The sequence below is a fragment of the Pseudomonas subflava genome (assembly GCF_023823685.1).
GTDB lineage: Bacteria > Pseudomonadota > Gammaproteobacteria > Pseudomonadales > Pseudomonadaceae > Aquipseudomonas > Aquipseudomonas subflava.
Genome location: NZ_JAMXBF010000003.1, coordinates 615,543 through 703,279, shown reverse-complemented (window position 1 = coordinate 703,279; position 87,737 = coordinate 615,543). Strand labels below are relative to the sequence as shown.

Below are 87,737 nucleotides of genomic sequence, written 5' to 3'. Positions count from 1 at the left end.
CTGCCGGCGAACAAGACCAGAACCGTGTTCAAGACCCTCAGCTCACCGGGCGGCGGCGGCTACAACGAGCTACGCATCGAGGACCGCAAGGGCCAGGAGCAGATCTACATTCACGCCCAGAAGGACTGGGACGAGAACGTCGAGCACGACCAGAAGATCCGCATCGGCCACGAGCGCCACGACACCGTCGAGGCCAACAGCTACACCGAGCTCAAGGCCGAGGAGCACCGCACCACCCACGCCGACCGCAAGACCGAGATCCGCGCCAACGACCACCTGACCGTGGGCAGCAACCAGCACGTGAAGCTCGGTACGGGGCAGTTTGTTGAGGCGGGCAACGAGATCCACTACTACGCCGGCAGCAAGGTGGTCATCGACGCCGGCATGGAACTCACCGCCAAGGGCGGCGGCAGCTGGCTCAAACTCGACCCCAGCGGCGTCACCCTCAGCGGCGCGACGATCAAGATGAACTCCGGCGGTGCGCCAGGTGCAGGCAGCGGCATTGCCATCCTGCGGCCCGGTGCGCTTATGCAGGCCGATGCCGACAAGGCCGGCGCCCTGTTGACCCCCGCGCAGATCCAGACACTCAAGCGCAACGCGCCTTTCTGCGAGGAATGCGAGAAGTGCAAGGGAGGCGCCTGTGCCATCTGAAGCGATCTCGGTCCGAGATTGGCTGGAGGCGGAGTGGCGGGAAGGCCAGCGCCTGTACGTGGTGATGGGCAACGCCAGCGAGGCCAACCCGCTGCAGGCCTACTACCAGCAGAGCGACGTCAGCCTGCCTCTGCCGATCTGGAGCGGCACGCCCTACGCCGGCTGGCAGGAAGTCATGCCCTATCTGGGTGAACTGGAGCGCGACAGCAGCTTCCTCGACTGGGTGGACGAGGCCCCGACACACGACTGGGGCTGGCTGGCGCTTTCCTCCCACGAGCCGAGCCTGGTGCTCGAACACCTGCGCAGCCTGACCCAGGTCCTCATGCCCGACGGGGCCGAGGTGTTCTTCCGCCACTGGGACGGCAGCCACCTGCTGCCGATCCTGCGCCATCTGGGCGAAGCAGCCGGTCAGTTGCTGCCGGTGTTCGATCGCCTGCTGATCAACGGCCAGGCACTGGATATTTCCAGCGGCCCCTTGCCGCCTACCCGCGAATACCCCTGGTGGGAAGTACCACGCGCGCTGGCCACGGCGTTGACCGAAGATGATCCCTCCACCCTGGTCGACAACCTGATGCAATGGCTGCTGGAAGAGCACGCCGAACTCTATTTCGCCATTCCGCAGCAGAACCTGCGGCACAAGGTCGAGCGCTTCGTGCGCCGCACCTCCATCACGGAAGACAACTACAGCGGGCGGCTACGAGCCCACCTGGAATACGAGGTCACCCCATGAGCTTTGTGATCGGCTCCCTCATCGGCCAATTGAATGCCAAGCAACCCGATATCCAGGTCATCCTCCAGCAGTTCCGCAGCTGCCTGAGCGACTACCGCGAGAACAGCGAGGCCTGGTATGGCGGCGTCCTGGACGCCGAGCAGCAATTCAAGGTCGGCGATGAGGTGGACACCCAGGACAAGGACGACAAGGACCCGGCCACCCTGTACGCGACCTGCCCGGCCAACGGCAAGCTGACCCTCGTGCACAGCTTCGAGGCCGCCCGCTTCGTGCCCATCGGCAACACCCGGGCGCGCATCGTCCCGGTCGAAGACGGCCGCTTCTTCGGCAAGAACGAGATCGCCAAGGCCATCGACGTCACCATCGGCCCGAGCGGCATCAAGGAGGTCGCCGGCTGCATCCCCCATCAGCAGTATCAGGTCACCTTCTTCCCCAACCCGACCCGCGCGCAGATCGATGCCCTGTTCGGCTCCTATCGCGGCGTGATCGGGCAGCTCGAGGGATGGCTGACAGGCGAATGGAACAGCCAGTTCTTACCCTTATGGCGCGCCCACAGTGCCGCCAGCATGAACGAACGCCTGATGCAGCAGCTGGAGGCGGCCTGGAATGGCCTGCTGAAGGTGATCATGGGCCTGTGGGAGGACATCAAGTCGCTCTACGACCTGGTCGCCCATCCCCGCGAGAACTACGAGAAGCTGAGCAAGTTCTTCACCGAAGAGCAGATCAGGCGCATCTACGACGCCTCCAAGGAGGGCCTGGAAACCGCCCTGCTGATCGCCAGCGACGAGCCGCTGATGTGGATCTACGTCTCCGCCATCGTGGCCTGGGCCAGCATGCTGCCTCCGCAAACCTGCATCGAGGTACTGGCGGAGCTGACCGGCGAAGTGCTGCTGAACGTCCTGCTGGGCGTGGTGCTCACCGGCGGCATCGGTCTGGCCGTACGCGTCGGCACCAAGGCGTTGACGGCCGCGAAGAACGGCGGGCGCGTGCTCAAGCTGATCGAAGATTTCACCGGCATGCTGATGAGGCTCAGCCAGGGCCACGCAAGACCACACGCCAGCACGGCTAAACCGCTGTTGGCACACGGCAGCGGCGGCATGCAGCCGGCACGCAAGGCGACACTGCGGATGGAGCCGTCCACTCCGGCGCAGAGCGCGCAGCCTCCGGCGAGACCCAGCGGGCGGCGCGGCGCGGGAAGCGCCAGCCAACCTCAAAGCCGGCAGGCCGCCAGCGGCGCCTCGGGCGCTCCACAGATCGAGCCCGATGCCACCGTCTATCCGCGCAGCAAGCCGCAAAACGCTACCTCGCTCAAACAGGTCGAGGCGGTAGACGACGCCTCTACGCCTTCCAGGACCCCCAACGACAAACCTGCGGACCAGGCCGACAAGACCTGCACCAACAACTGCCCGGTCTCGATGGTCACGGGTGAAGAATTGCTCACCCTCACCGACGGCATGCTCGAAGGCGTGCTGCCCTTCGCCTGGAGCAGGCTGTACCGCACCAGCGCCGCGGAACTGGATTGCGGCCTGGGCTTCGGTTGGAGCCACGGCCTGGCCCACCGCCTCGATCTCGAGGGGGATGGCCTGGTCTGGACCGACCACGAGAATCGCCGCACCCGGTTCCCCGTGCCCAGCGAGCAACGCCCGGCCATCACCAACCGCCTGTCCCGCGCCGCCATCTACCTCGGCCAGGACCCGGCCGAGCTGATCCTGGCCCAGGCCGGAGAAGCCCCACGCTTCTACCATTTCCGCCGCCATGCCGAGGGCGGCTACCTGATTGCCATCAGCGATGCCTACGGCAACCGCCTCGAGCTCAGCCGCGACCTGGCGGGACGGCTGCAGCGCCTTAGCAGTGCAGGGCGCGCCCTGCTGCTGCGCTACGAGAGCAGCCATATCGTGGCCGTGGACTATCAGTTCCAGCGCCCCGCGGAAAACCAAGAAGCCAGCTGGGAGAGCGTGCAGACCCTGGTTCGCTACCAGTACAACGAGCGCGGCCAGCTGATCGCCGCCAGCAACGCCCTGGGCGAGACCGAGCATTACCGCTACGACGAGGAGCACGTGATCCTCGAGCGTCGGCTCGCCGGCGGCGCGGCCTTCTATTGGGAGTGGCAGGGTCGCGGCAAGCTGGCGCGCTGCGTGCGCCACTGGGCCAACTTCGGGCAGATGGACGCCCGCTATGTCTGGGACGATCAGGGCAGCGTCACCGTGGTCAACGTCGACGGCAGCGAGGAGACCTACGTCCACGACCAGAACGCGCGCCTGATCCGCCAGGTCGACCCGGACGGTGCCGAGACGCTGCGTGCCTACGACGACAAGGGCCAGCTGGTCGCCGAGAAGAATCCGCTCGGCGCGATCACCGAGTATCGCTACGACGAGGCCGGGCGCCTGGAGAAGCGCATCCCGGCCGAGGGCGAGGCGGTTCACTACAGTTACTTCGACGGCCAGGTGCGCAGCGTGCGGCGCGGCAAGGCGACCTGGAAGTACGAGCGCAACGCCCAAGGCGACATCACCGAGCAGATCGATCCGCTCGGCCAGAGCACGCACTATCGCTACGACGCCCGCGGCCGCCTGCTGGAAATCCGTCATCCGGACGGCAGCCAGCACTTGCTGGTGTGGAATGCCCAGGGCGAGCTGATCGAAGAGCAGCTGCCGGGCTCGGGTATCCGCCGCTATCGCTACGACGCCTTCGGTCGCCTGATCACCCGGCAGGACGAACAGGGCGCGCTGACCCAGTATCAATGGGACGCCGTCGGCCGCCTGACCCAGGTCACTCTGCCCGGTGGCGCAAGCCGTGCCTATGGCTACAACGCCTATGGCAAGGTCACCAGCGAGCGCGACGAGCAGGGGCGCGTCACCCGCTACGAATATGCCGACGGGCTGCACCTGGTCAGTCGCCGCATCAACCCCGACGGCAGCCAGCTGCGCTACCGCTACGACAATGCCCGCCTGCTGCTCACCGATATCGAGAACGAGCGTGGCGAGCACTACCGCCTGGACTACCACCCCAACGGGCTGATCAGCCAGGAGACAGGCTTTGACGGACGCAGAACGGCGTACTGCTACGACCTCGCCGGCCACCTGATCGAGAAGAAGGAGTTCGCCGAAGACGGCAGCGAACGGACCACCGCCTACCAGCGCGACGGTGCCGGGCGCTTGCTGGTCAAGACCCTGCCCGATGGCGAGCAGATCCATTACGCCTACGATGCTCTGGGCCGCCTGGTCAGCGTCGACGATGGACAGTGGCCGCTGGCCTACTCCTACGACTTGCGCGACCGGCTGATCGAAGAACACCAGGGCTGGGCGACCCTGCGTTACGAGTACGACGCGCTCGGCCAGCTGGGCCACTGCCGCCTCCCGGACGGCAGCCGCCTGGACTACCGCTACCGGCCGGGCGGCGAGCTGGCGGGCATCGACCTCAACGGTCAGCCACTGACCCGCCACCAGTTCGACAAGGGCCGCGAACGCTACCGGCGCCAGGGTGCGCTGCTCAGCGAATACGACTACGACGACCAGGGCCGTCTGCAGGCCCACCGAGTACGCAGCGATCACCGCCAACTGCTGCAGCGCCAGTACCGGTACGACGCTAGCGGCAACCTCGCCGCCATCGAGGACTCGCGCAAAGGCAATCGCAGCTTCCACTATGACCCGCTGGATCGTCTGGTGGCTGTGCGCGGTGACCTGCCGGAAAGCTTCGCCCACGACCCCGCCGGCACTCTGCTGGCACAGAACACGGCCACTCCGCAGGGGCTGGCCAACGTCAAAGGCAACCGTCTGCTGATGCAGGGCGACTGCCACTACGACTACGACGCCTTCGGCAATCTGGTGCGCGAGCGGCGCGGTGCGGGACAGCGACTGGTCACCGAATACCGCTACGACAGCCAGCACCGGCTGATCGCCGCCAGCCTGCCGGACGGCCGCCAGGTCCAGTACCGCTACGACGCCTTCGGCCGACGCATCGCCAAGACAGTCGATGGTCGTACCACCGAGTTCCTCTGGCAGGGCGAACGCCTGATCGCCGAAAGCGGCCCGGCGCACTACCGTAGCTACGTCTACGAACCCGGCACATTCCGCCCCTTGGCGCTGCTGCAGGGAGAAGGCAAGACCGCCGAGCCCTTCTACTACCAGCTCGACCACCTGGGCACTCCGCAGGAGCTGACCGGCGCAGGCGGTCAGATTCTCTGGTCGGTGAAGTACCGCGCCTACGGCAGCCTGGCCAAGGTGGAGGTCGAGGAAATCGACAACCCGCTGCGCTTTCAGGGCCAGTATTTCGATGCCGAAACGGGGCTGCACTACAACCGCCACCGGTACTACAACCCTGGTACGGGATCGTTCCTGACGCCGGATCCGATAAAGTTGGCTGGAGGGTTGAACAACTACCAATATGTGCCCAATCCGACAGGGTGGGTGGATCCCCTAGGATTAAACCGGATACCCGGGCAGTGCCCGGACGGGGAAAACAAAGCCGTATTTGAGCGCTATCCCGAAAAAACAGTTATTCAAACAAAAGGGGCAGACGAGCAAGCCAAATTTCTCTCGGAAAATGTCCCTGGATTGCCAGAAGCACAAGCAAAAGTCATTCTGGACGAATCTCATTCACGAGACTCATCGGCTGTATTCGGTGGCAGCAGGGTGCGAGGCAATCACACCGGTAGCAGTGATCTTGACGTCGGCTTCGGTGGGCTTAACGCCAACCAGGCCGCAAAGCTGCTAAAAAAACTGGAGAAAAGATTCAGCCTTGAGCTCAACTTCCTAAAACTCGAGCAAACCCGCATTGTTCCCGGCAATGAAACAAACTCCATCGCAAGAATCCAGTCACCAGAAGAATTCTTCCAGCGCTCAGGCACCCGTAGCGCTGCGGATCCCAAGGCCGGAGAAACCTATGTACCTTCGGGATCAATAACTGCGAATCCAGATGGTTCGCTTGTCATAATCCCGCCAGGAGCAGAGCCATGAAATTCTTGGTCAACGAATCTCCATTAGCCCATGGGTTTGTAACCTTCCGCGATCTGGGCTTTGGAGAAAATCTCCAGGGAGATGCTATCCCCTACAGAATTGAATTGGATTTTGATGAACTGTCTAACTCGTTTCAGCAGAAGGCCAACGACTTTATCGAGCAATGTCGGCTGGACGACCTAAGCCTTGCGGAGGCTGACATACCCAAGCTTCGCGACTTGGGTTATCCGCCCTTCCAAGAGCTCTTGAAAGATGAGCCAGAGTTCTCTTTGGAACTAGTTCAGGACTACCTGTATTTCGAGCTTCTCAACTATCTTTTCACAGCAAGGCCCGTTGACGCCAAGTTTGTCATCAACGAAATTGGATCTATTCAAGTTCAGGATGGCGAGATAATTATTAATGGTAGCGGCTTCGCCAAAAAATGACGCGTTATCACCTTATTGCAAGAAGACTCGGCAATAGTGTTCAGGGCACATCTCAAGTAGTTATCGGTTACAGCTTGGCACGCAGGAAATTTCTTTTTCTAGAAGGAGAAGGCCACAGTCTAATGGGTGCAGAAGTGAGCTTTGACGAGGCCATGGTCCATTGGCAGGACATCTTCGTTGAGCTTGAAGCCGAGTGGGTCCTCCACTTCTCCGGTATTCATGACGAGCGCCTCTTTCTGGAAAAGTTGGCTACGCTCGGCCCCACCGAGGTCATCACTTACTAGGAGTATCTGGACTGCTCTGGATCAACTTCGCGCATCCTTATTTCTGCCATCCTCTGCGCACGTTTCTCCAACTGCGCAACCATGATCTTGCTCCCATTCCCCGAACTCCTCTCCCCCGCCGGCACCCTCAAGGCCATGCGCCATGCCTTCGCCTATGGCGCCGATGCCGTCTATGCCGGGCAGCCGCGTTACAGCCTGCGGGTGCGCAATAACGAGTTCGATCACGCCAACCTGAAGATCGGCATCGACGAAGCGCATGCGTTGAGCAAGCGCTTCTACGTGGTGGTGAACATCGCGCCGCATAACGCCAAGCTGAAGACCTTTCTCAAGGACCTGGAGCCGGTGGTGGCGATGGGGCCGGATGCGCTGATCATGTCCGACCCTGGGCTGATCATGCTGGTGCGTGAGCGTTTCCCCGCGATGTCGGTTCACCTGTCGGTGCAGGCCAACGCGGTGAACTGGGCCAGCGTGGAGTTCTGGCGGCGCCAGGGGCTGACGCGGGTGATTCTGTCGCGCGAGCTGGGCCTGGAGGAGATCGAGGAAATCCGCCGGCAGGTGCCGCAGATGGAGCTGGAGGTCTTCGTCCACGGCGCCCTGTGCATGGCCTATTCCGGACGCTGCCTGTTGTCCGGCTACCTCAACAGGCGCGACCCGAACCAGGGCACCTGCACCAATGCCTGTCGCTGGAAGTATCAGGCCCACGAGGGCCGCGAGGACGAGCTGGGCGGCATCGTCCAGGGCTGCCAGCCGACCCTCGGTGCAGGCGCACCGACCGGGCGGGTGTTCCTGCTGGAGGATGAGGCCCGCCCCGGCGAGCCGATGGAGGCCTTCGAGGACGAGCACGGCACCTACATCATGAACTCCAAGGACCTGCGCGCCGTGCAGCACGTGCAGCGCCTGCTGCAGATGGGCGTGCACTCGCTGAAGATCGAGGGCCGCACCAAGAGCCACTTCTACGTGGCGCGCACCGCCCAGGTGTACCGCCGCGCCATCGACGATGCCGTGGCCGGCAGCCCGTTCGATCTGAGCCTGATGGACGATCTCGAGTCACTGGCCAACCGTGGCTACACCGAGGGCTTCCTGCGCCGCCACGTACACGACGAGTACCAGAACTACGACCACGGCAGCTCGCTGGCCGAGCGCCAGCAGTTCGTCGGCGAGTTCACCGGCGAGCGGCGTGGCGAGCTCGCCGAGGTGCGGGTGAAGAACCGCTTCGCCGTCGGCGACCGCCTCGAGCTGATGACCCCGCGCGGCAACCTCGGCTTCCTGCTGGGCAGACTGGAGAGGGCGGACGGCACGACCACCACGGTGGCGCCGGGAGACGGCCACATCGTCTACCTGCCGCTGCCGGCGGATATCGACCTGAGCTACGCCCTGCTGCTGCGCTTCAATACATCTCCGCCTGCGCCCTGAGCAGCTCGGCGAAGCGCTCGGCCGGCACCGGCGGGCTGATCAGGAAGCCCTGGATCTCGTCGCAGCGCTGAGCCTTGAGGAAGTCCATCTGCGCCTGGGTCTCCACGCCCTCGGCCACCACCTTGAGTTCCAGGCCGTGGGCCATGGCGATGATGGCGCGGGTGATCGCCGCGTCCTCGCCGCCGGCGGAGAGGTCGCGGACGAAGGTCTGGTCGATCTTCACGTAGTCCACCGGGAAGCGCTTGAGGTAGCTGAGCGAGGAGTAGCCGGTGCCGAAGTCGTCGATCGCCAGCTTCACGCCCAGGTCACGCAGCTGCTGGAAGGTGGCGATGACGTTTTCCACGTTGTCCAGCAGCTGGCTCTCGGTCAGCTCCAGCTCGAGCAGGCGCGGCGGCAGGCCGGTCTCGTCGAGCACCTGGCGCACCAGGCCGATCAGGTTGCCCTGGCGCAGCTGATGCACCGAGAGGTTGACCGACACGCGCAGGTCGGCCAGGCCCTGGCGCTGCCACTCGCGGGCCTGCAGGCAGGCCTGGCGCAGGACGAACTCGCCGATCGGCGCGATCAACCCGGTCTCCTCGGCCAGCGGGATGAACTCGCCCGGCGGCACCAGGCCCATCACCGGGTGGCGCCAGCGCACCAGCGCCTCGGCGGCGTTGAGGCTGTCGTCGGCCAGGCACAGCTTGGGCTGGTAGAACACCTCCAGCTGGCCGTCCTCGATGCCCTTGCGCAGTTGGGTCTCCAGCTGCAGACGCTCCAGGGTGCAGGCCTGGAGGTTGTCGGTGAAGAACTGGAAGGTGTTGCCGCCCAGGTGTTTGGCATGCTGCATGGCCATGCCGGCCTGGCTGATCAGCGCGGAGATCTCGCGGGCGTTGTCCGGCAGCAGGCTGATGCCGACCGAGGCGCTGACCACCAGCTCGTGGCCGCCCACCGCCATCGGCGTGCGCAGCTTTGTCAGCAGGCGGCTGGCGGTGCGCGCCAGGGTGGAGAGGCTGCCGTAATCGTCGAGCAGGATGGCGAACTCGTCGCCGGCCAGGCGCGCCACGGTGTCGGCCTCGGGCACCGCCTGGATCAGGCGACGCGCCATCTGCCGCAGCAACTGGTCGGCCACCTCGTGGCCGAGGCTGTCGTTGAGCAGCTTGAAGCGATCCAGATCGACGTGCAGCAGCGCCAGGCGCGATTCGTTCTGCCGCGCGCGCTCGCCGGCCTCGTGCAGGCGCTCGCGGAACAGGCTGCGGTTGGCCAGGCCGGTGAGTTCGTCGTAGTGCGACAGGTAGCGCAGGCGCTCCTCGGTCTGCCGGCGCTGCGACAGGTCGGAGAAGAAGCCGACAATGTGGCTGACCCGGCCGCGACCGTCGCGCACCACGTTGAGCTGCAGCCACTGCGGGTACAGCTCGCCGCTCTTGCGCGTCTCGATCAGTTCGCCGCGCCAGCTGCCGTGGTGCTCAAGCTCCTGGCGGATCAGCTGGTACTGGCGGCGAACTTCACGGCTGCTGATCAGGGTCGCCACGCTGCGTCCGAGCACCTCGTCCTTGCGATAGCCGGTGACTTCGCTGAAGGCCTGGTTCACCGAGAGCACGAGATAGTCGGCATCGAGAATGACGATGCCCTCGCTGGCCGCCTCGAACACCGTGGCGGCCAGGCGATGTTCCTCGTCCAGGCGCTTGCGCTCGGTCACGTCGCGACGGGTGCCGAGCATGCGCAGCACCTGGCCGCGCTCGTCGCGGTCGACCGCACGGCCGCGGTCCTCGACCCAGCGCCAGCGCCCGTCGGCATGGCGCACGCGGTACTCCACGCAGTAGCCATCGGTGCGGCCCTTGAGGTGGTCGACCAGGGCCCGGCGCAGCAGCGGCAGATCGTCCGGATGCAGGCGCGGCTTGAGGTGGCTGAGCACGCCCTTCACCTCGTCCTGGCTGATGCCGAAGATGCTCTGCAGGTGGCTGTGGTAGACCTCGTCGGTCTTCAGGTTCCAGTCCCACAGGCCCAGTTCGCTGGCCTCCAGGGCCAGGCCCAGGCGCGCCTCGCTTTTGCCCAAGGCGTGGGTGGCGTCGTCCAGCTCCAGGGTGCGCTGGGTCACGCGGATCTCCAGCTCGCCATGGGCCTTGCGCAGCTCGCGCTCGGCGCGGCGGCGCTGTTCCACCTCGCGGGCCAGTTCCTGATTCAGGCCCTCGGCGCTCTCGCGGGCATGCTCCAGGCGCTCGATCAGCGCCTGGTTCTGGAAGCGCCGCAGCAGGTTGCGCTCGACCAGCCGGTTGACCTGCCAGGCCACCACGCAGAGGCTCAGCAGCATCAACAGGCCGAGCGCGCCCCAACCCTGCTGGCTGGCGCTGTCGCTGAGCAGCAGGTAACCGATGGATGGCAGCAGGCACGGCAGGGCGAAGACGAGAAAGGCCGAGCGGCTGACCGCGTAGGCCACGCTGGCGGAGAGAATCGCCGCGGCGATCAGACCGTAGACCAGCGCCTGCAACAGGAAACGGTCGGCCGGCACCAGGAAGATCGCGGCGAAGGCGAGGGTCAGGCCGGACAATCCGGCGCCGACCAGGAACACGCGACGCCAGTGCGGATTCGCCTGGCGCGAGGGCAGCGCGCTCTTGAATGCGGTCATCTGGATCAACCGCAGCACCGCCAGCAGCACCACCCACACCAGCCAGCCGGCCAGCAGCAGGCTTGGCTGCGGCTGCCAGAGCAGGCCGGCGCAGGCCAGGCCGCCGAGCAGCATGAACAGGGTCGGGACCTGGGAGCCCTGGTACAGCAGACGCGTCCGCTCCACCGCGATCTCGGTGGCGAACTGCTGATGTATGGCGCGGGTTTCCTCCACCGCCACGCCGGCGGAGGGCCCCCTGGAAGACTGGGTCATAGGCGTTTTTCTTGTAATGGGAATGCCTGACTTTCCACGAGCATACCCGAGCTAGAGGGGCTGCCCAAGTCCGATGCTGGCTTTTACCAGCTCGCCTCGTTGAGTGGCGAACATTTGTTCACTGAAAGCGCCGCACCGCGCCTCGCCTGTCCCGCCGAGCCCCCTCGAGAACGCGCGGACGCTGCGATGCACAAGGGCTCCAGCCATGTCGCACTCGCGCCCGTCCGCCCGCGCTTTGCCGCTGCCCTACCCCGCCCGTAGAATGCCGCGATGCAAAACGATCCCGCCCGTCTCGACCCCGAACTTCTCCTCGCTTCCCTCAACGATGCGCAGTGCCAGGCCGTGGCCGCGCCCCTCGGCCGCCAACTGGTGCTGGCCGGCGCCGGCTCGGGCAAGACCCGCGTGCTGGTGCACCGCATCTCTTTCCTGATCCAGTTTCTCAACGCCTCGCCGTATTCGATCCTGTCGGTGACCTTCACCAACAAGGCCGCGGCCGAGATGCGCCAGCGCATCGAACAGATGCTCGGCCTGAGCCCCAGCGGTATGTGGGTCGGCACCTTCCACGGCCTGGCCCACCGCCTGCTCCGCGCCCACTGGCGCGAGGCCGGCCTGGCGGAGAACTTCCAGATCCTCGACTCCGACGACCAGCAGCGCCTGGTCAAACGGGTGATCCGCGACCTCGGACTGGACGAACAGCGCTGGCCGGCCAAGCAGGCCCAGTGGTTCATCAACGGGCAGAAAGACGAGGGCATGCGGCCGAAGAACATCCAGCCCGGCGGCGACCTGTTCCTCGCCACTATGCTGAAGATCTACGAAGCCTACGAGGCCGCCTGCGCCCGCGCCGGGGTTATCGACTTCGCCGAGCTGCTGCTGCGCGCCCTCGACCTGTGGCGCGACAAGCCCGACCTGCTGGCCCACTACCAGAAGCGCTTCCGCCACATCCTGGTGGACGAGTTCCAGGACACCAACGCGGTGCAGTACGCCTGGCTGCGCCTGCTGGCCAAGGGTGGCGAGAGCCTGATGGTGGTCGGCGACGACGATCAGTCGATCTACGGCTGGCGCGGCGCGCGGATCGAGAACATCCAGCAGTTCTCCAGCGACTTCGCCGACACCCAGCTGATCCGCCTGGAGCAGAACTACCGCTCCACCGCCGGCATCCTCAAGGCCGCCAACGCCCTGATCGCCAACAACAACGGGCGCCTCGGCAAGGAGCTGTGGACCGACGGCAGCGACGGCGAGCCGATCAGCCTGTACGCCGGCTTCAACGAGCACGACGAGGCCCGCTACGTGGTCGAGTCGATCGAGGCGGCCCTGCGCAAGGACGGCCTCAAGCGCAGCGAGATCGCCATCCTCTACCGCTCCAACGCCCAGTCGCGGGTGCTGGAAGAGGCCCTGCTGCGCGAACGAATCCCCTATCGCATCTACGGCGGCCAGCGCTTCTTCGAGCGCGCCGAGATCAAGAACGCCGTGGCCTACCTGCGCCTGCTCGACGGCCGCCACAACGACGCCGCGCTGGAGCGGGTGATCAACGTGCCGACCCGCGGCGTGGGCGAGAAGACCGTCGAGGCGATCCGCGAGCACGCCCGCCACGCCGACCTGTCGATGTGGGCGGCCATGCAGCAGCTAATCGCCGCCAAGGCCCTGCCCGGCCGCGCCGCCGGCGCGCTGGCCGGCTTCGTCGAGCTGATCGAGAACCTGAGCGCCAAGATGCTGGACATGCCGCTGCACCTGATGACCCAGACCGTCATCGAGCAGAGCGGGCTGATCGCCTGGCACCAGGCCGAGAAGGGCGAGAAGGGCCAGGCGCGGGTGGAGAACCTGGAGGAACTGGTCAGCGCCGCGCGCAACTTCGAGAACACCGAGGACGACGAACTGTCGCCCCTGGCCGCCTTCCTCACCCACGCCTCGCTGGAGGCCGGCGACACCCAGGCCGAGGAGCATGAGGACTGCGTGCAGCTGATGACCCTGCACAGCGCCAAGGGCCTCGAGTTCCCGCTGGTGTTCCTGGTCGGAATGGAAGAAGGCCTGTTCCCGCACAAGATGAGCCTGGAAGAGCCCGGCCGTCTCGAAGAGGAGCGCCGCCTGGCCTACGTCGGCGTTACCCGCGCCATGCAGCAGCTGGTGCTGACCTACGCCGAGACCCGCCGCCTGTACGGCAGCGAGACCTACAACAAGGTCTCGCGCTTCGTCCGCGAGATCCCGCCACTGCTGATCCAGGAAGTGCGCCTGTCCAACAGCGTCAGCCGGCCCTACTCGGCGCCGAGCACGACCATGAGCGGCGGCTCCATGTTCAGCGGCGCCGCCGTGCCGGAGACGCCTTTCAGTCTCGGCCAGGCCGTGCGCCACAGCCTGTTCGGCGAGGGCGTGATTCTCAACTTCGAAGGCAGCGGCGCCCAGGCGCGGGTGCAGGTCAACTTCGCCGGCGAAGGCAGCAAGTGGCTGATGCTGGCCTACGCCAAGCTGGAAGCGGTGTAGTCGCCGCCGGTCAGGCCGCGCCGAGTCGCCGTCCTGGCTGGCCATACTGTCGAGCGGAGGTACTGCGCATGCCCCGCTCGACGCCATCTGCCGACAAGATCCTCGATACCGCCCTCGACCTGGCCGAAGCCTGCGGCTGGGAGCGACTGCACCTGCACGATGTGGCCGCGGCGCTGAACTGCGATCTGGGCGCCATCGCCCGCCACTACGGACAGAAGGACGATCTGGTCGAGGCCTGGCTGGATCGGGCCGACCGCGCGCTGTTCGAGCGCGCCGGCAGCCCCGACCTGGCCGCGCTGAGCCCGGCCAAGCGCCTGGAGGAGCTGCTGGTCGCCTGGCTCGGCGGGATGGCCGCGCACCGCGCGCTGACCGGGCAGATGCTGCTGTACAAGCTGGAACTCGGGCACCTCCACCTGCAGGCCGGCGCGCTGCTGCGGGTCAGCCGCACCGTGCAGTGGTGGCGCGAGGCGGCGCGGCGGCAGAACCTGCACCTGTCGCGGGTGGCCGAGGAGAGCCTGCTCAGCGCCGTGCTCCTGCGCACCTTCGTGCACTGGCTGCGCAACCCGGACCGGGACGACGCCGATCTGCGTGCCCTGCTACGCCGCCAGCTGCGCCGCGGGCCACTGGGCTGGCTGCTGCGCGCGTAGGGCGCCATGCGCACACGCGATCCGGCGCCGTGCGGCCCACCCTGGGGCGGTACATAAATCCGGAAACATTCTGCGGCTGGCCAGGGTCCCAACACTGCGGCAGCATGACGCGCGAACCACAACCTCAGCGGGATTACCCCACATGCAGCGTTTTCTCAGCATCACCCTGGCCCTGTGCCTGGGTCTGACCCTCAGCCTCGACGCCAGCGCCGCCAAGCGCATGGGCGGCGGCAAGTCCTTCGGCTCCGCGCCGACCCACCAGACCCGCCAGATGGAAGCGCCCAAGGCCAACCAGCCGGCCGCCGCCAACAGCGCAGCCGGTGCGGCTCGCCCGGCAGCCGCCAGCGGTGCCTCGCGCTGGCTCGGCCCGCTGGCCGGCATCGCCGCCGGTGGCCTGCTCGCCTCCATGTTCATGGGTGACGGCTTCGAGGGCTTCCAGCTGTTCGACTTCCTGATCCTGGGCCTGATCGCCTTCGTCATCTTCAAGCTGTTCGCCTCCCGTCGCCAGCAGCAGGGTCGCCCGGCCGTGGCCGGCGGCATGCAGCGCAAGATGCCGCAGCAGCAGGCGCCGATCTTCGGCAGCGCCGCACCGGCCGCCGCAACCGCCATCAACGCTCCGGCGTGGTTCGACGAGCAGCGCTTCATTGAGGCCGGCCGCACCCACTTCCTGGCCCTGCAGCAGCACTGGGACGCTGCGGAGATGGACAAGATCGCCGAGTTCGTCACCCCGCAGATGCTCAGCTTCCTCAAGGAGGAACGCGCCAGCATGGGCGAGGGCTACCAGTCCACCTACATCGACGACCTCAGCGTGCAGCTGGACGGCATCGACGAGCTGGCCGACAAGACCGTGGCCACCCTGACCTTCCGCGGCGTGGCCAAGACCTCGCGCTTCGACCAGGGCGACGCCTTCAGCGAGAGCTGGCGCATGGAGCGCGTCAATGGCGACAACCAGCCGTGGCTGGTCGCCGGTATCCGCCAGAACGGCTGATCCCTTGCGCTGCGAAGAACCCGGGCACGTCCCGGGTTTTTCATGCCCGGTCGGCTGCTAGAGTGGCGATGGACTGGCGAATGGACACGACGATGCAGACCCTCTTCCTCGATACCGAATTCACCCACCTGACCGCCGAGCGCAGGCTGATCAGCCTGGCCCTGGTCGACCCCAGCGGCGCCGAGTTCTACGTCGAGCTGAACGACGGCTGGAGCCCGTTCGACTGCTCCGAATTCGTCCAGCGCATCGTCCTGCCGCAGCTGGACCTGCCGCGCCACGGCCGCAACCGCGCCGATGCCGCCCGGGCCCTGGGCGATTTCCTCGCCGGCTATGCCGCAGTGGAGATCGTCAGCGACGCGCTGGACTGGGACTGGCCACTGTTGCTGGACCTGCTTGAAGAGCTGCCGGCGCACGTGCGTAGCCGCGAGGATGCCGCGCTGCTGCGCGACCTGGACGAGGCCGAGGTGCCCCATCACGCCCTGCTCGATGCCCGCCTGATGAGCGGCTCGGCCGAGCGGCGCCGGCAAAAACGTTAACCCGCTCGCAACTCGTCGTCCCGCCACGCAAGCGTCATCATTTCGTCTCCTTTGCTCGATAGCGTCAATGCTCCGTCGCATCCTCAGCAGAAGGAACCGAACCGTGAGCCTCGATGACCAGAACGCCGTGCTCTTTGGCAGCGGCGATGAACTCCCCAGCAACCATTCCGCCAACCCGCACATGAGCGAGCTGATCGACCAGCGCCGCCGGCAGATTCTCGCCGGCGGCGCGGCGGTGGGCGCGCTCGGCTTCCTCGGCGTGCTGCCGCAGGCCGTCGAGGCCGCCGAACGTGGCGTCGAACGCGGTGCCCGGCACGGCTGGCGTCCGCGCAACCGCCTGCCCTTCGAGGCGGTGCCGGTGAGCCGTGCCGACGCCATCACCGTGCCCGAAGGCTACCGTGCCAGCGTGATCCTGCCGTGGGGCACGCCGATCAGTGGGCGCTTCCCGGCCTTCCTGGAGGACGCCAGCAACAGCGCCCAGGACCAGGCCGAGCAGGTCGGCATGCACCACGACGGCATGCACTTCTTCCCCATCGACGGGCGTCGCGGTGGCGGCCGTTATTCCAACCACGGCCTGCTGGTGTTCAACAACGAGTACATCGACGCGCCGCTGCTGCACCCCAACGGCCCGACCGTGGTGGACGGCAAGCGCACCGTGGCCGAGGAAGTGCGCAAGGAAATCAACGCCCACGGCGTGACCATCGTCGAGATCCGCCGCGACCGTTTCGGCGACTGGCAGGTGGTGCCGGGCCGCTTCAACCGCCGCGTCACCGCCGCCACGCCGATGCAGATGGTCGGCCCGGCCCGCGGCCACGCCCTGCTGCGCACCCGCCACAGCCCCGACGGCACCGCCAGCCGCGGCACCCAGAACAACTGCGCCAACGGCTTCACGCCCTGGGGCACCTACCTGACCTGCGAGGAGAACTGGGCCGGCTACTTCGCCACGCGCGACACCGCGCTGCCGCGCGAACTGCAGCGCTACGGCCTGCGCAGCAGCAGCCGCTTCGGCTGGGATACCCTGCCCGGCGACGAATTCCAGCGCTTCGACGCCACCCGCAAGGCCGGCGACGCCAGCGGCGACTATCGCAACGAGCCCAACCACTTCGGCTGGATCGTCGAGATCGACCCGTTCGACCCGAACTCCACGCCGGTCAAGCACAGCGCCCTCGGCCGCTTCGCCCACGAGGGCCTGGTCTTCGCGCCGACCCGCCCTGGCCGGCCGCTGGTGTGCTACTCCGGCGACGACTCGCAGAACGAGTACATCTACAAGTACGTCAGCCGCGGCAAGTACCTGCCGCTGCTGCGCCACCCCAGCCGCCTGCTCGACGACGGCACGCTCTACGTCGCACGCTTCAACCCGGATGGTCGTGGCGAATGGCTGGCCCTGGACCTGCGCGACCGCGCGTTCCGCGCCGCCTGCCGCAAGGCCGGGGTGAGCTTCGCCGACCAGGGCGAAGTGCTGATCAACACCCGCCTGGCCGCCGACATCGTCGGCGCCACCAAGATGGACCGTCCCGAGTGGGGCGCCGTCAACCCGGACAACGGCGAGGTCTTCTTCACCCTCACCAACAACAGCTCGCGCACCGAGGCGGATGCCGCCAACCCGCGCGCCGCCAACCCGTACGGGCACATCATCCGCTGGCGCGAGAACCGTCGCGACCACGCCGGCCGGCAGTTCCGCTGGGACATCTTCCTGCTCGCCGGCCCGCAGGGCGACAGCCGCAGCCCGAACGGCGCGGCGCTCGACGAGCACAACATCCTGGCCAGCCCGGACGGCCTGTGGTTCGACCCGGACGGCCGCCTTTGGATCCAGACCGACATGAGCGGCAGCCAGCTGGCCAGCGGCCCGTTCGGCCACAACCAGATGCTGGTGGCCGACCCGCGCAGCGGCCAGATCAAGCGCTTTCTGGTCGGCCCCTTCGGCGCCGAGGTCACCGGCATCAGCGCCACGCCGGACTTCCGCACGCTGTTCGTCAACATCCAGCACCCGGGCGAAGGCTCCACCGCCAGCAACCTGCTCAGCACCTGGCCGGACGGCCCCGGCCGGCGCCCGCGCTCGGCCACCGTGGTGGTCACCCGCGAGGACGGCAAGCGCTTGATGTAACGCCGCTCTGCACCAACGAAACCCGGGCTCGCCCGGGTTTTCTGTTTGAAGACGGACATGGTCTCGCTTCTGCAGCCTGGCAGCTCGAGGTCGTAGCCCGGATGCAATCCGGGAAAGCCGGCAACTCCGCCCCCGGATTGCATCCGGGCTACTTCCCCTTGGCCGCCGCACAGGGTAAAACGCGCCTCCGATCGGCTACCCTCTAGCCGAATCCGCTTTGCCAGGAGACGCACCGTGGAAGAAGTCATCGATCAGCTGCGCGAACTCAACGAGCCGGTACCGGTGCCGCTGGAGCTGCCGGAAGAGGAAACCCTGGTGGAGATTCAGGAGCAGATCCTCATCCACCTGCCGTTCGAACTGCGCGAATACCTGCTCAAGGTCAGCGACGTGGTCTACGGCCGCCTGGAGCCGGTCACCGCCAGCGACCCGCACTCGCACACCTACCTGCCGGAAGTCGCCTCGGTGGCCTGGGACCGCGGCCTGCCGCGCGACCTGGTGCCGCTGTGCCAGGATGGCCGCGACTATTACGCGGTGGACGTGGAAGGCACCGTCTGGCTGTGGGACGGCGACGAGGGCGAGCTGACCGACGAGAGCTGGGACTCGGTCTGGCACTGGTGCCGCGACGTCTGGCTGGAGAGCTGAGCCCCGTCCCTTCGCCCGAGGGCGGCGTCCTCGACAACCTGCCACCCCGAGTCCTGCAGCGCCTGGTCCAGGTGGCGATCATGCTCTTCTTCGGCGTCTTCCTTCTGGCCTTCGTGCTTAGCGGGCTGTTGATCGGCGGCATGATCCGCACGGCGGAATAGGCGCGCGAAGTGACCTCGCCCTATGCCGCCATCGACGGCAGGGACTTCAGCCGCTGCCTGCGCGATGCAGACGACCTGCACCAGCCCGCCCTGCAATGGGTGCGCCTGGAGAACAGCCTGGGCATGGCGGCGAGGACGCCTGTCGCACCTGGCTGCGTCTGGCGCGAACGTTCGAGAAACGCTGCGGGGCTGCCAACTGGCCGCACCAGGCGGTACCAGAAATACCTGCGGACTGGCTGCCACACCTGGGCCTGCGCCGCAAGGACTGGCCTGCGCAGGTGCCGGCACATCCGGACTGAGGCGTTTGGTGCCAGGGCTCGCTTGGTCTTAACTGGAGTCACCTGACTTCGGAGACCGGAACATGGCCAGCATGAAGACCCGCCTGCTCGTCGGCGGCCTCGCCATCCTCACCGTCGGTGGCGGCCTGTGGCTCGGTCTGGCCGGCTCCGGGCGCACGCCCGCCGATGCGCCCGCGCCATCGGCTCCGCTGGCAAACACCGGCGCCGCGAACGGCAACCCCGCCCCGCTCGATCCCGCCGCCCGCCAGGCGCTGCTGAACGATCCCGCCGTGCAGGGCTACCGGGCCCGCCTGCAGTTCGGCGCCGACTACCAGAGCTTCATCAACACCTCCGCCGACCTCGACGAGGCGCAGCGCCGCCAGCGCGCGGAGGCCCTGGCCAAGGAGATTGACCGGCGCGAGGCGGCCGGCGAACTGGCGCTGAGCGAGGCGTTGTTACTGCAGATCGGCCTGGCCCAGGCCGAAGGTGGCGACGAGGCGGCGCAGAAGGCCCGGGCCGACGCCCTGGTCGCCCGCTATCAGGCGCTCAGCCAGGCGCGCGAAGCGCGCAACAAGACTCCCGATGCGCGCTTCTCGCAGTACAAGTCTGACGAGAAACGCATCGTCGAGGAGGTTATGGCGCTGGACAGCATTCCCGACGGCCTCAGTCGCGACCAGTACCTGCGCCAGCGCCTGCAGGAGGCGCGGGAGCAGGCGTACCAGTAGCCAGAGAGTCTGCTCACCTCGCGAGCTAGAGACACAGGGTGACCGAGGTGGCCGAGGAAGCGCAGTTCACGCAAGTAAATGAGCATTCCGAGACGCCGCGTCCCGGACCGCCTCCACAGCCCTTTGGCCGGCACGCGGCAGATCGTGGGCGGACTTTCACAGCAGTTGGTCGAGGATGTAGTAGAGCAGGTTGAACGGCTTGGCCTTGTCCGCCGCGTCGCTGCTTTCCGAGGCCGAAAGCACCGCGCCGCTGCCGTTCAGCAGGTTGTCGACGAAGTGCTCCAGCTGCAGGTTCTGCTCCTGGATATCCGAGTTGGCGAACTCGATGATGCTGGTGCAGTGGCTCTCGTTCACCGCCCGGTACTGCGGGAAGTAGCCGCCGAAATTGCTCAGGTTGCTCAGCTGGTCGCGCAGGCGGCCGGTGTCCACCGCCCACTTGGCATGGATCAGCGCCTCCTTGGTCGCCGCGTCGGGGGCGTTGACGATGTCCGGGTGGAAGCGTTCGTAGGAGTAGGACGAGTAGTTGAGGTCCTGCCAGAAGTGCGTGTGGCCCAGGCGGTCGCCCGGCAGGTTGCTCGACAGCGCCGTGTACAGGCTGCCGAGATCGGCCGCGTCCAGCCCCGGCAGACGGCTCTGCAGGTAGGGCACGATGCCGTCGTTGAGCCCCCAGACCGCGCGGATGTGATCCTGCAGCGGCCGCGACGGGTACTGGCCGATATCGCTGCCGGGTGGCGCGCTGAACACCGGGCCGGAATCGTCGAGCAGAAAGCCGCGAGTCGGGGCGATGTCCTGGCGGATGCTCGCGTAGTTGGTCAGGCTGCCGGCACCGCCGGCGCTGCAACCGGTGGTGAGCAGCTGCGCCGGGCGCGGCAGGTTGTTCTTCAGCCAGGCGACCACGGCGCGGGTATTGCGCAGGCCGTTGTGGTGCCACACCAGCGGCGGTTGCTGACCCTGCGGGTCGTCGTACACCGCGACCCGGTCGCCGGTGTAGATGTCGCCGGTGCAATAGGGCACGTAGACCATGTTCCAGTTCTGCGTCTTGGTCCGCGTCCAGGGGTGCAGGCGCACCACCAGCGGGCTGACCAGGCTGGCGCCGGGGTTGAGCAGGCTCATGTAGTCGTCGGGAATGCCGTCCGGGTTGCGCGCGCCGCGGATGCCGGTCTGCCCGGTGCAGCTGGCGTAGTCCCAGCAGGCGCCGCCGCCCTCCAGATAGATGATGGTGTTGCTGGTGTTCGGCACGCGGTTGACGAAGAACTTGTAGGGCGAGCCGTTGCCGCACACCGCGCCGGTCTGCGGCGCCAGCTGGATGGCCTGCCAGCCGTAGTAGTTGCCGGGCTTGAAGCCCGCGTTGAAACCACCCGGATTGTTCAGTAGCGGATACGGGCCGAGGCCCTGTTCGGGCGTGACCGGGTTGTCCGCCAGCGGGGGCGCGCTGAGGTTGAGCAGGGTCTTCCAGAAACCGTAGTCACCGAGCTCGGCGTGGGCAGGGGTGGCGGTGATCAACGCCGCCGCGCTGACGCAGCAGGCCAACCGGGCAGTCTTCATCGGCATGTCCTCGTCTTGTTGTTCTTCTCGGAGCATGGGGCCACGGCCGGAGACGTCCATGCCCGGTGCGGTCCCGCACGGGGCCAGGCACATCAGGGACGCTAGTACAGGCGGCCGACGAGGACCAAGCCAGCCTTATATTGATTCGGGATAGCGCTGCCAAAAGGAGCTAACTGAGCCGATAGCGCCGCGATCGGTCGCCATCGGCTCACCGCTTTTCAGCGGCCGCGCGCCTGCCGACCTTCCAGCTCCAGGAGGTTGAGGAGGAAGCGGGCGAAGTAGATCAGGTCCTGCTCCATGGCGTGGCGCGCGCCCTTGGCGTCCCCGGCCTCGAAGGCGGCGAAGGCTTCTTCGTGGAAGTCGTTGAGCCGCAGCGAGAGGTCGGCGCCGGTGAACAGCCGATTGAAGAACGGGCCGATCTGCAGCCACAGCGACTCGATCGAGCGCAGCAGGATCGGATTGCCGCAGGCGCCGTAGAGGCGCAGGTGGAAGCGGCTGTTGGCCTCCAGGTAGTCCTGCACCTGGCGCTGCTCGATGGCCAGGTCCATGCGCTGCACGCAGTCGCGCAGCTCGGCCATGTCGGCGGGGGTCAGGTTGGGCGTGGCCAGCTCCACGGCCAGGCCCTCGAGGCACAGGCGCACCTGAAAGATGTTCTGGTAGCGCTCGCGGGTCATCGCCGGCACGCGCACCGAGCGCTGCGGCTCGCCCTCCAGAGCGCCCTCGGCGACCAGCCGCTGCAATGCGGCGCGCACCGGCATCGGACTGGTACCCCACTGGGCGGCGAGGTCGCGGATCTTCAGGCGCTCGCCGGGCTGGAAGCGCCCTTCGAGCAGGCTTTCGCGGATACGTTGGTAGAGCGTTTCTTGCAGATTGTCGGCCATGGTTTCAGCGTCCCAATGGTGGCGCGGGGAGCTGGCTGAGGGTCAGGGAGCAGTCACGCATAGAGAAGCACCTTGTCTTTTGTGATCACATGATCGGTTTAAAAGCTCTTTTATGAGGCCATTAAACCACTCATTGCTATTTCTGTGATCACAAAATAGCATGTGCGGAAATTCGAACGAGGTGTGCAACATGACTGCCAGTGGTATCAGCCCGTCCGCCGTGGAGACCTTCGCCGCCCGCGAGCGCGAGCGCTTCATCGAGCGCAATCCGAAGTCGGTGGCCCTGGCCGAGCGGGCGCGCAACTCCCTCTACGGCGGGGTGCCGATGCACTGGATGGCCGACTGGTCGACCCCGGTGCCGCTGTTCGTCGAGCGGGCCAAGGGCGCGCGCTTCTATGACGTCGACGGCCACGAGTACATCGACTTCTGCCTGGGCGACACCGGCACCATGTTCGGCCACTCGCCGGACCCCATCGCCCGCGCCATCGCCGAACAGGGCAACAATGGTCTGACCACCATGCTGCCGGGTGAGGACGCGGTGGTCTGCGGCGAGCTGCTGGCCGCGCGCTTCGGCCTGCCGTTCTGGCAGGTCACCGCCACCGCCACCGACTCCAACCGCTACGTGCTGCGCTGGGCCCGGGCGATCACCCAGCGCAAGACTCTGCTGGTGTTCGACGGCTGCTACCACGGCACCGTCGACGACGTGATGGTGCGCTACCGCGACGGCGAAACCGTGCCGCGCTCCGGCCTGGTCGGCCAGGCCTACGACCTGACCGAGTACAGCCGCTCGATCCCGTTCAACGATGTCGAGGCGCTGGAAGCCGCGCTGGCCCAGGGCGACGTCTGCGCCCTGCTCTGCGAGCCGGCGATGACCAATATCGGCATGGTCCTGCCCGAGCCGGGCTTTATGCAGAAATGCCGGGAGCTGACCCGTAAATACGGCGCGCTGCTGATCATCGACGAGACCCACACCATCTCCACCGATATCGGCGGTTGCACCCAGCTGTGGGACCTCGACCCGGACTTCTTCGTGGTCGGCAAGCCAATCGCCGGCGGCGTGCCCTGCGGCATCTTCGGCTGCAGCGCGCAAATGGCCGAGGCCATGACCGAGTCGCGCAAGCGCGCCAGCGAAGGCAGCCATGGCCACGGTCACAGCGGCATGGGCACCACGCTTTCGGCCAACGCCCTGGCCATGCACTGCATGCGCGCCAACCTGGAGCAGGTGATGACCCCAGCCGCCTACGCGCACATGCTGCCGCTGGCCAAGCGCCTGGCCGACGGCTTCCGCGCCCTGATCGGCAAGCACGACCTGAAGTGGTCGGTGACCGAGCTGGGCGCGCGCAGCGAATTCCAGTTCTGCCCGGTGTCGCCGAAGACCGGCGCCGAGGCCGAGGCGGCCTTCCACGACGAGCTGCAGATGGCCCTGCACCTGTACCTGATCAACCGCGGCATCCTGATCACCCCGTTCCACAACATGACCCTGTGCTGCCCGAGCACCACGGCGGAGGATGTGGACCAGCTGATCGGCATGCTGGATCAGGCCCTCACCGAGCTGCTGGCCATCCCCGGCGCTCGGCTTTAACGCCCTCTCCCCGGACCCTCTCCCACAAGTGGAGCGGGGAGACAACAAAGCCGGTAGCCCGGATGCAATCCGGGGAGGACTATCCCGGATTGCATCCGGGCTACAGATCACGCGTCACGGAACGCCATGAGGTATCCATGCAATTCGCCAATCCCCAGGAAGCCCGCGACTTCCTCGAACAGCACCCGGAAGTGCGCAGCATCGAGCTGATGCTGATCGACGCCAACGGCATCCCGCGCGGCAAGCTGCTGCACCGCGACGAGCTGCTGGCCATCTACGAGAACGGCCGGCCGCTGCCCAGTTCGATCCTGGCACTGACCATCCAGGGCGAGGACGTCGAAGAGAGCGGCCTGGTCTGGGAAGTGGCAGACGCCGACTGCTGGACCTACCCGATCCCTGGCAGCCTGACCCTGCAACCCTGGCGCACGGTGCCCACCGGCCAGCTGCAGGTCAGCATGCACCCGACCCGGGGCCTGCCGGCCAGTCCGGCCGACCCGCGGCATGTGCTGGTGCGCGCCATCGACGCGCTCAAGGCCGACGGCTACCACCCGGTAATGGCGGTGGAGCTGGAATTCTATCTGCTGGACAAGCAGCGCGACGCCAACGGGCGCCCGCAGCCGGCGCTGCAGGCCAACGGCGTGCGCCCGCAGGCACCGCAGGTGTATGGCGTGTACGAACTGGAGCAGCTGCAGCCGTTCCTCGACGACCTCTACGCCGCCTGCCAAGTGCAGGGCCTGCCGGTGCGCACGGCGATCTCCGAATACGCGCCGGGCCAGGTCGAGCTGACCCTGGAGCACCGCTTCGACGCCCTGCAGGCGGTCGACGAAGGCGTGCGCTACAAGCGCCTGGTCAAGGGCGTGGCCAATAAACATGGGTTACAAGCCTGCTTTATGGCCAAGCCATTTGGCGATCTGGCCGGCAGCGGCCTGCACATGCACGTCAGCCTGGCGGACGCCGCAGGCAACAACCTGATGGCTTCGGAAGATCCTCACGGCACGCCGCTGCTGAAACAGGCGATCGGCGGGATGATGGCCACGCTCAACGACGCCCTGGCGATCTTCTGCCCCAACGCCAATTCCTTCCGCCGCTTCCAGGCCAACAGCTACGCGCCGCTGGCCAAGAGCTGGGGGGTGAACAACCGCACCGTGTCGTTCCGCGTGCCGGGCGGCCCGGCCAAGAGCCGGCATGTGGAGCACCGCATCTGCGGCGCCGACGCCAACCCGTACCTGGCGGCGGCGGCGATCCTCGCCGGCATCCACCACGGCATCAAGAACCAGATCGATCCGGGCGAAGCCATCGTCGGCAACGGCTACGAGCAGGCCCGCGAGACCCTGCCCACCGACTGGCTGACCGCGCTGCGCAACCTGGAGCAGTCGAGCTGGGCCAGGGAGGCACTGGGCGCGGACTTCCTGGAGGTGTTCCTGGCGATCAAGTGGGCCGAGTTCCGCCAGTTCATGGGCGAGGTCGGCGAGCAGGACTGGCGCTGGTACCTGACTCACGCCTGATCCGGCCTGCGGTGGGTAAGGCTACGCCGTTACCCACCCCACTCGCTGACCCACGTCTGACGGCTCGTGCAATCCACCCTGGAGCGCTTGTGTAGGGTGGAAAACTGCGCAGCATTTTCCACCGCCGCTCCCTCAAGCCCGTACCCGCACCTGGCGCGCCGGCTCGTCTCACATGCCATTGCCGAACTGCGGCTCGCTCCAGTCGATGCGCTGGGACAGGCCGCGCAGCGCCTCGGCGTACTCCAGCAGCACGTCCATGGCCCAGTCGGCCCGCGCGCGGATGCGCTGGTCGTCGGCATCCGCGGCCGTCTCGCCGTTCAGCACCGCCTCCACCTGGCGCACGATCAGTTGCTCGGGGATGAAACAGATGCGGCAATTCTTGTAGCTGGAGGCGCGCAGCTCGGACAGCGGATAGGCGCCGCCCTGCCCCGATGAAACTCCCACCAGCAGCGCCGCCTTGTGCGCCAACTCAGCGCGCCCGGCGTAGAGGAAGAAGTTCTTCAGCGCCGGGCTGGCCATGCCGTTCCACTCCGGGCTGAGCACCACCAGCGCATCCGCGCTGCGCAGGCGCTCGGCCATGGCCGGCCAGTGATCGTGGCCATCCTCCGCCGGCCACAGCGGCAGGGCGCTGCACCCCAGGTCGACGATCCGCGTCTGCACGTCGCGCTGTTGCAGACGCGCGGCCAGATAACGGGCGACCTTGGCGGTCTGGCTGTCGGCGCGGCTGGAGCCGGCGACCAGGACGATATTCAGGCTCATCGGGCCAGCTCCTTTGGTGCTGCGTGTTGCTCGGGCTCGGCCTTGGGCGCACGTACCAGCGGCCAGAACAGCTCGCTCTGCCAGCTCACCGGCGCCATGTCCTCGATGCCGTACTGCGCGGGGCGGCGGCGGGTGATCTTGGCCGTGCCGAACAGCACGTCCCAGAAGAACAGCAGGTTGCCGTAGTTGCCCTTGTAGTGGGTCACGCCATCGTCGGCATTCAGGCCGTGGTGGGCGGAATGGGTCGACGGGGTGGAGATGGTGCGCTCGAGCAGCCACATCAGCGGACGCAGGGCCGGGATGCGGTAGAGCTTCTCGTCCCAGGCCACGCTGCTGTGGGCGCCGAAGATCACGCACATTTTGATGATCAGGTAGACGTAGTAGACCGGCGCCAGGCCCAGGTAGATCAGCGTGGCGGACAGCCAGATGCCGGGCATCAGCAGGTAGTAGAAGCTGTTGTTGCGGTAGACGATGCGGATGCTCATGTACGGCGCCGAGTGGTGCGCGCGGTGCAGGCTGTAGAGGAACGGCACCTGGTGGCTGAGGCGATGCCACCAGTACTGGGTCATGTCGTCCAGCAGCAGGAACAGCGCGAAGCCGGCGACGAAGGGCAGCCCGGCCAGGGCGTCGCGCCACTGCGGCGCCAGCGCGCCGAGGGCGAAGTCGGCGAGGAACATGATCAGCGGAAAAGTCGCGGCGAGCAGCAGGCTGGAGCCGATCACCTCGATCAGCACGTCGCGGCGCTGCCCGCGCGGCTGGCGGAAGCAGCCGACGGCCAGCTCCAGCAGGGTGAATCCGAGGAATATCAGGGACACCACGGCAATCGGGTTATTGGCGAGGGAACTGGGGTTCATGGCAACCTCTTGTTGGAAATCCCGGTCTTCCGGGTTGCCCTCATCAGACGCCAGCCAGCTCACAGCCACCATGCGCGAAACGGACAACGATCTGCCCGAAGCGGCCAAACCGCCGGCCACCCAGCGTATGCACCGCGGCGCCCTCGGCCGGGTGCTGCAACGTTACCTGCACCAGCACCAGCCACTGCAGCAATACAACCTGGTGCGGCTGGAACAGCTGTGGCTGCAGGCGGCCGAGTCGGACCCGGCCATCGGCCTGCACCTGTTCGCCGCCTTCCAGCCGGCCGAGTGGCACGTGCTGCTGCACCTGGCCCAGGCCAGCGCCACCGTTGGCACGGCGCTGCAACACTGGCAGCGCTATGCGCGGCTGGCCTCGGACATGGAGCAGGTGCGGCTGCAGCACGACGGCGAGCGCTGGATCATCGACCTGTGCATCGACGCCCCGCCGGAGCTGGAGCGCTGCCTGGTCGAACACTATTCGGTGATGGCCATCGGCGTGCTGCGCCAGGGCGCCGGTGATGCGCTGCCGCCGCTGCACGCCGAATTCCGCCACGCCCGCCCGGCCTACCATGCCGAGTACGCCCGCTGGTTCGGCCAGACGCGCTTCGGCGCCGCGCACAACCGCCTGTTCCTCGAGGACCGGCACCTGGCGCTGCCGATGCGGCAACACCATGCGGTGCTCGAGGAGCTGCTCTGTGAAGGCCTGGAGCGGCGCCTGGCCCAGCTGCAGCAGCTCAGCGGCTGGGCCGCCAAGGTTGCCGAGCGTGTGCGCAGCGACCTGCGCCATGCACGCACGCCCAGCCTGGAGGTCGCCGCCCAGGCCCTGCACCAGAGCCCGCGTACCCTGCGTCGGCGCCTGCAGGAGGAGGGGCTGGGCTTTCGCGAGGTGCTCGACGCGGTTCGTGCCGAGCTGGAGCAGAGCCTGCAGCTGCAAGGCCTGAACCGCAGCCAGATCGCCGAGCAGCTCGGCTACGCCGACCTCGCCGCCTACCTGCACGCGCGCAAGCGCTGGCAGGCAGATGCGCCCTAGGGCGCGTCGACCTTGAAGTACTCACCGCCCACGCTGATGCCGGCGCCGCCGTATTGCTGGCACGGCTCGGCGAACACTTCCTGCACCTGCAGGCGCAGGCCGTCGCGCAGCAGCTGCACTTTGCACTCAGCCGCCAGGCCGGCGTCCTGCAGCTCGAAATAGTCACCGCCGCCGCGCAGCCGGCCTTCCAGCTCGCCGATGGCGGCCGGGCCCCATTCCCGAACATCGCGGCCGGCGCGGATCGGCCCGAACACAGCACGGTAGCCGTCACCCTCGCGGCGGATTTCCAGCGTGCTCCAGGTCCCCTGGCCGGCGTAACGCCGATATTCGCCCTCTACCGTGCCGGCCAGGGCGGACAGGTCCTGCTCGCCGACCTTGGCCAGGTTGTGGCGGGTGGCGGCACCGTCGAAACCGTCACGCAGCGCCAGCTGCAGCCAGGCGCGCGCCATCCCGGTACGACCGGCCTTGAGGTTGGCCAGCATCAGGTTGTTCAGCGCCAGCTCCTGGGCTACGCGATTCTCCGCCAACTCGGCGTGGTGCAACTGGAGTCCGAAGGCCTCGATGGCCTCGGCAAAGCGCCCCGCCTGATACGCGGCGGTGCCAGCCTGGTTGCAGGCGGCCGGGCTGTCGCAGCTCTGCTGCGCGGCGGTGCAGACCGCCCCGAAAGGCAGCAGCAGCAAGGGAAACAGATGGAACCGCATGACTGACTCCTTGGCCAAAGAGCCCCAGCTTAACGGCTTCGCCGCGACGCTGCCGGCGACGGCCACAAAGTTGCATGGCCCCGGCGCTGGCAACGCGAAGTACACAGGCAGCACCTATAACAACAAGCAGACCCCGCAGGACTGCATCGCCAGCGCCCTAGAAACTGCCTATGAGACAGACGATGGAACTCGCAACCAGCAAACTCTCCATGACCGTGCTGATGACCCCGGACATGGCCAACTTCTCCGGCAACGTGCACGGCGGCACCCTGCTCAAGTACCTCGACGAGGTCGCCTATGCCTGCGCCGCCCGCTACGCCGGCTGCTACGTGGTGACCCTGTCGGTGGACCAGGTGATCTTCCGCCAGCCGGTCCACGTCGGCGAACTGGTCACCTTCCTCGCCGCGGTGAACTACACCGGGCGCACGTCGATGGAGATCGGCATCAAGGTAGTCACCGAGAACATCCGCGAGCGCTCGGTGCGCCACACCAACAGCTGCTTCTTCACCATGGTCGCCGTGGACGAACGCGGTCAGCCGACGCCGGTACCGCCGCTGCAACCCGAAGGCCCGGACGAGAAACGCCGCTACGCCCTGGCGCAGAAGCGCCGCACCATCCGCCAGGAACTGGAGCAGCGCTACCAGTCCCTGGCCGACGAGGGCTAAGTACCCCGCGCGCCTCCACGGGCGCGCACTCAGCCCGCGGCAGCGCCGGCCTCGCGCCGGGCCAGACGCTGGCCGAGCCAGTCCAGCGCCAGCGCCAGCAGCAGCGAGGCACCGACCAGCGGGAACAGCAGGCCCAGGCCGAACATGATCGCCATCCCGCCCTTCCACAGCGGCAGGTCGTGGCGCAAGGGCGGCACGCCTAGGCGGCCCTGGGGCCGGCGCTTCCACCACATCACCAGCGCGCTGATCGAGGCCAGCAGGATCAGCAGACACACCGCCAGCATCAGCAACTGGTTGGCCAGGCCGAACATCTTGCCCTCGTGCAGCATTACCCCACTCTCCACCGCCCGCGCCACCACGCCGTAATCGTCCCAGCGGATGTCCGCCAGCACCTTGCCGCTGTACTGGTCGAGGTGCAGGGTGGCGTCGTCGCGCGGATCGTCGGCGAAGATGGCGATGGTGAACACGCCCTTCTCGTCCGCCGGGAAGGTGATGCTGTAGCCCGGATGCACGGCGAGCCGGCTGGCCGTGTCGACCACCTGCTGCAGGCCGATGCGCTCAGCCGACGCCGGTGCCGGCGCGGCGCCGTGGCCCTTGTGCGCGGCGTGCGGATCGGACTGCGGCAGCGGCGTGTTCTCCACCGCCCAGGCCACGGTCTGGCCCGAGGCGGTGTTGAGGCTGCGCGCCTGCTGATCGGACTGCGGCACGGCGTCCCACATGGCCGCCGGGAAATGGTTCCAGGCGCCGGCGAACTGGGCGCCCCAGAAGCCGGTCCAGGTCATGCCGGTGAGCAGCATGAACAGCAGCACCGCGCTGCCCCAGAAGCCGGTGACCGCGTGCAGGTCGCGCCACAGCAGGCGCCCGCGCGCCGACAGCCGCGGCCACAGCACGCCGGCGCCACCCTGGCCACGCGGCCACCAGAGGTACACGCCGGACACCACCAGGACGATGCCCCAGCCTGCCGCCAGCTCGATCAGGCGGTCGCCGAGCGGGCCAATCATCAGCTCGCCGTGCAGGGCGCGGGCGATGGCCTGCAGGTTGTTCGCCGCATCCTGCTGGCCGAGCAACGCGCCGCTGTAAGGGTCGAGGAACAGGTTGGTCTTGCGCCCGTCGAGTTGGGCGACGAACTGCGCGCTGCGCTCGCCGTCGACCGGCGGCAGGTACTGGCTGACCTGGGCCTGCGGCAACGCTTGCTGCAGACGTGCCAGCTGCTGGTCCGCGGACAGCGGCGTGCCGGCCGGCTGCACGTTGAGCAGCTCGGGGTACATCAGCGCGTCGAGCTGCGGCTTGAACAGGTAGACGATGCCGGTCAGCGACAACAGGATCAGGAAGGGAATGACGAACAGCCCGGCATAGAAATGCCAGCGCCAGGCCAGGTTGTAGAAGGATGGCTTGCTCACGTGGAGGCTCCGCAACGGTCGGATCGGCGGGCTCTGCGGCCCGGTGGTGGAATCAGACAGCAGGCGGCAGCGGCGGTGCGCGCGGCGGCGCGTCGTGGCGGACGATGGATTCGCCGAGGGCGACGGGTATTTGCGTGATCGGCGCCAGGTCGGCGAAGCTCGCCGCGCCGGTAAGGCCCGGCGGCGCGCCGGCCAGCGCCGGGCTGGACAGCAGCAGGGTGCAGTAGCCGCACTGGGCCCACGGCGCGTGATCCGGCGCCGCCGCTCCATGATGCTCGCCCTCGCCGCAGGTCATCTCGCTCAGCCAGGCCGGCGTCGGCGCCATGCTGGCCAGCGCCTGGGAAAACAGCGGCGCGGCCAGCAGCAGCCACATGGCCAGCAGGGCCAGGCGCGCGGTGTTCTGTTGATGGCGAGTCGAGGGCAAGGAATTGTCCGCAGGCGAGTGGACGGGACACTAGCGCGCCCCGCTGCCAAGCATAGCCGCTATCCGGCTGGCGGTGGCGCCCAGGGAAGGCAGCGTACATAGAGTCCGTCGGTCAGTGGGCCGCTGAAACAGTAGGCCTGACGCATGTTGTTCCAACGCGCCTGGTGGCCTGGTCGATAGGGGCTGTCGGCCTCCGGCACGGTCTGGCCCAGAGCATTGAACAGCCCCAGCTTGGCATCCAGGTCGTGGAGGCGGGCCAAATATGGGTTGAAGTCGGGCATGGCGATCCCACCGAGAATCCCGCCCACGGGATTGCGAGCACGGCGCCAAAGGCTCGGCGTATCGCGCATAGAGCGTTCCAAGGTGTGGGCGAAAGTTGGGGCATCTAGGTGCGAACGGGCAGCGATTTGCCGATAGTCCGGCAGCATATCGTTCACCGTCATGTGCGGTTTGTACATCAGGTGCAGCAGCCCTTTGAGTGCGGCAGCCATTTGCGGATTATCAGTCATGGTCAGCATTCCGCCGCCCACCAGGGCGAACTCCCGCTGCATGGCCACCTCCAGTGAATGCTCCGCCTCGCTCAGCGCGGGCTGCGTCTCGGGCCGCGGCACCAACCCGGTGCGGTACAGCGCGGCGAGAGCGTCGAGATGGCTGCCCAGCTGGCGCACCAGCAACATCTTTAGAATCACAGTGTCGGCCCGTGCCAACCACTGGCGCAGCAGGTGGACGTCCCACTGCAGCAGGGCCAGCGCCTCCGCGCCGCGACCGTCCTCCGCCAGCGCCAGGGCCTGAACGGCGCGCAGACGGTTGGCGTGATCCAGAGCGACGGCATTGGCCAGTGGCTCGTCCATGCTCGGCTGACTGAGGCTGCGGAAATCGTTCAGTGCCAGCAGGTGCTCGTAGCGCCGCAGCAGCTCGCCATGGCGCGTCGCCAACTCGGCCAGCCTCGCGCGATCGCCGCGCAAGCGCGGCAGGCAATCCGGCTCGCCGAACATGCACAACGGCTCGCGGGGCAACTCGATACGCTCGACGGCGGCAGCCGTCAGCAGATCATCGAATCGATGGGCCGTCCGCCACTGCCGGTGGGCCTGGAGCCGCGCGCGGCCGACCACTTGCGGGTCCTGACCCGCGCCGGCATCCAGCCCCATCAGTTGGTAGTAAGCGGCGCTTTCAGCGCCGACCGCCGGAGGCTCCAGCCAGGCCTGGGCCTGGGGATCGAGCGGCTCGTCATGCAGCAACAGGCCTACCAGCGCCACCAGGAGCAACAGGATCGTCAGAACAATCCACTGCCATCGCTTCATCGGTAAAACATCCTTGTTCGTCGTGGAGAGCGACCCTAGCGGGATGCGCCCGCCGGCTCAATCCCCTCGGACCGAATGGGTTAAGCTTGGGCCCGATACCGCCGGAGCCGCCATGATCGACCTGCTGGATGTGCTGTTGCTGATGCTGTTCGCCACCGTCTGCGCCTGGCTGTGGCGCGGCCATGGCATTCGCGAACGGGCGCTGGCGCTGGCCAAGCAGCACTGCGCCAAGCTGGACGTGGAACTGCTCGACGGCAACGTCGCGTTCCGCCGCCTCGCCCTGGTCCGCGACAGCCGTGGCCGGCGTCGCGTGGCGCGCATCTATGGCTTCGAGTTCACCGTCACCGGCGAGCAGCGCCTCACCGGCAGCATCAGCATGTACGGGCGCCAGCTCGGCGGCATCGAGCTGGCGGCGCATCCCTTTCAGGCCCCGGAGCAGCACGACGACAAGGTGATCCAGCTGGACGCCTGGCGCCGCAGCCACCCACGCCCCGACGATCGCCACCGCCTCGACCGCGACGCGACCTAGCCGCGCAGCTCCTCCATCCGCAGCAGCACCTGACACCATTCGGGCTCGGCCGCGTAAGTCATGGGCCGGCGCAGCAGGCGGCAGCGCCAGCGGTGCCAACGGCTCTGGCGGCGCTGCAGATTGCGCCGGCAACCGGCGCTCAGCCAGGCGGGATCGAAACCGCTCCACACGCCCGCCGTCGTCCAGTGGTTCAGCCACAGCAGCGGCGCCACCTCCTCCAGATAGATGCCGCGCAGCTCCTCGGTCGACAGGCCGCTGGCCAGCAGCACGCGGGCGATATGGCGGTGGTCGTGCTCGTCCGGCTGGTGGTCCAGCCACAGCTCGGACAGCGCCAGCCACACGTCCTCGCGGCTGGCGATCATCTCAGCGCCCGGGCTGCAGAAAGGCGAGGACCCGCACGGCGCTGTCCTGCGGATGCTCCTGCATGAAGCAGTGACCGCCCGGCACTTCGGCGATGCTCACGTGCCGGTTGAGGCCGGCCAGGCGCCTGGCCGACTGACCGACGAAGGGATAGGTCCTGTCGCCGTAGAGCAGCAGGGTCGGCGTGCTCAACTTGCCCAGCGACGGCCACAGGCGCTTGGGGAAGGAGCTGAAGATGTCCACCTCGCGGCTCGGCCGGCACTTCAGCTCGACGCCGCCGTCGGCCGCATCCTTCAGCGCATGGTCGACATAGGCCTGCAACGCGGCGTCGGTCCAGCCACGGAAGATGCCTTTGCCCTGCAGCAGGGAGAAGGCGCTGGCGCGGTCCGGCCAATGGCGCCGGCGCGCCGCCGACTTCTTCGCCATGACGTTGCGCCGGTGCAGGCCGACCAGCTCGGACAATGCCATCACGCCCATCATGGTCGGGGTGAACAGCACAGGATCGAGCAGCACGGCACGCTCGAACAGCTGCGGCTGGCGCGCCAGGATCAGGCTGGTCAGCACACCGCCGAAGCTGTGGCCGAGAGCGAAGCGCGGCACCTCGCCGAACATCCCGCGACCAGCCTCGAAGGCCTCCACCGCCAGCTCGGCGCTGCGGTTCCAGCCGTGGAAGCGACCGCCGTGCTCGGTGTCGCCATGGCCCTGCGCATCGCACAGCCAGAGGTCGAAGTGCTCGGCCAGCGGCGTCAGCAGCGGCTCATAGGTGCGCCCGCAGAAGCCGTTGCCGTGCAGGAAGTGCAACAGCGGCTTGCCGCTGGGCGGTGTGTGCCAGCCGCTCAGGGTGAAACCGGCGGAGGTGGGATGGGACCAGGGAAGCAGGTGCATGAAGAACGGGCCGCGACAAAAACTGCGGCCAGTGTAGCGACGCGTGGCCAACGCGTCAGTCCGGCAAAGGCGCCGAATGCTCGGCGATAAAGGCCCTGAAGCGGAGACGACGCGAGCCATGGCAGGCGGGCCCATGTCGCCAGCGGCACGGCGATTTCCGCTCGGCTTCGCCACTCGCACCGCAGGGCCAATGCCGATGGATTTCCGCCATTTTCGTTGTCACTTAGGGCCGCCGCCCGTCCATTGGCAGAAAGATGACGCCAATAGCCGCGGCGAGTGCGCCATCTACTCCTGTGTGTGCCATCGATACCAGGAGTCCCCATGTCGACCGTCCACATCCTGATCGCCGCAGCGCTACTGGCAACCGCCAGCCTCGACACCCAGGCCGCGTCCCGTTGCGCCGTCGGCACGACCGTCACCCAGCAGGCCATCGTCAACTGCACCGCCGAGACGGCGTGGATCGCCTCCGGCGCGGCCGGCCAGCGCAAGGTGATATTTCAGGTGCCCGCTGGTACGGCACCGAACGCCGGCTGGCCGGTGGTGCTGCTGTTCCACGGTTCCCTGGTGCGGATGAATGGTTTCAGCTACAGCGCAGACATGCCCTTCGGGGGCTACTACCAGGGCCTCCTGGTGCGCACCCTGCTGGACAACGGCTTTGCGGTGATCGCGCCCAACGCCCTCACCGCCGCCGCGGCCTGGCAAACCAACGAGCTCGTGTATGCCGAGAACTACGCGCAGAGCAACGACCGGCTGTTCTTCGACAACCTCTTCGCCGCCATGGAAGCCGGGCACTTCGGCAAGCTGGATGCGGCTCGCTGGTATGCCACCGGCATCTCCAGCGGCGGCTACAACACCAGCCGCATGGCGGTTTCGTTCCCGGGTCGCTTCAAGGCGCTGGCCATCCAGTCCGCCTCCTACGCCACCTGCGTCGGCGCGCGCTGCCAGATACCCCCGAGCCTGCCGGCCGATCACCCGCCCACCCTGTTTCTCCACGGCATGGCCGACCGGGTGGTGCCCTGGACCAGCATGCAGCCCTACCACGACCGCCTGCTCTACCAGGGCATAGAGACGGTCGTGCACAGCGAGCCCACGGGCGGCCACGCATGGTTCGCCGCCTCACCGGGCAAGATCCTCGCCTGGTTCAACAACCACCCCTGAGCAGGCGAAACGGGAACTCCATCACACTCTGGCATTCTGCTACCATCGCGCCCGGCCGCGCTGCGGCCGGACCTTCCACATGGGCGGGAACCCCGTCGTGCAGAACCTGCGCACCTCCGACAACGGCAGCTACCTCGATTTTCTCCGTGATCGCCTCGGCGAGCTGGGCATCCAGGCCGTCGCCTGCGATCTCGGCGCGGAATCGCGCGGGCATCGTTATGCCCTGCTGTTGCTGCACGACGCCGATGCGGCCCGGGCCTGGCAGGCGCTTCGCGAGGCGCCCGGCGAATATGACTACCGGTTACAGGTGCACGAAGCCCGCGAAGACCGCTTGATCGCCTTCTACCGCTCGCCCGCCGTGCGGCGTCTGAGCCTTGGCCTGCTGGCCATCGTGCTGCTGGGCGCCGGCCTGGAAGCGCTGCTCGCCGGCTAATCCAGGCGAAGGCCGGCCAGGGCGGCGGAGAGTGCCTCGGCGTCCTGGGCCTCGGCGAAGATCAGCTCCAGCCGCGAATCCCGACGCCATTCGCTGAGGCGCCACTGCAGCGCCTCGCCTTCCAGCGCGTTGGCCGAGCGCCAGCCCTGCCCGCCGTGCAGCACCAGCTTGGCGCGGCGCCACGGCAGACCGGCCAGCCACTGCGCCACGCCCGCGAGGTCGAAGATCTGGCCGGGATGGAAGCGCCAGCCGATGCTCCAGCCCTCGGGTTGGGCCTGCACCTGGCAGATGGGCCGCCGCGGATCGCTCCAGATCTGCGGCAGCGGCGCGGCGACCTCGGGCAGGCGCGACTCCTGCGCCGATCCGGCGCGCACGGCGCTGCCCGGCAGCTCGGCGAAGTCCAGCGCGCCGTGATCGGTCCAGCGCAACGGCCGTGCCGGCAGGCCGGCCGCCACCCGCGCCCGCTCGGCTTCGCTCAGGTTCTCCGCCTTGTTCAGCAGCAGCAGCCCGGCGTGCTCCAGGGTCGCCGCCTGGCTCTGTGGCAGCGCCTGGCCCGCGGCCAGTGCCTGCGCGTCGAGCAACAGCACCGGCGGCTGCACGGCCAGCACCCCGGCCCAGGGCGCCTCGCCCAGCTGGCGCAGCAGCTCCGGCGGATGGCCGAGACCGGATGGCTCGATCAGCAGGCGATCCGGCCGCGCCTGGCGCAGCAGACGGGTGAGGCCGACGCGAAAGGGCGCTCCGCCCACGCAGCAGAGGCAGCCGCCGGGAATCTCGGCCATGGCGACGCCGTCGTCCGTGGTGGTCAGCAGCGCCTGGTCCAGGCCGATCTGGCCGAACTCGTTGATCAGCACCGCCCAGCGCTCGTGCGCCGGCTTGTGCGCCAGCAGGTGGCGGATCAGGCTGGTCTTGCCGGCGCCCAGGGGGCCGGCGATCAGGTGTGTGGGGATGTGCGCGAGCATGGGCTTATGGTGCTGTTTCACGCGGCGTCGGGAAAGGCTAAAGTCGCCGCTTTGTTCGAGGAGAGAGACGATGCGCGCAATCGTCGCCCTGTTGCTGCTCGGCCTGGCCGGCCAGGCCTGGGCCGAGGCCTGTGTGGTGCACAGCCAAGGCAACCAGGTGGAGGTCAAGCTCTGCCAGCAGAACCGCAGCATTCCCGCCAACCTGTTCCGCAGCGGCTTCTGTGCACCGCAACTGAAGGGCCAGAAGGTCGAGGTCAGTTTCGTCGACAGCTGCCCGGCCGGTGCCTTCGGCGAATGCCGCAACGCCAAGGTCCAGGGCACGCCCTACCAGCAGGACATCCACTACTACGGCGTGGCCGGCGACGCCCGCTACCTCAAGCCCGCCTGCGAGCAGCAGAGCAAGGGCGTGTGGATGGATCGCTGAGCCGCCCTAGGCCAGCCAGTCCAGCGTCAGCAGCAACCGGCGCTCGGCCAATGCCGGCGTCGGCGAACGGTGGATGAGCCCGGCGCCCTCGTTGCCTTCCCAGCGCTCGCCCTTGGCCAGCGCCACATCGCCGGCGCGCAATTGCCGAATCCGCCCCTCGTCCGACGGCTCGGCCTGCGGGTCGCCCAGGCGACGCCTGTCCATGGCGCCCTCCTCCAGCCACTCGCTGGCCACGCCGGCGTAGGTGGTGATCAGCCGCAACGGCACATGGTCGACGTGAAAGCGCGGACACATCGGCTTGCTCAGGCTGCGCAGGCGCAGGCCGATCCGGCGGGCGCCGAGCAGGCAGGCGAAGGCCTCCACCAGCCAGGTGACATCGGCGACGAAGGCCGCATGCCCCTCCAGATCGGCGACGCCGGCGAGCAGCGCCGGCATGCGCAGCGACTCGTCCGCGTCGACCTCGATCTGCAGCGACTCGGCCACCTCCTGCGGCTGGGCCAGCAGCAGACGGGCGAAATCTTCCACCTGCGGCGCCAGGCGGCGCTGCCACACGGCCAGGTTCACGCCCTCACGCAGCGCCTCGGCCAGCGCCTCGTGGTATTCGCTGAGCACCTGGCGCGGCGGTGGACGCAGCTGCAGGGCGTGCATCAGGCGGCCTCCTCGGTCCAGTTGCCGAAGGGGTCCGGCAGCAGCGCCCAGGACTCGGCCCCGCCGGCCATCTCGGCATCGGTCAGCAGGCAGGCGTCCAGCTCGTGGCGCAGGCGCTCGAAGTCGATGTTCTGGCCGATGAACACCAGCTCCTGGCGGCAGTCGCCGACGTCCGCATCCCACTTGCCCATCACGCTGCGCAGGCCGTCTTCGTCGGTCGGCCACTGGCTGCGCGGCACGAACCGCCACCAGCGCCCCGCAAGGCCATGTCGCATCAAGCCGCCGGCCTGGGACCAGCTGCCCGCCTCCTGTATGCGGCTCGCCAGCCAGAAGTAGCCCTTCGAGCGCAGCAGCCGGCCGTTGCTCCACTCGCGGTCGAGGAAGCCGAAGAAGCGCTGCGGGTGGAAGGGCCGGCGCGCCAGGTAGGCGGTCGAGGCGATGCCGTATTCCTCTGTCTCGGGCACGTGCTCGCCGCGCAGCTCCTTGAGCCAGCCCGGCGCCTGGGCGGCGCGGTCGAAGTCGAACCGCCCGGTGTCGAGAATCCGCCCCAGCGGCACCTGGCCCATGACCATCGGCTGGATCTGCGCCTCGGTGTTCAGCCCGCGGAGGATGGCGACCAGCTCCTCGCGCTCGGCGCTGGAAATCAGGTCCGCCTTGCTGATCAGGATCACGTCGGCGAATTCGACCTGGTCGATCAGCAGGTCGGTGATCGAGCGCTCGTCTTCCTCGCCGAGTGTCTCGCCGCGGCTGGCCAGGCTCTCGGCGGCATGGAAGTCGCGCAGGAAGTTGACCCCGTCGACCACCGTGACCAGCGTGTCGAGGCGCGCCAGGTCGGCCAGGCTCTGGCCCTGTTCGTCGCGGAAGGTGAAGGTCTCGGCGACCGGAAGCGGTTCGCTGATGCCGGTGGACTCGATCAGCAGGTAGTCGAAACGGCCGTCGCGGGCCAGGCGCGACACCTCTTCCAGCAGGTCCTCGCGCAGCGTGCAGCAGATGCAGCCGTTGCTCATTTCCACCAGCTTCTCTTCGGCGCGGTTGAGGCTGACATCGCGCTGCACCTCGCCGCCGTCGATGTTGATCTCGCTCATGTCGTTGACGATCACCGCCACGCGCAGGCCCTCGCGGTTCTTCAGCACGTGGTTGAGCAGGGTGCTCTTGCCGGCGCCGAGAAAGCCGGACAGCACGGTGACGGGTAGACGGTTATCCATTGGGGTTTCCTCGCACATCACGGATATGGCGTTCGCGTTGTTCCTGACGCTCCTTCGCCTCGATGCACAGGCTGGCGGTCGGCCGCAGCAGCAGCCGACGCAGGCCGATCGGCTCGCCGGTTTCGCTGCACCAGCCGTACTCGCCACGAGCCAGGCGCTCTAGGGCCTCGTCGATCTTGTCCAGCAGCTTCTTCTCCCGCTCCAGCAGGCGCAGTTGCCACTGGCGCTGTTCCTCGGCGCTGCCGGCATCGGCGGGATCGCTGGCAGGCTCCTGCTGGCGCAGCTCGCCGAATTCCTCGTCGATGCGTCGCCGCAGGTCGTCGCGCTGGTCGAGCAGATGCTGGCGGAAGAACCCCTGCTGCGCCTCGTTCATGTAGGCGGCGGGAGGCATGGCGAGCAGTTCGGATTCGCTGAGCACGGTCGGGTCTCGTCAGGGTTGTCTCTGTTTTTTGTTATAACATAACACTAACCAATCGAGATGGGTTGTATCCGGCGTCCCGGATCGCCTTTCTTACTGAAGTCCGCAGGAATGCGGAGGGAATATCGCTGGAAGGGTGCTGAAGATGAGTCCGCAGTGAGGCGTTAGCGCCTCATCACGGTCGTAGTGCGGGCACCTTAGAGGAGGGGTTTGGCTGGGAAGCAGAAGGAAAAGCGACCGGCATCCGCTTGCTTGGGTGCCAGACATCGAAGCCAGGTTTCACGTGGAACGGGCGCAACGGCTGAACCGCTAACCTCGCAGCTCGCATCCCCATATCTCGACCAGCGGACGGTCGACCCGCGGCGGCCCCAGCCAGTCGCTCATCGGCCGGCAGGCCTGACCGTCGCACAGCTGGTAGTCCCCGGCTTCCGGCGTGCGGCCCAGGCGCAGCGGCTGCAGCGGCGGCAGGGCGCGTCGGTAGTGCCAGCTGCCGTCGCGCCATTCGGCGCCGTCGGGCACCTCCATGCCCGCGCCGCTGCCACGCACCCGCGCCTCGCCGAGCAGCAGCCCTTGGCGGGTGACGCGGTAGTCCTCCTCCCACCGGATCTTCTCCACGCTGTGGTTCCAGGCCAGGGTGAAGGAGTCCAGCGGCAGCGTCGCCCAGACCGTGCCGGCCAGGCCAAGGCAGAGCCCGATCACGCCGGGCTCGCCGCGGCTCGGTGTCGCCACAGGTGCTGGCCAACCAGCAGCACGGCGAGGGCGAAGCCCAGTTCGTCGGTCACAGGCAGCGCGAGGATCAGCGAGGCACCCGCGGCGAACGCCAGCAGCCGCTCCCACCAGCCCAGCCGGCCGCTCAGATAGCCGATCACCGCCATGCCCCACAGGCCGATGGCCACCGACGCCTTGACCAGCATGTACAGCGACATCCACAGATTGTCGCCCTGCAGCATCAGCGCCGGGTTGTAGACCGCCATGTACGGCACGATGAAACCAGCCACGGCGATGCGGACGGCCCAGAAGCTGATGTTCAATCCCGTCTCGCGGGCAATCGGCGCGGCCGCGAAGCAGGCCAGCGCCACCGGCGGCGTGAGGTCGGACATGATGCCGAAGTAGAAGACGAACATGTGCGAGACGATCAGCGGCACGCCCAGCTCCAGCAGCGCCGGCGCGGCGATCGAGCTGGTGATGATGTAGTTGGGGATGCTCGGGATGCCCATGCCCAGCACCAGGCAGGTGAACATCGTCAGCACCAGCGAGAGGAACAGGTTGTCCTTGCCGATGGCCAGGATGTAGCCGGCAAAGGTGCTGGCCACGCCGGTCAGCGAGACGATGCCGATGATCACGCCGACCAGCACGCAGGCGATGCCCACCGGCACCGCGTGGCGCGCGCCCTCGGCCATCGCGTCCACGCAGATGCGCAGCGTGTCGCGGCCGCCGCGGACGAAGAGGCAGGCCAGCACCAGCAGGCCGATCACGCCGAACACCACGCCGATGCCGAGGCTGAAGAAGCCCGCGCACAGCACGCCGAGCACGACCCAGAACACCACTCGCAGCGCCGTGCCGCTGACCCGCAGGATGATCGCCGATCCGAGAATGACGATGGCGGTCAGGGCCAGGCCGACCATGCCGGAGAACAGCGGCGTGCGTCCCGAGAACAGCAACCAGATGAGCACGCCCAGCGGAATCAGCAGATACCAGCGCTCGCGCAGGGTCTTCCATGGGTTCGGACACTGCTCCTTGGGCAGGCCCACGAGGCGGGCGCGCTTGGCTTCCAGGTGGACCATCCAGAACACCGAGCCGAAGTACAGCAACGCCGGCAGCAGCGCCGCCTTGGCGATCTCGACGAAGGGCACGTTGATCGTCTCGGCCATGATGAAGGCCACCGCGCCCATCACCGGCGGCATGATCTGGCTGCCCATGCTGGCCGTGGCCTCGACGCCGCCGGCGAAGGCCGGCTTGTAGCCGAAGCGCTTCATCAGCGGGATGGTGAACTGGCCGGTGGTGACCACATTGGCCACACCCGAGCCGGTGATGGTGCCCATCAGCGCCGAGGACACCACCGATACCTTGGCCGGGCCGCCCAGCTTGTGGCCGAAGAAGCCCATGGCGAAGTCGGTGAACAACTTGATCATCCCCGCCTGCTCGAGAAACGCGCCGAACAGGATGAACAGGAAGATGTAGGTGGCCGACACGTAGGTCGGCGTGCCGTACAGCCCCTCGGTGCCGAACGACAGCTGGTTGACCACCTGATCGAAGCCATAGCCGCGGTGCGCCAGATCCCCCGGCAGGTATTCACCGAACAGGCCGTACAGCAGGAACAGCCCGCAGATGATCGGCAAGGCGATGCCCATCACCCGGCGCGCCGCCTCGAACACCAGGACGATCAGCAACAGGCCCATCAGCATGTCGGCAGACGTCAGGTCGCCGGAGCGCTGGATCAGGTCCGCCTCGAACACCCACTGGTAGATCGCCGTCGCCATGCCCGCCAGGCCCAGCAACCAGGCCAGCGGCTGAAACGGCCTGCCGCTGCCGAAGCCGGGGTAGCTGAGGAAGATCACCAGCAGCAGAAAGCCGGCGTGGACCGCCCGCAGCACCTGGGTCGAGACCGGGTGGAAGGCGGCAGTGACGATCTGGAAAGCGGTGAACAGCAGGGCCACGACGAACAGGGTTCTGGGCCAGTCGCGCGGGCTCGCCAGCAGCCCGTCTGGATGATCGCTCACGAATGTCTCCTAACGGCAAAGGCCGAAGGTCGCAGGCGACTCGGCCACGGTCGGATCGAACAGCGGCCGCGGGCCTCCGCCCGCGGCCAGGTCACCCTCAGAGGGCGCCGACTTCCTTGTAGTAGCGCTCCGCGCCGGGGTGCAGCGGGATGGGCAGGTTCTTCGCGGCGCCCTCCAGCTTGATGTCCTTGGCGGCGGAATGGGCGTTCGCCAGCTTGCCGAGGTTGTCGAACATCAGCTTGGTCATCTGGTAGGCCACCTCGTCGGACACCTTCTCGTGGCTCACCAGCAGATTGGTGATGGCCACGGTCGGCACCGCCTCGGTCTGTCCGTCGTAGGTGTTGGCGGGGATGCTGGCCGGCTGGTAGGCCGCATTGCCGATCTTGCTCGCCACTTCGCCGGGGATGGCGACGAAGCTGATCGGCATGGTCGAGGCCAGGTCACGGATCGCCGCCATGCCCAGGCCGGACGACTGCAGGGTGGCGTCGAGCTGGCGATTCTTGATCAGCTCGACCGACTCGGCGTAGGGCAGGAACTGCACCTCGCCCATGTCCTCGTAGGTCAGCCCGGCGGCCTTGAAGATGGCCCGCGCGTTCAGCTCGGTACCGGACTTGGGCGCGCCGACGGAGATGCGCTTGCCCTTGAGGTCGGCCAGGGTCTTGATGCCCGATTCGGCGCTGGCGACGATCTGGATATAGTTCGGGTAGGTGCCGGCGATGGCGCGCAGCTTCTTCAGCGGCGCCTTGAAGCCGGCCTCCTCCACGCCGTTCCAGGCGTCCGACACCGAGTCGCCGAGGGCGAAGGCCAACTCGCCGCGGCCGGCCTGCAGCAGATTGAGGTTTTCCACCGAGGCTTTGGTCGCCTGCACCGAGGTCTTCGAGCCTTCGATGCCGGAACCATAGAGCTGCGAGAGGGCGACCCCGATGGGGTAGTACACGCCACTGGTGCCGCCGGTGAGCACGTTGATGAAGGTGGGCGCCGCCAGAGCGGCGGTGCTGACCGCCAGGGCACTGGCGGCAAGGAGCAGGCTGAGACGCTGGGTCAGAGTCATGCGGGTTTCTCCGTGATTGTTCTGTGATCTGATCCGCTCAGGGCGGATGGAGTCCTGCAGCGGCCCGCACCATCGGCAGGCCATCGAGACACCATAGCAGCCTCGGGTGCGTTTCCCGCCACGGCACTCGACCAAGGTCGAACGCCTGACCCTGAAATCGAACCGCGACCTGCGCCGGGCCGCTGCGCGCCAACTGAGTGAACACGTGGTCACTTTCTGATCTCTCGGACAGATTTTTTTGCCGGCCCAGTTCACATAAAAGCGCCGCCGCGCGCACTTATTTGTGAAGTGGAACAAATTTAAAAGTAAGCCATTTCCTACAAGCGAAGTTACAACTTGCTCACCTTATTCAATTTGAAATCGGCAACTAATTATTGACGCCAAATGACCTGTATCAATGAAGGATCAATAACGCGCAGCAATCTTTCTTCGTGCAACGCACGTCACACTTTTTACCTTGCCCACCTCTCATTGCGGGGCTAGGATGCCCACCGCATAAGGATCTTGTGCAAGTTGTTGCGCAAAGAGTTGCGCAGAAAGTTGCACACCGCCGCCAAGCAACCGCTTGCTTCTTATATATATAAGAAGCCCCGCCTAAGTTGCTGAGCGCCCAATAGAGTCAATGGAATGACTGCATTATCTCCACTCGCCGAACATTATCTGCATTTGGCAAAATCCCCCATTAACGAGGGCGACTTTGCCGGTGCCGATATGCGTTATTCCGGCGAATTCGAGGCCCTCGAAGGCGAGCTTGAAAAGGCCGCCGCGATGCACCAGACCGAAGCCATCGACTGGCAGAAGATCCGCGACCTGAGCGAGGCGCTGCTGCGTCACCACTCCAAGGACCTGCGCGCCGCCTGCTGGATGACCTGGGCGCTGTACCAGCGCGAAGGTCTTGCCGGCTTGCAGGCCGGTCTCGGCCTGCTCCGCCACCTGTGCGACGAACGCTGGAGCGAGCTGCACCCCCGCAAGGACCGTACCCGCGCCGCCGCCCTGGCCTGGCTCACCCCGCGCCTGGAGAAGGCCCTGGGCGAGGACATTCCGGTGGCCAGCCAGTTGCCGCTGTTCCGCACGTTGGCCGAGCTGCTACGCGGCCTGGAAACCTGCCTGTCGCAGCACCTGGGCGAGGAAGCGCCGCTGCTGCTGCCGCTGTGCCGCCGCCTGGACGAACAGATCGCCCGCGCCAGCCAGGGCCAGAGCGAGCCCGGTGTAGTCGGCGCGGCGCTGGCCCAAGTCAAACAGGCCGCCGCCCAGGTGATCAATCCCACCGCCCCGCTGGACAACGAGCGCGACGCGCACAAGTCGCTGCGCGCCCTGCAGGACGGTGCCCGACCGCTGTGCGCCTGGTGGCTGAAGCAGAAGGCCAGCGACCTGCGTGCCCTGCGCCTGTCCCGCACCTTGCTGTGGCTGCCGATCGATGGCCTGCCGCAGGCCAACGCCGAACAGATCACCACCCTGCGCGGCCTGCCGGCGGACAAGCTGGCCAGCTTCGCCGAACGCTTCGCCGCCGGCCAGTACGCCGACCTGCTGGTGGAACTGGAAGCCAGCATCGCCCGCGCGCCCTTCTGGCTGGACGGCCAGCGCCTGGCCTGGGAATGCCTGCAAGAGCTGAACGCCGAGCCGGCCATGTGCGAGGTGGAAATCCAGCTCGCCTTGTTCCTGCAACGCGTGCCCGGCCTCGAGGAGCTGCGCTTCCACGACGGCGCGCCCTTCGCCGACGCAGAGACCCGCGCCTGGATCGGCGCCCACGTCATGCCGCACCTGCAGGCGCCGAGCGCCGAGCCGGCGGTGCAGGTCGGCGAAGGCGGCGAGCTGTCGGCCTGGGAAGTCGCCCTGCAGGCCGCACTGCCGCGCCTGCGCAAGGACGGCCTGAAGCCCGCCGTGCAGCAACTCAAGCAGGGCATGGCACAGGCCCAGGGCGGCCGCGCGCGCTTCTTCTGGCAGCTCGCCCTGGCGCGCCTGTGCAGCGCGGCGAAGAAACACGAACTGGCCAAGACCCAACTCGAATCCCTCGACCAGACGCTGCAGGCCTCCGGCCTCGGCGAGTGGGAACCCGATCTCGCCCTGGAAGTGCTGCGTCTGCTGCACAACTGCTACGAGCTGCTGCCGCAGAACCACGCGATCCGCGAGCGCAAGGAAGAGATCCACCGCAGGCTGTGCCACCTCGACCTCGAAGTGGTGCTGGATTGAGGCCGCAAGGCCCGCAACGAACCCGACCGTAAAGGAGATACACCCAATGGCCAAAGAAGGCTCGGTAGCCCCCAAGGAACGCATCAACGTCACCTTCAAACCGGCAACTGGCAACGCTCAGGAAGAGATCGAACTGCCGCTGAAACTGATGGTGCTGGGCGATTTCACCCAGCGCGCCGACGATCGCAAGATCGAGGACCGCAAGCCGATCAGCATCGACAAGAACAACTTCGACGAAGTGCTGGCCAAGCAGGAGCTGAGCCTGACCTTCGCCGTGCCCAACCGTCTGCAGGACGAAGAAACAGATGACGAGCTGCCGGTGCAGCTGCGCATCAACTCGATGAAGGACTTCAACCCCGCCGCCGTGGTCGAGCAGGTGCCGGAGATGAAGAAGCTGATGGAACTGCGCGACGCTCTGGTCGCCCTGAAAGGCCCGCTGGGCAACGCCCCGGCCTTCCGCAAGGCCATCGAAAGCGTCCTCTCCGACGACGACTCCCGCGACCGCGTACTGGGTGAACTGGGCCTCGCCGCCCAGGCCCCGCAAGACGCCTGAATTCTCGACAAGGAAGCCCGAGCATGAGCACCAGTGCAGTAGTGGAAAACACCCGGAATGTCGCCGACGCCGGCATTCTCGATCGCATCATCGCGGAAACCCGCCTGACTCCGGACGACGAGGCCTACGACATCGCCAAGCGTGGCGTGTCCGCCTTCATCGAGGAGCTGCTGAAGCCGCACAACCAGAACGAGCCGGTGAAGAAGGCCATGGTCGACCGCATGATCGCGGAGATCGACGCCAAGCTCAGCCGGCAGATGGACGAGATCCTCCACCACGCCGACTTCCAGGGCCTCGAGTCCTCCTGGCGCGGCCTCAAGCTGCTGGTCGATCGCACCGATTTCCGCGAGAACACCAAGATCGAGGTCCTCAACGCCTCCAAGCAGGACCTGCTGGACGACTTCGAGGACAGCCCGGAAATCGTTCAGTCCGGCCTGTACAAGCACATCTACACCGCCGAGTACGGCCAGTTCGGTGGCCAGCCGGTCGGCGCACTGGTCGCCAACTACTTCTTCGACCCGAGCTCGCCGGACATGAAGTGCCTGCAGCACGTGGCCTCGGTCGCCTGCATGTCGCACGCACCCTTCATCGCCGCCGCCGGCCCGAAATTCTTCGGCCTGGAGAGCTTCACCGGCCTGCCCAACCTGAAGGATCTCAAGGACCACTTCGAGGGCCCGCAGTTTGCCAAATGGCAGAGCTTCCGCGAGCGCGAAGACGCGCGCTACGTCGGCCTGACCCTGCCGCGCTTCCTGCTGCGCAACCCTTACGACCCGGAAGAGAACCCGGTGAAGACCTTCGTCTACAAGGAGAACGTCGCCGGCGACCACGAGCACTACCTGTGGGGCAACACCGCCTACACCTTCGCCTCCAAGCTGACCGACAGCTTCGCCAAGTTCCGCTGGTGCCCGAACATCATCGGCCCGCAGAGCGGTGGCGCGGTGGAAGACCTGCCGCTGCACCACTTCGAGAGCATGGGCGAGATCGAGACCAAGATCCCCACCGAGGTACTGGTCTCCGACCGTCGCGAGTACGAGCTGGCCGAGGAAGGCTTCATCGCCCTGACCATGCGCAAGGGCAGCGACAACGCCGCGTTCTTCTCCGCCAACTCCACGCAGAAGCCGAAGTTCTTCGGCATCAGCGAGGAAGGCAAGACCGCCGAGCTGAACTACAAGCTCGGCACCCAGCTGCCCTACCTGTTCATCGTCAACCGCCTGGCGCACTACCTGAAGGTGCTGCAGCGCGAGCAGATCGGCGCCTGGAAAGAGCGCACCGACCTGGAGCTGGAGCTGAACAAGTGGATTCGCCAGTTCGTCGCCGACCAGGAGAACCCCAGCTCGGAAGTCCGCAGCCGCCGTCCGCTGCGCGCCGCGCAGGTGATCGTCAGCGACGTGGAAGGTGAGCCGGGCTGGTACCGCGTCAGCCTCAACGTGCGCCCGCACTTCAAGTACATGGGTGCCGATTTCACCCTGTCCCTGGTCGGCAAGCTGGATAAGGAGTAAGAGCCAAATGACTGGATACGGCAGCCTGTTCGAGCGCCTCGGCGGTGACACCGTCGGCCGCGCCCGCCTCGACCACGAGGTGAGCGTGATGGCGTCGGTGGCTGCCCATCTGGCCAAGATGCTCAGCACCCGGGCGGGCAGCGTGCAGACGCTGCCCGACTACGGGTTGCCCGATCTCAACGACATGCGCCTGTCGCTGCACGACGCGTTGCAGCAGGCGCGCATGGCGATCGAACGCTTCATCGAACAATACGAGCCGCGCCTGAAACAGGTGCGGGTCATTTCCCTGCCACGCGAGCACGACCCCCTCAGCCTCAACTTCGCCATCGAAGGGCTGCTGCAGGTCGACGGCATCAAGCGCCAGGTCAGTTTTGCCGCGCAGCTGGATGGCAGCGGGCAAGTGAAGGTCAGGTAAGGGCCTGGTTCAAAGGAGAGCATGGATGTCCGGTAAACCCGCCGCCCGCCTGGGCGACCCCACCGCCTGCCCGATTCCCGGCCACGGCACCAACCCCATCGCCGCCGGCTCGCCCAACGTGCTGCTCGACGGCCTGCCGGCGGCCCGCCAGGGCGATGCCTCGGCCTGCGGCGGCGCACTGTCCGGCAACGTGATCCCGACCGTGCTGATCAACGGCAAGCCGGCGACCACCATCGGCACCGTGGGCAACCACGGCAATGTGGTGGTGGCGGGCTCGGGGACGGTGTTGATCGGGACCAGTGGTGGCGGGGCAACGATAGGCCCGGTCGCACCCGTGTCCTTTGTCGCCAGTGCCGTGGCTGCAATTGTCGACGCACTGATCCCAAGCGCCGAAGCCGCGGAGCAAGAGAGCGAGACACTGGATTACCGACTGGAGTTGAAACCCGGTGGCAATCGCATCCTGACCCCGCTGGAAATCCCCGACTACGCCGAGCTGGCCAGCGGCACCACGAAGAATCGAGAAGCCATCGACTTCCTAGTCATCAACCGCGAACAGCCCGCCGACAGCATGACCCTGGAAGTGCTGGACGGCAGCACGCTGATCTACGCCGAAGCCGATACCACCAAGCTGCTGCCCACCGGGGAACACCCATGGCAGTGGGACGGCTACAGCCTAGCCGGCGTCCTCGATACCAAGGTGCTGAAGAGCGCCGCGCTCAAGGTGCGCCTGACTGCTGTCAAGGGCGGCCTGCAGCAGATCGTGGAGCTGCCGCTGGCCAATGAAAGCGAAGAGGTGGACTGGGTCGATGCGCAAATAGACCGTAATGCCAAGACGGTCCAAGTCACTGTACGGCCGAGCTTTTCCGATGGCGGCATCAAAGGCCAGAACAACAGTCTCACACCGCTGGCATATCCAGCGTTGGAAGCTCAGGCCAAGAAAGGGATTGAGCATTACTGGTCGCGCAATGGTACGCGTGCCCAAGGCATCGCCAGCGGTATTAATACCAGTAGTGGAATTTATCGCTGCACGGTACAGGCGGACATCAATGCAAAGCCTTCCGCCAAGGACTTTCCGCTTACCGAGAATTTAACCGTAGATGGCGGTCGGTCAACCAGCCTGGGGGGGTTCAGAGTTATTCACCACAACTCTGGATACTGGTCATTACGCAGATATCCAGCATTTTTTCCTGATGAAGAATTCATGCATACCGCGGCTCATGAGTTCGGCCACTTGATTCTTAACGAATATGGTGACGGCGGCCTTATCCCTCATTACTCATGGAGTCATAAAGACACTTCCACAGTCCTGACTCAAAACAGAAAAGACAACCACTACATTCCAGCCACCGGAGAGTTGGATGTGATGCACTATTTCACCGACTATCCGGTCGGAGAAGCTGCGCATCGTGACTTCTGGAATAGGTCAACCATCTCCGAGCAGGATGTCAAAGGCCTGCTTTGGCTAACCCGAGTAGAATTCAATGATTAGAATACTAGCCATATTCACGATCATGCTGATGGCTGGCTGCACAGCTCAGAAAAAATATGTCTATATCGTAGATTTTTATAATGAATGCGCATACTCGGTTGATGTTGACGTTAACGAATATTCGAATGCCAAGACACCCTTACATCTTGTCAAAACACTGCAGCCAGGCGAATCCACAGAGGTGCTTTCTTATATCTCTTTTAGCGACGACTTGATAAGTGGCTTTCCTGATACTTACAAGCTGGAAATATCCGCAAATCGAAAAAAGATAACGCTAAATAAATCTGAATTTATCGCCGCTCTTGAGGAAACAACGATTGGCGACCCAGGAAATACTGTCGATATCTGGAAAATATCTTCAATTCAATTATGCCCATGAACATGGAAGTTTCATCTAGTCCAATGAGCACCCGCTCCCAAGTGCAGACTCCCGAACGGATCGCTTCAGCGCTGCTGCTGGTTGCTGTACTAATCGCCTGTGCCAGCGCGGCTCAAGCCGCTCTCCATCGCGAATCGCAATTCTCGGTGTACAGCCCTAGCGGCAGATTCATTGTGCAAAACGTCTCGCTCGCCCCTTGGAGCGACCTCGCCTACATCCGCGTCATCGACACCCAGGCACCGGACTCCACCTTCCGCACGCCGCTTTACGACAAGCGCTACACAGACATGCGCTCGCACGAAGATGACAGAACCGTGGGCATCGTTTGGTTCGACTTCGACAAGGAGCAGCAGTCCTTCGAGATCGGCGTGCCGGAATGGCAAGACAGCTGGATGAATCTGTTCATCAGCAATACCCCTTACCGGGTCACCGAGAACTGACGCCATGATCTTCAACCATCGCCGTCAGCTCGAATTGCCCGGGCAGGAGAAGTTAGGCGTGCCCCTTTTGCTTGTAGCGCTATCGACCCTCGGCGCCTGCGTCCCCTACCCCCACTCGGTGACCCGCAACCCGGCCATCGAGGGCCGCGTGCTGTCTGCCGAAACGGGTCAGCCAGTGGCGGGTGCCAAGATCGAGCTGGATATCGGCAGCGACGAGTCCTGGCGCTACGAAACCCGCAGCGATGCCGAGGGCCGTTTCGTCTTCGCCGAACACCGTGACTATCGCCTGTTCGCCCTGCTGGCCGATGGGCCGCAGTGCTGGACCACGTTGTCGATCAGCGCCCCCGGCTATCACGCCCGCCGTTGCATATGGACGAGCACCTATTGGTGTCCGTCAAGCCCCATGAGGCTGCCACATCTGGCACTGCAGCCGGACCACGTTGTCATCTCGGAAAAAGACGCCGCAGAGGATCTCTGGCGCTGTATCCAATCGGCCAAGGAGCAGGCCAATTAATGTCCTTCAATCATCACGATCCAATACCGCCAAACCCCTGGGAAATATTCCCCGAAGCGGACGCCGCAGGGCTCGGCAGTCTGCAGGGCAAGCTCGAACACTGGTGGCAGCATTGCTGGTGGCCGTACTGGCTCAGCCTAAGCCCGCAACAGCGCGCCGCCTGGCTTGCTGACATCCGCCACCCGGAAGACTGGCGCGAGTACGTTCGCCTTCAGTGCGCGTTCAATGGCATCGATGGGGAAAAAATCTGATGTCCTTCAACCACCACTACCAGAGCGAACTCTCCGCGCTGCGCCAGCTCGGCAAGCGCTTCTCCGAGCGCAGCCCGGCGCTGGCGCCGTTTCTTGGCCAGGCTGGCCGTGATCCGGATGTGGAGCGTCTGCTGGAAGGCTTCGCCTTTCTCACCGGGCGCCTGCGGCAGAAGCTCGACGACGAGCTGCCGGAGCTGACCCATTCGCTGATGCACCTGCTGTGGCCGAACTACATGCGTCCGCTGCCGGCCTTCAGCATGCTGCAGTTCGATCCGCTCAAGCGTCCCGGTCCGGCACTGCCGGTGCCGCGTCATACGCCGGTGGAAGCCAAGGCCGTGGCCGGCGTCACCTGCCGTTTCCGCACCGCCTACGCCACAGAAGTGCTGCCGCTGGCACTGAGCGGGCTGGACTATTCGGTGAAGGGCGACGGCGCGCTGCTCAGCCTGCGCCTGGCGATGAGCGCCGACGGCCACCTCGGCGAGATCGGCCTGAGCGCCCTGCGCCTGCATTTGGCCGGCGAGCGCTACATCGCCCAGTTGCTCTACCTCGGCCTGATGCGCCACCTGGGCGGCATCCAGCTGGTACTGCTGGACGACGACGGTCAGCCGCTGACCGGCGAGCATGGCCTGCCGCTGCCGGCCATCGCTCTGCCGGCCAACCAGGTCGAGGCAGTCGGCTTCAGCGAAGAGCAGGCGCTGATCCCCTACCCGCACAACACCTTCCGCGGCTATCGCCACCTACAGGAATACTTCGCCTTCCAGGACAAGTTCTTGTTCGTCGACCTCAAGGGCCTCGACGCCATCGCTCGCCAGCCGGCCGAGGTGCTGGAGCGTGCCCGCGGCCTGGAGCTGCGCTTCGACATCCGCAAGACCGGCCTGCAGCGCATTCGCCCAACCCTGGACAACGTGCGCCTGTACTGCACGCCGGTGGTCAACCTGTTCGCCCACGACGCCATCCCGATCCGCCTGGACGGCAAGCAGGACCAGTACCTGCTGCTGCCGGCCGAGTTCGAACCGCAGCACTGCGGCGTGTTCTCGGTGGACCGGGTGACCGGCTGGAAGCCGGGCGGCATGGGCTACGAGGAATACGTACCGTTCGAGTCGTTCGAGCACGACACCAGCTTCGACCAGCCGCGCGCCCGCCCGCACTACAGCGTGCGCCAGCAGTCGTCGCTGCTCGGCGATGGTCTGGAGACCTGGCTGAGCTTCGCCCAGCGCGGCGGCGATGCCCAGGAGACCCTGTCGATCGAGCTGACCTGCACCAACCAGAGCCTGGCGCGCCAGCTCAAGCCGGGCGACATCTGCCTGCCCAGCGAAGACACGCCGGAGTTCCTCACCTTCCGCAACATCGGCGCGGTGACGCCGAGCTACGCGCCGCCGCTGCACCGCGACTACCTGTGGAAGCTGATCTCCAACATGTCGCTGAACTACCTGTCGCTGGCCGACGTCGAGGCGCTCAAGGTCATCCTCGAGACCTACGACCTGCCGCGCCACTACGACCAGCATGCGCTCAAGGTCAGCCAGCGCATGCTCGGCGGCCTGAAGAAGATCGCCCACCAGCACGTCGACCGCCTGCACCGCGGGCTGCCGATTCGCGGCGTGCGCACCGAACTGACCATGGACCCGGACGGCTACCTGGGCGAAGGGGACCTGTTCCTGTTCGCCTCGGTGCTCAACGAATTTTTCGCCCTCTACGCCAGCCTCAACAGCTACCACGAGCTGCGCGTACAGAGCACACAGGGAGAGGTGTACCAATGGACGCCGCGCATGGGGCAGCAGCCCCTGCTCTGAGCAAACTCAGCGCCGGCATCCGCGAGTACAGCCTGTTCCAGGGCGTACTGCGGGCGCTGGACCACCTGCGCGCCGCGCATCCCGAGCTGGATGAGGAGGCGCTCTACGAGCAGCTGGAATTTCAGGCCAACCCCAGCCTGGGTTTTCCCGGCAGCGACACGGATCGCCTGGAGTTCTTCGAGGAACACGGCGAGCTGCGCGCGCGCCTGCGCATCAACCTGGTCGGCCTGTTCGGCTCCGGTTCGCCGCTGCCGGCGTTCTACAGCGAACAGGCGCTGGGCGACGGCCCGGACGGCAACACCACCCGCGACTTCCTCGACCTGTTCAACGACCGCCTGCAGCGCCTGCTCCTGCCGATCTGGCGCAAGTACCGCTACTACGCGCACTACGACCAGGGCGCCCGCGATGCCTTTTCCTCCCGCCTGTTCGCCCTGATCGGCCTGGGCGGTGAGCGCATGCGCGCGACCGAGGACCTCAACTGGCGGCGCCTGCTGCCCTACCTCGGCCTGCTCAGCCTGCGCGCCCACTCGGCGGCGCTGGTCGAGTCGGTGCTGCGCTACTACTTCAAGCACGCCGACCTGCGCATCGAGCAGTGCGTCGAGCGCCGCGTCGAGATCATCGACGAGCAGCGCAACCGCCTCGGCCTGGCCAACAGCCAGCTGGGCGAGAGCCTGGTGCTGGGCGACTCGGTGCGCGACCGCGGCGGCAAGTTCCGCATCCATATCCGCCAGCTCAGCTGGGCGCGCTTCCACGAATTCCTGCCGATCGGCAGTGGTTACCAGCCGCTCTGCGCGCTGGTGCGCTTCACCCTGCGCGACCCGCTCGACTACGACATCCGCCTGGCCCTGCGCCATGAGGAGATCCGCGAGCTGCGCATCGGCGCGGACAACCCCTGCCATCTGGGCTGGACCAGCTGGCTCGGCCACGAACAAGCCGATGGCGTCGTCACCATCGGCAGCAAGACTCACTAGGGAAAGAGAGAACGATGATCAACGTCGACCTACAACAGCTGGTCCAGGCACTGGACGCCGAGACCCGCCGCGAACTGGAAGCCGCCGCCGAACGCTGCCTGCAGCGCGGCGGCAGCAAGATCCTGGTCGAAGACCTGCTGCTCGGCCTGCTCGAGCGCCGCGACGGCCTGCTGGCCCGCGCCCTGCAGGACGCCGAAGTGGATGCCTTGGAGCTGGCCGCCACCCTGCAGCCACGCGGCGAGATGAGTGAGTCGCGCAACCCGGTGTTCTCCGCCGAACTGGTGCAGTGGCTGCAGGACGCCCTGCTGGTGGCCAACCTGGAACTGGGCCAGAGCCAGATCGAACAGGCCGCGCTGCTCCTGGCCCTGCTGCGCAACCCGCTGCGCTATGCCGGCACGCGCTACCAGCCAATGCTGGCGAAGATCGATGCCGAGCGCCTGCGTGACTTCGCCCTCAGCCAGCAGCCGTCGAACCAGCCGGGCAAGCCGGCCGCGCCGGGCGAATCCAATCTGCAGCGCTTCACCCACAACTTCACCCAGCGCGCCCGCGACGGCAAGCTCGACCCGGTGCTGTGCCGCGACGGCGCCATCCGCCAGATGATCGACATCCTCGCCCGGCGGCGGAAGAACAACCCGATCGTGGTCGGCGAGGCCGGCGTCGGCAAGACCGCGCTGGTCGAAGGCCTGGCCCTGCGCATCGCCGCCGGCGAAGTGCCGGAAGTGCTGCGCGGCGTCGAGCTGCTCGGCCTGGACATGGGCCTGCTGCAGGCCGGCGCCAGCGTCAAAGGCGAGTTCGAACGGCGCCTGCAGGGGGTGATCGACGAAGTGAAGGGCGCGGCCAAGCCGACCATCCTGTTCATCGACGAAGCCCACACCCTGATCGGCGCCGGCGCCCAGGCCGGCGGCTCGGACGCCGCCAACCTGCTCAAGCCGGCCTTGGCCCGTGGCGAGCTGCGAACCATCGCCGCCACCACCTGGAGCGAATACAAGAAGTACTTCGAGAAAGACCCGGCCCTGGCCCGGCGCTTCCAGCCGGTGCAGCTGCACGAGCCGACCGTGCAGGAAGCGGTGACCATCCTGCGCGGCCTGGCCCCGGTGTACGAGCAGAGCCACGGCATCTACCTGCGCGACGACGCGGTGGTGGCCGCCGCCGAGCTGTCCGCGCGCTACCTGGCCGGGCGCCAGCTGCCGGACAAGGCGGTGGACGTGCTGGATACCGCCTGCGCGCGGGTGCGCATCAGCCTGGCCGCCGCGCCGGAAGCCCTGGAACGCCTGCGCGGTGAGCTGGCCGAAGGCGAGCGCCAGCGCCTGGCCCTGCGCCGCGACCTACAGGCCGGCCTGGCGGTGGACGAAGCGGCCTTGGCCGCCCTGGAACAGCGCCTGACCGAGGCGGAAACCGAACTGCAGCAGATCGATTCGCGCTGGAACGAACAGCGCCAGCTGGCCGAACGCCTGCTCGACCTGCGCCAGCAATGCGCCCAGGCCCGCGCCGAAGGCAGCGATGAATTGGAAGCGCTGGAAAGCCAGCTACGCGAGGTGCAGGCCGAACTGGCCAGGGCCCAAGGCGAGGAGCGGCTGGTCAGCTTCGAAGTCTGCCCGCGCCTGGTGGCCGAAGTGATCAGCCACTGGACCGGCGTGCCGCTGAGCCAGCTGGCCCGCGAACACAACGCCAAGGTGGCCAGCTTCGCCAGCGACCTGCGCGCCCGCGTGCGTGGCCAGGAGCAGGCGGTGCAGGTGCTGGACCGCGCAATGCGCGCCGCCGCCGCCGGACTGAACAAGGACGACGCGCCGGCCGGCGTGTTCCTCCTGGTCGGCCCCAGCGGCGTCGGCAAGACCGAGACCGCCCTGGCCCTGGCCGACCTGCTGTACGGCGGCGAGCGCTTCCTCACCACCATCAACATGTCCGAGTTCCAGGAGAAGCACACCGTCTCCCGCCTGATCGGCGCGCCGCCCGGCTACGTCGGCTACGGCGAGGGCGGCATGCTCACCGAAGCGGTACGGCAGAAGCCCTACTCGGTGATCCTCCTCGACGAAGTGGAGAAGGCCGACCCGGACGTGATGAACGTCTTCTACCAGATCTTCGACAAAGGCGTGGCCAACGACGGCGAAGGCCGCGAGATCAACTTCCGCAACTGCCTGATCCTGCTCACCTCCAACCTGGCCAGCGACAAGATCGAAGCGCTCTGCGCGGGCGAGCAACGGCCGCCAGTGGAGCAGCTGGAAGAGGCGATCCGCCCGACCCTGAGCCGCCACTTCAAGCCGGCCCTATTGGCGCGCATGCGCGTGGTGCCCTACTACCCGGTGGCCGGTGTCGTGCTGCGCGAGCTGATCCAGCTCAAGCTGGAGCGCCTCGGCCAGCGCCTGGGCAAACGCCGCCTGGCCTTCAGCCACAGCCCGGCGCTGCTCGACCACCTGGCCGAACGCTGCGCCAGCGGCGAGAGCGGCGCGCGGCTGATCGACCAGCTGCTGGAGCAGAGCGTGCTGCCGCGCATCGCCGACCGCCTGCTGGATGCCATGGCCAGCGGCGCGGCGATCTCCCGTGTACACGCCACCCTGGACGGTGAAGGAGCGCTGGCCTGTGAGTTCGATTGAGCGCATCGTCGAAGCCGCGCCGCTGCTGGGCCAGATCGCCCAGCCGCTGGCCTATGCCGAACAGCTGCTGCAGCAGTTCACCCGCCTGTCGCGCCTGGCCGCTGCCGAGCGCCTGCCGGCGGCCCTGGCCGAGGCGGCGGCGCAGCTCAGCGGCTGCCGCCTGGCCCAGCTGTACCTGCTGGACAGCACCCACACCCGCCTGACCCTGGCCGCCGAATGGCTGGATGGCCGACTCGCCGAGCACGAGACCAGCCTGCCCAGCGACTACGACGGCGAGCAGCTGCTGCAGTACTGCCTGTGCCAGAACCGCCACCTGAGCCTGGCCAGCCTCGACCCCAGCCTGCACGAAACTAGCTTCCTGCCGGCCGCGGAAAAACCCTGGCGCAGCCTGCTGTGCCTGCCGCTGCAGGATGAGCAGGCGCGCGTCGCCGGCCTGCTGCTGGTGGCCAGCAGCGGCACCCGCGACCTCGACGGCTTCGCCGCCTCGCTGGCCAGCCTGGGCGCCTTCGCCCTGGCCCAGCACCAGCTGCTGCAGCGCCTGCGCGCACCCAAGGCGGCCGCGCCGGAAGCGGCCAGCGCGGCGCTGCCCAGCGACTACGGCCTGATCGGCAACAGCCCGGCCATGCGCCCGGTGTATCAGCTGATCGGCAAGGTGCTGCACAACCCCACCAGCGTGCTGCTGACCGGCGAGACCGGCACCGGCAAGGAGCTGGTCGCCCGCGCCATCCACGACTGCGGCTTCCGCCGCAGCCAGGCCTTCATCGTGCAGAACTGCGCCTCGCTGCCGGAGAACCTGCTGGAGAGCGAACTGTTCGGCTACCGCAAGGGCGCCTTCACCGGCGCCGAGCGCGACCGCAAGGGCCTGTTCGACGCGGCCGACGGCGGCACCCTGTTCCTCGACGAGATCGGCGACATGCCCCTGGCCCTGCAGGCCAAGCTGCTGCGCGTGCTGCAGGAAGGCGAAGTACGCCCGCTGGGCAGCACGCAGACGCACAAGGTCGACGTGCGCATCGTCGCCGCTACCCATCGCGACCTGCGCAGCCTGGTCGAGGAGGGCCGCTTCCGCGAAGACCTGTTCTATCGCCTGTCGCACTTCCCCATCGAGCTGCCGCCGCTGCGCGCCCGCGCCGAGGACATCCTGCAACTGGCCCGGCATTTCGCCGCCAAGGCCGCCAGCTTCCTGCAGCGCGATGCCTGCCGCTGGTCCGAGGCGGCGCTGGACCACCTGGCCGGCTACGCCTTCCCCGGCAATGTGCGCGAGCTGAAAGGCCTGGTGGAGCGCGCCGTGCTGCTGTGCGAAGGCGGCGAGCTGCTGCCCGAGCACTTCAACCTGCACCCCACCAGCCTCGCCGACGACAGCTGCATGAACCTGCGCGAGCGCATGGAAAAGGTCGAGCGCAACCTGCTGCTCGACTGCCTGCGCAAGAACCGCGGCAACCAGAGCCAGGCCGCCCGCGAGCTGGGCCTGCCGCGCCGCACCCTGCTGTACCGCATGGACCGGCTGAACATCAGCCCGGCCGACGTCTGAGGCCGCCATGCATTCCCTATCCGTCACCGCCAGTGGAGAAACCGCGATGTCCCACCGCCTTCTGACCGCCACCCTGCTCGCCGCCCTGCTCGGCCTCGCCGGCTGCGGCGGCAACTACAAGTCCAGCGACGACGAGTACCGCCCGCTGGGTGACCCGCACGCCGAACAGCAGCGCGAAGACTGAGCGCAAGGAGCCCCTACCATGGAACTGGTATTCGATATCGTCAGCGCCCAGCAGTACGCGCCGGGTCTGCTGACCAGCAAGAGCTTCAAGAAGGCCGGCGGCGTGATCGGCCGCGGCGACGAATGCGACTGGGCCATCCCGGACAGCAAGCGCATCCTCTCCAACCGCCACGCCCAGGTCAGCTACGCCGACGGTCACTTCTATCTGACCGACATCAGCAGCAATGGCGTGACCCTCAAGGACAACGGCGCGCGCCTGCCCAAGGGCGAGCCGCAGCGCATCGAGCACGGTTGCGTGTACTGCCTCGGCGAGCTGGAGATCCGCGCCCGCGTGCTGCAGGACCCGGCCCAGTTCGAGGAGCAGATCGGCCAGCGCCAGCACGCCGGCAGCATCATCCCCGACGACGCCTTCCTCGACCTTGACCCGATCGCCGCCCTCGAGCAGCGCCCGCGCGGCTACAGCCAGCTGGACGAGTTCGCCGGCCTGGTACAGGCGCCGGAGGAAGAACAGGCGCGCACCCAGTACGCGCGCATCGACATGGAAAGCCTGCTGGTGCCCGAGCTGGTCCAGGAACTGGAGCCGACGCCGGTAGAAGCGCCACGCCCGCAGGCCCGCCCGGTGCAGATGCCGGTGGCCGCCGAGCCACTGCCGCAAGGCTTCTGGCAGCGCTTCGGCGACGCCCTCGGGGTGAAAGTCGACGACCTCGACGCCGAGGCTCGCGAGGCCCTGGCCCTGCAGGCCGCGCGCCTGCTCAAGCAGAGCGTGGCCGGCCTGCAGCAGAGCCTGCGCACCCGCGGCGAGCTGAAGAACGAACTGCGTCTGGCCCTGACCACCGTGCAGAGCGCCGGCAACAACCCGCTCAAGCAGGTCGGCGATGCCGGCGAGGCGCTCACCGCCATGCTGCGCGGCAACAAGCCCGGCCAGCTGCCGGCCGAGCAGGTCATGGGCCGCGCCTACCGCGACCTGCAGGCGCACCAGGTGGCGCTGTTCGCCGCCAGCCGCACGGCAGTGCAGGGCCTGTTCGAGCAGTTCGCTCCCGAGCAGCTGACCCTGCGCTTCGAGCAGGACCGCAAGCCGCTGCTGGCCACCTCCGGCACCCGCTGGCGCGCCTACCAGCGCCACTTCCGCGCGCTGGAGAAGGACGACGACTGGAGCCAGCGCCTGTTCGCCCGCGACTTCGCCAAGACCTACGAAGAGCAGGTCCGCCTGATCGCCACCCTCAACACCGATTACCAGCCTTCGTAAGAAGCAAGGATGAATGCCATGCGCCGTCTTATCAGCCTTAGCCTGCTCAGTTTGCTCGCCGCCCTCGGCGGCTGCTCCAGCCTGTCGCCCTACTCCGACACCACCAAGCTCGACCTGCGCCTGCAGGCCAGCGACGACCTCAACCCGGACCTGGCCGGCCGCCCCTCGCCGATCGTGGTGCGCCTGCTGGAGCTGAAGAATCCCTCGTCGTTCAACAACGCCGAGTTCTTCTCCCTGTACCAGCGGCCGAAGGAGTCGCTGATGCCCGACCTGGTCAGCTTCGAGGAGATGGAAGTGCGCCCCGGCGAGGAGCGTGATCTGAAGCTCTCGGTGCAGCCGGGCAGCCGCTACGTCGGCGTGATCGCCGCCTACCGCGACCTGCCGGAAGCCAGCTGGCGCTACGTGGTGTCGCTGCAGGAAGGCGAGATCAACCAGGCCGGCGTGGTGCTCGGCAAGCGCGGCCTGGAGCCGCTCAAGGAAGAGGACTGAGCAATGGAAATGCTCAAGGTTGTCTGGCAGGAAGGGATGCTCCTGCGCCCCCAGCACTTCCAGCAGAACGATCGCTACTTCGAGCACCAGCTCAAGTCGCGCTCGCGCCTGCAGGACATCTACCCCTGGGGCTTCTTCAGCCTGGAGGTGGACCGCCAGTTCCTCGGCATGGGCAAGCTGGTGCTCAGCCAGGCCAGCGGCGTGCTGCCCGACGGCAGCCTGTTCGAACTGGACGCCAGCCGCGAGCCGCTGGCCCTGGACATCCCGCCGAACACCGCCGCCACCCCGGTGTACCTGGCCCTGCCGCTGGTCACCGGCAACCATATCGAGAGCCGCCGCAGCGAGCAGCAGGACGTGCTGGCCCGCTATCGCGCCCATGAGCTGGAAGTGGCCGACTCCAACGCTGGCGACGTCACTGTCAGCCAGGTCAGCTGCGGTCGCCCGGACTTCCGCCTGCTGCTCGGCGAGCAGCAGAACGACCAGGCCTTCGTGAAGCTCAAGGTGGCGGAGATCTTCGACACCAGCCCGGACGGGGTGATCAGCCTCGACCAGGACTTCAGCCCGACCTTCCTGCATGTGCAGGCGTCCAGCTACCTGCTGTCCTGCCTCAAGGAAGTCATCAGCCTGCTCGGCCACCGTGGCGACATCCTCGCCGAACGGGTACGCGCCGCCGGCAAGCTGGGCAATACCGAGGTGGGCGACTTCCTCATGCTGCAGCTGGTCAACCGCTACGAGCCGCAGCTGCGCCACTACCTGTCCCTGGAGCAGATGCACCCGGAGCTGCTGTATCGCGAACTGGTCGGCCTGCTCGGCGAGCTGGCCACCTTCGCCGCCGACCACAAGCGTCCGCGCCTGGACGGCCGCTACCTGCACAACGACCAGGCCGCCAGCTTCCGCAAGCTGATGGAGGCGCTGCGCCAGGTGCTGTCCATGGTGCTGGAGCAGCACGCCATCGAGCTGCCGCTGCAGCAGCGCCAGTACGGCATTCAGGTCTCGCCGCTGCAGGACCACGCGCTGCTGGGCAACGCCACCTTTGTCCTCGCCGCCGATGCCCAGTGCGAGTCCGAAGAGCTGCGCAAGCGTCTGCCGGCGCACCTGAAGATCGGCGCGGTGGAACGCATCCGCCAGCTGGTCAACCTGCACCTGCCGGGCATCAAGGTGAAGCCGCTGCCAGTCGCGCCGCGGCAGATCCCCTTCCACGCCGGCAAGACCTACTTCGCCCTGGAGTTCAGCGCCGAGGAACTGGCGCAGCTGGAGAGCTCCGGTGGCTTTGCCTTCCACGTGTCCGGCGACTTCGCCGGGCTTGAGCTGAAATTCTGGGCGATCAGGAGCTGAACATGATCAGGGAAGCACAGGACAAGACCGTCGTCCTCAACCGCCAGGGAGAAGGCGCCGCACCGCGCGGGCCGCTCACCGACTTCGCCACGCCGCGCTTCGAGCAGCTCGAAGAGCGCATGGTCTACGCCGCGCGCATGCGCCCGGCGGAAGTCTTCAACATCAGCTTCAACCCGCTGGTGGCTGCCAGCGCGCTGCTGCTCTCGGAAGTGGTGCGGCTGAAGACCCACGCCAGCGCGGAGAACTTCGACGCGCTCAACGAGCGTCTCAATGTGGCGATCAAGCTGTTCGAGCACCGCGCCCTGCAGGAAGGCGTGGAAGGCGGCCAGGTGATGGCCGCGCGCTACGTGCTGTGCACCGTGGTCGACGAGGCCGTGGTGACCACGCCCTGGGGCAACGAGAGTGCCTGGTCGCAGATGAGCCTGCTGTCGACCTTCCACAACGAGACCTTCGGCGGCGAGAAGTTCTTCCAGCTGCTCGAGCACCTGTCGCGCAACCCGGTCAAGCACCTGGCCATGCTCGAGCTGATGTACATCTGCCTGTCGCTCGGCTTCGAGGGCAAGTACCGCGTGCTACCGCGCGGCATGCTCGAACTCGAAGCGATCCGCGACAGCCTGTACCGGCAGATCCGCCAGCTGCGTGGCGACATCCCGCGCGAGCTGTCGCCGCACTGGGAGGGCCTCAAGGAAGGCCGCCGGCGGCTGGTGCGCATCGTCCCCGGCTGGCTGGTGGCGGTGGCCACGGTGGCCGGCCTGGCACTGCTCTACGCCGGCTTCAGCTGGGTGCTGCACGAGCAGCGCGGCACCGTGCTGCAACCCTATCAGGCGGCCGAAGTCGCTCCGGCCCCCGCACAAAGCAATCAGGGATGATCTGAGATGAAGGACTTTCTCAAGAAAACCGCGGCGTTCGTCCGCAAGACCTGGGTCTGGAGCCTGTGCCTGGTCCTGGTGCTGGCCCTGCTGATCTGGTTCGTCGGCCCGCTGCTGGCGGTGGCCGACTCCAAGTTCTGGGCGCCGGCGGCCAGCCGCCTGGTCAGTATCAGCCTGCTGTTCCTCGCCTGGGGCCTGTTCATCGTGTTCGTCAGCTGGCGCGCCAACGTGCGCAAGAAGGCCGAGGCGGATGATGCCGACGCCCAGGAACGCCTGCGCCGCGACGGCCTGATCAGCGAGGAGCAGCTGGAGCTCAAGGGCCGCTTCAAGCAGGCCCTGCGCACCCTGAAGACCTCCAGCCTGTACCGCGGGCGCAGCGAGAAGTGGCGCAACGACCTGCCCTGGTACCTGCTGCTCGGCCCCGAGGGCAGCGGCAAGACCAGCCTGCTGGACTTCTCCGGTCTGGACTTCCCGCTGAACAAGGGCGACGAGCGCCGCCTGACCAAGGACGTCGGCGGCACCCGCTACTGCGACTGGTACTTCGCCGACCACGCCGTGCTACTGGACACCGCCGGCCGCTACCTGACCCAGCCCGACGTGGCGGTGGACAGCCGCGCCTGGCACACCCTGCTCAGCCTGCTGCGCAAGCGCCGCGCGCGCCCGCTGAACGGCGTGCTGGTGAACATCCCGGTCGACACCCTGCTGTACGCCAGCGAACTGGAACTGGAAAACTTGGCCCGCCAGATCCGCCAGCGCCTGCACGAACTGCACGCCGAGCTGCGCGCCGAAGTGCCGGTGTACCTGGTGCTGAGCAAGGCCGACAAGGTCATCGGCTTCGACGAGTTCTTCGACCAGCTGAGCCGCGAGGAGAGCGACCAGGTGCTCGGCACCAGCTTCCGCAAGGGCCAGAGCGCCACCGACGCCAGCGTGGTGCGCCAGGAGTTCGAAGAGCTGCTGCGCCGCCTCAACAGCCAGGTGATCATGCGCCTGCACCAGGAGCGCGATACCCAGCGCCGCGGCCGCATCCTCGACTTCCCGCACCAGCTCGGCCAGCTCGGCGAGCGCCTGTGCCTGCTGGTGGAACTGGCCTTCAGCGGCAACCGCTACCAGCGCTCCAGCCAGCTACGCGGCTTCTACCTGACCAGCGCGCCGCAGCTGCAGGAGCTGCTCGACCCGAGCACCACCGGCATCGGCCGCAACCTCGGCCTGGCCGGCAGCAGCCTGCCGACCTACCGCAGCGGCCGTGCGCGTTTCATCAACCAGCTGCTCAGCCGGGTGATCTTCCCCGAGGCCGAACTGGCCGGCCTGGACGACAAGGAAGTGCGCCGCATCGACTGGCGTCAGCGCGGCCTGTATGCCGGCGCCGCCGCCTGCCTGGTGCTGTTCGGCCTGCTCTGGGGCACCAGCTACTCGGCCAACCACGGCCGCCTGGAACAGCTGCGCGAACTGGCCCTGCAGCTGGGCCGCGACGGCGAGGGCATCAGCGCCAAGGACGACGCCCAGCGTGCCCTGCCGCTGCTCGACGGCAGCTACACCGCCACCCAGGTATTCCCCAGCACCGGCGACGCCAGCCTTCTGGAGCGCGGCGGCCTGTACCAGGGCCCGCAGGTGCAGCCGCAGGTGCATGCCGCCTATCGCCGCAGCCTGGAAAGCGAGCTGCTGCCACGGGTGGCACGTCAGCTGGAAGGGCAGATCCGCGCCAACCGCGACGACCGCGAGCTGCTGCTCGGCAGCCTGCGCGCCTACCTGATGCTCAACCTGGAGGAGCGCCGCGACCCGGCCTTCCTGCAGGACTGGCTGGCCTCCGACTGGTCGCTGCGCTACGCCGGCGACGAGCCGACCCAGAAGCGTCTCAACGCGCACTTCCAGCGCCTGCTGGCCGAGCCGTTCAGCGCCTACCCGCTGAACGACGACCTGGTGGCCGAAGCCCGTCAGATCCTGCGCAGCGAGTCGCTGGCCAACGTGGTCTACCGCATGCTCCGCGACCAGGCCCGCAGCCTGCCCGACTACCGCATCGCCCAGGCCCTCGGTGCCCAGGCGCCATTGCTGCTCGGTAGCGACTACGCCATCCCCGGCCTGTATACGCAGAAGGGCTACCAGCAGTTCTTCGTCGCCCAGGGCCTCGGCCTGGTGCGCGACATCCTCGAAGACAACTGGGTACTGGGCGAAGGCAACCAGCTCAGCGACCGCGACCTCGGCCGCCTGATGGTGGAACTGGAGCAGCTGTACTTCCGCGACTACGCCAACTACTGGGGCGAGGCCATCGCCCAGCTGAGCCTGGAGCCGATCGGCAACACCGCCCAGGGCATCACCGTGCTCACTGCCCTGACCGCGGCCAACTCGCCGCTGCTGCAGGTGCTGGTGGAAGTGCGAGAGAACACCCGCTTCGACCTGCCGGCCGCCGCCGACCAGACCGATGACCTGGCCGCCCAGGCCAAGCTCGGGAAGAAGGGCAAGCTGGCCGCCGCCGCGGCCGGCAAGGGCCTGGACGCCATCGCCAAGAGCCTGCCGGACACCGCCCGCCGTGCGCTGCAACGACGCTTCGAGCCGCTGCACCGCCTGCTCGACGACAACAGCGGCGCCGGCCCGGAACTGGCCGCCACCCTGCAGGCACTGGACGCCCTGCAGCTGCAACTGAGCGGCATGGCTCACGCCAGCTCGCCGGAGCAGGCCGCCTTCGAACTGGCCAAGGCGCGCATGGGCGGTCGCCCGGATGCGATCAACCAGGTCCGCGGCACCGCCGCGCGCCTGCCGCAACCGGTGGGCAACTGGCTGACGCTGATCGCCGACGACAGCTGGCAGCTGGTGCTCAACGACGCCTACGGCTACCTGAACAAGCGCTACCGCAACGAGCTGTACGCCTTCTACAAGGAGTCGCTGTTCAAGCGCTATCCGTTCAGCGCCAAGAGCGACAGCGACGTGGCCATCGCCGATTTCCGCGAGTTCTTCAAGGCCGACGGCGTGGCCGACGCCTTCGTCGATCGCTACCTCAAGGACTTCGTCAGCGACAGCGACGGCGAGTACCAGCTGCGCCGCATGGACGGCCAGGGCCTGCCGCTGTCGCCGGTGTTCCTGACCCAGATGAACCGCACCCAGGTGATCCGCCGCAGCTTCTTCGCCGAGAACCCGGCCGAGCCGCTGGTGCTGTTCAAGCTGGAGCCGTTCGCCCTGGACTACAGCCTAAACCGCGCCGACTTCCGCTTCGGCGGCCAGCAGATGGAGTACCGCCACGGCCCGATCATCGCCACCGCCTTCCGCTGGCCGGCCGAGGGCGAGAGCGAGCGCAGCAGCCTGGTCCTCGAAGAACAGGGCGGCCGCCGCGTCGGCATCGAGAAGAACAGCGGGCCCTGGGCACTGTTCCGCCTGATCGACATGATGAAGGTGGAGCAACACAGCGGTCGCGACGTGCTGCTGCTCAAGGCCAACCTCGACGGCCTGCAGGCCAAGTACCTGCTGCACAGCCAGCGCTCGCCGAACCCGTTCGATGCCAGCCTGCTGCGCCAGTTCAAGCTGCCGGCGACCCTCTGATGAAGGTCGCCCAACGCCTCTGGTCCAGCGCCGGGCGCACCGACACCGGCAAGGTGCGCGAGCGCAACGAGGATGCCTTTCTCGACCAGCCACAGCAGGGCCTGTGGGTGGTCGCCGATGGCATGGGCGGGCACCAGGCCGGCGATCTGGCCAGCCGCCTGATCGTCGAGAGCCTGGCCGAGCTGCCCACGGACCTGGATTTCGAGGACCGCCTGGACGCCCTGCGCGGCTGCCTGCACCGCCTCAACCGCCACCTCAGCCTGGGCCTGACCCTGACCGAGGCCACCCCCGACCTGCTGGTTGGCAGCACGGTGGTGGCGCTGCTCGCCGAGGGCAGCCGGGTGGCCTGCGTGTGGGCCGGCGACAGCCGCTGCTACCTGCTGCGCGGGCGCCAGCTGTTCCAGCTCAGCCGCGACCATTCACTGCTGCAGCAACTGGTCGAGGAACGCGGCATGAGCCCGGCGGACGCCGCGCGCCAGCCCGGCGCCCATGCCCTGACCCGGGCCATCGGCGCCGCCGAGGAACTGCAGCTGGACATCCTCGAACTGGAGAGCCTGCCCGGCGATGTGTTCCTGCTGTGCAGCGACGGTCTCTACCAGGACCTCGACCACGACGACATGACCGCCGCGCTGCTGCGCCCCAGCCCGCAGCTGGCCCTGCAGCGCCTGTTCGACCTGGCCCTGCAAGGCCCGGCCCGCGACAACCTGAGCGGCGTGGTGATCAACCGATGAACGCGGAAGCCAAGGTGGTCAGCGCCGACCTCACGGTGATGGCTGGCGCCAACCCGGCGCGCGTCGCCCGCCCGTTGCCCAAGGACCTGCCCGAGCTGCTCGGCGGCCGCTACCAGATCGAGCGACTGCTCGGCGTCGGCGGCATGGGCGCGGTGTACCGTGCCCGCGACCTGCTGCGCGAACAGTTCGGCGAACCGCAGCCCTGGGTGGCGCTGAAGACCCTCAGTGAGGACTTCGCCGAATACCCGGACGCCAGCGCCCTGCTCTACAGCGAGTTCGCCCTCACCGCGCGGCTCAGCCACCGCAACCTGGTGCGCTTCTACAGCTTCGAGGTGGACCCGGCCTGCCAGCGTGCCTTCATCACCATGGAGCTGCTCAAGGGCAACACCCTCGACCACGTACTGCACCAGTACCCCAGCGGCCTGCCCTGGCCCGAGGCACACCGGGTCGCCCTCAGCCTGCTCGAAGCGCTGCGCTACGCCCACGACCAGGGCGTGCTGCACGGCGACCTCAAGCCGAGCAACCTGATGCTCGGCGACGACGACATCCGCCTGTTCGACTTCGGCCTCGGCCAGGCCCGCGAGGGCTTCCTCAAGGGCTTGCCGCGCCTGGCGCGCAGCCGCTTCGCCGCCTGGACGCCACGCTACGCCGCCCCCGAACTGCTCGACGGCGCCACCCTGAACGCCGCCGCCGACGTCTATGCCGTGGCCTGCGTGATCTACGAACTGTGCAGCGGCCAGCATCCTTTCCGCCGGCAAAGTGCTAAACAGGCGCTGGCAATGGAACTGCCGCTGACGGCCCCTGCGGACCTGCCCCGCGCACTGTGGCCGGCACTGCGCGCCGCGCTGGAATTCGACCCGGCCCGGCGCAGCACCCTGCCGGACCTGCTGCGTGCCTTCCGCAACCAGCGCCCCACCACTTCGCTGCTCGCGCGCTGGCTGCGCCGCACGGCCTGACAGGCCTACCGACAAGGACGATCGCATGTTCAATCCCGCCAACCAGACCCACTTCAGCCTGCATCTCGAAGGCCTCGAACACGACCTGCAGGTGCTCGAATTCAACGGCCGCGAGGCCCTCGACCAGCCCTACCGCTTCGAGGTGGAACTGGTCAGCGAGAAGCCCGACCTGGATCTGGACGAGCTGCTCGGCAAACCGGCCTTCCTCGCCATCGTCCCGGACGGCAGCGGCATCCACGGCCTGATCCACGATGTCGGCCAGGGCGAATCGGGCAAGCGCCTGACCCGCTATCACCTCACCCTTAGCCCTAAGCTGACCTGGCTCGGCTATCGCACCAACCAGCGTATCTACCAGCACCTCACGGTGCCGCAGATCATCGCGCAGGTTTTGGAGGAACACGGCATCCTCGGCGGCGCCTACCGCTTCCAGCTCGGCCCCACTGTCTACCCCGAGCGCGAGTACTGCGTGCAGTACGACGAGACCGACCTGCACTTCATCCAGCGCCTGTGCGAGGAAGAGGGGCTGCACTACCACTTCGAACACTCGGCCAAGGGCCACGTGCTGGTATTCGGCGACGACCAGACCGGCTTCCCCAAACTCGGCCAGCCCACCGCCTATGTGCAGGACAGCGGCCTGGTGGCCGACGAGCCGGTGATCAAGCGCTTCAACCTGCGCCTGGCCACCCGCACCAACCAGGTCAGCCGTCGCGACTACGACTTCGAGCAACCACGCCTGCTGCTGGAGACCGGCGCCAAGGCCGACTTCCAACCCAAGCTGGAAGACTACGACTACCCCGGCCGCTACACCGAGCGCACCCGCGGCAAGCACCTGTCGCAACGCGCCCTGGAGCGCCACCGCGCCGACTACCAGCTGGCCCAGGGCGAGAGCGACCAGCCGCGCCTGGTGACCGGCCACCTGCTGGAAATCTCCGACCACCCGCGCCGCGAATGGAACGACCTCTGGCTGCTGCAAGAGGTGCTGCACGAGGGCAAGCAGCCGCAAGTGCTGGAGGAGTCGGTAACCAGCTTCCTCGGCGGCTCCCTCCCCTCTCCCCCTGAGAGAGGGGCCGGGGGTGAGGGTGCATCCGCCAACTCGGACGACTTCAAACAGGGCTACCGCAACCGCTTCAGCGCCACCCCCTGGGACGTGCTGTACCGCCCCGCCCTGCGCCATGCGAAACCCAAGGTACTGGGCAGCCAGAGCGCCGTAGTCACCGGGCCCAAGGGTGAAGAAATCCACTGCGACCAGTACGGCCGGGTGAAGGTGCAGTTCCACTGGGACCGCGAGGGCCAGGCCGACGACACCACCAGCTGCTGGCTGCGCGTGAGTTCGAGCTGGGCCGGCGACCGCTATGGCGGCATCGCCATCCCGCGCATCGGCATGGAGGTGCTGGTCACTTTCCTTGAGGGCGATCCCGACCAGCCGCTGGTCACCGGCTGCCTGTACCACAAGGAACATGTGGTGCCCTACGACCTGCCAGCCAACAAGACCCGCACGGTGTTCAAGACCCTGAGCAGTCCGGGCGGTGGCGGCTACAACGAGCTGCGCATCGAAGACCGCAAGGGCCAGGAGCAGATCTACATCCATGCCCAGAAGGACTGGGACGAGAACGTCGAGCACGATCAGAAGATCCGCATCGGCCACGAGCGCCACGACAGGGTCGAAGCCAACAGCTACACCGAGCTGAAAGCCGAGGAACACCACACCACCCACGCCGAGCGCAAAGTGGAGGTGAAGGCCGAAGACCACCTGACCATCGCCCAGAACCAGCACATCAAGCTCGGCACCGCCCAGCTGACCAAAGCCGGCCGCGAGATCCACCTCAAGGCCGGACAGAAGATGGTCATCGAAGCCGGTGTCGAACTCACCCTTAAGGCCGGCGGCAGCTTCATCAAACTCGATCCCAGCGGCATCACCCTGGTCGGCCCCCTGGCCAAACTCAACGCCGGCGGCGCGCCGGGTTCGGGTACCGGGATCTCCATCAAGCAGCCGTTGCAGCCGGGGATGGCGGACAAGGACAAGGCGGGGAATCTGTTGGATCAGGCCTTGCTCAATCCGTTGAGCATGCCGAACAAGCCACCAGCCGTTTGCGAGGAATGCCTGCGTCGAGCGCAGGCGAAAGCACAAGTTCTGGTTGCACGGTGAGGAGTAGGAAATAGTGATCACCTCTACTTCTCTCTGGCTTGGTGAACTGCAGCGCAGCGCGGCCCAGGCGCGACTGCCTTATCTCGATCTGCTGGTGGATACCACCAATCTGGAATTTCCCCTGACCGATCGTATTGCCAGGCTGGAACAACTCATCCTGCAATCCGCCATTCTGCAGCACACTCCCGAGCATCAGATTGCCCAAAGCGGCCCCTGGCTGCTGCGGCTCGATCACGCCAATACCCAGCAGCTGCAGCTGCTGACCGATCTAGCAAATGCATCGCGCAGCAACCAACATTTGCTGGCGCTGACCAGCCCGTGGGATTTCCATGAGCTCTCAGTTCACCTAGGCCATTGCACCCAGGCCGAATGGAACGATGGCAGGAGTAGCGGCCTATTGCGCTACTACGACCCGCGTCTGTTTGTTGCCGTAAGCGAGGCACTGAACCCGCAGCAAGCCTGGTTCCATGCGCCGGTCATCGCCTGGCACTGGCGGGACCGCGACGGCGAGGCACAACAGCTTGCCGGGCACCTACAACGCAGCTCTAAACTCCCATCGCCCCTGCCGAACCTGCGCCTCGAACGCACTCAGGTCGTACAGCTGCAAACCTGGAGCCTCGCCGAGCGCTACTACAGCAGCAAGGATGTCGAACCCTGCGATTACGGACTGAACAAGCAGGAAGCGCTGATGCGTCATCTGGTTCACGCGCAACAGGCAGCCAGCCGCGAGGGCATTCTCGATCTCGACCAGCGCGAACAGTTCGTCAAAGGCTGGCTGCAGCAACACTCGAAGGGCACAGCGGCATGAGCGCTCTCTACCGAGCACTCGGTCTGCTGCTCTTGCCGCTGCTGGTCGCTGGCTGTAGCAGTCAACCGCCCAAGCTGCTCAGCCCCTCGGTCACGGGCTACAACTACACCTCTGCTGCCATCAACAGCTTCACCGTCAATGGTGATGGTGGGCCTAATCTGGGGCCCTATACAGGCGGCGGTGGATTTGTCTGCTGCACCACAGTACCTCGCCAATGGCAACCGGGTATGACGGCCACTGTGGAGTGGGAGAAAGATCCCGAGCCTTTCGCCTATGCCAACTGGCCACCTCTGGGTACAGAAGGGTACGAGGCAGCCTATAAGCTGCACGCAGCCAAATACACTCGCCATCGCGCCACAGTCAAGATTCCTCGCTATGAGGACGTAGGCAGCATGAATGTCCACTTCCTACCCTGCGATCAGGTGCTGGTCGCCGTCAACGGCGTGCTGCCCGGCTACCCAGGCTATCCCCTCAACGACGTCATCAATGCGCTCAATATGGAGGAGCCTGAAAAATGTCCAACCCCATAAACATCGCTCGTTACGGACTGTTGGTACTGCCGCTGCTGCTGATAAGTGGCTGCAAGGCCCAACCGCCCAAACTCCTGCACCCCTCGGTAAGTGGCTACAACCATACCTCCGCTGCAATTAATAACTTCACCGTCAACGGCTCCGGTGGCGGCAACATTGGTCCTCACGAGGGCGGGGGCAGCTTTGTCTGCTGCACGACAGTGCCCCGCCAATGGCAGCCGGGTATGAAGGCCACTGTGGAATGGGAAAAGGATCCCGAGCCATTTTCCTCCGTAAATTGGCCCCAACCCATGTTTTCGGAAGCTTGGAATAAACAGGCGGAAGCTCATAGGGCTCAATACACCCGCCATCGAGTCACCGTGGAGATTCCTCGTTATGAGGACGTGGGCAGCATGAATGTCCACTTCTTGCCCTGTGATCAGGTGCTGGTCGCCGTCAATGGTGTGCTTCCGGGTTACCCAGGCTACCCCCACAACGACGTCATCAATGCGCTCAATATGGAGGAGCCTGAGACATGTCCGAAACCCTGACCAAAGCATGTCCGCCGGCCGCGAGCCAGGTAAGAATCGCGCCGCGCTTTTCCCAGTCGGGCCTGCCGCAAAATGCCCAGGACATCAACGCCAATCTAGATAAGCAGAAGACGGATGAAAAACGTTGCTGGAACCAGGCCATCCAGAAAGCATCCTGCGATGGCGAAGAGGCCACCGAGCCCTGCGTCAAGACCCTGCATATCAGCCTGTTCTTCGACGGCACCAATAACCACGAGCCCAGCGACAAAGCCGCCAACCCACGCTGTACAAGCAATATCGCGAGGCTTTTCCATGCCACTATCCGACATACCGATGCTCAAGCTGGTGAAGCAGGTTTTTTCCGCTATTACACACCGGGCGTCGGCACAGTCTTCGAGGATATTCATGAATATGTGCCGGATGAGAATGGCCTTAAGGGTGCCAAGGGCGGAGAGGATCGTATCAATTGGGGACTCACCCGCCTTATTGATGCCCTCCGTCGGACCCTGACTGAAAAGCCCCTTCTCGAAGACGAAGCCTATGGGCTGGTCAAGGATATGAGCACCTGCTGGTTCGGCCATATGCTGACCGGCACCTTGCTGGAGAGAGGCGAGGCCAAGCGCAAGGCCACCCTGACTCCCGAGCTGGACAAGCTGGCCCAACTGCTGGAGCAGCGCCGACAGAAACAGCAGAAGCCGGAAATCCTGGCCCTGCGCCTCTACGTCTACGGCTTCTCCCGCGGCGCCGCCGAGGCGCGCACCTTTGCGAATTGGCTGGCAGATCTGACCCGCAGCTCGACGGAAAACGGAGAACAGTACCGCTTTGCCGGCCTCCCTATCTCCATCGAGTTTCTCGGGCTGTTCGATACCGTGGCGGCGGTAGGTATCGCCGACAGTGCGCCCTTTGCAGCCGGACATATGGACTGGGCCGACGGCACCATGCGCCTGCCGGATGAACGCGCTGCACAGAGTTGCATGCCCACTGCTTTGCCCGAGGATTGCGGCTTCCTCAAGCGCTGCGTGCATCTGGTTTCTGCCCATGAGCAGCGTGCCAGTTTTCCCTTGGACTCGATTCGTCGCCGTGCCCGCCTGGCCGATGGCTCGCTGGAGAAGAAATCCAGCTATCGGGCCGGAACCGTCGAATATGTCTATCCCGGCATGCACTCTGATGTCGGCGGCGGCTATCCCCCCGGCGACCAAGGCAAGGCCATGGGGGGGCAGGGCGAGCTGATGTCGCAATTGCCGCTGCATCACATGTATAGCGAGGCATTTGCTGCGGGAGCTCCGTTACAAGTTCCTCCGATACTTTCTGCAAAATGCGAAGACTGGCGAAAGATGAGTGATGAATCACTCTTGGAATTTAGCCTGAGCGAATTGGTTACTCGCCGCTTTAACGCCTGGCAATCCAATGCCAAGCCAGGGCCACTCGAAGACGTGGTGGAGCGCGAAACGGCTCTGATTACCGGCTGGCGGATTGATCGTTATGCAGGTGGCGTGGGGAAGACCAGTTTCTATGGGGCCATCCAGACGGGCGACGAGACCCAGGAAGTATGGGACGCCAAGCGCCGCCTCCACGCACACAGGCATGCGGAGATGGCGCGTAAACGCGAAGGTATCGAGGAGGTCAGCTGCGCTGATCGTATAGCGTCCGGCAGAACTGTCGGAGCCGGAGACTGCCAAGGTTACTCGGCCGGCGAATCCTGGGAGGTGGGCAGCCCGGGCAAACGCTTCTGCTTTGAAGAAGACTTCAAGCTGGTCGGCCCGGAGAAGTATGAAGGCCTCAACACCAACAAGACCTACGAACCGACCCTGGATAGACGCCAGCTGCGCCGCGCCGCCGACGAATTCCGCCGCGACTACGAAAAATCCTGGGAAATGGGCGAAGACACCCTCTCGGTCGGCGGCATTATTAATATCGCGCTCGGCGGTCTCGTCTACCTGATCAACGAGGAAGACGAAGCGGAGGAATACAAGGAAATCTGGGATCAGGGCACCTCGGAATACCGCAAGCTCTTCACCCAAGGGAATCAGATCGCACCGGGGAAAGATGACCTGGTGAAGCTGTTCGATGACCATGTACACGACTCGCGCGCCTGGTTCATGAACTCATCCTTTATCGCAGAGCGCGAGCCCTTCACCGACTACTTCCGCTATCGCCTAGTGCACTTCGATGATCAGTCCAACAAGCGCCTCTCGCTGCTGGCCAAGACCGGTCGTGTGGTCGGAGTCGGTATCGCCCTGGCCAGCATCGGCCTCAGCATCAAGCGCCGCGACCCACGCTACTTGCTTGGACTGAATCTGCCTTCGCTGGCTGTCCCGGTGTTGCGCGGCAAGGTCAGCTTCCCCGAAATCAGCGCCTTCGACCCGCAAACCGGCCTGGCCCTGCCCATGCAGGCCGGTCTGGAAGCGGTACGCACCTTTAGCAAGGACACCGGAAGTCTCAACAAGCTGGTAGATAGCCTACCCGCTCCGGTCGAGCTGACCGAGCAGACTGCTACCACACCCGAGCTGAAGAAAATCTTCCAGGCCGCACAGGCAGCCAAGGCGGTGGCCGATGCCAAGGAAGGCAATCCGATGGGGTTGGTCGATATGCTCGCGGGGCAGTTGGGTGACACGGAGCCACCCAGCAATACCAAGTCGCCAGATTGGCTCGATATGGCTGGTGATATGGTTGGCGACAAGCTAGGGATTGGTTGATGCACCCAGTAGTCCGGGCCGCCGTAGTTCTTCTAATAAGCCTATCGGCAGGGATTTGCCAGGCAGAGCTGCTGGGTATACCCGGCAGCCCGTGGCGGGTCGAATCGCATTGCGGAAAAAACGTTTGTGAAGTCTCGCTGACTGATGGCGCTACTTCGGAACAAGTACTGCAGTTTCCATCGCCGCCAAGTCACGCAAGCCATGAGTCCGGCATCTTCCTGCTCACCTTCGGCTGTGGTACTGCCTGCTCGGCAACTTACGCCTACAAACTCGGTGGCTTTCTGGGCGGACCATTTCCGTTGGTGGAAGTCGCCGACAATGAGCGGGAAGTACTGATGAGCCTGGGAGACAGATCGGTGCGCTTCTATCGGATGTTCGAGGCAAACGACAAACCGCTGTATGAGATAACCCCCGAGTTCGGCGGCTACAGCTTGTTGGAGAGCATCGCCGATACGGGTATAGAGGATCACGTATTTCGCGTTACCTATCAGGGCAAGGCGGACCTGGAGATGCTGGAGTACGAAGCCCCTCCACTTCCTTGAGCGACAAAGAAAAAGCGGGCCAATGGCCCGCTTTTTCTTTTTCACCTTCGGCTTATTCCACCGTTACCGATTTGGCCAAATTGCGCGGCTGGTCCACGTCAGTGCCCTTGAGCACAGCAACGTAGTAGGACAGCAGCTGCAACGGCACGGTGTAGAGAATCGGCGCCAGCACGTCGTGGATGTGCGGCATGTTGATCACCTGGGTGCCCTCGCCGTTGCCCAGGCCGGCGGCTTCGTCGGCGAAGACGATCAGTTGGCCACCGCGGGCGCGGACTTCCTGCAGGTTGGACTTGAGCTTTTCCAGCAGCTCGTTGTTCGGCGCCACGGTGACTACCGGCATGTCGGCGTCGACCAGGGCCAGCGGGCCATGCTTCAGCTCGCCGGCAGGGTAGGCCTCGGCGTGGATGTAGGAGATCTCCTTGAGCTTGAGCGCGCCTTCCATGGCCACGGGGTACTGGGCACCACGGCCGAGGAACAGGGTGTGGTGCTTCTCGGCGAACAGTTCGGCGACTTTCTCCACGGTCTTGTCCATGGCCAGCGCCTCGCCCAGGCGGGTCGGCAGGCGACGCAGTTCTTCCACCAGCTCGGCGGCGACACCGGCCTGCAGGGTGCCGCGTACCTGGCCGAGGGCCAGGGTCAGCAGCAGCAGGGAGACCAGCTGGGTGGTGAAGGCCTTGGTCGAGGCCACGCCGATTTCCGGGCCGGCCTGGGTCAGCAGGCACAGGTCGGATTCGCGCACCAGGGAGCTGGTGCCGACGTTGCAGATGGTCAGGCTGGCCAGGTAGCCGGCCTGTTTGGCATTGCGCAGGGCAGCCAGGGTGTCGGCGGTCTCGCCGGACTGGGAGATGGTGATGAACAGGGTGTCCGGCTGCACGGCCACCTGGCGGTAGCGGAACTCGCTGGCCACTTCGATCTGGCAGGGAATGCCGGTCAGGGCTTCGAGCCAGTAACGGGCGACCATGCCGGCGTGGTAGCTGGTACCGCAGGCGACGATCTGTACGTTGCGCACCTTGGCGAACAGCTCGGCGGCCTGCGGGCCAAAGGCCTGGACCAGAACATGGTCGCCGCCCAGACGGCCTTCCAGGGTGCGCTGCACGACCTTGGGCTGCTCGTGGATTTCCTTGAGCATGAAGTGGCGATACTCACCTTTATCCGCCGCTTCAGCCCCTTCGTGGTACTGCACAGCTTCGCGCTGTACGGATTGGCCGGCGACGTCCCAGATCTGCACGCTGTCGCGACTGATCTCGGCGATATCGCCCTCCTCCAGGTACATGAAGCGGTCGGTGACCTGGCGCAGGGCGAGCTGGTCGGAAGCGAGGAAGTTCTCGCCCAGGCCCAGGCCGATCACCAACGGGCTGCCGCTGCGGGCGGCGAGGATGCGGTCCGGCTGGGCGGCGCTGATCACGGCCAGGCCGTAGGCGCCATGCAGCTCGGGAATGGCGGCCTTGAGTGCGGCGGTGAGGTCGCCGAGCTGCTGCAGTTTGTGGTGCAGCAGGTGGACGATGGTCTCGGTGTCGGTATCGGAGGTGAAGACATAGCCGAGGCCCTTGAGGCGCTCGCGCAGTTCCTCGTGGTTCTCGATGATGCCGTTGTGCACCACAGCCAGTTGCTCACCGGAGAAGTGTGGGTGGGCGTTGCGTTCGCTCGGCGCGCCGTGGGTGGCCCAGCGGGTATGGGCGATGCCCAGGTGGCCGGTCAGCGGCTCGCCGGCCAGGGCCTGCTCCAGCTCGGAGACCTTGCCCACGCGGCGGCGGCGCTGCAGTTCGCCGGCCTGGGTGAAGACCGCCACGCCGGCGCTGTCATAGCCGCGATATTCCAGGCGCTTGAGGCCTTCGACCAGGATCGGGGTGATGTTGCGTTCGGCGACGGCGCCAACGATGCCACACATAGCGGTTCTCCTCAGGAAGCGGCGGCGAGGATCAGCTGGACCCCCCGCGCGCGTATCTGTTCGGCCACCTGGCTATCCAGGCGGTCGTCGGTGATCAGGGTATGGACGCTGCTCCAGGGCAGCTCCAGGTTAGGAATGCGCCGGCCGACCTTGTCGCTCTCGACCATGACGATGACCTCGCGAGCCACCTCGGCCATAACCCTTGAGAGTCCCAGCAGCTCGTTGAAGGTGGTGGTGCCACGTTCCAGGTCGATGCCATCGGCGCCGATGAACAGCTGGTCGAAGTCGTAGGAGCGCAGCACCTGCTCGGCGACCTGCCCCTGGAAGGATTCGGAGTGCGGGTCCCAGGTACCGCCTGTCATCAGCAGCACCGGTTCATGCTCGATGTCGCGCAGGGCATTGGCCACGTTCAGCGAGTTGGTCATCACCACCAGGCCGGGCTTGCGGCCGAGCTGCGGGATCATCGCCGCCGTGGTGCTGCCGCTATCGATGATGATGCGCGCGTGCTCACGAATCAGGCCGACCGCAGCACGGGCGATCACCTGCTTGTGACGGGAGACGGGCTGGGCCGGCTCGCCGATCAGCTCCTGCGGCATGGGCACGGCGCCGCCGTAGCGACGCAGCAGCAGACCGTTCTTCTCCAGCTCGGCCAGATCCTTTCGAATCGTAACTTCGGAGGTGGCGAAATGCTGAGCCAGGGCATCCACGACCACCTCGCCCTGCTCGTTGAGCAAGGCGAGAATCGCGTGGCGACGCTGGGGAGTGTTGCGTTTCGACATTTAAGTTTCGATTCGAAAGATAAGTGCGCGAATCAAAACCTAATGAAAGCTAACGGTCAAGCGCTGGATGGAAAAAGGCGGCCAGAGCCGCCTTCTTTCAATCGCTTCGGACTACTTGGGAGTCTTCTGCGGACGCTTCCAGCCTTCGATATTGCGCTGCTTGGCGCGGCCGACGGCCAGGGCGGCGACCGGTACATCCTGGGTCACGGTGGAGCCGGCCCCGGTGGTGGCGCCATCGCCCAGAGTGACCGGCGCTACCAACGAGCTATTCGAGCCGATAAACACGTCCTCGCCCATCACTGTTTTGTGCTTGTTCGCACCGTCGTAATTGCAGGTGATGGTACCGGCGCCGATGTTGGTACGCGCGCCGATCTCGGCGTCGCCCAGGTAGCTCAGGTGGCCGGCCTTGGCGCCCTCGCCCAGCACCGCGTTCTTCAGCTCGACGAAGTTGCCGACGTGAGCCTTGGCACCAAGCTTGGCGCCCGGACGCAAACGGGCGAACGGGCCACAATCGGCGCCCTCGCCCACTTCGGCACCTTCCAGGTGGCTGTTGGCTTTGATGATGGCGCCGCGGCGCAGGATGGAATCCCTGATTACGCAGTTCGGGCCGATCTGCACACCATCCTCGACCACTACCTTGCCTTCGAGGATGACGTTGACGTCGATGAGCACATCGCGGCCCATGGTCGCCTCTCCGCGCAGGTCGAAGCGTTCCGGGTCCAGCAGGGTCACCCCCTGGGCCATCAGCGTGCGGGCGGCTCGCTGCTGGTAATGGCGCTCGAGCTGCGACAGCTGGATGCGGTCGTTGGCGCCGAGCACTTCCATCTCGTCCCGGGCCGTCTCGGTGGCCACCACCAGGCCGTCGGCCACCGCCATGGCGATGACGTCGGTGAGGTAGTACTCGCCCTGGGCGTTGCTGTTGGACAGGCGACCCAGCCAGTCACCCAGGCGCTTGCCCGGTACGGCGAGAATCCCGGTATTGCCTTCGCGAATGGCGCGCTGGGCCTCACTGGCATCCTTGTGCTCGACGATCGCCTGCACCACGCCGTGGGCGTCGCGCTCGATGCGGCCATAGCCGGTGGGATCGGCCAGATTGACCGTCAGCAGTCCCAGTTGGGACTCGTTGGCCTGCTCGAGCAGACGGGTCAGGGTTTCCACCCGGGTCAGCGGCACGTCGCCATAGAGGATCAGCACCTTCTCCGCTTCCAACCCCGGCAGCGCCTGGGCCACAGCGTGGCCGGTACCCAGCTGCTGGGCCTGCAGCACGAAGTTAATATCGTCGGCCGCCAGGCGCTCGCGGACCAGCTCGGCGCCGTGGCCGATCACCACGTGGATCTTGCGCGGCGACAACTCGCGGGCGGTGTCGATGACGTGGCCGAGCATGGGCTTGCCGGCCACCGGATGCAGGACCTTAGGCAGGGCCGAGCGCATGCGGGTGCCCTGGCCGGCGGCGAGGATGACGATATCGAGGGACATGCTGAAATCCTGAACGAACGGAGTCCCGCAAGGGGACGGCAGAAAAAGAAAAAGGGTAGCCAAGGCTACCCTTTTACTTGCTCGCGCTGAAGTCGGAGTGCGGGACTCAGTACTTCTTGCGCAGCTGCTGGACGGTGCGCAGCTGGGCTGCAACTTCGGCCAGGTGAGCGGAGGCGGAACCGTAGTCGAACTCCGCGCCCTTCTGATGCAGAGCCTTCTCGGCGGCCTTGAGGGCCTCCTGGGCGGCTGCTTCGTCGATGTCGCTGGCGCGAGTCACGGTGTCGGCCAGGACCTTCACCATGTTCGGCTGGACTTCCAGGAAGCCGCCGGAGATGTAGAACACCTCATGCTCGCCACCCTGCTTGACCAGACGGATCGGGCCCGGCTTGAGATCGGTGATCAGCGGGGCATGGCCCGGTGCGATACCCAGATCGCCCAGGTTGCCGTGCGCAATCACCATCTCGACCAGACCGGAGAAGATCTCCGCTTCGGCACTGACGATGTCGCAATGGACAGTAATGGCCATACGCTTGCCTCACGTGAGCGCCCGTTGCCGGGCGCACGGATTACAGTTTCTTGGCTTTCTCGATGACTTCTTCGATGCCGCCGACCATGTAGAACGCCTGCTCCGGCAGGTGGTCGTAGTCGCCGTTGAGGATGCCTTTGAAGCCAGCGATGGTGTCCTTCAGGGAGACGTACTTGCCCGGCGAACCGGTGAAGACTTCGGCCACGAAGAACGGCTGGGACAGGAAGCGCTGGATCTTACGAGCACGGGCCACCAGCTGCTTGTCGGCTTCGGACAGTTCGTCCATGCCGAGAATCGCGATGATGTCCTTCAGCTCCTTGTAGCGCTGCAGTACGTACTGCACGCCACGAGCGGTCTCGTAGTGCTCGTTGCCGATCACGTTCGGGTCCAGCTGGCGGCTGGTGGAGTCCAGCGGATCGACTGCCGGGTAGATACCCAGGGAGGCGATGTCACGGGACAGAACCACGGTGGCGTCCAGGTGGGCGAAGGTGGTCGCCGGAGATGGGTCGGTCAGGTCGTCCGCGGGAACGTATACGGCCTGGATCGAGGTGATCGAACCGGTCTTGGTGGAGGTGATGCGCTCCTGCAGAACACCCATTTCCTCGGCCAGAGTCGGCTGGTAACCCACCGCGGACGGCATACGACCCAGCAGCGCGGACACTTCGGTACCGGCCAGGGTGTAACGGTAGATGTTGTCGACGAACAGCAGAACGTCGCGGCCTTCGTCACGGAACTTCTCGGCCATGGTCAGGCCGGTCAGCGCCACGCGCAGACGGTTGCCTGGCGGCTCGTTCATCTGGCCATAGACCAGGGCCACTTTGTCGAGAACGTTGGAGTCCTTCATCTCGTGGTAGAAGTCGTTACCCTCACGAGTACGCTCACCCACACCGGCGAACACGGAATAACCGCTGTGCTCGATGGCGATGTTACGGATCAGCTCCATCATGTTCACGGTCTTGCCCACGCCGGCGCCGCCGAACAGGCCGACCTTGCCGCCCTTGGCGAACGGGCAGACCAGATCGATGACCTTGATGCCGGTTTCCAGCAGCTCATTGGAGCCAGCCTGCTCGGAATAGGACGGTGCAGCGCGGTGGATTTCCCACTGCTCTTCTTCGCCGATGGGGCCGGCTTCGTCGATCGGGTTGCCCAGCACGTCCATGATCCGGCCGAGGGTCGCTTTGCCCACCGGTACGGAGATGGCCTTGCCAGTGCTGCCGACGTCCAGGCCACGCTTCAGGCCTTCGGTCGAACCCATCGCAATGGTACGTACCACGCCGTCGCCCAGCTGCTGCTGGACTTCGAGGGTGGTTTCGGCGCCGACCACTTTCAGCGCCTCGTAGACTGCCGGTACCTGATCACGCGGGAATTCCACGTCGATAACGGCGCCGATGATTTGAACGATACGTCCGCTACTCATCTTTGGTTCCTCTGAATATTTGAACCGTTCTTAAACCGCGGCAGCGCCGCCGACGATTTCCGAAATTTCCTGGGTGATCGCTGCCTGACGCGCCTTGTTGTAGATCAGCTGGAGTTCGCTGATCAGGTTGCCGGCGTTGTCGGTGGCGTTCTTCATCGCGATCATCCGCGCAGCCTGTTCGGCCGCGTTGTTCTCGACCACCGCCTGGTACACCTGCGACTCCACGTAACGCACCATCAGCCCTTCGAGGAGCTGCTTGGCATCGGGTTCGTACAGGTAATCCCAGTGGTGCTTGAGACCCTCATCCGGAGTCGCCACCAGCGGAATCAGCTGTTCCACTGTGGGCTTTTGCACCATGGTATTGATGAACTTGTTCGAGACCACGGACAGACGATCGATGCGACCTTCGAGGTAAGCATCGAGCATCACCTTGACGGAACCGATCAGATCGTTGATCGACGGTGCTTCGCCCAGGTGGCTGATCGCAGCAACGACATTGCCACCAAAGTTGCGGAAGAATGCCGCACCCTTGCTGCCAATCACGCAGAGATCAACCTCTACGCCTTGCTCGCGATTGCTCGCCATGTCCTTGACCAGAGCCTTGAACAGGTTGGTGTTCAGGCCACCGCACAGACCACGGTCCGAGCTCACCACGATGTAACCGGCGCGCTTGACTTCGCGCTCGATCATGAACGGGTGGCGGTATTCCGGGTTGGCGTTGGCCAGATGACCAATCACCTGGCGGATACGGTCCGCGTAGGGACGGCTGGCCGCCATGCGCTGCTGAGCCTTGCGCATCTTGCTGACCGCCACCTTTTCCATGGCGCTGGTGATCTTCTGCGTGCTTTTGATGCTCGCAATCTTGCTGCGAATCTCTTTTGCGCCTGCCATTTGACACCTATCGGGTTAGCAGGCGGGGGCCGTCACCGACCCCCGCTGCGGCTTACCAGGTTTGGGTGGCCTTGAACTTCTCGATGCCGGCCTTGATGCCTGCATCGATTTCGTCGTTGAAGTCACCTTTCTCGTTGATCTTGGCCATCAGATCGGCCAGCTCACGATTGAAGTAGCCCAGCAGAGCAGCTTCGAAGGCGCCAACTTTGTTCACTTCCACGTCGGTCAGGAAGCCGCGCTCGGCAGCGTACAGGGACACGGACATGTCGGCGATGGACATGGGCGCGTACTGCTTCTGCTTCATCAGCTCGGTAACACGCTGACCGTGCTCGAGCTGCTTGCGGGTGGCTTCGTCCAGGTCAGAAGCGAACTGGGCGAAGGCCGCCAGTTCACGGTACTGAGCCAGAGCGGTACGGATACCACCGGAGAGCTTCTTGATGATCTTGGTCTGGGCGGCGCCACCGACGCGGGATACCGAGATACCGGCGTTGACGGCCGGACGGATGCCCGAGTTGAACATGGCGGATTCCAGGAAGATCTGACCGTCGGTGATCGAAATCACGTTGGTCGGAACGAACGCGGAAACGTCACCGGCCTGGGTTTCGATGATCGGCAGAGCGGTCAGGGAACCGGTCTTGCCAGTCACGGCGCCATTGGTGAACTTCTCGACGTATTCCTCGGAAACGCGGGAAGCGCGCTCCAGCAGGCGGCTGTGGAGATAGAACACGTCGCCCGGGTAGGCTTCGCGGCCCGGCGGACGGCGCAGCAGCAGGGAGATCTGGCGGTAGGCAACGGCCTGCTTGGACAGGTCGTCGTACACGATCAGGGCGTCTTCGCCGCGGTCGCGGAAGTACTCACCCATGGTGCAACCGGCGTACGGAGCCAGGAACTGCAGGGCAGCCGATTCGGACGCGGACGCGGCCACCACGATGGTGTTGGCCAGGGCGCCGGACTCTTCCAGCTTGCGCACCACGTTGGCGATGGTCGACTGCTTCTGACCGATAGCCACGTAGACGCAGCGTATGCCGCTGTTCTTCTGGTTGATGATGGCGTCGACGGCCAGGGCGGTCTTACCGATCTGACGGTCACCGATGATCAGCTCACGCTGGCCACGGCCTACCGGGATCATGGCGTCGACCGACTTGTAGCCGGTCTGTACCGGCTGGTCGACCGACTTACGCCAGATCACGCCCGGAGCCACTTTCTCGACAGCGTCGGTAGCGGCGGCGTTGATCGGACCCTTGCCATCGATCGGATTGCCCAGGGCATCGACCACGCGGCCCAGCAGTTCCGGACCGACCGGAACTTCCAGGATGCGGCCGGTGCACTTGGCGCTCATGCCTTCGGCCAGGGTGGTGTACGCACCCAGAACCACGGCACCGACGGAGTCTTGCTCCAGGTTCAGCGCCATACCGTAGACACCGCCCGGGAACTCGATCATTTCGCCGTACATGACGTCGGCCAGACCGTAGATACGCACGATACCGTCGGAGACGGATACCACGGTGCCTTCGTTGCGGGCTTGGGAAGAGACGTCGAGTTTCTCGATACGTCCCTTGATGATTTCACTAATTTCGGAAGGATTGAGTTGCTGCATTGCTCTGCTGCCCCTTCAAACTCAAGATTTCAACGCTTCGGCCAGTTTCGCGAGCTTGCCGCGAACCGAGCCATCGATAACCAGGTCGCCCGCGCGGACTACCACTCCACCCAGCAGGGAAGCGTCTTCCGTCACGTGCAGACGCACTTCTCGGCTGAGCCGTGCGTTGAGAACCTTGGCGAGTTTGTCTTGCTGTTCTGTGCTCAATGCGAAGGCACTGGTCACTTCCACGTCCACCGACTTTTCCTGTTCGGCCTTGTAGGTCTCGAACAGGGCGGCGATTTCCGGCAACAGCGCGAGGCGGTCGTTTTCGGAAAGAACGGAAATGAAGTTCTGTGCCTTGGCGTCGAACTTGTCACCGCACACTTCGTTGAAAGCGGCGGCCTTCTCTGCGCTCGTCAAACGCGGGGCCTGGAGCACGCGCTGCATGTGGTCGTCCTGCGACACCGCAGCAGCGAGGCCCAGCATGGCCGACCAAGCGGCCAGCTGCTGATTGCCTTGGGCGTACTCGAAGGCAGCCTTAGCGTAAGGTCGGGCCAGCGTGGTCAGTTCTGCCATGATCGCCCTCGCTTAGATTTCGGCGGCCAGTTTGTTAACCAGCTCCGCATGCGCGTTTTGATCGATGGACGCACCCAGGATCTTCTCGGCACCGCCGACGGCCAGGGCACCCACTTGGGCACGCAGGGCGTCTTTGACGCTGTTCAGTTCCTGTTCGATCTCGGCCTGAGCCTGAGCCTTCACGCGGTCAGCCTCGGTACGAGCCTGATCACGGGCTTCGTCGACGATCTGGGTCGCGCGCTTCTTGGCTTGCTCGATGATTTCAGCAGCCTGGGTTTTGGCTTCGCGCAGTTGCTGGGCCACTTTCTCATGGGCCAGTTCCAGATCGCGAGCCGCACGGTTGGCGGCGTCCAGACCATCGGCGATCTTCTTCTGGCGTTCACGCAGAGCCGTGATGACCGGAGGCCACACGAACTTCATGCAGAACAGCACGAAAATGAAGAACGCAACGGCCTGGCCAATCAGGGTTGCATTAATGTTCACGCCAACACCTCGCTGTTCGTTGTTTCGTCAAACCAATCCACTCGCCGGAGCGAGTGATTAGCCGGCGATCTGACCAACGAAGGGGTTCGCGAAGGTGAAGAACAGAGCGATACCCACACCGATCATGGTCACGGCGTCCAGCAGACCGGCGACGATGAACATTTTGACCTGCAGCATCGGAACCATTTCCGGCTGACGAGCAGCGCCTTCCAGGAACTTGCCGCCCAGCAGACCGAAGCCGATGGCAGTACCCAGAGCGCCCAGACCGATCAGCAGAGCAACGGCAATCGCGGTGAGACCAACTACAGTTTCCATTTTTCCTCCCGACTTTTTATGTCGTATTGGTTTAGGGGTTTAAGTGAAGCGGTAAAGCGGTTTTCAGCTACCAGAGACGCGCAAAGCGCCTCTTAGTGGTTGTCTTCGTGCGCCATCGACAGATAGACGATGGTCAACATCATGAAGATGAAGGCCTGCAGGGTGATGATCAGGATGTGGAACACCGCCCACGCCCAGTTCAGCGCCACGCCCAGAGTGCTCAGCAGGAACAGGCCGCTGCCGAACATCACGGCGATCAGGATGAAGATCAGTTCGCCGGCGTACATGTTGCCGAACAGACGCAGAGCCAGCGAGATGGGCTTGGCGATCAGGGTGACGAACTCGAGCAGGAAGTTCACCGGGATCAACAGGATCTGCACGGCGATGTTCTTGCTGCTAAACGGGTGCAGAGTCAGCTCGCCGAGGAAGCCGCCGATGCCCTTAACCTTGATGCTGTAGAACACGATCAGGGCGAACACCGACAGGGCCAGGCCCAGAGTGGCGTTCGGGTCGGTGGTCGGCACGACGCGGAAGAACAGGTGCTCGTTGCCGGTGATCTTGGCAGCCAGGACCGGCAGGAAGTCCACCGGCACCAGGTCCATCAGGTTCATCAGGAAGATCCAGACGAAGATGGTCAGGGCCAGCGGCGCGATCAGGGCGTTGCGGCCGTGGAAGGTGTCCTTGACGCTGCCATCGACGAACTCGATCAGCACTTCGACGAAGTTCTGCAAGCCGCCCGGCTGACCGCTGGTGGCGCGCTTGGCCGCCATGCGGAACAGGAAGATGAAGATCAGGCCCAGTACCAAGGACCAGCCCAGGGTGTCCACGTGGAACGCCCAGAAGCCCATTTCCTTGGCTTCCTGTGCAGTGTGGGCGAAGCTCCAGCCGTTCACCGGGTGCTGACCATAGGTCAGGTTTTGCAGGTGGTGCTGGATGTAGCCCGAAGCGGTTTGTTCTGCCATGTTTGCCTCAAACGCTCTAAGGTCTCGAAAGTCTTGTTCTCATCAGCAGCGGTGCGAACCAGCCGACGCTGAGCGCCAGCACGAAGACGCCGAACACGGCCGGCGCCTGCAGTGGTTTCACCACCACGAACGTCAGTGCGAAAAGCACTGCCGTCAGAATCAGCTTGCCCGCTTCGCCGGCGTAGAACGACCGGACGATGCTCTGGGCAGCCCGGGCTCCGCTGAAGCGGAAGGCCTTGTGGGCGAAGTACAGATTGGGCAGCCAAGCGATGAGCCCCCCACAGAGTCCCGAGTAGCCGCTCACCGGGCCAAGCCATATCCCGAGGATGGCAGCGGCCAGCAGAATCACGACCAGCTGGGCCAGCAGCACCGGAAAAACCGGTAGACGATGGAAAGGCAGGCGGTTCGGCGTGCGGGCATCCATCTCTTTGCTGTTCCTCTGGGTCGGCACGTCAAATCAACAACTTGGCATACTTTGTGCCGACAAAATGCGCGCAGAGTATAGGGGGCGAACCCCCCCCGTTCAACAGGCCGGTAGTGAATTCCGACCGCTCGCTACATTTGCAATTGTGTCAGCGGATGTGGGCCAGAACGCCCTGCAGTTCATCGAGCGAACCATAACGGATGACCAGCTGACCTTTGCCCTTGGCACCATGCTTGATCTGCACCGGAGCGCCTAGCTTCTCGGCCAGGCGCTGTTCCAGACGATTGATGTCGGGATCGGCCTTGACCTTCTCAACAGGTTTTTCCTTGGCGTTCAGCCACTGGCGCACCAGTGCCTCGGTTTGGCGCACGGTGAGGCCTCGTGCGACAACATGTCGCGCGCCTTCTACCTGTTGCTCCATGGGCAGGCCGAGCAGCGCGCGGGCGTGACCCATTTCCAGATCGCCATGGGAAAGCAGAGTCTTGATCTCGTCCGGCAGGGCGATCAGGCGCAGCAGGTTGGTGATGGTCACCCGCGACTTGCCCACGGCGTCGGCGACCTGCTGCTGAGTCAGCTCGAACTCCTGCTGCAGCCTCTGCAGGGCCACAGCCTCTTCGATCGGATTGAGATCTTCGCGCTGAATGTTCTCGATCAGCGCCATGGCGATGGCGGCTTCGTCCGGCACCTCGCGAACCATGGCCGGGATCTTGTCCAGACCGGCCTGCTGGCTGGCGCGCCAGCGGCGTTCGCCGGCGATGATCTCGAAACGGCCGCCGCCGATGGGGCGCACGACGATCGGCTGCATCACGCCCTGGGCCTTGATCGAGTTGGCCAGCTCTTCCAGGGCCGAAGGATCCATGTCGCGACGCGGCTGGTACTTGCCACGCTGGATCAGGTCCAGCGGCAGGTGCTGCAGCTCGCGGCTGTCGACCTGGACCGCTTCCTCTTCCAGGGTGGCGGCGGTGCTGCCGCCGAGCAGGGCGTCCAGGCCGCGGCCGAGTCCTCGTTTCTTGGTGGCCATGGGATTCCTTATGCGGTTGCGGTTTTTGCGGCGGCGCGCTGTCGGCGCACCAGTTCGCCGGCCAGGGCCAGGTAGGCGATGGCGCCGCGGGATTGCTTGTCGTATGCCAGCGCCGGCATGCCGAAGCTGGGCGCCTCGGCCAGACGCACGTTGCGCGGGATCACCACGTCGTACAGCTGGTCGCCGAAGTGCTCCTTGAGCTGGGCACTGACATCGTTGGTCAGGCTGATGCGCGGGTCATACATGGTGCGCAGCAGGCCTTCGATCTTCAGGTTCGGATTGAGCAGCTGCCCGATGCGCTGAATGCTGTTCATCAGGTCGCTCAGACCTTCCAGTGCGTAGTACTCGCACTGCATGGGGATGATCACGCCATCGGCGGCGACCAGGGCATTGACCGTGAGCATCGACAGCGCCGGCGGGCAGTCGATGAGGATGTAGTCGTAGTTCTCGCGGATCGGTGCCAGGGCGTATCGCAGGCGGCTCTCCTTCATCTTCATCTCGAGCAGCGCAACTTCCGCGGCGGTCAGGTCGCGGTTGGCCGGCAGCAGCTGGTAGCCGCCGTGCTCGGAGAACTGCATGGCCTCGCCGACGGTGCTCTCGCCGATCAGCACGTCGTAGATGGAATGCTCCAGGGCCTGCTTATCCACACCGCTGCCCATGGTGGCGTTGCCCTGTGGATCGAGGTCGATCAGCAGCACGCGGCGCTTGGTGGCGACCAGCGAGGCGGCCAGGTTGATGCAGGTGGTGGTCTTGCCGACTCCGCCTTTCTGGTTGGCGATCGCGAATACCTTGGCCATCTTGCTCCCCTTTAGACCGAGCGACGCAGTATCAACAGATGGCGCTGGCCTTGGCAACCGGGAACCCGCAGCACGTCGCAGCTTTGCAGGCGGAAGTCCGCCGGCAGTGCCTGCAGCTCATCG

General features: G+C 66.0%; 82 protein-coding genes (1 of these 82 only partly in view). 49 read left to right on the top strand and 33 right to left on the bottom strand.

Translation table 11 applies throughout. The annotated features are described in order from the left end of the window. The 6 genes from NF616_RS06685 to trhP all read left to right on the top strand — a co-directional run. The coding region (locus tag NF616_RS06685) for a bacteriophage T4 gp5 trimerization domain-containing protein (protein ID WP_434091863.1) at positions 1-651 on the top strand (651 nt) is incomplete at its 5' end. Further along, positions 641-1,381, top strand: coding sequence for a DUF4123 domain-containing protein (locus NF616_RS06680; RefSeq protein ID WP_252272464.1), 741 nt, complete (start codon positions 641-643; stop codon positions 1,379-1,381). The genes NF616_RS06685 and NF616_RS06680, both read left to right, overlap by 11 nt. Further along, positions 1,378-6,333, top strand: coding sequence for an RHS repeat-associated core domain-containing protein (locus NF616_RS06675; protein ID WP_252272463.1), 4,956 nt, complete (start codon positions 1,378-1,380; stop codon positions 6,331-6,333). The genes NF616_RS06680 and NF616_RS06675 overlap by 4 nt, the downstream gene beginning before the upstream one ends. Next, positions 6,330-6,758, top strand: a complete 429-nt coding sequence (locus NF616_RS06670) for a hypothetical protein (protein WP_252272462.1) — start codon at positions 6,330-6,332, stop codon at positions 6,756-6,758. Before NF616_RS06675 ends, NF616_RS06670 begins: the two co-directional genes overlap by 4 nt. A 122-nt stretch (positions 6,759-6,880) precedes the next feature. Continuing rightward, complete coding sequence (locus tag NF616_RS06665) at positions 6,881-7,042, top strand: hypothetical protein (RefSeq protein WP_252272461.1); 162 nt, start codon at positions 6,881-6,883, stop codon at positions 7,040-7,042. 81 nt (positions 7,043-7,123) lie between these two features. After that, positions 7,124-8,455 carry a prephenate-dependent tRNA uridine(34) hydroxylase TrhP gene (gene trhP, locus NF616_RS06660; RefSeq protein ID WP_252272460.1) on the top strand — a complete coding sequence of 444 codons (1,332 nt, stop codon included), beginning with the start codon at positions 7,124-7,126 and terminating at the stop codon, positions 8,453-8,455. Here trhP and NF616_RS06655 read toward each other — a convergent pair. Further along, a complete protein-coding gene (locus NF616_RS06655) occupies positions 8,430-11,309 on the bottom strand; it encodes a putative bifunctional diguanylate cyclase/phosphodiesterase (protein WP_252272459.1) in 2,880 nt (959 codons plus the stop codon). The two genes, trhP and NF616_RS06655, sit on opposite strands and share 26 nt — an antisense overlap. Positions 11,310-11,579: 270 nt before the next feature. On the opposite strand from NF616_RS06655, the gene uvrD reads away from it, so the two are divergent. The 8 genes from uvrD (at position 11,580) to NF616_RS06615 (ending at position 19,865) form a co-directional block, all read left to right on the top strand. Continuing rightward, entirely contained in the window at positions 11,580-13,784 is a 2,205-nt protein-coding gene (uvrD, locus tag NF616_RS06650) for a DNA helicase II (RefSeq protein WP_252272458.1), read from the top strand. A gap of 68 nt (positions 13,785-13,852) precedes the next feature. After that, positions 13,853-14,431 (top strand): TetR/AcrR family transcriptional regulator, encoded by a 579-nt coding sequence (locus NF616_RS06645; protein ID WP_252272457.1) that lies wholly within the window; start codon positions 13,853-13,855, stop codon positions 14,429-14,431. Between the two features lie 142 nt (positions 14,432-14,573). Beyond that, positions 14,574-15,419 (top strand): Tim44 domain-containing protein, encoded by an 846-nt coding sequence (locus NF616_RS06640; protein ID WP_252272456.1) that lies wholly within the window; start codon positions 14,574-14,576, stop codon positions 15,417-15,419. A gap of 92 nt (positions 15,420-15,511) precedes the next feature. Continuing rightward, complete coding sequence (locus tag NF616_RS06635) at positions 15,512-15,955, top strand: hypothetical protein (RefSeq protein WP_252272455.1); 444 nt, start codon at positions 15,512-15,514, stop codon at positions 15,953-15,955. A gap of 103 nt (positions 15,956-16,058) precedes the next feature. Then, positions 16,059-18,059, top strand: coding sequence for a PhoX family protein (locus NF616_RS06630; protein WP_252272454.1), 2,001 nt, complete (start codon positions 16,059-16,061; stop codon positions 18,057-18,059). A 234-nt stretch (positions 18,060-18,293) separates the two neighbouring features. Continuing rightward, complete coding sequence (locus NF616_RS06625; protein WP_021702397.1) at positions 18,294-18,701, top strand: SMI1/KNR4 family protein; 408 nt, start codon at positions 18,294-18,296, stop codon at positions 18,699-18,701. Beyond that, on the top strand, positions 18,674-18,862 hold the full coding sequence (locus NF616_RS06620; protein ID WP_252272453.1) for a hypothetical protein: 189 nt from the start codon (positions 18,674-18,676) through the stop codon (positions 18,860-18,862). Before NF616_RS06625 ends, NF616_RS06620 begins: the two co-directional genes overlap by 28 nt. A gap of 361 nt (positions 18,863-19,223) precedes the next feature. Further along, entirely contained in the window at positions 19,224-19,865 is a 642-nt protein-coding gene (locus NF616_RS06615) for a hypothetical protein (RefSeq protein WP_252272452.1), read from the top strand. Positions 19,866-20,021: 156 nt separating this feature from the next. On the opposite strand, the gene NF616_RS06610 is transcribed toward NF616_RS06615, so the two are convergent. Together NF616_RS06610 and NF616_RS06605 are read right to left on the bottom strand one after the other, a co-directional pair. Then, complete coding sequence (locus tag NF616_RS06610; protein WP_252272451.1) at positions 20,022-21,410, bottom strand: pectinacetylesterase family protein; 1,389 nt, start codon at positions 21,408-21,410, stop codon at positions 20,022-20,024. Positions 21,411-21,628: 218 nt separating this feature from the next. After that, positions 21,629-22,291, bottom strand: a complete 663-nt coding sequence (locus tag NF616_RS06605) for a GntR family transcriptional regulator (protein WP_252272450.1) — start codon at positions 22,289-22,291, stop codon at positions 21,629-21,631. A gap of 190 nt (positions 22,292-22,481) precedes the next feature. Here NF616_RS06605 and NF616_RS06600 point away from each other — a divergent pair, with 190 nt between their 5' ends. Together NF616_RS06600 and NF616_RS06595 are read left to right on the top strand one after the other, a co-directional pair. Then, entirely contained in the window at positions 22,482-23,873 is a 1,392-nt protein-coding gene (locus NF616_RS06600) for an aspartate aminotransferase family protein (protein WP_252272449.1), read from the top strand. Between the two features lie 137 nt (positions 23,874-24,010). Next, entirely contained in the window at positions 24,011-25,378 is a 1,368-nt protein-coding gene (locus NF616_RS06595) for a glutamine synthetase family protein (RefSeq protein ID WP_252272448.1), read from the top strand. Positions 25,379-25,546: 168 nt separating this feature from the next. On the opposite strand, the gene NF616_RS06590 is transcribed toward NF616_RS06595, so the two are convergent. Together NF616_RS06590 and NF616_RS06585 are read right to left on the bottom strand one after the other, a co-directional pair. After that, positions 25,547-26,137 (bottom strand): NADPH-dependent FMN reductase, encoded by a 591-nt coding sequence (locus NF616_RS06590; protein ID WP_252272447.1) that lies wholly within the window; start codon positions 26,135-26,137, stop codon positions 25,547-25,549. Continuing rightward, positions 26,134-26,991, bottom strand: coding sequence for a sterol desaturase family protein (locus NF616_RS06585; RefSeq protein ID WP_252272446.1), 858 nt, complete (start codon positions 26,989-26,991; stop codon positions 26,134-26,136). The genes NF616_RS06590 and NF616_RS06585 overlap by 4 nt, the downstream gene beginning before the upstream one ends. Positions 26,992-27,061: 70 nt before the next feature. Between NF616_RS06585 and NF616_RS06580 the strand changes: the two genes are divergently transcribed. Next, entirely contained in the window at positions 27,062-28,021 is a 960-nt protein-coding gene (locus NF616_RS06580; RefSeq protein ID WP_252272445.1) for an AraC family transcriptional regulator ligand-binding domain-containing protein, read from the top strand. On the opposite strand, the gene NF616_RS06575 is transcribed toward NF616_RS06580, so the two are convergent. Further along, the gene (locus NF616_RS06575) at positions 28,018-28,722 is read right to left on the bottom strand and encodes a tetratricopeptide repeat protein (protein WP_252272444.1); all 705 of its coding nucleotides are present in this window, start codon (positions 28,720-28,722) and stop codon (positions 28,018-28,020) included. The genes NF616_RS06580 and NF616_RS06575 overlap by 4 nt on opposite strands. A gap of 182 nt (positions 28,723-28,904) precedes the next feature. Here NF616_RS06575 and NF616_RS06570 point away from each other — a divergent pair, with 182 nt between their 5' ends. After that, a complete protein-coding gene (locus tag NF616_RS06570) occupies positions 28,905-29,387 on the top strand; it encodes an acyl-CoA thioesterase (protein ID WP_252272443.1) in 483 nt (160 codons plus the stop codon). Positions 29,388-29,416: 29 nt separating this feature from the next. On the opposite strand, the gene NF616_RS06565 is transcribed toward NF616_RS06570, so the two are convergent. The 3 genes from NF616_RS06565 to NF616_RS06555 are packed head-to-tail and all read right to left on the bottom strand — an operon-like array spanning position 29,417 to position 32,512. Next, positions 29,417-30,787, bottom strand: a complete 1,371-nt coding sequence (locus NF616_RS06565; protein WP_252272442.1) for a PepSY-associated TM helix domain-containing protein — start codon at positions 30,785-30,787, stop codon at positions 29,417-29,419. A 52-nt stretch (positions 30,788-30,839) separates the two neighbouring features. Next, entirely contained in the window at positions 30,840-31,211 is a 372-nt protein-coding gene (locus tag NF616_RS06560) for a DUF2946 family protein (protein ID WP_252272441.1), read from the bottom strand. 59 nt (positions 31,212-31,270) lie between these two features. Further along, positions 31,271-32,512, bottom strand: a complete 1,242-nt coding sequence (locus NF616_RS06555; protein ID WP_252272440.1) for a hypothetical protein — start codon at positions 32,510-32,512, stop codon at positions 31,271-31,273. Positions 32,513-32,624: 112 nt separating this feature from the next. On the opposite strand from NF616_RS06555, the gene NF616_RS06550 reads away from it, so the two are divergent. Continuing rightward, positions 32,625-33,041 (top strand): DUF3301 domain-containing protein, encoded by a 417-nt coding sequence (locus NF616_RS06550; RefSeq protein ID WP_252272439.1) that lies wholly within the window; start codon positions 32,625-32,627, stop codon positions 33,039-33,041. On the opposite strand, the gene NF616_RS06545 is transcribed toward NF616_RS06550, so the two are convergent. Further along, complete coding sequence (locus NF616_RS06545) at positions 33,038-33,403, bottom strand: DUF7079 family protein (protein ID WP_252272438.1); 366 nt, start codon at positions 33,401-33,403, stop codon at positions 33,038-33,040. The genes NF616_RS06550 and NF616_RS06545 overlap by 4 nt on opposite strands. A 1-nt stretch (position 33,404) precedes the next feature. Continuing rightward, a complete protein-coding gene (locus NF616_RS06540; RefSeq protein WP_252272437.1) occupies positions 33,405-34,286 on the bottom strand; it encodes an alpha/beta fold hydrolase in 882 nt (293 codons plus the stop codon). 321 nt (positions 34,287-34,607) lie between these two features. On the opposite strand from NF616_RS06540, the gene NF616_RS06535 reads away from it, so the two are divergent. After that, the gene (locus NF616_RS06535; protein ID WP_252272436.1) at positions 34,608-35,444 is read left to right on the top strand and encodes an extracellular medium-chain-length polyhydroxyalkanoate depolymerase; all 837 of its coding nucleotides are present in this window, start codon (positions 34,608-34,610) and stop codon (positions 35,442-35,444) included. A gap of 79 nt (positions 35,445-35,523) precedes the next feature. Continuing rightward, complete coding sequence (locus NF616_RS06530; RefSeq protein WP_252272435.1) at positions 35,524-35,877, top strand: hypothetical protein; 354 nt, start codon at positions 35,524-35,526, stop codon at positions 35,875-35,877. Here the strand turns inward: NF616_RS06530 and NF616_RS06525 are convergent. Beyond that, the gene (locus tag NF616_RS06525; protein WP_252272482.1) at positions 35,874-36,836 is read right to left on the bottom strand and encodes a CobW family GTP-binding protein; all 963 of its coding nucleotides are present in this window, start codon (positions 36,834-36,836) and stop codon (positions 35,874-35,876) included. The genes NF616_RS06530 and NF616_RS06525 overlap by 4 nt on opposite strands. A 70-nt stretch (positions 36,837-36,906) precedes the next feature. On the opposite strand from NF616_RS06525, the gene NF616_RS06520 reads away from it, so the two are divergent. Continuing rightward, a complete protein-coding gene (locus tag NF616_RS06520) occupies positions 36,907-37,260 on the top strand; it encodes an NADH:ubiquinone oxidoreductase (protein WP_252272434.1) in 354 nt (117 codons plus the stop codon). Between the two features lie 6 nt (positions 37,261-37,266). Here the strand turns inward: NF616_RS06520 and NF616_RS06515 are convergent, their stop codons facing one another. The 6 genes from NF616_RS06515 to NF616_RS06490 form a co-directional block, all read right to left on the bottom strand. Beyond that, the gene (locus tag NF616_RS06515) at positions 37,267-37,908 is read right to left on the bottom strand and encodes a DUF1826 domain-containing protein (RefSeq protein WP_252272433.1); all 642 of its coding nucleotides are present in this window, start codon (positions 37,906-37,908) and stop codon (positions 37,267-37,269) included. After that, positions 37,908-39,113, bottom strand: coding sequence for a zinc metallochaperone GTPase ZigA (zigA, locus tag NF616_RS06510; protein WP_252272432.1), 1,206 nt, complete (start codon positions 39,111-39,113; stop codon positions 37,908-37,910). Before zigA ends, NF616_RS06515 begins: the two co-directional genes overlap by 1 nt. Then, the gene (gene dksA / locus NF616_RS06505) at positions 39,106-39,504 is read right to left on the bottom strand and encodes an RNA polymerase-binding protein DksA (RefSeq protein WP_252272481.1); all 399 of its coding nucleotides are present in this window, start codon (positions 39,502-39,504) and stop codon (positions 39,106-39,108) included. Before dksA ends, zigA begins: the two co-directional genes overlap by 8 nt. Before the next feature lie 336 nt (positions 39,505-39,840). After that, positions 39,841-40,230 (bottom strand): DUF1850 domain-containing protein, encoded by a 390-nt coding sequence (locus tag NF616_RS06500; RefSeq protein ID WP_252272431.1) that lies wholly within the window; start codon positions 40,228-40,230, stop codon positions 39,841-39,843. Further along, positions 40,227-42,251, bottom strand: a complete 2,025-nt coding sequence (locus NF616_RS06495; RefSeq protein WP_252272430.1) for a TRAP transporter permease — start codon at positions 42,249-42,251, stop codon at positions 40,227-40,229. The genes NF616_RS06500 and NF616_RS06495 overlap by 4 nt, the downstream gene beginning before the upstream one ends. A 97-nt stretch (positions 42,252-42,348) precedes the next feature. After that, entirely contained in the window at positions 42,349-43,302 is a 954-nt protein-coding gene (locus NF616_RS06490; protein ID WP_252272429.1) for a TAXI family TRAP transporter solute-binding subunit, read from the bottom strand. A 627-nt stretch (positions 43,303-43,929) separates the two neighbouring features. Between NF616_RS06490 and tssA the strand changes: the two genes are divergently transcribed. Genes tssA through NF616_RS06355 form a run of 27 tightly spaced genes read left to right on the top strand, consistent with a single transcriptional unit; the run spans position 43,930 to position 74,480 of the window. After that, a complete protein-coding gene (gene tssA, locus NF616_RS06485) occupies positions 43,930-45,492 on the top strand; it encodes a type VI secretion system protein TssA (RefSeq protein WP_252272428.1) in 1,563 nt (520 codons plus the stop codon). 46 nt (positions 45,493-45,538) lie between these two features. After that, entirely contained in the window at positions 45,539-46,045 is a 507-nt protein-coding gene (gene tssB / locus NF616_RS06480) for a type VI secretion system contractile sheath small subunit (RefSeq protein ID WP_252272427.1), read from the top strand. Positions 46,046-46,068: 23 nt separating this feature from the next. After that, positions 46,069-47,544, top strand: coding sequence for a type VI secretion system contractile sheath large subunit (gene tssC / locus NF616_RS06475; RefSeq protein ID WP_252272426.1), 1,476 nt, complete (start codon positions 46,069-46,071; stop codon positions 47,542-47,544). 7 nt (positions 47,545-47,551) lie between these two features. Next, positions 47,552-47,959: a type VI secretion system baseplate subunit TssE gene (tssE, locus tag NF616_RS06470; protein ID WP_021702434.1), complete on the top strand. Its 408-nt coding sequence runs from the start codon at positions 47,552-47,554 to the stop codon at positions 47,957-47,959. Positions 47,960-47,984: 25 nt separating this feature from the next. Further along, positions 47,985-49,448 carry a PAAR domain-containing protein gene (locus tag NF616_RS06465; RefSeq protein WP_252272425.1) on the top strand — a complete coding sequence of 488 codons (1,464 nt, stop codon included), beginning with the start codon at positions 47,985-47,987 and terminating at the stop codon, positions 49,446-49,448. Between the two features lie 28 nt (positions 49,449-49,476). Continuing rightward, entirely contained in the window at positions 49,477-49,827 is a 351-nt protein-coding gene (locus NF616_RS06460) for a hypothetical protein (protein WP_252272424.1), read from the top strand. Continuing rightward, on the top strand, positions 49,824-50,267 hold the full coding sequence (locus tag NF616_RS06455; protein ID WP_252272423.1) for a hypothetical protein: 444 nt from the start codon (positions 49,824-49,826) through the stop codon (positions 50,265-50,267). The genes NF616_RS06460 and NF616_RS06455 overlap by 4 nt, the downstream gene beginning before the upstream one ends. Positions 50,268-50,271: 4 nt before the next feature. Continuing rightward, positions 50,272-50,781, top strand: coding sequence for a carboxypeptidase-like regulatory domain-containing protein (locus NF616_RS06450; RefSeq protein ID WP_252272422.1), 510 nt, complete (start codon positions 50,272-50,274; stop codon positions 50,779-50,781). Beyond that, on the top strand, positions 50,781-51,032 hold the full coding sequence (locus NF616_RS06445; protein WP_252272421.1) for a hypothetical protein: 252 nt from the start codon (positions 50,781-50,783) through the stop codon (positions 51,030-51,032). The genes NF616_RS06450 and NF616_RS06445 overlap by 1 nt, the downstream gene beginning before the upstream one ends. Continuing rightward, entirely contained in the window at positions 51,032-52,822 is a 1,791-nt protein-coding gene (tssF, locus tag NF616_RS06440; RefSeq protein ID WP_252272420.1) for a type VI secretion system baseplate subunit TssF, read from the top strand. The genes NF616_RS06445 and tssF overlap by 1 nt, the downstream gene beginning before the upstream one ends. Then, a complete protein-coding gene (gene tssG / locus NF616_RS06435; protein WP_252272419.1) occupies positions 52,786-53,793 on the top strand; it encodes a type VI secretion system baseplate subunit TssG in 1,008 nt (335 codons plus the stop codon). Before tssF ends, tssG begins: the two co-directional genes overlap by 37 nt. A 14-nt stretch (positions 53,794-53,807) precedes the next feature. Next, positions 53,808-56,384 carry a type VI secretion system ATPase TssH gene (tssH, locus tag NF616_RS06430; RefSeq protein WP_252272418.1) on the top strand — a complete coding sequence of 859 codons (2,577 nt, stop codon included), beginning with the start codon at positions 53,808-53,810 and terminating at the stop codon, positions 56,382-56,384. A 22-nt stretch (positions 56,385-56,406) separates the two neighbouring features. Then, the gene (locus tag NF616_RS06425) at positions 56,407-57,912 is read left to right on the top strand and encodes a sigma-54 interaction domain-containing protein (RefSeq protein WP_252272480.1); all 1,506 of its coding nucleotides are present in this window, start codon (positions 56,407-56,409) and stop codon (positions 57,910-57,912) included. A 46-nt stretch (positions 57,913-57,958) separates the two neighbouring features. Next, positions 57,959-58,096: a type VI secretion protein gene (locus NF616_RS06420; RefSeq protein ID WP_137973956.1), complete on the top strand. Its 138-nt coding sequence runs from the start codon at positions 57,959-57,961 to the stop codon at positions 58,094-58,096. An 18-nt stretch (positions 58,097-58,114) separates the two neighbouring features. Beyond that, entirely contained in the window at positions 58,115-59,341 is a 1,227-nt protein-coding gene (tagH, locus tag NF616_RS06415; protein ID WP_252272417.1) for a type VI secretion system-associated FHA domain protein TagH, read from the top strand. A gap of 18 nt (positions 59,342-59,359) precedes the next feature. After that, the gene (tssJ, locus tag NF616_RS06410) at positions 59,360-59,830 is read left to right on the top strand and encodes a type VI secretion system lipoprotein TssJ (protein WP_137973954.1); all 471 of its coding nucleotides are present in this window, start codon (positions 59,360-59,362) and stop codon (positions 59,828-59,830) included. A gap of 3 nt (positions 59,831-59,833) precedes the next feature. Continuing rightward, positions 59,834-61,165: a type VI secretion system baseplate subunit TssK gene (gene tssK / locus NF616_RS06405; protein ID WP_137973953.1), complete on the top strand. Its 1,332-nt coding sequence runs from the start codon at positions 59,834-59,836 to the stop codon at positions 61,163-61,165. Between the two features lie 2 nt (positions 61,166-61,167). Further along, positions 61,168-62,034, top strand: a complete 867-nt coding sequence (gene icmH / locus NF616_RS06400; protein WP_252272416.1) for a type IVB secretion system protein IcmH/DotU — start codon at positions 61,168-61,170, stop codon at positions 62,032-62,034. Between the two features lie 6 nt (positions 62,035-62,040). After that, the gene (gene tssM / locus NF616_RS06395) at positions 62,041-65,562 is read left to right on the top strand and encodes a type VI secretion system membrane subunit TssM (RefSeq protein ID WP_252272415.1); all 3,522 of its coding nucleotides are present in this window, start codon (positions 62,041-62,043) and stop codon (positions 65,560-65,562) included. Beyond that, complete coding sequence (locus NF616_RS06390) at positions 65,562-66,293, top strand: PP2C family protein-serine/threonine phosphatase (RefSeq protein ID WP_252272414.1); 732 nt, start codon at positions 65,562-65,564, stop codon at positions 66,291-66,293. Before tssM ends, NF616_RS06390 begins: the two co-directional genes overlap by 1 nt. Continuing rightward, positions 66,290-67,249, top strand: a complete 960-nt coding sequence (locus NF616_RS06385; RefSeq protein WP_252272412.1) for a serine/threonine-protein kinase — start codon at positions 66,290-66,292, stop codon at positions 67,247-67,249. Before NF616_RS06390 ends, NF616_RS06385 begins: the two co-directional genes overlap by 4 nt. A gap of 25 nt (positions 67,250-67,274) precedes the next feature. Next, on the top strand, positions 67,275-69,395 hold the full coding sequence (locus NF616_RS06380; protein ID WP_252272410.1) for a type VI secretion system Vgr family protein: 2,121 nt from the start codon (positions 67,275-67,277) through the stop codon (positions 69,393-69,395). Between the two features lie 13 nt (positions 69,396-69,408). After that, positions 69,409-70,203, top strand: a complete 795-nt coding sequence (tla1, locus tag NF616_RS06375; protein WP_252272408.1) for a toxin Tle1 chaperone Tla1 — start codon at positions 69,409-69,411, stop codon at positions 70,201-70,203. Further along, complete coding sequence (gene tli1a, locus NF616_RS06370) at positions 70,200-70,733, top strand: Tli1a family immunity protein (protein WP_252272406.1); 534 nt, start codon at positions 70,200-70,202, stop codon at positions 70,731-70,733. The genes tla1 and tli1a (NF616_RS06370) overlap by 4 nt, the downstream gene beginning before the upstream one ends. Continuing rightward, a complete protein-coding gene (gene tli1a / locus NF616_RS06365; RefSeq protein WP_252272404.1) occupies positions 70,718-71,263 on the top strand; it encodes a Tli1a family immunity protein in 546 nt (181 codons plus the stop codon). The genes tli1a (NF616_RS06370) and tli1a (NF616_RS06365) overlap by 16 nt, the downstream gene beginning before the upstream one ends. Next, positions 71,248-73,938: a T6SS phospholipase effector Tle1-like catalytic domain-containing protein gene (locus NF616_RS06360; protein ID WP_252272402.1), complete on the top strand. Its 2,691-nt coding sequence runs from the start codon at positions 71,248-71,250 to the stop codon at positions 73,936-73,938. The genes tli1a (NF616_RS06365) and NF616_RS06360 overlap by 16 nt, the downstream gene beginning before the upstream one ends. Beyond that, on the top strand, positions 73,938-74,480 hold the full coding sequence (locus NF616_RS06355) for a hypothetical protein (protein WP_252272400.1): 543 nt from the start codon (positions 73,938-73,940) through the stop codon (positions 74,478-74,480). The genes NF616_RS06360 and NF616_RS06355 overlap by 1 nt, the downstream gene beginning before the upstream one ends. A gap of 52 nt (positions 74,481-74,532) precedes the next feature. Here NF616_RS06355 and glmS read toward each other — a convergent pair whose 3' ends face one another. The 15 genes from glmS to rsmG form a co-directional block, all read right to left on the bottom strand. Beyond that, entirely contained in the window at positions 74,533-76,368 is a 1,836-nt protein-coding gene (gene glmS / locus NF616_RS06350) for a glutamine--fructose-6-phosphate transaminase (isomerizing) (protein ID WP_252272398.1), read from the bottom strand. A gap of 11 nt (positions 76,369-76,379) precedes the next feature. Continuing rightward, a complete protein-coding gene (locus NF616_RS06345) occupies positions 76,380-77,147 on the bottom strand; it encodes a DeoR/GlpR family DNA-binding transcription regulator (protein ID WP_252272396.1) in 768 nt (255 codons plus the stop codon). Positions 77,148-77,258: 111 nt separating this feature from the next. Continuing rightward, a complete protein-coding gene (gene glmU / locus NF616_RS06340; protein WP_252272394.1) occupies positions 77,259-78,623 on the bottom strand; it encodes a bifunctional UDP-N-acetylglucosamine diphosphorylase/glucosamine-1-phosphate N-acetyltransferase GlmU in 1,365 nt (454 codons plus the stop codon). Between the two features lie 106 nt (positions 78,624-78,729). Beyond that, complete coding sequence (locus NF616_RS06335) at positions 78,730-79,149, bottom strand: F0F1 ATP synthase subunit epsilon (RefSeq protein WP_252272392.1); 420 nt, start codon at positions 79,147-79,149, stop codon at positions 78,730-78,732. Positions 79,150-79,189: 40 nt separating this feature from the next. Next, positions 79,190-80,566, bottom strand: a complete 1,377-nt coding sequence (gene atpD / locus NF616_RS06330; protein ID WP_252272390.1) for a F0F1 ATP synthase subunit beta — start codon at positions 80,564-80,566, stop codon at positions 79,190-79,192. A 30-nt stretch (positions 80,567-80,596) separates the two neighbouring features. Continuing rightward, on the bottom strand, positions 80,597-81,457 hold the full coding sequence (gene atpG / locus NF616_RS06325) for a F0F1 ATP synthase subunit gamma (RefSeq protein WP_252272387.1): 861 nt from the start codon (positions 81,455-81,457) through the stop codon (positions 80,597-80,599). A gap of 52 nt (positions 81,458-81,509) precedes the next feature. After that, entirely contained in the window at positions 81,510-83,054 is a 1,545-nt protein-coding gene (gene atpA, locus NF616_RS06320) for a F0F1 ATP synthase subunit alpha (RefSeq protein WP_252272385.1), read from the bottom strand. Positions 83,055-83,075: 21 nt separating this feature from the next. Further along, positions 83,076-83,612: a F0F1 ATP synthase subunit delta gene (locus NF616_RS06315; RefSeq protein ID WP_252272383.1), complete on the bottom strand. Its 537-nt coding sequence runs from the start codon at positions 83,610-83,612 to the stop codon at positions 83,076-83,078. 12 nt (positions 83,613-83,624) lie between these two features. Further along, positions 83,625-84,095, bottom strand: a complete 471-nt coding sequence (locus NF616_RS06310; RefSeq protein ID WP_252272382.1) for a F0F1 ATP synthase subunit B — start codon at positions 84,093-84,095, stop codon at positions 83,625-83,627. A gap of 57 nt (positions 84,096-84,152) precedes the next feature. Next, the gene (gene atpE / locus NF616_RS06305) at positions 84,153-84,410 is read right to left on the bottom strand and encodes a F0F1 ATP synthase subunit C (RefSeq protein ID WP_003097235.1); all 258 of its coding nucleotides are present in this window, start codon (positions 84,408-84,410) and stop codon (positions 84,153-84,155) included. A gap of 92 nt (positions 84,411-84,502) precedes the next feature. After that, positions 84,503-85,372: a F0F1 ATP synthase subunit A gene (gene atpB / locus NF616_RS06300; RefSeq protein WP_252272380.1), complete on the bottom strand. Its 870-nt coding sequence runs from the start codon at positions 85,370-85,372 to the stop codon at positions 84,503-84,505. Between the two features lie 16 nt (positions 85,373-85,388). Beyond that, positions 85,389-85,796, bottom strand: a complete 408-nt coding sequence (locus NF616_RS06295) for a F0F1 ATP synthase subunit I (protein WP_252272379.1) — start codon at positions 85,794-85,796, stop codon at positions 85,389-85,391. A gap of 148 nt (positions 85,797-85,944) precedes the next feature. After that, positions 85,945-86,817, bottom strand: a complete 873-nt coding sequence (locus NF616_RS06290; protein WP_252272377.1) for a ParB/RepB/Spo0J family partition protein — start codon at positions 86,815-86,817, stop codon at positions 85,945-85,947. A gap of 8 nt (positions 86,818-86,825) precedes the next feature. Then, positions 86,826-87,614, bottom strand: a complete 789-nt coding sequence (locus NF616_RS06285) for a ParA family protein (RefSeq protein ID WP_252272375.1) — start codon at positions 87,612-87,614, stop codon at positions 86,826-86,828. A gap of 11 nt (positions 87,615-87,625) precedes the next feature. Then, positions 87,626-87,737: the 3' portion of a 16S rRNA (guanine(527)-N(7))-methyltransferase RsmG gene (gene rsmG / locus NF616_RS06280; protein WP_252272373.1), read on the bottom strand. The gene runs 536 nt beyond the window's last position; only the last 112 of its 648 coding nucleotides appear in the window; its start codon lies beyond the right edge, outside the window; it ends in the stop codon at positions 87,626-87,628.

Excerpts from the sequence above, each read along its gene's own strand:
- NF616_RS06675 (WP_252272463.1), top strand. The coding sequence starts at position 1,378 with ATGAGCTTTGTGATCGGCTCCCTCATCGGCCAATTGAATGCCAAGCAA.
- NF616_RS06670 (WP_252272462.1), top strand. The coding sequence starts at position 6,330 with ATGAAATTCTTGGTCAACGAATCTCCATTAGCCCATGGGTTTGTAACC.
- NF616_RS06665 (WP_252272461.1), top strand. The coding sequence starts at position 6,881 with ATGGGTGCAGAAGTGAGCTTTGACGAGGCCATGGTCCATTGGCAGGAC.
- trhP (WP_252272460.1), top strand. The coding sequence starts at position 7,124 with ATGATCTTGCTCCCATTCCCCGAACTCCTCTCCCCCGCCGGCACCCTC.
- NF616_RS06655 (WP_252272459.1), bottom strand. The coding sequence starts at position 11,309 with ATGACCCAGTCTTCCAGGGGGCCCTCCGCCGGCGTGGCGGTGGAGGAA.
- uvrD (WP_252272458.1), top strand. The coding sequence starts at position 11,580 with ATGCAAAACGATCCCGCCCGTCTCGACCCCGAACTTCTCCTCGCTTCC.
- NF616_RS06645 (WP_252272457.1), top strand. The coding sequence starts at position 13,853 with ATGCCCCGCTCGACGCCATCTGCCGACAAGATCCTCGATACCGCCCTC.
- NF616_RS06640 (WP_252272456.1), top strand. The coding sequence starts at position 14,574 with ATGCAGCGTTTTCTCAGCATCACCCTGGCCCTGTGCCTGGGTCTGACC.
- NF616_RS06635 (WP_252272455.1), top strand. The coding sequence starts at position 15,512 with ATGCAGACCCTCTTCCTCGATACCGAATTCACCCACCTGACCGCCGAG.
- NF616_RS06615 (WP_252272452.1), top strand. The coding sequence starts at position 19,224 with ATGGCCAGCATGAAGACCCGCCTGCTCGTCGGCGGCCTCGCCATCCTC.
- NF616_RS06610 (WP_252272451.1), bottom strand. The coding sequence starts at position 21,410 with ATGAAGACTGCCCGGTTGGCCTGCTGCGTCAGCGCGGCGGCGTTGATC.
- NF616_RS06605 (WP_252272450.1), bottom strand. The coding sequence starts at position 22,291 with ATGGCCGACAATCTGCAAGAAACGCTCTACCAACGTATCCGCGAAAGC.
- NF616_RS06600 (WP_252272449.1), top strand. The coding sequence starts at position 22,482 with ATGACTGCCAGTGGTATCAGCCCGTCCGCCGTGGAGACCTTCGCCGCC.
- NF616_RS06595 (WP_252272448.1), top strand. The coding sequence starts at position 24,011 with ATGCAATTCGCCAATCCCCAGGAAGCCCGCGACTTCCTCGAACAGCAC.
- NF616_RS06590 (WP_252272447.1), bottom strand. The coding sequence starts at position 26,137 with ATGAGCCTGAATATCGTCCTGGTCGCCGGCTCCAGCCGCGCCGACAGC.
- NF616_RS06585 (WP_252272446.1), bottom strand. The coding sequence starts at position 26,991 with ATGAACCCCAGTTCCCTCGCCAATAACCCGATTGCCGTGGTGTCCCTG.
- NF616_RS06580 (WP_252272445.1), top strand. The coding sequence starts at position 27,062 with ATGCGCGAAACGGACAACGATCTGCCCGAAGCGGCCAAACCGCCGGCC.
- NF616_RS06575 (WP_252272444.1), bottom strand. The coding sequence starts at position 28,722 with ATGCGGTTCCATCTGTTTCCCTTGCTGCTGCTGCCTTTCGGGGCGGTC.
- NF616_RS06570 (WP_252272443.1), top strand. The coding sequence starts at position 28,905 with ATGGAACTCGCAACCAGCAAACTCTCCATGACCGTGCTGATGACCCCG.
- NF616_RS06555 (WP_252272440.1), bottom strand. The coding sequence starts at position 32,512 with ATGAAGCGATGGCAGTGGATTGTTCTGACGATCCTGTTGCTCCTGGTG.
- NF616_RS06550 (WP_252272439.1), top strand. The coding sequence starts at position 32,625 with ATGATCGACCTGCTGGATGTGCTGTTGCTGATGCTGTTCGCCACCGTC.
- NF616_RS06545 (WP_252272438.1), bottom strand. The coding sequence starts at position 33,403 with ATGATCGCCAGCCGCGAGGACGTGTGGCTGGCGCTGTCCGAGCTGTGG.
- NF616_RS06540 (WP_252272437.1), bottom strand. The coding sequence starts at position 34,286 with ATGCACCTGCTTCCCTGGTCCCATCCCACCTCCGCCGGTTTCACCCTG.
- NF616_RS06535 (WP_252272436.1), top strand. The coding sequence starts at position 34,608 with ATGTCGACCGTCCACATCCTGATCGCCGCAGCGCTACTGGCAACCGCC.
- NF616_RS06530 (WP_252272435.1), top strand. The coding sequence starts at position 35,524 with ATGGGCGGGAACCCCGTCGTGCAGAACCTGCGCACCTCCGACAACGGC.
- NF616_RS06525 (WP_252272482.1), bottom strand. The coding sequence starts at position 36,836 with ATGCTCGCGCACATCCCCACACACCTGATCGCCGGCCCCCTGGGCGCC.
- NF616_RS06520 (WP_252272434.1), top strand. The coding sequence starts at position 36,907 with ATGCGCGCAATCGTCGCCCTGTTGCTGCTCGGCCTGGCCGGCCAGGCC.
- NF616_RS06515 (WP_252272433.1), bottom strand. The coding sequence starts at position 37,908 with ATGCACGCCCTGCAGCTGCGTCCACCGCCGCGCCAGGTGCTCAGCGAA.
- zigA (WP_252272432.1), bottom strand. The coding sequence starts at position 39,113 with ATGGATAACCGTCTACCCGTCACCGTGCTGTCCGGCTTTCTCGGCGCC.
- dksA (WP_252272481.1), bottom strand. The coding sequence starts at position 39,504 with ATGCCTCCCGCCGCCTACATGAACGAGGCGCAGCAGGGGTTCTTCCGC.
- NF616_RS06490 (WP_252272429.1), bottom strand. The coding sequence starts at position 43,302 with ATGACTCTGACCCAGCGTCTCAGCCTGCTCCTTGCCGCCAGTGCCCTG.
- tssA (WP_252272428.1), top strand. The coding sequence starts at position 43,930 with ATGACTGCATTATCTCCACTCGCCGAACATTATCTGCATTTGGCAAAA.
- tssB (WP_252272427.1), top strand. The coding sequence starts at position 45,539 with ATGGCCAAAGAAGGCTCGGTAGCCCCCAAGGAACGCATCAACGTCACC.
- tssC (WP_252272426.1), top strand. The coding sequence starts at position 46,069 with ATGAGCACCAGTGCAGTAGTGGAAAACACCCGGAATGTCGCCGACGCC.
- tssE (WP_021702434.1), top strand. The coding sequence starts at position 47,552 with ATGACTGGATACGGCAGCCTGTTCGAGCGCCTCGGCGGTGACACCGTC.
- NF616_RS06465 (WP_252272425.1), top strand. The coding sequence starts at position 47,985 with ATGTCCGGTAAACCCGCCGCCCGCCTGGGCGACCCCACCGCCTGCCCG.
- NF616_RS06460 (WP_252272424.1), top strand. The coding sequence starts at position 49,477 with ATGGCTGGCTGCACAGCTCAGAAAAAATATGTCTATATCGTAGATTTT.
- NF616_RS06455 (WP_252272423.1), top strand. The coding sequence starts at position 49,824 with ATGAACATGGAAGTTTCATCTAGTCCAATGAGCACCCGCTCCCAAGTG.
- NF616_RS06450 (WP_252272422.1), top strand. The coding sequence starts at position 50,272 with ATGATCTTCAACCATCGCCGTCAGCTCGAATTGCCCGGGCAGGAGAAG.
- NF616_RS06445 (WP_252272421.1), top strand. The coding sequence starts at position 50,781 with ATGTCCTTCAATCATCACGATCCAATACCGCCAAACCCCTGGGAAATA.
- tssF (WP_252272420.1), top strand. The coding sequence starts at position 51,032 with ATGTCCTTCAACCACCACTACCAGAGCGAACTCTCCGCGCTGCGCCAG.
- tssG (WP_252272419.1), top strand. The coding sequence starts at position 52,786 with ATGGACGCCGCGCATGGGGCAGCAGCCCCTGCTCTGAGCAAACTCAGC.
- tssH (WP_252272418.1), top strand. The coding sequence starts at position 53,808 with ATGATCAACGTCGACCTACAACAGCTGGTCCAGGCACTGGACGCCGAG.
- NF616_RS06420 (WP_137973956.1), top strand. The coding sequence starts at position 57,959 with ATGTCCCACCGCCTTCTGACCGCCACCCTGCTCGCCGCCCTGCTCGGC.
- tagH (WP_252272417.1), top strand. The coding sequence starts at position 58,115 with ATGGAACTGGTATTCGATATCGTCAGCGCCCAGCAGTACGCGCCGGGT.
- tssJ (WP_137973954.1), top strand. The coding sequence starts at position 59,360 with ATGCGCCGTCTTATCAGCCTTAGCCTGCTCAGTTTGCTCGCCGCCCTC.
- tssK (WP_137973953.1), top strand. The coding sequence starts at position 59,834 with ATGGAAATGCTCAAGGTTGTCTGGCAGGAAGGGATGCTCCTGCGCCCC.
- icmH (WP_252272416.1), top strand. The coding sequence starts at position 61,168 with ATGATCAGGGAAGCACAGGACAAGACCGTCGTCCTCAACCGCCAGGGA.
- tssM (WP_252272415.1), top strand. The coding sequence starts at position 62,041 with ATGAAGGACTTTCTCAAGAAAACCGCGGCGTTCGTCCGCAAGACCTGG.
- NF616_RS06390 (WP_252272414.1), top strand. The coding sequence starts at position 65,562 with ATGAAGGTCGCCCAACGCCTCTGGTCCAGCGCCGGGCGCACCGACACC.
- NF616_RS06385 (WP_252272412.1), top strand. The coding sequence starts at position 66,290 with ATGAACGCGGAAGCCAAGGTGGTCAGCGCCGACCTCACGGTGATGGCT.
- NF616_RS06380 (WP_252272410.1), top strand. The coding sequence starts at position 67,275 with ATGTTCAATCCCGCCAACCAGACCCACTTCAGCCTGCATCTCGAAGGC.
- tli1a (WP_252272406.1), top strand. The coding sequence starts at position 70,200 with ATGAGCGCTCTCTACCGAGCACTCGGTCTGCTGCTCTTGCCGCTGCTG.
- tli1a (WP_252272404.1), top strand. The coding sequence starts at position 70,718 with ATGTCCAACCCCATAAACATCGCTCGTTACGGACTGTTGGTACTGCCG.
- NF616_RS06360 (WP_252272402.1), top strand. The coding sequence starts at position 71,248 with ATGTCCGAAACCCTGACCAAAGCATGTCCGCCGGCCGCGAGCCAGGTA.
- NF616_RS06355 (WP_252272400.1), top strand. The coding sequence starts at position 73,938 with ATGCACCCAGTAGTCCGGGCCGCCGTAGTTCTTCTAATAAGCCTATCG.
- glmS (WP_252272398.1), bottom strand. The coding sequence starts at position 76,368 with ATGTGTGGCATCGTTGGCGCCGTCGCCGAACGCAACATCACCCCGATC.
- NF616_RS06345 (WP_252272396.1), bottom strand. The coding sequence starts at position 77,147 with ATGTCGAAACGCAACACTCCCCAGCGTCGCCACGCGATTCTCGCCTTG.
- glmU (WP_252272394.1), bottom strand. The coding sequence starts at position 78,623 with ATGTCCCTCGATATCGTCATCCTCGCCGCCGGCCAGGGCACCCGCATG.
- NF616_RS06335 (WP_252272392.1), bottom strand. The coding sequence starts at position 79,149 with ATGGCCATTACTGTCCATTGCGACATCGTCAGTGCCGAAGCGGAGATC.
- atpD (WP_252272390.1), bottom strand. The coding sequence starts at position 80,566 with ATGAGTAGCGGACGTATCGTTCAAATCATCGGCGCCGTTATCGACGTG.
- atpG (WP_252272387.1), bottom strand. The coding sequence starts at position 81,457 with ATGGCAGGCGCAAAAGAGATTCGCAGCAAGATTGCGAGCATCAAAAGC.
- atpA (WP_252272385.1), bottom strand. The coding sequence starts at position 83,054 with ATGCAGCAACTCAATCCTTCCGAAATTAGTGAAATCATCAAGGGACGT.
- NF616_RS06315 (WP_252272383.1), bottom strand. The coding sequence starts at position 83,612 with ATGGCAGAACTGACCACGCTGGCCCGACCTTACGCTAAGGCTGCCTTC.
- atpE (WP_003097235.1), bottom strand. The coding sequence starts at position 84,410 with ATGGAAACTGTAGTTGGTCTCACCGCGATTGCCGTTGCTCTGCTGATC.
- atpB (WP_252272380.1), bottom strand. The coding sequence starts at position 85,372 with ATGGCAGAACAAACCGCTTCGGGCTACATCCAGCACCACCTGCAAAAC.
- NF616_RS06295 (WP_252272379.1), bottom strand. The coding sequence starts at position 85,796 with ATGGATGCCCGCACGCCGAACCGCCTGCCTTTCCATCGTCTACCGGTT.
- NF616_RS06290 (WP_252272377.1), bottom strand. The coding sequence starts at position 86,817 with ATGGCCACCAAGAAACGAGGACTCGGCCGCGGCCTGGACGCCCTGCTC.
- NF616_RS06285 (WP_252272375.1), bottom strand. The coding sequence starts at position 87,614 with ATGGCCAAGGTATTCGCGATCGCCAACCAGAAAGGCGGAGTCGGCAAG.